General features: G+C 55.8%; 102 protein-coding genes (1 of these 102 only partly in view). 47 read left to right on the top strand and 55 right to left on the bottom strand.

Going from position 1 to position 115,343, the window contains the following annotated elements; translation table 11 throughout:
* From RIB44_04180 to RIB44_04215, 8 genes are all read right to left on the bottom strand, one after another.
* On the bottom strand, positions 1-431 hold the 5' portion of the coding sequence (locus RIB44_04180) for a molybdenum cofactor biosynthesis protein MoaE (GenBank protein ID MEQ8615771.1). 43 nt of this gene lie to the left of the window's left edge; only the first 431 of its 474 coding nucleotides appear in the window; the start codon lies at positions 429-431; the stop codon falls past the left edge of the window.
* 14 nt (positions 432-445) lie between these two features.
* Positions 446-691 (bottom strand): molybdopterin converting factor subunit 1, encoded by a 246-nt coding sequence (gene moaD / locus RIB44_04185; GenBank protein ID MEQ8615772.1) that lies wholly within the window; start codon positions 689-691, stop codon positions 446-448.
* Between the two features lie 56 nt (positions 692-747).
* Positions 748-3,783 (bottom strand): anaerobic glycerol-3-phosphate dehydrogenase subunit C, encoded by a 3,036-nt coding sequence (locus RIB44_04190; protein MEQ8615773.1) that lies wholly within the window; start codon positions 3,781-3,783, stop codon positions 748-750.
* A gap of 33 nt (positions 3,784-3,816) precedes the next feature.
* Complete coding sequence (locus RIB44_04195; GenBank protein MEQ8615774.1) at positions 3,817-4,281, bottom strand: hypothetical protein; 465 nt, start codon at positions 4,279-4,281, stop codon at positions 3,817-3,819.
* A 55-nt stretch (positions 4,282-4,336) separates the two neighbouring features.
* Positions 4,337-5,107, bottom strand: a complete 771-nt coding sequence (locus RIB44_04200) for a hypothetical protein (protein ID MEQ8615775.1) — start codon at positions 5,105-5,107, stop codon at positions 4,337-4,339.
* Positions 5,108-5,237: 130 nt separating this feature from the next.
* Positions 5,238-5,882 carry a GTP cyclohydrolase I FolE gene (folE, locus tag RIB44_04205; protein ID MEQ8615776.1) on the bottom strand — a complete coding sequence of 215 codons (645 nt, stop codon included), beginning with the start codon at positions 5,880-5,882 and terminating at the stop codon, positions 5,238-5,240.
* Between the two features lie 227 nt (positions 5,883-6,109).
* Positions 6,110-6,847: an LON peptidase substrate-binding domain-containing protein gene (locus RIB44_04210; protein ID MEQ8615777.1), complete on the bottom strand. Its 738-nt coding sequence runs from the start codon at positions 6,845-6,847 to the stop codon at positions 6,110-6,112.
* A 34-nt stretch (positions 6,848-6,881) separates the two neighbouring features.
* On the bottom strand, positions 6,882-7,283 hold the full coding sequence (locus tag RIB44_04215) for a DUF309 domain-containing protein (protein ID MEQ8615778.1): 402 nt from the start codon (positions 7,281-7,283) through the stop codon (positions 6,882-6,884).
* A 210-nt stretch (positions 7,284-7,493) separates the two neighbouring features.
* On the opposite strand from RIB44_04215, the gene nth reads away from it, so the two are divergent.
* On the top strand, positions 7,494-8,210 hold the full coding sequence (gene nth / locus RIB44_04220) for an endonuclease III (GenBank protein MEQ8615779.1): 717 nt from the start codon (positions 7,494-7,496) through the stop codon (positions 8,208-8,210).
* A gap of 249 nt (positions 8,211-8,459) precedes the next feature.
* Complete coding sequence (gene dcd / locus RIB44_04225) at positions 8,460-9,035, top strand: dCTP deaminase (protein MEQ8615780.1); 576 nt, start codon at positions 8,460-8,462, stop codon at positions 9,033-9,035.
* Positions 9,036-9,112: 77 nt separating this feature from the next.
* Here the strand turns inward: dcd and RIB44_04230 are convergent, their stop codons facing one another.
* Positions 9,113-10,135, bottom strand: a complete 1,023-nt coding sequence (locus RIB44_04230) for a potassium channel protein (protein MEQ8615781.1) — start codon at positions 10,133-10,135, stop codon at positions 9,113-9,115.
* A 55-nt stretch (positions 10,136-10,190) separates the two neighbouring features.
* Entirely contained in the window at positions 10,191-11,714 is a 1,524-nt protein-coding gene (locus RIB44_04235; protein ID MEQ8615782.1) for an AAA family ATPase, read from the bottom strand.
* Positions 11,715-12,012: 298 nt separating this feature from the next.
* Here RIB44_04235 and RIB44_04240 point away from each other — a divergent pair, with 298 nt between their 5' ends.
* From RIB44_04240 to RIB44_04255, 4 genes are read left to right on the top strand one after another with little or no spacing between them, the layout of a single operon-like run.
* Entirely contained in the window at positions 12,013-12,867 is an 855-nt protein-coding gene (locus RIB44_04240) for a formyltransferase family protein (protein ID MEQ8615783.1), read from the top strand.
* A gap of 44 nt (positions 12,868-12,911) precedes the next feature.
* A complete protein-coding gene (locus RIB44_04245; protein MEQ8615784.1) occupies positions 12,912-13,388 on the top strand; it encodes a TraR/DksA C4-type zinc finger protein in 477 nt (158 codons plus the stop codon).
* A gap of 2 nt (positions 13,389-13,390) precedes the next feature.
* A complete protein-coding gene (rlmKL, locus tag RIB44_04250; protein MEQ8615785.1) occupies positions 13,391-15,562 on the top strand; it encodes a bifunctional 23S rRNA (guanine(2069)-N(7))-methyltransferase RlmK/23S rRNA (guanine(2445)-N(2))-methyltransferase RlmL in 2,172 nt (723 codons plus the stop codon).
* Positions 15,563-15,584: 22 nt separating this feature from the next.
* Positions 15,585-15,995, top strand: coding sequence for a hypothetical protein (locus RIB44_04255; protein ID MEQ8615786.1), 411 nt, complete (start codon positions 15,585-15,587; stop codon positions 15,993-15,995).
* A 44-nt stretch (positions 15,996-16,039) separates the two neighbouring features.
* Here the strand turns inward: RIB44_04255 and nadE are convergent, their stop codons facing one another.
* Genes nadE through RIB44_04270 form a run of 3 tightly spaced genes read right to left on the bottom strand, consistent with a single transcriptional unit; the run spans position 16,040 to position 20,018 of the window.
* Positions 16,040-18,031, bottom strand: a complete 1,992-nt coding sequence (gene nadE, locus RIB44_04260) for an NAD(+) synthase (protein ID MEQ8615787.1) — start codon at positions 18,029-18,031, stop codon at positions 16,040-16,042.
* Positions 18,032-18,085: 54 nt separating this feature from the next.
* Entirely contained in the window at positions 18,086-19,339 is a 1,254-nt protein-coding gene (locus tag RIB44_04265) for a CinA family nicotinamide mononucleotide deamidase-related protein (GenBank protein MEQ8615788.1), read from the bottom strand.
* Positions 19,340-19,385: 46 nt separating this feature from the next.
* Complete coding sequence (locus RIB44_04270) at positions 19,386-20,018, bottom strand: glycine zipper domain-containing protein (protein MEQ8615789.1); 633 nt, start codon at positions 20,016-20,018, stop codon at positions 19,386-19,388.
* A gap of 393 nt (positions 20,019-20,411) precedes the next feature.
* Between RIB44_04270 and RIB44_04275 the strand changes: the two genes are divergently transcribed.
* The 3 genes from RIB44_04275 (at position 20,412) to RIB44_04285 (ending at position 23,955) form a co-directional block, all read left to right on the top strand.
* The gene (locus tag RIB44_04275; GenBank protein MEQ8615790.1) at positions 20,412-21,653 is read left to right on the top strand and encodes an aminotransferase class I/II-fold pyridoxal phosphate-dependent enzyme; all 1,242 of its coding nucleotides are present in this window, start codon (positions 20,412-20,414) and stop codon (positions 21,651-21,653) included.
* Positions 21,654-21,887: 234 nt separating this feature from the next.
* Entirely contained in the window at positions 21,888-23,033 is a 1,146-nt protein-coding gene (locus RIB44_04280) for a PLP-dependent aspartate aminotransferase family protein (protein MEQ8615791.1), read from the top strand.
* A gap of 10 nt (positions 23,034-23,043) precedes the next feature.
* The gene (locus tag RIB44_04285; GenBank protein ID MEQ8615792.1) at positions 23,044-23,955 is read left to right on the top strand and encodes a sugar phosphate isomerase/epimerase family protein; all 912 of its coding nucleotides are present in this window, start codon (positions 23,044-23,046) and stop codon (positions 23,953-23,955) included.
* Between the two features lie 122 nt (positions 23,956-24,077).
* On the opposite strand, the gene RIB44_04290 is transcribed toward RIB44_04285, so the two are convergent.
* The 3 genes from RIB44_04290 to aat are packed head-to-tail and all read right to left on the bottom strand — an operon-like array spanning position 24,078 to position 26,358.
* On the bottom strand, positions 24,078-25,364 hold the full coding sequence (locus tag RIB44_04290; GenBank protein MEQ8615793.1) for an adenylate/guanylate cyclase domain-containing protein: 1,287 nt from the start codon (positions 25,362-25,364) through the stop codon (positions 24,078-24,080).
* Between the two features lie 35 nt (positions 25,365-25,399).
* Positions 25,400-25,708, bottom strand: a complete 309-nt coding sequence (locus RIB44_04295; protein MEQ8615794.1) for a hypothetical protein — start codon at positions 25,706-25,708, stop codon at positions 25,400-25,402.
* On the bottom strand, positions 25,705-26,358 hold the full coding sequence (aat, locus tag RIB44_04300) for a leucyl/phenylalanyl-tRNA--protein transferase (GenBank protein ID MEQ8615795.1): 654 nt from the start codon (positions 26,356-26,358) through the stop codon (positions 25,705-25,707). The genes RIB44_04295 and aat overlap by 4 nt, the downstream gene beginning before the upstream one ends.
* 220 nt (positions 26,359-26,578) lie before the next feature.
* On the opposite strand from aat, the gene RIB44_04305 reads away from it, so the two are divergent.
* From RIB44_04305 to greA, 5 genes are all read left to right on the top strand, one after another.
* Positions 26,579-27,823, top strand: coding sequence for a trypsin-like peptidase domain-containing protein (locus tag RIB44_04305; protein ID MEQ8615796.1), 1,245 nt, complete (start codon positions 26,579-26,581; stop codon positions 27,821-27,823).
* Positions 27,824-28,076: 253 nt separating this feature from the next.
* Complete coding sequence (dnaG, locus tag RIB44_04310; protein ID MEQ8615797.1) at positions 28,077-29,996, top strand: DNA primase; 1,920 nt, start codon at positions 28,077-28,079, stop codon at positions 29,994-29,996.
* 94 nt (positions 29,997-30,090) lie between these two features.
* Positions 30,091-31,863: a sigma-70 family RNA polymerase sigma factor gene (locus RIB44_04315; GenBank protein ID MEQ8615798.1), complete on the top strand. Its 1,773-nt coding sequence runs from the start codon at positions 30,091-30,093 to the stop codon at positions 31,861-31,863.
* Positions 31,864-32,010: 147 nt separating this feature from the next.
* A complete protein-coding gene (locus RIB44_04320) occupies positions 32,011-32,715 on the top strand; it encodes a phospholipase (GenBank protein ID MEQ8615799.1) in 705 nt (234 codons plus the stop codon).
* A gap of 140 nt (positions 32,716-32,855) precedes the next feature.
* Positions 32,856-33,335, top strand: a complete 480-nt coding sequence (gene greA, locus RIB44_04325) for a transcription elongation factor GreA (GenBank protein ID MEQ8615800.1) — start codon at positions 32,856-32,858, stop codon at positions 33,333-33,335.
* A 66-nt stretch (positions 33,336-33,401) separates the two neighbouring features.
* On the opposite strand, the gene RIB44_04330 is transcribed toward greA, so the two are convergent.
* The 3 genes from RIB44_04330 to RIB44_04340 all read right to left on the bottom strand — a co-directional run bounded on the left by RIB44_04330 (position 33,402) and on the right by RIB44_04340 (position 37,809).
* Positions 33,402-34,400, bottom strand: a complete 999-nt coding sequence (locus RIB44_04330) for an aldose epimerase family protein (protein MEQ8615801.1) — start codon at positions 34,398-34,400, stop codon at positions 33,402-33,404.
* Between the two features lie 141 nt (positions 34,401-34,541).
* Entirely contained in the window at positions 34,542-36,068 is a 1,527-nt protein-coding gene (locus RIB44_04335; GenBank protein MEQ8615802.1) for a calcium-binding protein, read from the bottom strand.
* A gap of 676 nt (positions 36,069-36,744) precedes the next feature.
* Positions 36,745-37,809: an NAD(P)/FAD-dependent oxidoreductase gene (locus RIB44_04340; GenBank protein MEQ8615803.1), complete on the bottom strand. Its 1,065-nt coding sequence runs from the start codon at positions 37,807-37,809 to the stop codon at positions 36,745-36,747.
* Positions 37,810-38,001: 192 nt separating this feature from the next.
* Between RIB44_04340 and RIB44_04345 the strand changes: the two genes are divergently transcribed.
* The gene (locus RIB44_04345) at positions 38,002-38,781 is read left to right on the top strand and encodes a BON domain-containing protein (protein ID MEQ8615804.1); all 780 of its coding nucleotides are present in this window, start codon (positions 38,002-38,004) and stop codon (positions 38,779-38,781) included.
* Here RIB44_04345 and RIB44_04350 read toward each other — a convergent pair.
* The 11 genes from RIB44_04350 to RIB44_04400 form a co-directional block, all read right to left on the bottom strand.
* Positions 38,696-39,598 carry a hypothetical protein gene (locus tag RIB44_04350; GenBank protein ID MEQ8615805.1) on the bottom strand — a complete coding sequence of 301 codons (903 nt, stop codon included), beginning with the start codon at positions 39,596-39,598 and terminating at the stop codon, positions 38,696-38,698. The two genes, RIB44_04345 and RIB44_04350, sit on opposite strands and share 86 nt — an antisense overlap.
* Positions 39,599-39,629: 31 nt before the next feature.
* Positions 39,630-42,836, bottom strand: a complete 3,207-nt coding sequence (locus tag RIB44_04355) for a secretin N-terminal domain-containing protein (GenBank protein MEQ8615806.1) — start codon at positions 42,834-42,836, stop codon at positions 39,630-39,632.
* Between the two features lie 164 nt (positions 42,837-43,000).
* The gene (locus RIB44_04360; GenBank protein ID MEQ8615807.1) at positions 43,001-43,972 is read right to left on the bottom strand and encodes a hypothetical protein; all 972 of its coding nucleotides are present in this window, start codon (positions 43,970-43,972) and stop codon (positions 43,001-43,003) included.
* Entirely contained in the window at positions 43,969-45,396 is a 1,428-nt protein-coding gene (locus RIB44_04365; protein ID MEQ8615808.1) for a hypothetical protein, read from the bottom strand. Before RIB44_04365 ends, RIB44_04360 begins: the two co-directional genes overlap by 4 nt.
* Before the next feature lie 174 nt (positions 45,397-45,570).
* Positions 45,571-47,415, bottom strand: a complete 1,845-nt coding sequence (locus tag RIB44_04370) for a type II secretion system protein GspK (GenBank protein MEQ8615809.1) — start codon at positions 47,413-47,415, stop codon at positions 45,571-45,573.
* Positions 47,408-48,499: a hypothetical protein gene (locus RIB44_04375; GenBank protein ID MEQ8615810.1), complete on the bottom strand. Its 1,092-nt coding sequence runs from the start codon at positions 48,497-48,499 to the stop codon at positions 47,408-47,410. Before RIB44_04375 ends, RIB44_04370 begins: the two co-directional genes overlap by 8 nt.
* On the bottom strand, positions 48,496-48,987 hold the full coding sequence (locus tag RIB44_04380) for a type II secretion system protein (protein ID MEQ8615811.1): 492 nt from the start codon (positions 48,985-48,987) through the stop codon (positions 48,496-48,498). The genes RIB44_04375 and RIB44_04380 overlap by 4 nt, the downstream gene beginning before the upstream one ends.
* 1 nt (position 48,988) lies before the next feature.
* The gene (locus RIB44_04385; protein ID MEQ8615812.1) at positions 48,989-49,585 is read right to left on the bottom strand and encodes a prepilin-type N-terminal cleavage/methylation domain-containing protein; all 597 of its coding nucleotides are present in this window, start codon (positions 49,583-49,585) and stop codon (positions 48,989-48,991) included.
* Positions 49,586-49,591: 6 nt separating this feature from the next.
* Complete coding sequence (gspG, locus tag RIB44_04390; GenBank protein MEQ8615813.1) at positions 49,592-50,023, bottom strand: type II secretion system major pseudopilin GspG; 432 nt, start codon at positions 50,021-50,023, stop codon at positions 49,592-49,594.
* 69 nt (positions 50,024-50,092) lie between these two features.
* Positions 50,093-51,295 carry a type II secretion system F family protein gene (locus RIB44_04395; GenBank protein ID MEQ8615814.1) on the bottom strand — a complete coding sequence of 401 codons (1,203 nt, stop codon included), beginning with the start codon at positions 51,293-51,295 and terminating at the stop codon, positions 50,093-50,095.
* 56 nt (positions 51,296-51,351) lie between these two features.
* The gene (locus tag RIB44_04400; GenBank protein ID MEQ8615815.1) at positions 51,352-53,031 is read right to left on the bottom strand and encodes a GspE/PulE family protein; all 1,680 of its coding nucleotides are present in this window, start codon (positions 53,029-53,031) and stop codon (positions 51,352-51,354) included.
* 290 nt (positions 53,032-53,321) lie between these two features.
* On the opposite strand from RIB44_04400, the gene RIB44_04405 reads away from it, so the two are divergent.
* The 8 genes from RIB44_04405 (at position 53,322) to cydB (ending at position 60,467) form a co-directional block, all read left to right on the top strand.
* On the top strand, positions 53,322-53,804 hold the full coding sequence (locus RIB44_04405) for a nucleoside deaminase (protein ID MEQ8615816.1): 483 nt from the start codon (positions 53,322-53,324) through the stop codon (positions 53,802-53,804).
* Between the two features lie 112 nt (positions 53,805-53,916).
* Positions 53,917-54,693, top strand: a complete 777-nt coding sequence (locus tag RIB44_04410; GenBank protein MEQ8615817.1) for an AMP nucleosidase — start codon at positions 53,917-53,919, stop codon at positions 54,691-54,693.
* A gap of 119 nt (positions 54,694-54,812) precedes the next feature.
* On the top strand, positions 54,813-55,655 hold the full coding sequence (locus RIB44_04415) for a hypothetical protein (protein ID MEQ8615818.1): 843 nt from the start codon (positions 54,813-54,815) through the stop codon (positions 55,653-55,655).
* Between the two features lie 193 nt (positions 55,656-55,848).
* Positions 55,849-56,817, top strand: a complete 969-nt coding sequence (locus RIB44_04420; GenBank protein ID MEQ8615819.1) for a hypothetical protein — start codon at positions 55,849-55,851, stop codon at positions 56,815-56,817.
* Positions 56,818-56,894: 77 nt separating this feature from the next.
* A complete protein-coding gene (deoC, locus tag RIB44_04425; GenBank protein MEQ8615820.1) occupies positions 56,895-57,611 on the top strand; it encodes a deoxyribose-phosphate aldolase in 717 nt (238 codons plus the stop codon).
* A 105-nt stretch (positions 57,612-57,716) separates the two neighbouring features.
* The gene (locus RIB44_04430; GenBank protein MEQ8615821.1) at positions 57,717-58,565 is read left to right on the top strand and encodes a purine-nucleoside phosphorylase; all 849 of its coding nucleotides are present in this window, start codon (positions 57,717-57,719) and stop codon (positions 58,563-58,565) included.
* Positions 58,566-58,567: 2 nt separating this feature from the next.
* A complete protein-coding gene (locus tag RIB44_04435; protein ID MEQ8615822.1) occupies positions 58,568-59,389 on the top strand; it encodes a purine-nucleoside phosphorylase in 822 nt (273 codons plus the stop codon).
* A gap of 61 nt (positions 59,390-59,450) precedes the next feature.
* Complete coding sequence (gene cydB, locus RIB44_04440) at positions 59,451-60,467, top strand: cytochrome d ubiquinol oxidase subunit II (protein ID MEQ8615823.1); 1,017 nt, start codon at positions 59,451-59,453, stop codon at positions 60,465-60,467.
* A gap of 18 nt (positions 60,468-60,485) precedes the next feature.
* Here the strand turns inward: cydB and recQ are convergent, their stop codons facing one another.
* The 6 genes from recQ to RIB44_04470 form a co-directional block, all read right to left on the bottom strand.
* Positions 60,486-62,324 carry a DNA helicase RecQ gene (recQ, locus tag RIB44_04445; GenBank protein ID MEQ8615824.1) on the bottom strand — a complete coding sequence of 613 codons (1,839 nt, stop codon included), beginning with the start codon at positions 62,322-62,324 and terminating at the stop codon, positions 60,486-60,488.
* Between the two features lie 12 nt (positions 62,325-62,336).
* Positions 62,337-62,597, bottom strand: a complete 261-nt coding sequence (locus RIB44_04450) for a DUF4160 domain-containing protein (GenBank protein MEQ8615825.1) — start codon at positions 62,595-62,597, stop codon at positions 62,337-62,339.
* Positions 62,590-62,871 (bottom strand): DUF2442 domain-containing protein, encoded by a 282-nt coding sequence (locus RIB44_04455; GenBank protein ID MEQ8615826.1) that lies wholly within the window; start codon positions 62,869-62,871, stop codon positions 62,590-62,592. Before RIB44_04455 ends, RIB44_04450 begins: the two co-directional genes overlap by 8 nt.
* Before the next feature lie 83 nt (positions 62,872-62,954).
* Positions 62,955-64,115 carry an undecaprenyldiphospho-muramoylpentapeptide beta-N-acetylglucosaminyltransferase gene (gene murG, locus RIB44_04460; GenBank protein MEQ8615827.1) on the bottom strand — a complete coding sequence of 387 codons (1,161 nt, stop codon included), beginning with the start codon at positions 64,113-64,115 and terminating at the stop codon, positions 62,955-62,957.
* Positions 64,116-64,391: 276 nt separating this feature from the next.
* Entirely contained in the window at positions 64,392-64,901 is a 510-nt protein-coding gene (locus RIB44_04465; GenBank protein MEQ8615828.1) for a hypothetical protein, read from the bottom strand.
* Between the two features lie 69 nt (positions 64,902-64,970).
* Complete coding sequence (locus RIB44_04470; GenBank protein ID MEQ8615829.1) at positions 64,971-66,500, bottom strand: Mur ligase family protein; 1,530 nt, start codon at positions 66,498-66,500, stop codon at positions 64,971-64,973.
* Positions 66,501-66,844: 344 nt separating this feature from the next.
* Here RIB44_04470 and RIB44_04475 point away from each other — a divergent pair, with 344 nt between their 5' ends.
* A complete protein-coding gene (locus RIB44_04475; protein ID MEQ8615830.1) occupies positions 66,845-67,546 on the top strand; it encodes a PTS sugar transporter subunit IIA in 702 nt (233 codons plus the stop codon).
* Positions 67,543-68,385, top strand: a complete 843-nt coding sequence (locus tag RIB44_04480) for a hypothetical protein (protein MEQ8615831.1) — start codon at positions 67,543-67,545, stop codon at positions 68,383-68,385. The genes RIB44_04475 and RIB44_04480 overlap by 4 nt, the downstream gene beginning before the upstream one ends.
* A 57-nt stretch (positions 68,386-68,442) precedes the next feature.
* Here RIB44_04480 and RIB44_04485 read toward each other — a convergent pair whose 3' ends face one another.
* On the bottom strand, positions 68,443-69,189 hold the full coding sequence (locus RIB44_04485) for an ImmA/IrrE family metallo-endopeptidase (protein MEQ8615832.1): 747 nt from the start codon (positions 69,187-69,189) through the stop codon (positions 68,443-68,445).
* A 185-nt stretch (positions 69,190-69,374) separates the two neighbouring features.
* Here RIB44_04485 and rimO point away from each other — a divergent pair, with 185 nt between their 5' ends.
* The 5 genes from rimO to RIB44_04510 all read left to right on the top strand — a co-directional run bounded on the left by rimO (position 69,375) and on the right by RIB44_04510 (position 74,568).
* A complete protein-coding gene (gene rimO / locus RIB44_04490; protein ID MEQ8615833.1) occupies positions 69,375-70,748 on the top strand; it encodes a 30S ribosomal protein S12 methylthiotransferase RimO in 1,374 nt (457 codons plus the stop codon).
* A gap of 38 nt (positions 70,749-70,786) precedes the next feature.
* Positions 70,787-71,425: a CDP-diacylglycerol--glycerol-3-phosphate 3-phosphatidyltransferase gene (gene pgsA, locus RIB44_04495; GenBank protein ID MEQ8615834.1), complete on the top strand. Its 639-nt coding sequence runs from the start codon at positions 70,787-70,789 to the stop codon at positions 71,423-71,425.
* A 27-nt stretch (positions 71,426-71,452) separates the two neighbouring features.
* On the top strand, positions 71,453-72,403 hold the full coding sequence (locus RIB44_04500; GenBank protein MEQ8615835.1) for a CPBP family glutamic-type intramembrane protease: 951 nt from the start codon (positions 71,453-71,455) through the stop codon (positions 72,401-72,403).
* Positions 72,404-72,469: 66 nt separating this feature from the next.
* Positions 72,470-73,603, top strand: coding sequence for a (E)-4-hydroxy-3-methylbut-2-enyl-diphosphate synthase (ispG, locus tag RIB44_04505; GenBank protein MEQ8615836.1), 1,134 nt, complete (start codon positions 72,470-72,472; stop codon positions 73,601-73,603).
* A 110-nt stretch (positions 73,604-73,713) separates the two neighbouring features.
* Entirely contained in the window at positions 73,714-74,568 is an 855-nt protein-coding gene (locus tag RIB44_04510) for a hypothetical protein (protein MEQ8615837.1), read from the top strand.
* Positions 74,569-74,571: 3 nt separating this feature from the next.
* On the opposite strand, the gene RIB44_04515 is transcribed toward RIB44_04510, so the two are convergent.
* On the bottom strand, positions 74,572-75,285 hold the full coding sequence (locus RIB44_04515) for a hypothetical protein (protein ID MEQ8615838.1): 714 nt from the start codon (positions 75,283-75,285) through the stop codon (positions 74,572-74,574).
* Between the two features lie 276 nt (positions 75,286-75,561).
* Here RIB44_04515 and RIB44_04520 point away from each other — a divergent pair, with 276 nt between their 5' ends.
* Positions 75,562-76,146 (top strand): LURP-one-related family protein, encoded by a 585-nt coding sequence (locus RIB44_04520; protein ID MEQ8615839.1) that lies wholly within the window; start codon positions 75,562-75,564, stop codon positions 76,144-76,146.
* 108 nt (positions 76,147-76,254) lie between these two features.
* Here the strand turns inward: RIB44_04520 and RIB44_04525 are convergent, their stop codons facing one another.
* The 5 genes from RIB44_04525 to RIB44_04545 form a co-directional block, all read right to left on the bottom strand.
* Complete coding sequence (locus tag RIB44_04525; GenBank protein ID MEQ8615840.1) at positions 76,255-77,304, bottom strand: type II secretion system F family protein; 1,050 nt, start codon at positions 77,302-77,304, stop codon at positions 76,255-76,257.
* A gap of 124 nt (positions 77,305-77,428) precedes the next feature.
* A complete protein-coding gene (locus RIB44_04530) occupies positions 77,429-77,866 on the bottom strand; it encodes a nucleoside deaminase (protein ID MEQ8615841.1) in 438 nt (145 codons plus the stop codon).
* A 74-nt stretch (positions 77,867-77,940) separates the two neighbouring features.
* A complete protein-coding gene (ade, locus tag RIB44_04535; GenBank protein MEQ8615842.1) occupies positions 77,941-79,593 on the bottom strand; it encodes an adenine deaminase in 1,653 nt (550 codons plus the stop codon).
* Between the two features lie 58 nt (positions 79,594-79,651).
* The gene (locus tag RIB44_04540) at positions 79,652-80,947 is read right to left on the bottom strand and encodes a hypothetical protein (GenBank protein MEQ8615843.1); all 1,296 of its coding nucleotides are present in this window, start codon (positions 80,945-80,947) and stop codon (positions 79,652-79,654) included.
* 152 nt (positions 80,948-81,099) lie between these two features.
* On the bottom strand, positions 81,100-81,696 hold the full coding sequence (locus RIB44_04545) for an isochorismatase family protein (protein MEQ8615844.1): 597 nt from the start codon (positions 81,694-81,696) through the stop codon (positions 81,100-81,102).
* A gap of 206 nt (positions 81,697-81,902) precedes the next feature.
* Between RIB44_04545 and hslV the strand changes: the two genes are divergently transcribed.
* Genes hslV through RIB44_04560 form a run of 3 tightly spaced genes read left to right on the top strand, consistent with a single transcriptional unit; the run spans position 81,903 to position 84,114 of the window.
* Entirely contained in the window at positions 81,903-82,451 is a 549-nt protein-coding gene (gene hslV, locus RIB44_04550) for an ATP-dependent protease subunit HslV (GenBank protein MEQ8615845.1), read from the top strand.
* A 23-nt stretch (positions 82,452-82,474) separates the two neighbouring features.
* Positions 82,475-83,821, top strand: a complete 1,347-nt coding sequence (gene hslU / locus RIB44_04555) for an ATP-dependent protease ATPase subunit HslU (GenBank protein ID MEQ8615846.1) — start codon at positions 82,475-82,477, stop codon at positions 83,819-83,821.
* A gap of 11 nt (positions 83,822-83,832) precedes the next feature.
* Complete coding sequence (locus RIB44_04560; protein ID MEQ8615847.1) at positions 83,833-84,114, top strand: hypothetical protein; 282 nt, start codon at positions 83,833-83,835, stop codon at positions 84,112-84,114.
* A 68-nt stretch (positions 84,115-84,182) separates the two neighbouring features.
* Here the strand turns inward: RIB44_04560 and RIB44_04565 are convergent, their stop codons facing one another.
* The 3 genes from RIB44_04565 to RIB44_04575 all read right to left on the bottom strand — a co-directional run bounded on the left by RIB44_04565 (position 84,183) and on the right by RIB44_04575 (position 86,019).
* Entirely contained in the window at positions 84,183-84,377 is a 195-nt protein-coding gene (locus tag RIB44_04565) for a hypothetical protein (GenBank protein ID MEQ8615848.1), read from the bottom strand.
* Positions 84,378-84,489: 112 nt separating this feature from the next.
* Positions 84,490-84,954 (bottom strand): tRNA (adenosine(37)-N6)-threonylcarbamoyltransferase complex ATPase subunit type 1 TsaE, encoded by a 465-nt coding sequence (gene tsaE, locus RIB44_04570; GenBank protein ID MEQ8615849.1) that lies wholly within the window; start codon positions 84,952-84,954, stop codon positions 84,490-84,492.
* Positions 84,955-85,062: 108 nt separating this feature from the next.
* On the bottom strand, positions 85,063-86,019 hold the full coding sequence (locus RIB44_04575) for a thiamine-phosphate kinase (protein ID MEQ8615850.1): 957 nt from the start codon (positions 86,017-86,019) through the stop codon (positions 85,063-85,065).
* Positions 86,020-86,142: 123 nt separating this feature from the next.
* Here RIB44_04575 and RIB44_04580 point away from each other — a divergent pair, with 123 nt between their 5' ends.
* Positions 86,143-86,352: a carbon storage regulator gene (locus RIB44_04580; GenBank protein MEQ8615851.1), complete on the top strand. Its 210-nt coding sequence runs from the start codon at positions 86,143-86,145 to the stop codon at positions 86,350-86,352.
* Positions 86,353-86,356: 4 nt separating this feature from the next.
* On the opposite strand, the gene RIB44_04585 is transcribed toward RIB44_04580, so the two are convergent.
* From RIB44_04585 to RIB44_04595, 3 genes are all read right to left on the bottom strand, one after another.
* Positions 86,357-87,343, bottom strand: a complete 987-nt coding sequence (locus RIB44_04585; protein MEQ8615852.1) for a hypothetical protein — start codon at positions 87,341-87,343, stop codon at positions 86,357-86,359.
* Between the two features lie 101 nt (positions 87,344-87,444).
* Entirely contained in the window at positions 87,445-88,323 is an 879-nt protein-coding gene (gene murB, locus RIB44_04590) for a UDP-N-acetylmuramate dehydrogenase (GenBank protein ID MEQ8615853.1), read from the bottom strand.
* Positions 88,324-88,693: 370 nt separating this feature from the next.
* Positions 88,694-89,155, bottom strand: a complete 462-nt coding sequence (locus RIB44_04595; GenBank protein MEQ8615854.1) for a tRNA (cytidine(34)-2'-O)-methyltransferase — start codon at positions 89,153-89,155, stop codon at positions 88,694-88,696.
* Positions 89,156-89,343: 188 nt separating this feature from the next.
* Here RIB44_04595 and RIB44_04600 point away from each other — a divergent pair, with 188 nt between their 5' ends.
* The gene (locus tag RIB44_04600) at positions 89,344-90,411 is read left to right on the top strand and encodes a Gfo/Idh/MocA family oxidoreductase (protein MEQ8615855.1); all 1,068 of its coding nucleotides are present in this window, start codon (positions 89,344-89,346) and stop codon (positions 90,409-90,411) included.
* 12 nt (positions 90,412-90,423) lie between these two features.
* On the opposite strand, the gene RIB44_04605 is transcribed toward RIB44_04600, so the two are convergent.
* The gene (locus RIB44_04605; GenBank protein MEQ8615856.1) at positions 90,424-92,187 is read right to left on the bottom strand and encodes a peroxidase family protein; all 1,764 of its coding nucleotides are present in this window, start codon (positions 92,185-92,187) and stop codon (positions 90,424-90,426) included.
* Between the two features lie 67 nt (positions 92,188-92,254).
* On the bottom strand, positions 92,255-92,932 hold the full coding sequence (locus tag RIB44_04610; protein MEQ8615857.1) for a hypothetical protein: 678 nt from the start codon (positions 92,930-92,932) through the stop codon (positions 92,255-92,257).
* Positions 92,933-93,454: 522 nt separating this feature from the next.
* On the opposite strand from RIB44_04610, the gene RIB44_04615 reads away from it, so the two are divergent.
* The 6 genes from RIB44_04615 to RIB44_04640 all read left to right on the top strand — a co-directional run bounded on the left by RIB44_04615 (position 93,455) and on the right by RIB44_04640 (position 102,405).
* Complete coding sequence (locus RIB44_04615) at positions 93,455-94,393, top strand: lipid A biosynthesis acyltransferase (GenBank protein ID MEQ8615858.1); 939 nt, start codon at positions 93,455-93,457, stop codon at positions 94,391-94,393.
* A 133-nt stretch (positions 94,394-94,526) separates the two neighbouring features.
* Complete coding sequence (locus RIB44_04620) at positions 94,527-95,483, top strand: GNAT family N-acetyltransferase (GenBank protein ID MEQ8615859.1); 957 nt, start codon at positions 94,527-94,529, stop codon at positions 95,481-95,483.
* A 197-nt stretch (positions 95,484-95,680) separates the two neighbouring features.
* Positions 95,681-97,354, top strand: a complete 1,674-nt coding sequence (locus RIB44_04625) for a hypothetical protein (GenBank protein ID MEQ8615860.1) — start codon at positions 95,681-95,683, stop codon at positions 97,352-97,354.
* Between the two features lie 172 nt (positions 97,355-97,526).
* Positions 97,527-99,422 (top strand): sulfatase-like hydrolase/transferase, encoded by a 1,896-nt coding sequence (locus RIB44_04630; GenBank protein MEQ8615861.1) that lies wholly within the window; start codon positions 97,527-97,529, stop codon positions 99,420-99,422.
* A complete protein-coding gene (locus RIB44_04635; protein MEQ8615862.1) occupies positions 99,419-100,792 on the top strand; it encodes a LamG-like jellyroll fold domain-containing protein in 1,374 nt (457 codons plus the stop codon). Before RIB44_04630 ends, RIB44_04635 begins: the two co-directional genes overlap by 4 nt.
* A gap of 119 nt (positions 100,793-100,911) precedes the next feature.
* Complete coding sequence (locus tag RIB44_04640; protein MEQ8615863.1) at positions 100,912-102,405, top strand: aldehyde dehydrogenase family protein; 1,494 nt, start codon at positions 100,912-100,914, stop codon at positions 102,403-102,405.
* On the opposite strand, the gene RIB44_04645 is transcribed toward RIB44_04640, so the two are convergent.
* From RIB44_04645 to RIB44_04655, 3 genes are all read right to left on the bottom strand, one after another.
* Positions 102,402-103,811, bottom strand: a complete 1,410-nt coding sequence (locus tag RIB44_04645) for a trypsin-like peptidase domain-containing protein (GenBank protein ID MEQ8615864.1) — start codon at positions 103,809-103,811, stop codon at positions 102,402-102,404. The genes RIB44_04640 and RIB44_04645 overlap by 4 nt on opposite strands.
* Positions 103,812-104,025: 214 nt before the next feature.
* Positions 104,026-104,505, bottom strand: coding sequence for a hypothetical protein (locus RIB44_04650; protein MEQ8615865.1), 480 nt, complete (start codon positions 104,503-104,505; stop codon positions 104,026-104,028).
* 212 nt (positions 104,506-104,717) lie between these two features.
* Positions 104,718-105,872 (bottom strand): hypothetical protein, encoded by a 1,155-nt coding sequence (locus RIB44_04655; protein MEQ8615866.1) that lies wholly within the window; start codon positions 105,870-105,872, stop codon positions 104,718-104,720.
* A 302-nt stretch (positions 105,873-106,174) separates the two neighbouring features.
* Here RIB44_04655 and RIB44_04660 point away from each other — a divergent pair, with 302 nt between their 5' ends.
* Positions 106,175-107,257 carry a PDZ domain-containing protein gene (locus RIB44_04660; protein ID MEQ8615867.1) on the top strand — a complete coding sequence of 361 codons (1,083 nt, stop codon included), beginning with the start codon at positions 106,175-106,177 and terminating at the stop codon, positions 107,255-107,257.
* Positions 107,258-107,275: 18 nt separating this feature from the next.
* On the opposite strand, the gene RIB44_04665 is transcribed toward RIB44_04660, so the two are convergent.
* Positions 107,276-108,907 carry a hypothetical protein gene (locus tag RIB44_04665; GenBank protein ID MEQ8615868.1) on the bottom strand — a complete coding sequence of 544 codons (1,632 nt, stop codon included), beginning with the start codon at positions 108,905-108,907 and terminating at the stop codon, positions 107,276-107,278.
* Positions 108,908-109,733: 826 nt separating this feature from the next.
* Here RIB44_04665 and RIB44_04670 point away from each other — a divergent pair.
* From RIB44_04670 to RIB44_04685, 4 genes are all read left to right on the top strand, one after another.
* The gene (locus tag RIB44_04670; protein MEQ8615869.1) at positions 109,734-111,779 is read left to right on the top strand and encodes a serine protein kinase; all 2,046 of its coding nucleotides are present in this window, start codon (positions 109,734-109,736) and stop codon (positions 111,777-111,779) included.
* Positions 111,780-111,882: 103 nt separating this feature from the next.
* Positions 111,883-112,986, top strand: a complete 1,104-nt coding sequence (locus RIB44_04675) for a DUF444 family protein (GenBank protein MEQ8615870.1) — start codon at positions 111,883-111,885, stop codon at positions 112,984-112,986.
* 249 nt (positions 112,987-113,235) lie between these two features.
* Positions 113,236-114,771, top strand: a complete 1,536-nt coding sequence (locus RIB44_04680; protein MEQ8615871.1) for a SpoVR family protein — start codon at positions 113,236-113,238, stop codon at positions 114,769-114,771.
* Positions 114,772-114,796: 25 nt separating this feature from the next.
* On the top strand, positions 114,797-115,276 hold the full coding sequence (locus tag RIB44_04685; GenBank protein MEQ8615872.1) for a hypothetical protein: 480 nt from the start codon (positions 114,797-114,799) through the stop codon (positions 115,274-115,276).
* Positions 115,277-115,343: the final 67 nt, after the last annotated feature.

Raw genomic sequence — 115,343 nt, forward strand, 5'->3', positions numbered from 1 at the left:
TGGGCTTGAGTTTGTTGAATAAGGGTCGGGTGAACCCACTCTTGGGTTCCATCTGCCCAGTGTTCTTGCTTCCAAATGGGGACCTGTTCTTTGAGTGTGTCAATCAGCCACTTGCCTGCCTCAAAGGCGTCGCCTCGGTGCGCGCTGCTGACGGCGATGGCAACACTGGCCTGGGCCAAGGGAACCAACCCCAGTCGATGGACGATGGCACAATGAACTAAAGGCCAGCGATCGCGGGCTTGTCTCTCAAGCTTCGTCATTTCCTGCTTAGCCATTTCCTCATAGGCATCGTAGTGCAATTCAACGGTTTCTTTACCGCCGGTGAACTGACGTGTGGTGCCCAGAAACAATACGACAGCTCCTGCTTTGGCATTCTGTACTGCCGCAAGGACTTCTTCAGAATCGATTGGTTTCTGGGTGAGCTGGATCATCAAATTCGGTATTCTCAACCGCCACTAACCGGCGGAATTAAGGCAATCGTACACTTTTCGTCGATAGTCTGCGTATCCTGAGCGTACTGCGCATTGACTGCGAACATGGCGTGGGGAATCAGCGGCGAAAGGGCAGGGTGCTGAGCAATCAGCGCCTCGCGTAGGGCGCTAACCGTGTTGGGCTCTTCGAGAGTGACCGAGGTTTGCGTCTCGCCCACCAACTCTCGTGCTTGAGCAAAAAGTAAGACCGAGACTTCCATCGCAACTACCCGAACTGTAATGCTGATAGCTGACAGCCGATGGCTGAAAACTACATTTATCTTACTCGCAACCGTTCGTCGGGCCTACTGAGCAGATCTTGGAGTTCAGGCATAAGATTGTAGGCCAGTGCGAGGACCTTCACCGGATGGACCGTCGGGATTGGAGCGCCTTGTTCCATCTGCAAACGACAAGTGCTGCACTCGGTGACTCCCGCCTGGTATTCGCCATGCCGCAATTCGGTGATTAGGGGCAAACCCATGCGTAGGCTGCGACGGTAGTTCTTACGCTTCACACCGTAGAGGCCTGCCATACCGCTGCACCCCTTCTCAAGCGGGCGAACTCGCACGCCCGGAATGAGCTCCAGCAGATTGGCAGCGGGATGACCTACGTCGAGTGCCTTCACGTGGCACGGCATGTGGTAGCCGACGGTAAGGTCCGTCGGCTGGAAGTTGAGTTGCAGCTTCCCCCGTTGATGCAGTTTCCACAGATAGTGGCAGGCTTCGAAAGTATGCTCAGCCAGCATGGCGGCGTCACTGTCGGCGCCAAGAATCTGTGGATACTCCTGGATTATCGCCAATACCGCCGAGGGTTCGGGCGAGATGATTTTGTAGCCTTGACGAACCGCTTCGGAAAGTAAGGCGACGTTATCCTCAGCGATTTGTCGTGCCGGCGCGAGGACCCCCTGCGAAATCATCGGCATCGCCGACTCGCGTTGATTCTTGGGGACGAAGACGGAAATGCCGTTATGCTCCAGGACCGCAACCAAGGCATTAGCGAGTTCCGTATCGCAGTAGTTCGCGTACGTGTCCACAAACAGCAGGACCTTCTCTCCGGTGGTGCGTTGCGGGCGGTGTAGTTTTCGGCTCGCTGCGGCTTGCAGGAAGGAACCACGCTGGAGGTAGGGCAGCTTGCGACCCTGGGCGATTCCGAGCGTTTTGTCCAACATCCAACGCGTGATGCGGTTACTAAGTGCCCAATTTGCGATACTAGGAATACGCGACGCCAGGCGACAAAGTCGATCGATGCGAATCATCGCCCAATCATCGAATCGGAGCCCGTTGGTTGCTACGTGGGAGGCCTTGGCTTCCACCATAAGTTTCGGAATGTCGACTTCCGCCGGACATTCCTTGCGGCACATGTGACAGTGTATGCAGAGATCAGCTACTTCTTTGCAGGCGTCTTCGAGGACGGTCTCAGGGGGAAGCGTTCCGGTGAGAACTCCTCGTGCGAGGTTCGCTTTGGCTCGTGGCGAGGCCTCTTCACGCGTCGAAACGTGAAAGATGGGGCACATGCGCGTCGATTCTTCTTGCGTGCGGCACGCCGCGCAGCCGTTACACATTCGCGCGGCCCGTGTCATTTCCTCGGGTTGCCAGTCGAGTTGCAATTCGATTCTCGGCGGAGCGGCATCTGCTGATTCGCCTACTTCGGGTTTGTCAGGTTGCTGAGCTGAGACCGCTTCCGCAGATTCGCTTCCCGTTCTCAGTCGTTCTAGAAGAGGATAAGAAACGCGACGCAAATTTGCGGTGATCGAGTTGGTGCTCGGAAAGACCTTCTTCCCTGGGTTGAGGATCCCGTCAGGATCGAATAGCTGTTTGATGTCGCGGAAGGCATTCATCAGTGGACCGTACTGATTGCCCAGATAGGGCGTGCGGCTGAGGCCATCGCCATGTTCACCGCTAATGGTGCCCCCGACTGCCCATGCTTCTTCGTAGAGTTGCTCCGCCAACGGCTGCATTTTGGCAACGTCTTCCTTGTTGGAAAGATCCAGGAAAGGGCGAATATGAAGTTGCCCATGCCCGACGTGACCGAATAAGGAGGCAGTTACATGATGCTCGTTTAGTGCCTTTTGAATCTGTCGAAAGTAGTTGGGCACAGCGAGCGGCGGGACCGCGATATCTTCGACAAAAGGAATGGGGCGAGTGGCTCCTTTCAATCGATAAAGGGTCGGCACGTAGCGGCTTGCCAGTTGCCGGAGCATTTCGTGGTCGTGGGAATCCTCAGCGACGTACGCATTTTCGGCGAGGCGTTTTTCTCGGATCAGGTAGTCTTTGACCTTTGATAGCGACTCACGGAGCGCATCACGCGTCTCGGCGGTCTGTTCGACTAGCAGAACCGCCTCTGCCGCGGCGGGAATGAGCAGCTCGTAGCGTGGGTCTTCCTGTCTTGCGAGACTTAAGTGGCGGCGATCCATGAGATCACACGCTAAGGGTTCCAGTTCGGAAAGTGCCGCTGCTGCTTCGGCAGTGCGGTCCATCGAATTGAAAAAGAAGAGGACACTTCCGACGTGTTTCGGCAGGGGTGAGGTTCGCAGGGTCAGCTTGGTGAACAGGGCGAGAGTCCCTTCGCTGCCCGCCAGCAGGTTGAGTAGGTCGACGCCATCGTCGAACACAAGGTCGGTTAGCCGATATCCGCTGCGATTGACTAACGATTGGTTCTTCTTTTGATATTCTTCAATCTCCGCGGCATAGTCTGCCACGATGCGTTTAACACCTGCCGCGAGGAACGCCGCAGGATTGCTTTCACGCGTGGCGAGCTCGTCGGAGTTTGTGCGGCGTGCGAGCTGGATGACTTGTCCGTCGGCGAGTACCGCTTCGACTTCGAGCAAACGGTCACGCATCGATCCAAATTGTCGCCAACGACTCCCCGCGGCATCAACGCCGGCCATCCCACCGACGGTTGTCACTTGATGATTCGCCGGATCGGGTCCGAGGACGTGACCCTTACGGGCGAGGTGCTCGTTCAGTTGGTCGAGGACCAAACCGGAGTGGATGCGGATCGTGTTCTCAGTTTCCGCCTGATAGCGTTTGTAAAAACGCGAAAAGTCGAGGATCAGTCCCTGTCCAAGCGATTCACCTGCTAAGCCTGAGCCGCTGCCTCGTGCGTGGAGTGAAATCTCATTCGCTGCTGCGTACTTTACGGTCGCAACGATGTCTTTCAGTGAGCGAGGTCGAACGACGCCGAGCGGCCGGACTTCGTAGATACTCGCGTCGCTTGCGTAGAGCTGAACGAATAGGTCGTCGCATCGAACTTCGCCTTCGATCTGACCTCGGAGGTCCTGCTCGATACGAAGGCGGTCGGCGTCGAGGGGCATGTTCTAAGCGTTTGGCAACTTCGTGAGAAAAACCTAGGAGGCCTGCCCGCTGAGGCGAGCGTCCATTTGTCGATAACGTTCGTGTGTTTCTAGATCGAACTGGCCGTGAGACTCCATTTCTTCCACACCACGGTACTGAGCTCCGCAGCGGTAGCACATCAAGGCGTCACCCACAAGCGCGTAGAGTAACACATCGATCAGCGCGGTTGCGAACAGGATCCCAAAGGTCCAGTAGAGGTTTGAGTAGTGCCAAGCGATCGAGCTGCCGATCACGCCGACGACGACCAGCAGGACACCAAGTCGCTGAGGGAAGTCTTTTCGCATAAATAGATCGCGACTCGGGCAGACGAGACACTGCGTCACGCGGCGCTCATGAACGGCGTCGCTTGGCGTTTCGATCTCTTGCTGACAATGTAAGCATGAGAGCGAGGACGTAGTGTCGTCGAAGGTTTCGCGACTGGCTTTCTCGCAGTTCGGGCAGGCAAAGGTAACATTCATGGCGAGCCGGGTCGTCCCGACCCCTGCCTAAGTAAAGTTTGCGTTGTTTTTGGTATTATACCGGGAAAGTTGACTCTGCTGACAGTACTAGCGAAGCGATTTCGCCTGTGAAAACGGCGATCACGGCAACGTAGAGGATGCCTGTGGCGCTTTGTGTGTTGGGGATCTTTAAGGTTTGCCACGTCATGTAGATGAGGCCGACGATTCCCAGAAGGCATAGCCAGCGGAGTAAAGCAAAGAGCACCCACGAGGTCGAAAGCGATTGCAATTGCTGATACTCAAGGGCCAGTCCAAGGCCACTGACCGCCGAATGGAGTGTCCACGCGACGAGGCTGGTAATCAACATGCCCTGCAGAGGACGGATCTTCATGCCAGGAGCGTTCAGATACCAATGGCCGAGGAGCATCGCCGCCATGATTGACCCGATCAGACACGCTGAGGTAATTGCTTGAATCAACTGGAGATTAAGACCTTGCCAAGCAAACGTCGGAGTTGGTTCGTTGGGGACATAGCGATACCTAACGGTGAGTAACAAAGCAACCGCTGATAGCAAGGCGACGATCCACATCGTCCACTTCGCCGGAAGCGGCTTTTCATATAACCAGAGGATTGCACCAACATAGCTAAGCAAAGCAATCACGATCGCCCATGCAAGTGCAGGAGGAACAGCACTGATCGCGAGAAGTGCAGCCAGGGTTGCCAATCCTAGAATGACATAGAGGTGGTTTCGAAAGTAGCCGCTATCGACTTCGGGATGAGACACCCAAGCCATGGCGGCGGCCATGCCGAGGCAAAGACGCAGCAGAAATTCAATCAGTAGCGCCATCGAACTGTCTGCCTGACTCTTTGCCCTACTGACGCCCTTTCAGGGCTAGTAACTGAGGTTTGGCATTTCCCCGGGACTCACGTCCCGGGCTATGCACTTTCGCCCCTTCGGGGCTGTTTCGTAACCTGCTCTAGTGATTCCCGCCGTAGATGAGCGTCATCACTTCGCTGCGGCTGGAGAGGTTGGAGCGGAAGAGTCCCTTCATCGCCGACGTTACGCAAAGGCTGTTCGGCTTACGCACCCCACGAATCGACATACAGGAGTGAGCGGCTTCAATCACCACTGCCACGCCCTTGACGTCAAGCTCACTCACGAGAAGATCTGCAATCTCCTCAGTCATACGTTCTTGGACTTGGGGGCGATGGGAGACTTCTTCCACGACGCGTGCCAGCTTGCTCAGCCCGACGACTCTGCCATTGGGGACGTAGCCGATATGTGCCTTGCCGATGAAAGGCAGCATGTGGTGTTCGCACATGCTGTTGAACGAAATGTCTTTCACGAGAACCATTTCGTCGTATTTCTCGGTAAAGAACTTTTGGAGATGGACCTTCGGGTCCGTATGGAGGCCGCTAAATAACTCGGCATACATGCGGGCTACGCGAGCTGGTGTCTCCAAGAGACCTTCTCGATCTGGATCTTCACCGACAGCGGCCAAGATTTCACGAACAGCCGCTTCAATTCTGGGGAGGTCAACGTTTGGGTGGGCAGGCTTGGAAGGCTCATCGAGTTCGCCTGCGAGGCTGCCCTGGTCTACGGTGAGATTCTTGTCAGACATCAATCGAATGGTTCACTATGTCGTTGAATGAAGAATCACTCATCATAGTCGCGACACGAGCGAAGTGGGAGGGCCTTCAATCGAAAGCCCTTTCGCTGTGTAACCTGTACGATTCAACCTAGCCCCTAGCGCGAGCTAGGGGTTTGAGCGAGAGGAAGCGTCCACTGAATAACCCCTAGCTTGCGCTAGGGGCTATGTGGGCTAGTGTGGGAAGGCTGTTAATGCGCTCAGTTGCTGCTGAACGGCGGCGGGAAGCCCATTGCAGCCTTAATCGCTGCGGCTTGAAGCGGTTCACTCGCAGAATCAGCAGAAGGCTTCACCCCAAGAGCCTGGAGCAATAGATTCGCCCGAGCATCCACATTGCTTTCGCCCAGTAGTTGCCGCTTAATCTCACCTGAGAAGGGAAGTGCGAAGCTCACAAGGTCTGTGAGCACCCCGAGCGGGATGTCGGAGGAGAGGAGTTCGCTAACAGCATCGCTGGGAAGTGAGCCTGACGGTAGGGCTGTGCGAAATGATTCGGTGAGTTGACTTTGCAACGCATCACGACTAGCTGAGCTGATGTCCGATTCGAAATCGTCGAGAAGCTCAACTTTCGCTTCACGAAAAGTTCGCTCTTGAGGTAGCTCCTCAATAAGGCGCACACGACGAACGCCAAGCAGCATCAGGTTGTAGCGACCATCCTCGAGCCGTTGATGAGTGACCACTTTTCCCAGGCATGCGTATGGCTCTAGGTCGGGACGATCCTCATCGATCAAAGGCGATGAGCTAGGAACCGGAATGCTCATCGCGATGAGGCCGTCGCTGTCAAGTGCCTCTCGTAGCATCTCGCGATAGCGCTGCTCGAAAATATGTAGCGGCTGAACGACATGTGGGAACATCACTAAGTCGGGCAGCGGAAACAGACGCACTTTGCCACTGAAGCGTGACTCGTCAAAGCAGAGGTCCTCTCCGTTCCAAGGAAGCATGGGGATATCTCAGAGGGTCGGTTGATTCAGTTAATCAGACTTCGGCGAGATTCGGGTCGAGGTGAATCTCGGGGATGGTTTCGGGATCGATTTCGATTGACGGATACTCTTCTTCAGAATCAAGGACTTCGCGAAAGCATTTCTCAAACTGAGTGAGGAAGGCTTCAAGATCGAGGCCCTGGCGACCTGGGCGATACTCTTCCAAGTATTTGCAGCTCGACGTATAGACTTTCTTGGCACCTCGAATATTGCCGTTGCCGAAGTGGTGCAGCGCAACTGCGGTCTGAATCAGTCCCTGATAGAACTTCCTGAGATCTCCGCGGTATTCCGTCCAGAGTTCTTCCCATACTTCGTGAGCCTCAAAGAACTCACACTCGTTGAAGTATTCGATGCCCTTGAGATAAAGAGGATCGAACGGAGACGCTTCGGTAGACATACGCAACTGGTGTGTTGGGCCCGCTTGAAAGGTAGTTTAGGGGCAGCAGGCGTCTGAGAAAGTATAGGCAGCCGCGGGTTCCACGGCCAGAAGGGAGCGATTGTCAATGTGACTCGCTGTCCCTGCTTGACAGGCTTGAGCCATGCGACAGAATACTTTCTCACCAGACTCTTCGTCTCGTTTTCGGCTGTTTGTTCTCCTCATTGCGTCATGGCACCACGAAAAACAGCAGTGAATTCAGCGTCGTCGAGGTCCTCGCGGCAGGCTATAGCGCAGTCACCACTGGGAGACCATTACGCTCTGAAGAAACAGGCCTCTCGGGTTCTTCGACGCCTTAAGGCCGACTATCCGGATGCCCACTGTGCCCTGGAACACGAGTCTCCTTTTCAGCTTCTGATCGCGACAATCCTCTCCGCACAGTGCACGGATAAGAGAGTCAATATGGTGACCAAGGACCTGTTCGTTCAGTTCCCAAGACCGGACGACTTTGCCGCTGCTCAGGTGAAGAAAATCGAAAAGGCGATTCAGAGCACGGGCTTTTACCGCAACAAGGCGAAGAACATCAAATCCTGCTGCAAGGACCTAGTCGAGAAGCACGAGGGCGAGATCCCACAGGAATTGGAGGCTTTGACGAAGCTTGCTGGAGTGGGGCGAAAGACGGCAAATGTCGTCCTCGGAACCGGATTTGGCCTAGCCACGGGAGTTGTCGTCGACACACATGTTGGCAGACTTAGCCGCAGGTTAGGTCTTACGACGAACACCGACGCTGTGAAAGTCGAGCGGGACCTGATGCCCTTAATCCCCAAGAAGCGATGGGTGCAGTTCTCGCATCAGATGATCGATCACGGCCGAGCGATTTGCGATGCTAGGAAGCCGAAGTGTGAGGATTGCTCAATGAGAAAGTTCTGTCCGCAGATCGGGGTATAGTTATTGTTGATTAACCACAGAGGACACGGAGATCACGGAGAGTTGCTGGTAGGTTTACTTTTGGAGGATCGCTTTAGGTTGACGTAGTACTTTCACGTTGAGCATTTTGGTTCTTGTTTGAAATCGATTCTCTATTGAAAGCCTCTGCTAATTTTGAGCTGACGGTGCGAGCAAAGTAGGACGTGAAGCCTCCGTGTTCTCTGTGCTCTCTGTGGTTCAATCATTCGATATTGCTAGTTAGGTAAGACCATGATTCTTTCAGGACGCGAGATTGAACGTCGGATGGGCGATGAGATCGTTATCGATCCCTACGACCCCGAGAAGCTCAATCCCAACAGTTACAACCTGTCGCTCCACAACGAGTTGATCGTTTACGAAGAGGTTGTGCTGGACATGGCGAAGGCGAACCGTATTCGTCGGATCGAAATCCCCGAGGAGGGAATCGTCCTCAGCCCGAATCAGCTCTATCTTGCGCGGACCGCTGAGAAGACGGTCACCAAGAATCTCGTTCCACAGATTGAAGGTCGTTCCTCGGTAGGGCGACTCGGGCTATTTGTCCACGTGACGGCCGGCTTTGGCGACGTCGGCTTTGCAGGCTACTGGACACTTGAGATGTTTGCGGTTCAGCCGGTGCGAATCTATGCAGGCGTGCCAATTTGCCAGATCTTCTACCACGAGATCACGGGCGAATTCGATCCGTACGACAGCAAGTACCAACACAATCGAGACATACAGCCGAGCCTGTTATTCCAGGAGCTCGATCCCCAGCACAAGAACGATCCGCAGTTAGCACTTGATTTTGGTTTGGAGCGTTCGCACGAGTGAGGGAGTGTTGCGGGCGGGGCTCCGCGCGAGCCAATTCTTAGTTTCATCGTGCTCGCGGGCTACGTTCTATTTCTAGCTTAGATCGTCAGCAGACTTCCGCCTGCTGCTTCGCGAATGACTTGTAAGTCTTCGTTACGACCTGCACAGAAAACCACGTCCCCTTCTTGGAACACTTGATCTCCGCGGGGACGCATTTTTAGGGTGCCGTCGGCACTTTCGATGGCAACAAAAACGAGGTCGCCGGCTTCGCGACCGTAGTCCATGATGGTTTGGTCGATCAGCGGCGAGCCTTTTTCAATAACTGCCTCGCCCAGTGTTAAGCGATCGTCCGCGTTCAGGCTCGCTTGCATTGCCGAGGTGAGCCGCGGGTTCAGCACGGCAGAGGCCACGCTTTCGCCAGCCATCATATGGGGAAGCACGACAAAACTAGCGCCGGCACGTTCCATCTTGCGGGCAGCACTGGTGGTTTCAGCACGCGAGAGAATCGAACAATGTGGGTTGAGGTCTCTCGCGCTGACCACGACGTACATGTTCTCTGCATCGTTGTTCACCGCGGTAATGACCGAAGAGGCACGTTCGACGCCTGCTTGGATCAGTGAATCATCTTCGCTTGCCGAACCGTGGACCGCTGGGTAGCCGTCTTCGATTGCTTGCTCGTAGAGTTCTTCGTTGTCCTCGATCACGGCACAATCCTTCCCGCCGCTGCGAAGCTCTTCGCAAATGGCTTGGCCCATGCGACCGTATCCGCAAACGATAACGTGATTGTTCCACTGCATGACTGTCCTCAGTAGTTTTCTTGCCTGGGCAGCTTCGCGATCAACCGCGAGTTGCACCAGGGTTGTGATTGAGTAAGTGAATCCACCGATACCAAAGAGCAGCATGACAGCGGCAAACTTTTGGCCAGTGTCAGAAAGCCCCTGGTCCCCGTAGCCGACCGTTGTGATCGTGATCAGCGTGAAGTACAAGGATTTCCAAAGAGACCAACTTTGCTCCGTGCACCAGAATCCGTAGGTGCCAACGGCGATGACGCACAGCAGGATGACTGCGCAGCGGATCGCGGCGTTGTCTTTGCTCCAGAAGCCGTGCATGTCTGCTTTCATTCCGATCCCTGCCCAGAGTGCTTGGTTGTGATGTTCCTGGTGAGCTATTCAGTCTCTACATGATGGCGAAGTAGTTCTCGACGGCGTAATCCACGTATTCGTGGGTCATCTGTGCCGGCTGGTCGATGTAGTGGCAATAGTTTTTGATCTGCAGTAGCAAGTCCCGCGGTTGGCAGCAGCGGAAGGGGCGATTGTTTGGTTTATAGTGTTCTTCAATCAAGTAATTCACGCATTCAGCGTCGTAAGGCAAGCCTACGATTGGGGCCATGATCTCGAACAGCTTGCGAAACTCCTCTTCAGCCGGATCGCCGACCTCGATTTTGTATGGAATACGGCGGAGGAAGGCGTCGTCGACGAGATCTTTCGGCTCAAGGTTGGTTGAGAAAATGATCAATTGATCGAACGGCACCTGAATCTTCTTGCCGTTGACGCACTGGAGAAAATCGTACCGTTTCTCCAAGGGCACAATCCAGCGATTGAGCAGCTCGTCGGTCGTCATGCGTTGGCGACCGAAGTCGTCGATCACGAGCGTGCCACAGTTGCTTTTGAGTTGGATTGAAGCTTCGCTGACGTTGTTGCCGCTGCTGGCCTTGATCTCCAGTTCGTTCATCGTCAGCTCACCACCGACGACAATCGTCGGGCGGCGAATCCGTACCCACCGTAGGTCAATTGCCTGGTCGTTGAGCGGTCCGCCGGTGGTTTCGAGTGGGGCTTCTTCGTGCAGGCCCGGATCGAATACCCGCATGATCTCGCCATCAATGCCAATCGAACGCGGCACCCAGATGCAGTCCCCAAACGCCGCGGTGACCCGCTCCGCGATGCTTGTTTTGCCGTTGCCTGGCATGCCGTAGAGGAACAGACCGCGGCCGGAGTTCACGGCTGGCCCAAGACGCCGGAGCATATTGGGGTTGATCAACAAGTCTTCAAAGGCTCGTTTCAAATCGGTTTCGGTTGGGTGTAGCTTGGCAATTGATTGCTGCTTCACACTGTCGATGTAAGCTTCCAATGTCACCGGGGCGGCGCCGAAGTAACTGCAAACTTCGGTGAGCTTCTTCGCTCGCTCGCGGCCCATGTCGGTGGGCTGATAGATATAGTCGTTCATCGGGGCCGAACCGCGGAAAGCGACCAACTGCGCGGTCTTCATGTCTTGCAACACCGGCTCGACAAGTCTGAAGGGCAGGGCATGTTGTTCAGCGATCGCTCGGCCACTCAGGTCGCCGCAGGCAGCTAGTGCTTTCAGTATCAGATGTTCAAGCTGACCTTCTGTGACGCCAGCCGCTTCAAGGCTGACCGGTTCCAATGGTTTCCAATCGTTGCGGTCTGTCTCGACAGGTGCTGCCGTAGTAACTGGTGGGCTAGCCCCCGGGCGAGCCGAGGGAAGCGGTTCTTCCGTAACAGGTTGATCTGTAGGAAATGTTGCGGCGTTCGTAGCCTCGGGATTGGGCGCAGATGGCTCAGGGGGAGTCATGCTGCCGTTGGACGCGTCTTTTCCGGCAAGCTGATTAATTCTTGCCAAAAGCGATTCGAGATCGGTCTGAGAATCACGATCAGGGGCAGCCGGAGATTGAAGGTCGCTCATCGGGGTGACTCTTTTTGCTTGCTTAATTCGTTTGAAATGTGGCTAGAGTTTCGCCCCTAGCTTTCGCCCGCTACCGAGTGTGGGGCAATTTAAGCTAGGTTGCAGAGCGAGACCCGGCAAACTAAGAGCCATATAAGAGTGTTCCTACGAACGGTTGTAGGGACTGTAGCGTTGCTGACATCGACAATCCGCAATTGCAGATGACGAACTCGCAGCGGGGAACTAGGCTGGAGAGTTCGATTCTGTTGAACTTCAAGACACTCTAACCCGACGGCCTACGCCTGTCGGCTCAAGACACATGCAACTAATCATTACCGCCGTTGGGCCTGACAATCGTGGACTTGCTGATCCGATCGTGCATTGTGCGACTGAGCACGGCGCGAACATTGCCGAAATCCAGATGTACGATCACGACGAAGAGAGCGTCTTTTCGATGCTCACTCGAGTTACGGTCGACCCGAGTCAAGTAGATCCGCTTGAACAGGATATGAAGAAGGTGAGTGAGCGTACCGGGCTCTCGATTCGCACCTGGTCGCCCCCACAGGGCAGACGCAAGCCTCGCCTGGCAGTTTGCTGCACCTTCAGACCGGAGACGCCACGCGCGATACTCGAAGGGATTCGAAGCGGCTCGATCGGCGCGGAAGCTGCGGTGATGATCAGCAACCGCAAGAAGTGCCGGTCGCTAGCTGAAGAGTTCGACGTGCCTTGGTTTCAGATTGGCGACAGTGAGGGCAACGCCGACGACGAACGGCTCATCGAAATCTGTGACGAGCACGAGATCGATTACGTCGTCTTAGCGCGTTACATGCGGGTACTGCCTCCATCGAGCTGTTGGAAGTACGCGGGCGGTCGAATCATTAATTTGCATCACGGACTGTTGCCAAGCTTCCCAGGGATTCGGCCCTACCATGACGCGTTCGCGGTACGAATGCTGACGTATGGAGCGACATGCCATTTCATTGTGCCGGAATTGGATGCAGGTAATCAAATCATCAACCAAACTACATTTACCGTGCCACCGGGGACCTCGCGGGAGGAGATTATCGCTCGTGGGCAGGCCGAGAATGAACCCGAATGTCTCGCCGAGGGTGTGCGACGTGTTGTGGATGGTGAGGTGGAGTTGCACTTCAATCGGGTCGTCGCGAAGAAGTAGCAGTCAGTTATCGGCCGTCAGCTTTCAGCTTAACGGAAACTAGAATGTTCTCTGTACAATTGGAATGTACGAGCTGCCATTGGCGGACCATCTGTGGTGAGGAGGAAATCGCCAAGCGTTTGCGGAAGCTGGGTTTGCTCCGCAGGGCTGCGGAGCCGCCTCGCGAGATGCTGGCCGAATTGCTTGCCAGCCACGGCGATCAGCTAAAATGCGACGAGTGCCAAATGGTAGGCCTTGTCATCTCTGATCCGCGCGATGCGACTGAGGGCGATGACGACGACTGGCAACAAGCGGTAATCTGCGAGGTTTGTCGCAAGCCGATCCCCGCTGAACGCCTTGAATTCATGCCGACTGCAAAACGCTGCGTCGATTGCCAATCGGCGGAAGATCGCGGTGAAGTTGAGGAAGAGTTCGACTACTGCCCGAAGTGTGGCTCGTTGATGGAACTGCGGACCAGTCGCGGCGGAGGTATCACTCGGTATAAACTCTTCTGCACGGGTAGTCCGCCTTGCCGAGTTTAGTCATGAACCTCATCGCCACCACCGCCTTCGGACTTGAAGCGATCGTCGTGCGCGAGTTGAAGGCGCTTGGATACGAAGCGAAAGTCGTACGACCTGGGCGGATTGGCTTTCAGGGTGACGCTTCGGCAATTGCCAGGGCGAATCTTTGGCTGCGCTCTTCGGACCGGGTGCTGATCGAACTGGCGAGCTTTGCGGCGGAAGACTTCGATGCGCTGTTCGATCAGACGAAAGCGCTCGCCTGGGAGGAATGGATATCTGCCGACGCGGAGATTCCCGTGCGTGGTCGTTCGCGGAAGTCGCAACTGACGAGCGTGCCTGCCGTGCAACGGACGGTGAAGAAAGCGATCGTCGAGCGTCTACAAGAGAAGCATGGTGGCGAGCTTCCAGAGACTGGCCCAGCGGTGCCAGTGGAGATCTCGTTGGTTCAGGACGTCGCTTCACTTGATTTGGACACTTCAGGGCACGGGCTTCATCGACGCGGGTATCGCAAGTTGGCTGCTGAGGCACAGCTTCGCGAAACATTGGCGGCAGCCCTCGTGCAACTTAGTTTCTGGAAGAATGGCCGTCCGTTGATCGATCCGTTTTGCGGCACGGGGACAATTCTCATAGAAGCGGCGTTACAGGGCCGCAACATGGCACCTGGGCGCAACCGAGACTTTCTTGCCGAGCGCTGGCAAGCAATTCCCTTGGATGTCTGGAAACAGGCACGCGAGGAAGTCGCCGACCTGGCTCTCCCAAAAATCGAAGAAGTCATCATTGGCTACGACAAGAATCCCGAGGCTTTGAGTCTGGCTCGTTATCATGCGGAGCAAGCGGGAGTGGCAGAGGACATCCACTTTCAGCAGGCGGAGTTCAGCGATCTTACGAGCAAGCGCGAGTACGGTTGTCTGATCACGAATCCACCCTACGGCGAGCGGCTAGGTTGGGATGACGAGATCGAGGCACTTTACCAGTCGATGCCCGAGGTCTTACGGCGACTGAAGACCTGGTCGCATTACATCCTCACTTCGCGGGCTGATTTCGAGAAACTGGTTGGACAGAACGCAGACCGGCGACGGAAGCTTTTTAACGCTCAGATTGAATGCACGTACTATCAGTTTTATGGGCCTCGGCCACCGCGGGGGCGCGTTGAAGGCGAAACCGTAAGCGTCGCGGCGGATAGTGAGGAAGAGCAAACGCCCAAAGTCGCACCGCCTTCCGCGTTTGGTGGGCTGCCGCCCGAAGCAGATCGCCAGGCAGAGGAGTTTGCCAATCGTTTGCAAAAGCGTGCGCGTCATTTGCGTCGTTGGCCGAAGCGAGGGATTAATTGCTATCGGCTTTATGAGAAGGACATTCCGGAGATACCGCTAGTCGTAGACAAGTACGATGATTGCCTGCACATGGCAGAGTTCGAGCGGCCTCACGATCGCACGCCGGGCCAACAGGCTGACTGGTTGGACCTGATGGCGAAGACTGCCGCCAAGACGCTTGAGATTGATCGCAGGAATACGTTCATGAAGCATCGCGCGCGGCAGCGTGGGAACGATCAGTACCAACGCGTTGGCGACCGGAGCTTCACGCAAGTGGTTGAAGAGGCCGGACTGAAGTTCAAGGTGAACCTCTCGGATTATTTAGATACGGGTTTGTTCCTCGATCACCGCAACACACGCGGGATGGTTCGCGACGCTGCTGATGGAAAGCGATTCCTTAATTTGTTCGCCTACACAGGTTCCTTCAGTGTCTACGCGGCTGCCGGTGGCGCGGCGGAGACGGTGACGGTTGATCTCTCGCAAAACTATCTCGACTGGGCGACGAAGAACATGCAGCTAAACGGTTTTGAAGGAGAGAATCACCGATTCGTTGCTGCCGATACGTTGGAATTCCTCGACCGCACGATCTCCCGTGGAGGGCAAGGGTATTTTGATCTCGTCGTCGTTGATCCGCCAACTTTCTCTAATAGCAAACGGCTTGAACGTGATTGGGATGTCCAGCGCGACCACGTGGAGCTACTGCAGAAGATTCTCACGCTCACGAGTTCCGGTGGCGTTGTTTACTTCTCAACGAATTCGCGGCGATTCAAGTTCGACGAGGGGGCTGTTGAAGGTGCGACAGTACGTGAGATAAGTAAGCAAACGGTGCCTGAGGATTTTCGCAACAAGCGGATTCATCGCTGTTGGCGGATTGTGAAGAATTAGCCAAGAAGAGGAGCGGAAAGTAATGATCGAATTTGTCTTGTTTCTGATTTTCGCTCTTCCGATTTCTTGGTTCTACTCCGAGTTCCAAGAACGGAGGTCGATTAGAATCATTCTGGGGATATTAGCAATCTTAATGTGCTTTGGGGTCGCTTGGGTTTCAGGCATATTCAGATATATGGATGCTAATGCCTACTTTGGTGCTGCAAGTAAAGACCTTATTCAGAACACGATTGTAGAACTGGAGAGTGGTAACACGGATCGCGTGATTTCAGAACTCAAGAAGCTCCGTTCTCGGTTTGAGCCCAGCTATGAAACGAAAGATGACTTTGATAAGAAAGTCGCTGAGTATGTCCAGGCCGTTGCCGATTCGCCTATTGAACATGATCCGGGTGACCCTAGCTGGACTACCGATCCTTCTGAAAAGCGAGAATAATCAAGTCGAACTCCTGGGCAACGGAACGCCACGGAGGGCGTTCCCTACAGCGTGTTCAAATATTCACGCAACTCTTCCAGCTCCCGCTCAAACCCGCTCGAAAGAATTGGGAACCGACACCACGTCTTTGGGTCAAGATTCTCATCATCCAGATGGAACGAAGGCGCGTAGCGTTCGCGTTTCCACTGGTTGCGGCACCAAAGCGTGAAGAAGCGTTCGATCCAGGTGCCGAGTTGCTCGCTGGAGTACTCACTGAGCTTTGGTTGTAGCTCTTGAAAGACTTCCAGCGGCATCAGGCGGTCGCGGATCGCGGCACGTTCGATGGCGTCGAGTACCGGGTACGGCATGAGATCCGCCTCATCGGTTTGGCCTTCGGTGGGGGGGCGGAGTTCCGCGGTCGGCGCTTGCTGGTTGACCGCAGACAGCGCCGGTAGCGGGCCGATTCCTTGCGGACCAGTCGTTTCCATCCAGCGGAGCCACTCCAGCAGAAACGCCTTGTCGATCCCTGCGATCGGCGAGAGACCGCCGCAGGTGTCACCATCCATTGTCGCGTAGCCGACGGCCGCTTCGCTGCGATTGCTGGTGGCTAGGAGCAATGCGCTACACAGATTTGCGAGCAACCAAACACTCGGGCCTCTAGCACGGGCTTGGATATTCTGCAGGGAGATGTCGTCGGTTTCCCATGTAAGCTCACGGCCAATCGCTTTGGAAACGGTCGAAGTGTACCCCTCGACCAGTTCGTCGACGCTCCATTCGAGAAACTCAGCACCAATTGCCTGGGCGACCGATTCCGCGGCGCTGCGCGTGACGTCACCGCTGTTACGAGTCGATTGGTAGACGCAGCTCAAAAGGGAATTGACGATTGCTGACGAATGCTCGCTCAGTTGTCCGCCCATGTAAGAAAGCCGATCTCGAAAGCCTTGCTCGCCGAGTTCCTCGACGCCTAACTTCACCATCAGCCAAACGAGCGTCGCGACTGCCGAGGAATCCGCACCGCCGCTTAGTGAAACGACGAAACCGCGCGAACGACTCTTTCGCAAGTAATCATTTAAGCCGAGGGCAACCGCGCGGGCGAACTCTTCTTTTTTCGGCGGGGGCGAGGCATCCCAAGGGCTCCTCACGGTCGGCGCGATTTCTTCCTGGGCGGTCGGCAACTCGAAACCACAAGCCACCTCCCCATGTGGTTTATTTGCCCCAAATTTTTCTTCACGCTTCGCACGCATGGCTTCCAGGTCAACATCGGCGGCGGCCATTGTCGAGTCGAGGAAAGAAAGTCGAGGTCCTTCAGCAACGATCCCACCATCATCCTTATTGCTGGCAGCAGCGATGAGCGTTCCCCCGTCGAAGATCGCCCTACCTGATTCATTCCCAAGCAGATTACAATACGCGAAAGCTACATGAAAATCTCGCGAGGCTTCTGTCGCGAAGCTGCGGCGGATTTCTTGTTTGGCGAACGCGAAGTGACTCGCGCTCGGGTTCAAGAGAATGTCGACGCCACGTTCGGCCAGTTGCTTGCCAGGGCGTTTCTCTTTCATCCAGGCGTCGCGGCAGATTTCGAAGCCGATGCGAGTGCCCTTGCAATCGAACACCAGATCGCCGACCGGATACTTTTCGCCGGCAATCTCGGCTTCGCTAACCTTTCCAGTGGGCCAGGGGTGGAACCAGCGGGGTTCGTAGTGGATACCGTCGCCGGCGAGGTTTTGTTTGACGGCGAAACCGACAAGCGATTGGTCCGCGATAAACGCTGCTGCGTTGTAGAGGATTCGGTCAACCACTAACGGGAGGCCGACGGTGGTGGCGATTCCTTTAGTCTCAGGAAGCAACTTCAGGAGCATATTGAGCGAAGTTTGCTGCACGCCCTTGGCGAAGAACGTGTCCTCGCAGCCGTAACCGCTGATGCAGAGCTCAGGCAGGCAAACAACGGCGGCACCCGCTTCACGTGCCGTCTTGATCGCCGCGATGATGCGCTCCAGATTCCCGTCCCAATCGAGCGGGGTCTGATTCAGCGAAGCAGCGGCGAGGCGAATTTTTGTCATGCTCTCGATTCTACATGGAAGGTCTCGCGCAGAGGCGCGGAGGTCCATCTGCGGCTAAACTTGACTATCTAGCAGGATCAATCTGAGGAAATTCATTGCTTGCTTAGCCGTGCGAGCGCGGACGATGGCTGGGTGTGAGGCGCAAGCGAAACGAGTTTTTCTGACTCCCTCTGAGGTGGCTACTGCTGCGTAAACGTGGGCGTTTGGTTCGTTGCGATCGGGTGGAAACGCTGATAATCCTAGACCGAAGTCGGTCGCGGATTGTTCACGCACAGCCTGAGCTAAGGCTACGGCAAGCTCCGATGTGTTGGGATCGTTCTTCAGATCGACACCCAAAAGATGCTCCGCTTGTTTCAAAGAACGGACCGCGATGCCGCCGACGAAAACCGCTGACTCATCCGCAAGACCAAAGCGTTCGGTGATGAGTCCGCCGGTCGCCCACTCAGCGACCGACAGAGTTTGAATCCTATCACTGAGGAGCTTTAACAACGCGTCCTCGAGCTCGTCGTCTTCTTCCCCGTAGACGAGCGTGCCGAGCTTCTCCCGGATGATCGCCAGCGTAGGCTCAAGTTTTTCCAAGCAGGCGACTTCGTTTGGGCCGCTAGTTGTCGCACGAAGCGTGATGGTTGCGTTGCTGACGGTGATGCCCACCACAGGGTCGCGACCGCGGGCGATTAAGTCGGGGAGCATTTCTTCGAGGCGGCTTTCACCGGTGCCGAAGCACTTTAGGCGACGATGCACCGTGATCTTTGGTTCGCTCTGGGCGGCGATGATTTCCGGGGCGATGCTAGTCGACCACATCGGTTTGAGTTCTGCAGGGACGCCTGGCAATGCGTAGACTCGGCACTCCCCGTCGTTGGTACGTTTGATGCTCATCGCGATTCCCGGAGCGGTGCCATGTTCGTTGGGAATCGGCTTTGCTCCTTCGGGAAACTGAGCTTGCAGACGGTTCCGCTCTGGCATTTGGCGTCCGCGGCTGGCGAAGAGGCTTTCGATATGACGTAATGAGGGCTCGTCGGTCTTGAGGGCTACGCCTGCGGTTTTGGCCAACACCTCGCGCGTCAGATCGTCCGCGGTAGGACCCAGTCCGCCGGTGCAAACCACGATGTCTGCGCGTTCTACCGCGGTGCGAAACGCGGTGACGTTGTTTGCCAAGTCGTCGCCGACGGTTGTGTGGAAGGCAACCGTCGCGCCGCATTCAAGTAGCCGCTCGCTGAGCCACTGGGTGTTGGTGTCGAGCCGAACTCCGGTGATTAGCTCGTCACCGATCGCTATGATTTCTGCCTGCAGGGTGTTTTCTTCAGCCATAGGGGCAGTGTCGGCGGAAGAGAACGGCAAGGCAAGGGCCGGACGCTTACTTCGTGATGCTCACGCCCCAGCTTACTCCTCCACGGGGGCGGTGACGGTACCCGTAGCGATGACGCGGACCGTAGCAAGGTGGTGGGCCGTAGAAGGCGGGCTCGTAGTAATGCTCTTCGACGATGACCGGCTGGGCCGGAGCGGCCGCGACCGCTTGTGGGGCGGGCGGGTTTTGCATCGTTTGAATGACATCCGTTGCCACGCCGTTGTTATGCATGTAGATGACATCGGCGGCTGAAGGAGGAGCGGCAACCCCCGAAGTCTTGATGTAGTTGCTGATCAATCTCGGATCGACCCCTTGCTGACTCATCGCGACAACTTCGTCGATGGTCGCCGCGCCAGCGGGAACTTGCCGGCCCAGTTGGGCGGCAATAGCCGCACGGTTTTCCGCCTGCATCTGATCCATCGAATCGCCGACGGTTGCTCCGGTAATCGCACCAAGACCAGCGCCGATCAGTGCGCCGGATTCGGCTTGGCCACCGGTGGCATCGGCGACGAGCGCGCCGGCTCCGGCACCGACTAGGGCGCCAAGGCCTGCGCCTTTGTCGGCGTAGTAGGGGCTTCGGCAGCCGCTTGCTGCTAAGCCACAAGCGGTGAGTGCGAGAAGAACTAGGGTCTTGGCTTTCATCGTGAAGGCCTTTGTTGGGGCGAGAGTTGCGGGGCCGAGGATAGTCTCAACCAGTAATTATTGGGTCAAGATCAGGGCCTTTGACTTGGCATCGTATGCTTTCTTTTTCGGCCATTCAGGCTTGAACGCTTGCATCGTGCCTCTGGGGAGCGTAAACTTTAGCTAACTCGGGATTTGTGGCCGCTTGCAGCCGAAACTGCTAAAGAGCCGACGTTGTACCGCGTCTCCCCTGTCGGAAGTGTTTTTTAGAAACTGACATTCGACAGGCGTGGTAACGTAAGCACTAAGCAGATCATTAGCAAAGCCGCAGCACCGAGCGTGTCTGCGGCTTTTTTCGTGGTTTCAAGCCATGAGGTCGCATGCTGAACGCTTTGTTCTTGAGGTAACTCAACGATGAGTTTGCTTGAAATGCCGAACGCGAATGAATCCGACGCGAACAATCGTGGAACGAACGATCCCCTGAAGGACCCCGAGCTAGCAACGCTAGCGGTCCACGCTGGCGAGGCACGGCAGAAGCCGGGGGACTCGATCACCGATCCGATTTTTTGCGCGTCGACCTACACATTTGAAGACACGCAGTCGGTGATCGATTTCATCGAGGAAGAGCAGCCGCGCGAGGAGTATGGCCGCTACGGTAGTCCGGGCGAGCGTGTTGCCGAGAAAAAGCTCGCTGCGCTCGAAGCGGGTGAGGATGCCGTGCTATATTCCAGCGGTATGGCGGCGTTTGTCGGTCTGCTGATGGCGAAGCTAAACGCGGGCGATGAGGTAATTTTCTTCGATGAGTGTTACCACCGCAGCCGCGAGTTCTGCGCGAAGCACATGTCACGGTTTGGTGTCGTCACCAAACAGGTGAAGGCGTGCGACTACGATGCCATGGAAGCAGCTATCACGCCGAACACAAAGATGCTGATCAGCGAGTCGCCGACGAATCCGCACATGAGCTGCGTCGATCTTGATCGTCTTGTGGATATCGGCGTTTCGAAGGGCGTCGAGACATTGATCGATGCCACGCTCGCTACGCCCTACAATCTGCGTCCGATCCCCGCAGGTGTGGATTACGTGCTTCATTCAGCCACGAAGTATCTCGGTGGTCACAACGATTTACTGGCTGGTGTGGTTGTGGGTTCGAAGGAAAAGCTCGAACCGGTCCGCAAGCTCCGCGGCATCATGGGTGCTGTCAACGGTCCGCAGAATATCTATCTTTTGCTGCGTGGACTCAAGACTTTTGAATTGCGGATGCAACGTCACAATGCCAACGGCTTGCAGGTGGCTAAGTTTTTAGAGCAGCATCCGCGTGTGGAAAAGGTCTACTACCCTGGCTTAGAATCGCATCCGTACTACGAGGTCGCGCAGCGTTTCATGAAGGGATACGGCGGGCTGGTGACTTTCCTGGTGAAAGATGCGGACTGGCGAGCCACTGCGGATGTCGTCGATGCAGCAAAGATCCCCCGCATCGCGCCGAGCCTCGGCGGTGTCGAATCGCTCATTGAGCAGCCGCTCGTGATGAGCTACTACCAGTGCACACCGGAGGAGCGGGAACAGTTTGGAATCTACGACAACATGATCCGGATGGCGTGTGGTATCGAGAGCGGCGACGATTTGGTGGCTGACCTTTCTCAAGCGCTGGACCGTTAGTATTTACCACAGAGCACACGGAGAGCACGGAGGTTTGTTAGAATAATTGGTGAGGGTTCTAAAGCTTGCTGACGAAGGCAATACTCTTAATCGAGTGACAGTCATTCCTCGTCAATAACTATCGCCAATCAATTTCCACATAGTAACTCAATGCTGATAAAGACGGCTACAAACATCACAGGAACCTCCGTGCTCTCCGTGTTCTCTGTGGTTGAAAAAACAACTTAGGTAAACATGGAATTCCGAACGCGCGCCATCCACGTCGGCAATGAAGCCTGTAAGCAGACCGGTGCGGTCGTTCCACCGTTGCACGTTGCTTCGACCTTTGTCCAGCCCGGCGCGGGTGACTGGGGGGAGTTTGACTATTCTCGCTCAGGTAATCCCACACGAAAGGGTTTCGAGGAGACGCTCGCTTCACTTGAAGGGGGCTGCGGGGCTTTGGCATTTGCTTCGGGAATGGCCGCCACACATTGCGTAACGGAGATGCTTTCCTCGGGTGATCATGTCGTTGCCGGGAGCGACATCTACGGTGGCACTTATCGGTTGCTGCATAAAGTCTGCAATCGGGCGGGTATCCAGGTCAGCCTCGTCGATGCGACTAATCCTGAGAACATTGCTGCCGCAATCACTCCCAGCACTAAGCTGATTTGGATTGAAAGTCCGGGCAATCCCCGGATGACGATCACCGACATTGCCACCTGTGCGACGATTGCGAAACAGAAAGGCGTGCTGCTTGGTGTGGATAGCACATTTGCAACGCCCGTTCTCACCCGTCCGCTGGAGCTTGGTGCGGACATCGTGATGCATTCGGCGACCAAGTACATCGGCGGTCACAGCGATTTGATGGGCGGGGCGCTGGTGGTCAAAGACAAGCAACTGTTCGACGAGTTGTACTTCGTGCAGAACGCCACTGGCGCAATCATGGGCCCGTTGGAAGCGTTTCTCTGTTCGCGTGGCTTGAAGACGCTGGAACTGCGAGTGCGGGAACAGTCGCGGACCGCACGACAATTGGCTGAGTGGCTTGACGCTCACGAGCAAGTTAAGGCGGTTCATTACCCCGGGGTGCTGAAGCACCCCGGCCATGAGGTTGCGAAGGAGCAAATGCAGGGCGGCTTCGGGGCGATGCTTAGCTTCGAACTGAACGGCGATTACGCGGCAACAAAGAAGTTCGTCGAGTCGACGAAGCTGTTCCAACTAGCCGTGAGCCTGGGGGCTGTGGAATCGCTCATCGAGCAACCCGCCAGCATGTCGCACGCCAGTTATGATGCCGAGGATCGGAAGAAGCATGGCATTAGTGATGGGTTGATCAGGCTTTCTGTTGGATTGGAAGCAGTCGAGGATCTCCAGGCGGACTTAGAACAAGCTTTTCAATCAAGCTAGGATACCGATTATGCAGTTAGGTTTTGTCAGCGCCATTTTTGGCGATCTTTCTCTTGAAGAAGTGTTCCAGCACGCCAGTGATCTCGGCTTTGACTGCGTGGAAGTGATGTGCTGGCCGCCGGGAGGACCTGACCGAAAGTATGGCGGGGTCTGTCATCTCGACTGCGTCGATTTCTCACAATCTCAAGCGGATGATACGAACGCACTGGCTGAGAAGTATGGCGTTGCGATCTCTGCCTTGGGTTACTACTCGATTCCTCTCTCCGCTGAGAAGGATCAAGCCGACGCTTCTCGCGAGCATCTGCGCAAGGTGATCGACGCGACGGCGATGCTGGGCTTGTCGACTACCAACTCGTTCATTGGTGCCAACAAGAACATGAATCTGGAAGAGAACTTCAAGCAATACGAACAGGTTTGGCCAGACATCGTGAAGTACGCCGAAGATAAGGGTGTGCGGATCGGCATCGAGAACTGCCCGATGCTGTTTGAGAATACTTGGCCGTTTGGTCTGAACATGGCCCGAACGCCAGCGATCTGGCGGCGGATGTTTGAGATTATCCCTTCGGAGAGTTTCGGCCTGAATTACGATCCGTCCCACCTGCGGATGCAACTCATTGACCCTATTGCACCGATCCGTGAATTCGGCCCGAGAATCTTTCATACCCATGCAAAAGACATGCGTGTCGATACGCACTCGCTCAACGAGATTGGTTCGCTTGAGCCGCCGATGAGCCGCAGCACGGCGAAGATCCCTGGCTACGGAGACATCAGTTGGGGAGCATTCCTCGGGGCTCTCACGGATGCTGGTTACGATGGCCCAGTGTGCGTGGAGGTCGAAGATGAAGCGTTCGAGGGGGATCTTGCTCGTCGGCGGCAATCACTGCAGGTGAGCCACGGTGTGTTGCGACCGTTGATCCCGTGACGAGTTGATAGGCGGCTTCATGAACTTAGCTGGGTGGCTGGGGACGAGTTGAGCGAGCCCCCAGATTCTCAAAACTGGGGGCAGCCTCCAGCTGACCCCAGCCACCCATTGCGTTGTTTCCACTATTTCTGTGGCCCAAAGACAGTCACCGAGCCTTCCCGCCCAGGTACTTGGATATGGTCGATCTGGACGAGTCCGTGCGGGCGTTGGCAGGCCCCGATTGTTTCTTCGCTGACCAGTAGGTCCACGTCGAACTTCTTCGTGGCGCCTTCTAACCGGCTCGCTAAATTGACCGTGTCGCCGATCACTGTGTACGCGGCGCGCTGGGCAGTTCCGACGTTGCCGGCGATTACCGGACCATAGTGGACGCCGATACCGTGGCGAAGCTTTGGAAGTCCGCGATTTTCTCTGAGTCGATTGTGTTCGTCGATGGCACGCATCATTGCAAGCGCGCACTGGATGGCTTGGTCGGCGTCGTCCTCGCTGGGTACGGGGGCTCCGAAGACAGCCATTATTCCATCGCCCATGAACTTATCGACAATCCCTTTATGTACGGTGATCGTATCGACCATGACGCTCATGTAGGCGTTGAGTTGCTCGACGATGTCTTCTGGGTCGAGTGACTCCGCGTAGGAGGTAAAGCCACGGAGGTCAGAAAAAAGCACCGCAACGCTTTGTCGTTCTCCACCAAGCCGAAGGTCGGCTTCTTTGAGGACGACGCTGGCCACTTCAGGAGAGAGGTATGCGCCAAGCTTGGTCTTTGCTGATTCGGCGAGCAACGTTTCGCGGGCTGCTTGGCGAACCAGGCGGCTGGTCCGTGTGGCGATCGTGACTCCAAGAACCGTCGAGCCAGCCAGTGCCACGCCGACTGTGACCCATTCGGCCCAGCCGATGATCTTTAGGTTGTCGACTTTAATCGTACTTGCGGTGACAAGAGCGATCAGCATCACGCTATTGATGATCGCTCCAAACAGAGCCGCCTTAGCTGAAAGCCTGACGCCTGCGGTGACGATGGCCAGGTAAACCACCGAAGTGCCGTGGACTTCGACGATGCTCTGATGCGAGTCGCCCGGTGCGATCACGTAGGCGAGGACCAATGCGTTCACCAAGATTGCATCGATCGCGATGGAAACGTATGTCAGTGCTGGCTTTGGGGTCGCCTTTCGCAATCTCCAGATGACAAAGATCGACCAACAAAGGCCCAACAGACCGAATGAAAAAGCAGCCACCGCTCGCGGAACAAGTGCCACCAGATTACTGCCGTGGATGATCGGCCACGCAAGTGTCACTGTAGCGCCGACGACAAGCCGTGCCCAGGCGATGCCGAGTTCGCCTTCGCGTGCAGCTTCGCTGAGGAGACGATTGACGATGGAGTCTGTGCGGCCTTCTTCGGTGACTATTCGTTTCATAGTTAGTCGCGAAAATTTACTGAGTTAATTCCTATTCAGAAAAACTCGTCCCTCACGGAAAGTACTGCCATGACTAACATGCCTAGAATTGCTAACGAATTCCAAACGATCATTGCCTTAAATGCGATACTGCCAGCAGGATGAGTTGCTCTCCACCAGCTATCCAATGCCACGCCAGAACGTATTTGGGAATAGAGCAAGAAGGCCATGAATACTGGGAGAGAGCAAGCGATCAAAGAAAGGGGAATTGCGTCAGAAAGAGCTTTCAGAAACAAAACCATGCAAAATACAGAGAAGTAGATGAAGAAAACCCAGAGATATTTTTTTCCAATTTCTAGTTTCACGGTCGGAACTCCACTCTCATTCCAACTAGACCCGACAGCCTTTTGAGAAAGTCCTCACGAGGCACCTCAATTGCCCCAAGACTCCCAGTGTGTTCGGTCCACTGCTGAATGTCGAGCAGGCGAAAACCTTGTTTGGTGAGATGCTCAATCAAATAGTAAAGGGCGAGCTTCGAGCCATCGCGTTGTCGGTGGAACATACTTTCTCCTGCGAAAGCTCCTCCGACGGCCACTCCGTAAATGCCGCCCACGAGTTCAGCTTCATTCCAAACCTCAACACTGTGGGCGTGGCCGAGCGTGTGTAACTTGACATAAGCGGCGATCATCTCTTCGCTGAGCCAGGTTCCGAGTTCGCGCCCAGGGCCGACCGAGCACGCCTCGATCACCTTTGAGAACGCTTGGTTGATCGTCGGCTTGTATTTGCCGCTGCGGATTCTTCTTTCCAGACGCTTGGAAACGTACATGCCGTCCAATGGCATGAGTGCCCGTGGGTCGGGCGACCACCAGAGCATCGGGTCTTCTGAGAAGGTAGGCCAGGGGAAAATCCCGTGGCGATAAGCGTCGAGGAGGCGCTCTGGCGAAAGATCCCCTCCAATGGCGACCAGTCCGTCTGGGGAAGCTTCATCAGCAGGTGGAAAGAACTTCGAGGCCATCGCTCAGGTCGATCAGGAGGAGACTGCGAACGAAACTCTGCGTATTGCGTATGGTTTAACGGACTGATTTCGCAAGGGTTATCAGCTCATGCAGCCGGATGTCGGTTTGGCTGCAAGCCAACGAATAATTGCTACAATAAGTCAAACGCAACTAGGCCAGCCACGTGCAGCGACAGTTTTTCCCGATTCTAGCACGCGACCGGTTTTCTGATTACCACTGATGACCGACGAATCCTTTCCACCGACGCTTTCGCCTTCAACGGGGGCACCGCCTCCGCAGAGCCAACCGATCGATCCTGCTTCATCCACTGGCGTGGAGCGACCGACGCCTACAGGGAGCGAAATGGAAGCTCGGCACGCGCTTGAGGACCAAGCGCGATTGAACCGACTGCTGCGGATTTTTTTCGGTCTCTCCACGCTCCTGCTGCTTGGACTGCTTGTGCCCTACTTTGCTGGCCGCATTCAATACAGCCTGACTGCCGCTAAAGAGAGAGCCGAGGCGGATGTTGCCCGCGAAAATATGCGCGACTTTCAACTCGCCCAGCAGGTCGAAGCGTACACCATTCTTCCGCAAGTGGTGCGACCGAGCGTCGTTAGCATCCGGACCAACCGACGCACCCGAATGGGCAACGGTCAAGGTCAGGGCTCGGGAGTAATCGTGGACAAAGAGGGCTACATTCTGACGAACGAGCATGTTGTGCGTGGGGTCAACTCAGTTGACATTGAGTTAAGCGATGGCCGCACGGGCTCGGGCAGCGTTATCGGCATTGATCCCGATCTCGACTTGGCCGTTGTGAAGACCGAGCTCGGTGATCTCACTCCTGCCGCTTGGGGTAACAGCGAAGACCTCGAAGTGGGCGAACCCGTTTGGGCGTTCGGAAGCCCCTTCGGACTGAAGCAAACCGTCACGTCGGGGATTGTCAGTGCGAAGAAACGCCGCGGCATCACCCGTGGTCCTTACAACGAGTTCCTCCAGACCGACGCGGCAGTCAATCCGGGCAATAGTGGCGGCCCGTTGGTCAATTCCCGCGCCGAAGTGGTTGGCATCAACAACATGATCTTCGGCGAAGGCTTTCAGGGAATCAGCTTTGCCATTCCCAGCGAACTGGCAAAAGACACGTACGAGAAGCTACGCCGTGATGGCTATGTCGAACGCGGTTTCCTGGGCGTCATGCCGACAAAAGTCCCGGACGAAATGGCCCGCCAGTTGGGGCTCGACCGCAACCAAGGAGTGCTCGTCAACACGTTGACTGCGAACACACCGGCGCACAATGCTGGATTTCGCCGCAACGATGTGATCCTCACTTGGAACGGCCAGCCGTACAACGACCCAACTTTGCTGAGCCGTGCCATCGCCGCGACACCCATTGGCGCGAAAGTCCCTGTCGAAGTTTTGCGTAACACGAATGGCGGCGTGGCGGAGAAGACTTTGGAAGTGACGGTGGGGGCTCGGCCTCGTCGATAAGGGACCGTGGATGTTTTTTACCACAGAGGGCACGGAGAACACGGAGGTTTTCGTTCAAGCTCTTTCGAGTTCTTTTATTGGTTAGAAAAATTTGGCGTATTAAAGTCTCATTTCTGAACAGTCAGACAAACACAAAATATAAAAATGAACTGCTGATTTCTTCCGTTCTGAAAAAATCGGAAGTGGAAGACGAGTGGCTAACAAACCTCCGTGTTCTCCGTGCCCTCTGTGGTTCAAAAAAGAAGCCTGATTCATGTCACTAGCCGAAATGCAGGACGCCAAGGAGCAGATCCGCCAGGCGATCGACATTGTCGATCTCGTGGGTGGCTACGTTCAATTGCGGCGGCAGGGACGAGGGTACATCGGCTTGTGCCCTTGGCATGACGACTCGCGCCCGAGCATGCAGGTGAACCCTGAACGCCAGACGTTCAAGTGCTGGCCGTGTGATTTCGGTGGCGACATTTTTACTTTTGTGATGCGGATTGAAGGGGTTGAATTCCGCGAAGCGCTGGAGATGCTCGCGGATCGTGCCGGGATCGAACTTTTACGACCAAGCGGTCCGCAGACTCCGGCGGATAGTCAGTTTGCCCGGAAGAACCTGTTCAGAGCACTGGCTTGGTGCGAAGAGCAATTCCATCAGATGCTCCTACGCTCTCCCGCGGCAGAACCTGCACGACGCTATTTGGCTGAACGCGGAATCAACGAAGAAAGCATCGCGAAGTTTCATATTGGCTTCTCGCCGAACGACTGGGAGTGGCTCACCAAGCGGGGAGCAGCGGCTGGCTTTTCGCCAGCGGTTTTGGAACGCATTGGTTGTGCTGGCAAGCGTGACAGCGGCGGCTATTACGATCGGTTCCGCGGGCGGTTGATGTTTTCCATTCGGGACGTCCGTTCGCGACCGATTGCCTTTGGCGGGCGGGTGTTGCCGGAGTTTGCTGGCGAGCGGGATGCGAAGTACATCAACAGCCCGGAGACCCCGCTCTTCAGCAAGAGTCGCGAACTGTATGCGTTGGATGAAGCGCGTTCTGGCATCGCTCGCGAGGGCGAAGTGCTGGTCATGGAGGGCTATACCGACGTGATCATGGCCCACCAGCACGGTATTGATCATGCCGTGGCGGTGTTGGGGACAGCCCTGGGTGAGCAGCATGTGCCGCTGGTAAAGCGGTTCACCGACACGATCACACTCGTCCTCGATGGAGACGACGCGGGGCAGCGGCGCACGATGGACATCCTGGACAATCTGCTAGCACTCTTCGTGAAATATGAGGTGGAATTAAAAATTTTGGGGTTGCCTGCCGGGGCCGATCCATGTGATGTTGTTGCATCGCAAGGAAGCGACGCTTTTCGTGAGTTGTTAAAACAATCGCGAGATGCACTCACTCACAAAATGGATTTTGTGATGCAATCGTTAGCAGCCAACAACCGATCAACGCACAGCTCAGCGCAAGCCGTTGAGTCGATTCTCGCCACGCTCGCCCGTGCCCTTCCCGGCGGCGTCAGTGCTGCCTCTTCCGCTTTGGTCCGCGAGCAACAGATGCTCGGTCGCATCGCTCGTCAGTTTGGTGTTGCCGATGACACGCTTCGCACACGGCTCAAAGAACTACGCAAGACCGTTCAAAGAAACACAACTCGCCCTCCGACTCCAGCGGTCACGGAGTACGAAGGTGAAGAGATGCCTGATGAAGCAGCCCTGACTTCAGCAGGACCGTCCTCGTCGGTGCAACTCACCAAGCCAACCGCTTGGGACTGCGAATTGATCGAGTTGGTTCTGCTGCAACCAGAAGCGTTGCCGATGATGGCGACGCAAGTCAGCAGCGACGATGCGGCTTCGGAAGTTGCCCGAGAGATCTTCCAGCGAGCCCGCGACTTGCATGAGATTGGCACTTTGCCAACCTTTGAACAATTGATGCTCGCCACCGAAGACCAACGAATCAAGAACTTTCTCATCGACTGCGACGAACGCAACTCGGCTCGGACGATGAGCGATCCTCAACAGCGGATGAGCGATTTATTCGCTTCAGCCGCCCGACGACGCGAAGAGGCGCGTCACCAAACGCAACTCGCTGAGTTGCGACAACAGAAACTCGATCCTCAAAGTGAGGATGAAGTCCTAAAGAAACTTTTTGGAGACCTAGAACGCGGTCAGACCGGTTCCTCATCCACGGAAGGTTGAGAGGTTTGATTCGTGCCCGCCATTGCAAGATCGCTCCCGTCGCGAACTTGCTCGGCAAAATCCCGATTGCACATGATGTGTGAAAGGATTAACGATGACCCAACAAACAGCGACCCAACATACGACAGCCCAAACCAAGACTGAACTTCTCACCAGCCAACTCGAAGCCCTAGCCGCCACCGCCAAAGAGCAGGGTTATCTGACTTACGATCAGACGAATGCGTTTCTACCCGACGAGGTGAATGACGCGCGTCACATGAATCTCTTGCTCGATCTGCTCGACGGTCTGAACGTCAAGATCGTTGACGATCCGAACTCTCCGCTGAACTACAACGCTGAAAAGCCCGAGGGTGAGCCGGAGGAAGAGGCTGAGCAACTCACTGCAGCGGATATCCCAAAGCTGACCGACGATCCGATTCGGATGTACCTCTCGCAGATGTGTCAGATCCCACTGCTCGCACGCGAGCAGGAAGTTCACTTGGCGAAGAAGATTGAAATTTCCAGAAAGCGGATGCGTCGTAGCATTTTGCGTTCGTTTTACGCTCTCGAAGCAACCGTCGAAGTGCTCGAAAAGGTTCACGGAGGCGAGTTGCCGTTCGATCGGACGATCAAGGTCTCGCAGACAGAGCGTCTTACGAAGCCACAAGTCGCTGCCCGGATGCCGCACAATTTGAAGACGCTTCGTTGGCTGATGCAATCACAGAAGCGAGATTTTGCAATCCTGACCAGCAAGCTCATGCCGAAGGAGCAGAAGAGCGAGGCTCGCGAGCGCTACCTACGTCGCCGCCGTAAGATGCTTCGCTTGGTCGAAGAAATGAGCCTGCGAACCCGTCGCGTTCAACCACTGATGGACGCCCTTTCGGAAATGTCTCGCCGGATGGACTTCTTGAAGAAACAGCTCGACGAGTTGAAGGCCGAAGGAGCGAGCGACACCCGCATCAAACCGGTTCGACAAGAATTGCAAAAGCTGATGGAGAAAACGCTTGAGACTCCGAGCAGCCTACGAAAGCGTTGCGTATTCCTCCGTGCGGAGTTAGAGGAATTTGAGCGAGTGAAACGCGATCTCTCCGGTAGCAACCTGCGACTGGTAGTCTCGATTGCCAAGAAGTACCGCAACCGTGGCATGAGCTTCCTCGACTTGATTCAGGAAGGCAATACGGGCCTGATGCGGGCAGTTGACAAGTATGAGTATCGCCGCGGCTTCAAGTTCTCGACGTATGCGACTTGGTGGATCCGTCAGGCGATTACTCGCGCGATTGCTGACCAAGCCCGTACGATTCGTATCCCAGTTCACATGATCGACGTCCTGAGCAAATTGCAACAGACGGCCAAGCGTCTGCAGCACGAACTGGGACGTATCCCTACGCATGAAGAAACAGCCATCGAAGCCGGCATTAGCCTCGAAGAAAGTTTGCACGTTCTCGACATTGGACGCACGCCAGTAAGCCTTGATCGTCCTGTTGGCGAGGGCGATGACTGCAGCTTTGGCGAATTTGTCGAGGATGATCATACCGATAATCCTTTGAAGCTCGCCAATAATGCTTTGCTACGTGATAAGATCTCCGACCTGCTGAAGACTCTCACTTATCGCGAGCGCGAGATCGTCCGCCTCCGTTACGGTCTTGCTGACGGCTATTGCTATACCTTGGAAGAGGTCGGTCGCATCTTCAAGGTTACGCGCGAACGCGTTCGTCAGATTGAAGCGAAGGCAGTGCAGAAGCTGCAAAACCCAGTCCGCAGCAGCGAACTGGCCGAGTACGTCGCTGACAGTCCGGTGATCGAGGAAGAAATTGCCTGGGACGAGCCCGCAACCGTTCCGATGGATGATGAAGCTTCCGACTACGTGGACCTCCCCGCAGCCGCGTAGTGGTCGATCATCGAATCTGGTGGCATCCAACCCCGGCAGACCTGAACCACTTGGTTTGGGACTTGCCGGGGTTTTTCTACCGCCTTCTGGTCTGCGCAGGGAACGCTACAATGGGTAGTTCCCTTCCGCAGAGCAGAAAGAGACGACATGGCTGTTGCCGCCGAATTACTTCGAGAATTGCACCGCATCCACCAGCAGTTAGCCGATCTGCGCGATCGCCTAGAACGTGGCCCCCGCCAGATCAAAGCGCGTGAAGCGAACGTGCAGAAGTATCAGCAGTTGCTCGCAGAAGCTCAGGAGAACCTCAAAAACACCAAGATGGCAGCTGACCAGAAGCAACTTGATTTGCAGTCTGGTGAGAACAAGATCGAGGACTTGGGCGGCAAGCTGAACACGAGTAGCAGCAACAAAGAGTTCCACGCCCTGCAAGAACAGATTGCCGCTGCGAAGATGGCGAACAGCGTTTTGGAAGATGAAATTTTGGAATCGTTTGACAAAGTAGAGCAACTAAAAGTCGGCGTCAAAGATGCGGAAACAGAAGCCAAGGCTGCGGAATCTGAGCTTACGAAGTTTCGCGAGAAGATCAGTGCCGAAGCCGTACTCGTCAAAGCGGATATCCAGCGACTTGTAGGTGAGCTGGCGGAATCTGAGAAGGGGCTCGCGGGCGATATTCGCGAGGATTACAACCGCGTCATCCGCAACAAGGGAGCCGATGGCATGTCGCGAGCCGATGGGCGGATTTGCACCGGCTGCGGCCAGCAGATGACTCTCAACATGCATAATGATCTCTTGCTGTCAAAACCCTGTTTCTGCAAAGCGTGCGGACGGATGCTTTACATCGGCGAGGAGTGAACCATAGACTGGGTTTACATTCGCAACGGGAATTGAAACAATAAGCATCTGTACGGGTCTTCCAACGGGAAGGCCCGTTTTGTTTGCGAGATTGAACATATTTTCGAAGAGTCGCTCTCGGGCGGCGCCAAAGTGAGGCGATTATGGATACCACTCCGATGACCCGCAAGGGTTATGACAAGCTCAAGGCAGAACTCGACCACATGGAAAACGAGTTGATGCCGGAGATCGAAAAGCGAATCGCCGAAGCGCGTGCCGAGGGGGACCTCAAAGAGAACGCCGAGTATCACGGTGCCCGCGAAAGCCAAGGGATGCTGCAGGCGAAGATCAATATGCTCAAGAGCAAGCTCTCCACGGCAGACATCATCGATATGTCGACCATGCCCAAAGACCAAGTCGTTTTTGGGGCTACTGTTAAAGTCAAGGATCTCGACTTTGGTGACACGGAAGAATTCACCTTCGTTGGAGCAGGCGAGGAGGACTACGATGAAGGAAAGATCCTCGTTACCAGCCCGCTTGGCCAAGGATTACTCGGAAAGAAAGTTGGCGAAAAGGTTGCCGTAGAAGTTCCCGCGGGAACGAACAATTTTGAGATCCTCGAGATTCGGTTCGAAGAGTAAGTCAACATCTAGGGTGCGTGAGCGACAGCGGACGCTCCCTGCTGGTTTGTAAACCCTTACGACTTGTTACTCAAACTTGTACTCGCACACATGCCGGTAAGTCTCGCCTGGTCTGAGCAACGTCGAGGGGAAGTCTGGCTGGTTGGGTGTGTCCGGATAGTGCTGGGTTTCTAAACAGACGGCCGAACGATAGTCGTACTTCTTTCCCTCTTTGCCGGTTTGGCCGTGCAGGCCGTTGCCGATGTAGAGTTGCACGCCAGGTTGGTCGGTGCTGACGACCATGCGGCGTCCCGACTTAGGATCGACAACTTCAGCAACTTCGCGCGTTGTTCCCGCTTCGCCGTTAAGCACATAGTTGTGATCGTAGCCTCCAGCATCGGCACCTGTGAGTTGATCGACGCGGCTGCCGAGTGCTTGAGAATCGCGAAAGTCGAAAGGAGTCCCGGAAACGTCTCGTAATTCGCCGGTGGGAATCGAGGTGTCATCCACGACGGTGTACTGGTTCGCGTCGATGCGGACTTCGTGATCCATGACACTTCCTGTGCCGTGCCCTGCGAGGTTGAAGTAACTATGGTTCGTGAGATTGACGTGCGTTGGCTTCGTCGTGGTGGCGACGTACTCAATGCGGAGTGCATTGTTCTCGGTGAGTGTGTAAATCACCGTGCAGTCGAGATCTCCCGGAAAGTTCTCTTCGCCATCGGGGCTCACGTATTGGAAGCGAATTCCCTGCCCATGTTCGTTCTCAAACTTCTCGCCTGACCAATCAACCTTATCGAGTCCCCGCTCTGGCCCACCGTGCAGGTGGTTCGGGCCATTGTTGATAGCCAGTTGATACTCTTGGCCGTCGAGGGTGAACTGTCCTTTGGCAATCCGATTGGCGTAACGCCCTGTCGTGCAGCCAAAATGTTGGTTGGCTCCCGAGGCGTAGTTCTCCTCATTGTCAAAGCCCAGGACTACGTCGGCTAGATGACCGTTGGTATCAGGCACATGAAGCTCGGCTAGCGTGGCACCACGCGAGTAGAACTTAGCTTGCATTCCCTTCGAATTTTCGACGACAAATTCCATCTTGCTCTCCGTAAAAATTACCGGCCAATAGGCGAGCGAAGATTATCACGGAGTGAGCAAGTCTATGCAAGCAAGTGAAAAGAAAAACCAGGGGACCTGTTCCAGGCCCCCTGGCGCTCGGATGTGACTCCCCATGTCCCCTTAGAAGACAACATCCACATCATCTTTTTCGACTTCATCCTCGCCGTCGATGATCAAGAAGTCGACCTCGCCGTCGCGGGCGTCGATCTTATCGGCACCCAATCCGCCGACAAGGATGTCACTACCCACACCGCCAACGAGCTTGTCGTTGCCAATGCCACCGAGGATGATGTCGTTGCCACGACCACCGTGGAGGTTGTCGTCGCCAGCGCCGCCGTCGATCCAGTCATTGCCAGCGGCTCCGAAGATCGTATCATTGCCGCGGCCACCGTTGACGATGTCGTTGCCGGTTCCGCCGGAGATGCGATCATTGCCACGACCGCCGAAAATGCGGTCGGCACCGAGCATGCCAAGGATCGTATCGTTGCCACCACGACCATAGATCAGGTCGTTGGCGGCAAAGGCGAGGTCCACGGCATTTGTTGTGGCTGTGAGAACTCCGTCACCTTCGGCAGGTACCTCCTCTGCTTCGTCGAACTGGTTATCGATCGCGCGGAACAACTCGTTCGCGTTCGGTAGATCTTCACGAACGATTTCGTCATCGATCTCAGGATCGACTGGGTCGCCTGGGTCAGTAGAAAGGTCTACCGGATCGCCGATGATCAGGTCGTCCCCTTCGCCACCGTCGAGCACGTCGGAGCCACGACCACCGAGCACGTAGTCGCGAGCGTCGCCAGCAGCAATGCGGTCGTTCCCACCATTGCCGAGCAGGATATCGACGCCATCGCCACCACGGATGCCGTCGTGACCACGACCACCGAGTGCGACGTCATTGCCCTCGCCACCAGAGATCGCGTCGCGACCCTCGTTGACGTTGGCGTACCGGCGAGCGTAGTCGTAGAGACCGGCATAGTCATCGGGGACTTCATTCGTCCCGTCGCCGAACAGCCAATCGTTACCGGCGTCGCCAGCGATACGGTCGTTACCGCTGCCGCCAGCAATGGCGTCATCGTCGTCTCCGCCGTTGAGACGATCGTTGCCAAGGCCGCCAAGAATGGCATCACGACCGGCGCCACCAGCGATGACATCGGCTCCACGACCACCAAGAATCAGGTCGTTGCCGGCTCCGCCGCGGATGCGGTCTCGACCGGCTCCGCCGAGAATCCAGTCGTTCCCTGAACCGCCTTGGACGCCGTCGTTGCCGTCGCCGGCACGGATATGCGTCCATTGTTCAACGGAGGCGTCGATGCGAATTAGATCATCGCCGTCCTTACCGAGGACGTAGATGCCGTCGATTTCATCACTGTTGAACGTGCGCTGGTCACCGTTGACGATCACATGCAGGCGATTGTTTTCGTCGACGAATGCCGCAATGCGGTCCGCCTCGTCGGTTCCTTCGGCGATGACCACGCTGGTTGGAGGGTTTTCGAGATCGACGTCCTCGAAACTTGCCAGGTCGACAATGGCAGAGTCAGCCGCCAACAGTGTACGCGTTTCTAGAGACTCCATCCGAGTCCGCCTGCTGTACGCTTGCGCACGCTTCTTTCGTTTCTTCAGGATTCGCTTCTTCTTTTGAGATTTCGACATTTCTAAGGCTCCGTTCACGGTTAATGAGACGCCCCATACTTCCAGCATCCTCTCGCGAGCGGCCGGCTACGTGCGCACCTTCTACGCAAACGAACGTCCTTCTTTTTCGAGAATGAAACCGAAGAAGTGTTCGCTTTTTAGCTTGGGATAGAACTCACAGATCAGTCAGCGGCAGCCTACGTGCGTACCGCCAGCGCAGTTAATTCTTCAGCCTTGGTGGAAGATTCGCAGTCCTTGCACTACAAAGTTCGGAATTGGAACCTTTGCAATTGAAAAGCCAGTCGCCCCCGATTGGCCCACAGTTTAGACCGGAACAGTCCAGGTCTAACCCACAAAAACACAAGGTGGCCCGTCACTCCTTCAGCGGAGTCGCCCTAGAAAAATAGGGATTTGACGGCCTGTGCCCCCCAGCACATCTGACCTGCGTTTGCACGCTATTTCAGCAGAAAAGTGAGAAGAAGCGTGAATGCTAATCTTCTCTATCCGCAGCGTAACCAACAGGAATCTGCCTGACAAGCGAAAAGTTGGAGACAAAGCAACGTGTCACTTGTCTGCGTTGGCAATAAACGAAGTGCGTTACCAACAAACTGCTAAACCCCAGGCAGAGGTAGCGGGTTTCGCAGGAAATGAAGAGTTTCTGGAATTTCTGTGCAGCGACGGCAGTTCGCAATAGCCGCTACGTTCGCTTTCCCGCCCCCTGTGCGATCTTATCTCCGATCATCGCGATCTTTTGGTCACGCAAACGTTTCTCGTTGAGCCAATAGGGGCTGGTGATCTCTTTGAAAGCGTAGATGGCCGCTTGAATCCCTTCAGCCCATGCGACGGCTACCAGCTTGATGTCGCCGTGGACATCGCCTACTGCAAAGATGCCGCGGCGGCTTGTCTCAAAATAAGGATCGATAGCAATGCTGCCATCGTCGTTGAGGCGGAGGTCCAGTCTTTGGAACGTTTCTTTGGCGGACAGAAAGCCAATCTGCACCACGACGTAATCTGCAGATAGTGGCGTACCATCGATAAGTCGCAAGCTGATTGCACCGGCGTCAAATTCCGCTTCCTCGATTTCCGCACTCGTATGAACTCTGCCTCCAGAGGCGATCAAACGCTCGACGGAATCGTTCTTTGCGATGGGCGTTTCTTCACGAACAATGACGTCCACTTCCGCATTGCGATCGCGTGCCATCACGGCTGCATCAAACGCAGAGTCACCGCCACCAACCACAACGACGTGACGACCGTCGTAGTCACCAATTTTGGGAATCTTGTAAAAGACACTCTTCGATTCGAGGGCATCAAGCACCGGAAGCTTTCTTGGGAAGTGCAGCAGCCCGCAGGCGAGAATCACTTTGCGGCACAGATACTCTCCGTCTTTGGTGACGACACGCTTCAGGAGGTCTTCTTTCTCAACCTGTTCGGTCTCTTCGACCGTTACGAGCTCTTCGTTGAAGCGGAATTGCACCAGAGCGTCGACAGCTTGCCGGTAGACCCGAGAGGAGAGCTCCTCGCCACTGATGCCGTCAGGGAAGCCAGGAATGTCGACGATCTTCTTGTCCGCGTAGAGAAACTGGGGCTGGCCGCCGGGTTCGTTTTTGGCTTCGACCACCAGAGTGGTTAGGCCACGGTGGGCCGTGGTGAGACTTGCTGCTAGACCTGCCGGGCCAGCTCCAATGATGACGACGTCCCAGTAGGGAAGGTTACTGAAATCGAGGTCTTCATCTAATTCCGTAACTTTGAAGTCTGCCATGGTCGCCAACTTTCCAATTTGAATTCGCGATAACGCAGGCACTACCAGATTTCTATTCCCAGACGTTAGTCACTTCAAGAACAAAAGATGGTTTCTCAGTAGAGAAGTTCGCGCAGAATCAAGGCCCTTTAACTATAATGGGTTTAAGTGGAGAGTCTTCCGTTGTCCCACGCAGTAGGCCAAGAGTCGAAAATGAAAAAGCGAATACTCGTCGGTTTCTCGATGGTCTCTTTCCTGATGTTTATTGCGGGTGAGTCGCAGGCTCAGATCAACGGTGGCCAGTTTGGCCAACAGGGCGGGTTCGGGCAGTTCGGCGGTCAAGGAGGTTTCGGTCAGGGTGGCTTCGGCCAGTTCGGTAGCGGTTTCGGACAACGGGGCTTTGGGCAGTTTGGAGGCGGGTTCGGTCAAGGAGGCTTTGGACAAGGTGGTTTCGGGGGTGGGCAAGGCTTCGGTCAGCAGGGGGGCCTAAGGAATCGCAACATCACCGGCCTGCGTTCCAACCAACAGGAACGTTTTCGCCAGGATGGGTTCGTCGGCCGCGATGCCGAGGATGTTCGTCGCACCTTGGATCAGCAGAATCGCCAACCCGATGCGCGTGCGATTGCTCGTGAGATTGAGGACTTGAACGATCTCCGCCGTCAACGGCGACGCGATCGACGTCGTCGCAGTGAGCAACCTGACCCAATTCGGGTCAAGTTGATTCCCGAATTCGAATACCAGTTGCCTACGACTTCAGAAACAGAGCAGGCAGTAAATGCTACATTAAGTCGAGCCGCGGCAATCAGGAGTTTGCCAGCGACGCAAGCCGAACTGGTCGATGGCGTGGTCACGCTGCGAGGTATAGTTCGTACCGAGCGAGATCGCCAACTGGCCGAACGACTCGCTTCTATTGAGCCGGGAGTGTCGCGCGTAGAGAATCTTTTAGAGGTTCAGAACGAAGTGAGCGACGGGCCGGAGCTTTCGGCTCCTTAACGCCCTCTTGCTTCGCGGTAGTTGCGACAGAAGATTCTGGCGACGTCACCTTCGCTTGATTGGGTCGTTCTGTCAATTTTTGTTCCTGCGAAGCCTTGGCCAACTTCTCGCCCAGCGTTTTCGGAATTTGAAAAGTGGCAGTCTTCAGCTGGTTTGTCGAGTCAGAGCTAGCGGCTTGGCTCTTCTCTTCAAAGCTAGCCAACTTGACTTCCGAAGGCGAGGCTCGCTTTGCCAGCATCGTATTCTGCGTTTGGGGTAGAGTCCCAGGCAGGAGATTCTTGGTCGGCTCTCCCACGATCAGCGAGCCTTCGCGCGGCTCGAAGCGGGTAATCAGCGTGATGTTTTTCTTCGGTCCGCCGACGGCATCCCAAGGGAGCCACACGCTATACGCGGGGCCAAGTTTCGTTGAGCTTTCGTGACGGACAAATTGCTCCGGCGGAAAGATGAATCGCTTGGTCGGGTGCGTCTCGTGAGCCTCGCGGTCGGATTCGTCGAAGGCGTACACCACCAATTGCCCGTCAACTCTGACAGGCAAGTCGGAATCGCGTTTGAAGAAAACAATCCGCCCGCCGAAACCTCGTTTGGGTTGTGAGCCGCCTTGGTGGTGGACGGCTTGTGTCCAACTGCAAACCAGCCGTGAGGGTGTCTGCGGGGCCTCGGGCTCGTCGGATTTCAGACCAACTGCCATGCGCACGTCCCAGCTCTTGGCGAATTTCCAACCGTCGCTTTTCGTACTGCTGCACCCCAGCGTCGCAAGGATTGCGAGGGTCAGCAGAACCGAGAGGTATCCGCATTTGGTTTGAGTCTTTGTGGTCATCATAGGATCGTGCTACGTGCCATGTCGGTCGCTATTGCTGATAACTTGGCGGCGGAAGCATATTGCTCGTATCGCCGTCCGGTAGTGCTTCTACGGGTGGTCCCTGCAGGTATGATTCGCCAGGGGCGAGATCGCTTGGGTAAACCGTTTCTGCATAGGCTGCCCCTGCGGAATCTCCAACGCTTCGTAATCCTTGCGGGCTCGAGAGTTCAATCACGTCGGAGAGGCACCAGTTCATCCGTGCGGATTCGACTTGTTTGAGCATCTCCGCTTCGTGGCGATCTCGCACAATATGCGGAGTGAGGATGATCAGCAGCTCTGTTCGGACGGTCGAAGTAGAGTCGTAGCGGAAGAGGTCTCCTAGCAGCGGGATGTCTGCCAGCAACGGCACACGACGATGCAAGGCTGAGTCGCGTTTCGTCAAAAGTCCGCTAAGAACAACCGTCTGCCCGTCGACGGCACTGATCGTGGTTTCCGCGGTTGTCTCGTTGATTCGCGGCACGCGAATCGGGTCGCCGTTCGGAGCGACCGCGATCGGGATACCTTGGCTCAGGGGGCCGAGTTCCTGCTTGCTGGCGTAAACCTCCATCACCACCAAGCCATCGGGACTGATGCGTGGTCGAACAAGCAGTTCCAGCCCGACTCCAACCTGTTGGGTAATATTTTGCTGGCGACCAAACTGGTCGATATTGCTTGCTGTGATAATGGGGACTTGTTCTCCTACGAAGGCCCGCCCTGTTTGATTATCGAGCGCCATGATCTGCGGACGACTCAGCACCTCAAGTCGGCGTGACTCTTGGAGTGCACGCAGCAGCATACTCACGCTCTCGCTGCTTGCAGAGAGGACCAGTCCGCCAAACCCCAGATCAGGGTTCACTCGCCCGACGGCAAAGCTCGACAGCCCCTGAGCCGCAACCTTGCTAGCCGTGGCCAAGGAAGACGTGCTGCCCGCGTTGCCTAGAGCCTGGTTAGGGTCCCCGAAGTTGAAGCCCGGCGTAAACCGAGCCGAGTCGATAACTTGCTGCTCAAAGGTCGTCGAACCGCCACCAGCATCATTCACGATGGTCGTGTTCGTCGAACGATTGATATCTTCCAGTAAACTGCGATCGAATAGCAGTGAATCCTGCAAGCCGAGTTCGACACCAAACTCGTCGGCATCGCCTAGGCGGACCTCGCCGATGAGAACCTGGATCATGACCATCGGGGCTTGCTCATCAAGCTCTTCGATGATCTTGGTAAGTTCGGTGTAATATTGCGGAGCCGCCGAGACAATGAGACTGTTACTGTTGATCTCAGGAACGACCACCACTTCTTGTTCGATCTGTTGGAAAGGGCTGACCACACCGGGTGCCGTTTCTTGTACGTCACGACGGCCTTCGAGCCAATCTTGCAAGGCGATGGCAACTTGCTCCGCGTCGGCATTCTTCAGTTTGTAGACACGGTTCTCACGCTCACGAGCGTCGCTGGAGTCGAGCCTCAGAAGAATCGCCTCGACAAGAATTAACTCATCGCGACTGCCCGCGGCAATGATGCTGTTAGTGCGTTCGTCAACGGAGAAGCGAAGCTGGAAAGGTGTTTGCCCTTGGTCATCGCCATCCTCGCCAGTACCGAGGAGGTTTTCCAGCATATCGGCCAGGCTAACGGCATCGCCATTATTGATGGTGAAGACCTTCAGCTCCGCGGTCGTGTCGGGGGCTTGGTCGAGCTGCTCAATCAAGGCAGCCACCAACGGCATGGCAGTTCGCGGAGCCGTGACGACCAAGGCGTTCGCGCGACGATCCGCCGTAATCTTGGCGTTCGAGAGGACCCCCGATTCCAACTGGCGGCGTCCTTCTTCATCGACAGTGATCAGCCTCAGCAAAGCCGCAGCACGTCGAGCGGCGTCGGCATCATCGGCGTCGCTACTACCCAGCAGCGCGTCGCGTAAGACGGGTGCCAGATCATCGGCCACTGAGTTGCGGAGCTTAAAAATGCGTAAGTCGTTCTCAGCATCACCGCCGGGGCGATCGATCTCCGCGATCAGAGCCTTCACTTCCGCCATGTCGCGCGGTCCGGCCCGCACGATGACTGCGTTGGTTCGCTCATCAGCGATGACGACGGCCTTCGGGCTTAATGTCGTCGCTACTTGCGGATCGTCGGAGCCAAAAGCGTTGTTGATGGCATCCCGTGCCAGCAAGGCGTTGGCGAACTTCAGGCGAAACACTTCGAATTGAGTGAGCGTCTTCCCGGGCAGATCGAGCTTTTGGAGCAGTTCGGTTGCTTTACCGACCGCCTGTGGTTGGCCGATGAGCAGGACCGCGTTGGGCTTGCCAAGCGGAAGCACTAGAAGCGACCCGTAAATCCGATCAAGCGAAGCAACACTTGCACCGGAATCAAAGGTCCTTTGCACGAGAAGTGCAATCGAGGTCGAATCGACGTGCTGTAGTGGATAAACGGTAATCTTCGGTTCAGTGATGGCGCTGAGGGCTTCGATCTGAGCAATAATTCTTTGCACGCGAGCCACATCGTCTGGCCTGCCGCCGATAATCAGGAAGTCAGTCCCTTCGACCACCTCGATCTGAACCGGCCCCAACATGCTGTCGGTGGGATTGTCTGAAGTAACGCCTGCTTCATTCGGGTTTCTCGCGCCTTCTGGAGTATTCTGAGCGAGCAGCAAGTTAAGCACCTGCCTGACCTTCGCGTTCGATTTGCCACTCGTTTGAACGATCTGGGCGTCTTCCGTTGGCTTGCGCGGTGCATCGAGAGCTGAGATGATCTTCTGCCAAGCGCGTACTTGATCGGGGCGACCCGCCACGCTCAGTTCGCCAGTGCGAAGGTTGCCGCTAATCACGACCGGAGTCGCCTTCGCTTGCCCAGCCTTGGGCTCCTCGATGACCACACGCATCCAGGGCTGCTGATCATCGCGAATCACGGTGAGCTTACGACCTAAAGCCTTTTCAAGGCGGAGGTGAAGCTCCTGGAAGCTCATGCTTTTCAGCTGGGTTCGGGCTACTCGGTCCTGCCGAGCGTTGCCTGCTGGTAGCTGTTGTTGCTCGCGTAGCGTTGGTCCAGAAGGCTCTGGAAGCAAGTCCGCTTGAGCGACGTATCGCGGACCAACAATCGATTGTTCTCGCTGAGCCTTGGCGGCTTCCGAGCCTCGCATCAACATCGTTACGCCAGCTCCCACGCAAAGCAGGATGGCGATCAACCTCACCAATCCGCCGATGGTGAGTTGCGAGCTGATGTTTTTCGATGGCATGACGTTGTGATTCGTAAGACGAGTTGTTCCGCTCTAACAGGCTGTTTGCATAGTGCTGCGGAGGCAGTCCCTCGGCGCATAGGGTTTGCCCGCATAATCGGAATAATCGTCAAACTTCAACACGAGCGCCAGCTAATCACCTAGAGATGGTGAAGAATCGTCTGCTAGCGTTGCTTGCGGCTGCGTGCCTGAGCGCTGGATTCCGTCGAGGATTCGACGGCGACCGCTTCGGAGAAGGCCTCGCCGAGGCGCAGCTCGAATTGCCCTTCGCGAGTCCGGTAGATGACCCGACGGCCGTCGAGGTCGGTGATCTTGCCCCTGATTCTGCCGATTTCCAGGCGGTCACCGATCTTGTAGTACGACACCTCGCCCGACTTCTCTTGGCGAACAGCCATCACCCAGCCGTTGCCGTAGGTCGCGCCTGTGAAGAGGGTCTGCTTCGCTTCCTCATCCTCGCCCGGTTCTTCGGTCTTGGCGACGGTCTCTTTGACCTCGCTCTTGGGATTGAAAGGGGCGAATAGGTTGCGCGAATCGAGCAACTGCGAATAGTCCTCAAGCGACATGGCCAAGTCCGCTTGTACCTCCTCGGCGAGGCGATCTTCTCGATCTACCGCGGGCAGGATAAGGGCATCGACGGTGAACGTGAGTTTGACGTCACTCTTTCCCTCAATGGGACGCAAGTTCGCTTTGGAAATCCTTTGCAGATGGTTCGTCTGGTAAAAATCGTGCAGGAAGCGAGCAACCTGCCTGATTGATGCATCGCCGGTTAATTCGAAAGTTAGTTCTCGCTGCTCTTCGTCATCCTCACCAAAGGAGCGAGCATTCGTCCTATCAACGACGGACGCCTCTTTGATCCCCGCATCGCTAGCGACTTGGCGAAGCCAGTCTTGGTAGAGCGAACGGGCGATATCTGGGTTGGCTGGCAGAGATCGCTTCTGCAGTGTCCGTAGTTTTCGCTGCGCTCGCTTAGCCATCGAGAGAGCCCGCTTGGCCGACTGGAGATCGGACTCAGCCTGGAGTTGCTCGTCTTCGCTTGACTCCAACGCAGTTTGGTAGCGAGTGAACCCTTCGCTAGCCGCGTAGAGCAAACCGGCCACGCCGACCAAGCCTGCTAGAAGTTTTTCACGAGGCGTCATGGCAGTTCCTCCGCCGAAACCTCTGCGGGCTGTAGTTTTTCGACGAGCCGAAACTGGTAGCCCTCTTTGGCTTTCTCTTCTTTTCTCAGCACTTGGCGAGTTACGCGGCGTCCATCATTTCGCAGACGAGTTTCAAGGGGCTCTGCCGCGGCAGCGCTTTTCGCTAAGGTGGTGAGCGTCCATTCATCGCTCACCAAATCGATTTCAACCGTCAGCACATCTTGATCTTTGGGGAATTCCTCATCAGCGAGCGAAACAGGACGAATCTTTTCGCTCAGTGCCGTCAGTTCGTTGAGGACGTTGACCGTGTTGGCTTGCCACTCAAGCACTTTGCTATGCTGCTCTTGTTCTTCGGCGAGTTCTTTGAGTTGTTCCTCATAGAGTGCGGCTTGTTCTCTCGCCTCTTCGGCGGCACGAAGCGGACCGTTTACGTTTTCGAAGCCTAGCCAGCCGACGAAGCCTAGCAGTGCCGTCGCAGCGACCCCAGCGAGTGCCCAAGTGCGTGTGTTGCTTGGTTTTTCAACGCCGCGGCGCGGATTGACTAAGTCGAGGAGCGGGGCCTTGCCTCGCAACACGTCGGATGCAATTCCCACTAAGGGGGCAACTTCTTCCATTGTCACGGTCTCCGACGAGTTGTCGAAGAGTTCGCGATAATCGCGGAGCGAAACTCCTTCGGAGAGCTGATCGGAAATCGAAGGAAACAGAGTCGAAGAACCATCCACCCAAACGGTCGTGGGCTCTGCAGAGTCCACAGCGATGTCTACAAGCGTCAGCTTGGTTCGCCGTAGCTCTCCAGTAAGTAGTCGTGCAGCAATCTGAGGCGACGTTCCTTCAGGCATCGGCGTGGTACGCAACCTCACCACGCGGTCTGCGTTCTTGGCCCAGATCGTTGCGACGCCAGTCTCGAGTGCTGCGGTGACGTTCGCCTTTTGAGCTGCGTCGTCAATCAGCCCTGTCCAACCAACGGGTCGAGGCACTAAGTGGGCAATCTTTACCCCTGCCGAATCGCAAATCTTCTGGACTCGCTGTAGCTGATCCACGCTAACTCCAACTCCCAAGACGCGGTGGGCAGTCTGCTCATCGCCTTCCATGGGGAGATAATCGAAGCCTTCGTCTTCTCCCGCTAGCGGATGATCACGCATCGCTTGCATGGCGACCAGGTCAGGTAAGTCTTCCAGAGGAGCAGGAGGGAGTTGATAGTTTTGCCAGCGGACGGCATCGCGGGAGAGGACAATTGTGGCGGCCGTTTTCTTTCCGTCGATGGCCTCGATGGCGGCGGCGAGTTGTTTGGCCTGAGCTGCAAGGTCCGTCGACTCAAAATTGAACTTTTGTGACGCTTCAAGCGTGGGAGTTCCACCAGGAAGGCTGACCACGGCGAGGATCGCCGCGTCTTCGGTCAGGTGAATGGTGAGAGCTTTGGACATCTGGTCTTCTCGGGTAGGACGGGCACTCCTGCCCGTCGATTCAACGGCATTGCGTGCTGATACTTCTTGAGACGGCCAGGAGTGGCCATCCTACGGTTATTTCCGTGGCAGGAAACTTCCGGAAATCTTTATTGTACTTACACGGTCAGGTTGATTCTTAAGAAAGTTGGCAAGTCATTGCACGATGCCATCCGGACTCAGGGTTTCGATTGAGTAACCTCGCCCTAGCGAAGTAAGATCGACCCAGTCGATAACGCGAGATGTGCCGCTGCTAGTGTCGATCCAAAATTGACGTCTGGAGATGACGTCAATCTGTGTGGCGGGTTCGCTTGAGCGACTTTGGTTCGAGGTGACCGCCGATTGCCGAAATCCAACGGCTTGCCCACTGTAGACGCTGCCACGGGTGGTTATGTATTTCTCCATCGTTTGCAGTTGGTCGCGCGTGACGAAGCCCTGAAGCAGTGGCCAGAGGATCGAACGCTGGTCGCTAGTTGTCAGATCGATTTCCGGCTCACGCTGCAAGAGAATCTGATCCGCGAGGGCGTAGGACATTCCGGGAATCGTCATCAGCACCGGCTGAGAGGCTTCGTTGATGTTGATCCTGCCTGCAAAGACGGGGCTTGGCGAGGTGGTTGCCAAGTCGTAGAGCCTGAGAAGCTGACGGTATCCTTCTGGTGAATCTGGCCATGGGGATTCCACAGTTTGTGTCTCCGCGTTGTTGCCATTGCTAGAGCCTGATCGTCCCTGATTGCCGCGGTTGCCACTTTGTCGTGAGTCTTGCTGGTTGCTATTGTTCTGCTGTTGGTTGTCCTTCTCGGTGGCAATGGTGACCGTGGTGCCTAGGAGGTCGAGCAATGAGTTGATCGGCGTTGAAGCCTGCTTCTGAAAGTCAAGCTCGACGTTGGATTTCGCGTTCGCCGATTGGTTCTGATTTCGGCTTTCGCGGGCGTCCTGTCGTTGACCGCCGTACTGCCGGTAGAGGATCACGAACTTCGCTTCTTCCGCTGTCAGCTGTGTGGAAAGAGCCGTATGCAACTGCTGCAGAGCGGGGGTATTGATATCGATTCGTGGGCCGCTGCTAGGATCGGAACTGAGGATGTTCTCCGCGCTGGACACCGTGAGGTACGCGGAGAGCCCCAAGTTAAGTTGTCCACTCGCGTTGTCGAGTTCTAACATCACGCCGCGAGGAGATTCGCCTGCGTCGTACTGTTGGTTGCGATTCTGATCGAGACCGTAAAGGAGTTCACGAGTAAACCCCCGGATCGAAAGCAATTCGTCGAGGCTCGTGATGGGGCCATTGCGCGGCGTCACTGCTGGGTCGAGTTGTTGGTAGTAGTCGACTTCTGCACCGAATTCCCGCGGGATGTCGTCGGTATCGAGCCAGTCGAGCAGGGCGTCGGCAAGCTCGACGTCCATCCCAGGAATCGCGAGCAGCCGCTGGCGTGGATCGGCTTGGTCGTTTCCTCTCTGCGCTGCTTGATTGTCCGCCGCTGCATCATCAGCGCCTTCGTCTGAGTTGTCCTCGGAACTTTGCCCCCCCAACATGCTGCCTATGTCTGCTTGGCCGGCACCGGGAGTTCCGCCTACGCGACTGTTCGGAAGAAGACTGTTAACATGCAGCTTGGCGGATTCGTTTTGTAAGCCATAACGTAAGCCCGAGTACAATCCGTTTTGAATTCTGGGGGAAACGATGGTCATCGACCATTGAAACTCCGGGTCTTCGGACTCAAAAAGTGGAATGGCCTGAAAGAGGTCCGTGTTGTCTTGGATACCGCCTTCAACCTGCAAGTCGGCAGCAGGCCGTGACAGCAGCGCGGTCGCATACGCAACGCCAGAGGCCGCCGCCGCATCGGCCCGTGCTTGCAAGCCGTGATAACGGACTGCCAAATGCTCGTTCTGCATGTTCTTCAGATAGCTGGCAGAACTGAGGGCCAGGACGGCGATGACGACGAGGACCAGCAGCAAGACACTGCCGTTTCTCGTAAGGTGATCACGTTGAAAAGAGGGTGTCTTATTCATCGCCACCCCCACCCGTAGCTTGTGCGTTCGAAGCACCGCCCGCGTTCGTGGAACCACTCCCTGTGCCAAATCCGCCAAAGCCGGCTGCGTTCTGCCGTGGTTGACCTAGCAGCATCGGCATCGGTGCCTGTTGCTGAATTCCAACGAGGCTTACGAAGCGGCGATACTCGACACTATCCTCTTCCCGATAGCGATCAGCCCGGCTGTCGGACTCTTCGATCGCTTCCTCATAGGCGACTTCGAGAACCTTAAGGCGAATCTCGATTCCGCGGGGAAGGCCTGTTCGCTCCACGGTGTCCCATTGATCGAGCATTTCGCTTCCGTCGAAGTAACCGTATTCGATGCTGACGACTTCAGGAGCGAGGAGTTTCGCCTGTTCACTGCGCTGATAGTTGCTTGTGCCATCAGTAGCACTCTCCGCCTGCACGACTTGCGTGGAGAGCGACTCTCGATAGAGTCCGGCGATGCCGCGCTGACTCTCGCTCTGAACACCTCGTTCCGCGGATTCGGGAGCGGTGAGTCGCTCGCCATCTTCGACAGTGTAAAAGACCGTCTGGGGCAATGCGTTCGGTGAGGTGGTGTCTTGCTCCTCTTCCACCGCGGGTCTCGTGGCGTCATGCCAGTCGTAGGAGATGCAGCGGTCAATTCGCAGCAACTGCTGATCGCCATAGATTCCTCGCACCGTTGAGGCATCGAGTGTCGCGAAGCCCGTGCCTAGGTCGGAACTGCCTCCGACGGCAACTGCAGAATTACCAATCGACGAAGCCGACGACGCGTCGGCTCCTGAAGTTGTTCCACCTTGCTGCGCGCCTAGGCCGCCGACCGAAGTTCCGCCCGTGATTGATCCTGGGAGCGAGCTTCTGGGGCTATCAAAACGCGCGTTCTGCAAATCGTCTGCAATGGTATCGAGTATCGCGCGTGCCACCTGGGCCGATTCCACGCGTGCTCGACTGCGGTCCACGCGAAAGATGGTCAACTCGGTAGCCATCGTCAGCAAGTAGAGGAGCATTGCCGCCAGACCCAACGCGAGCACAATCTCCAGCAGTGTAAACCCTTTGCGAGTTTGTCGATGAGATTGGTTCACAGCGAAGCTCCCGAACTTGAAACAGCACCATCAAATCCGGTAGTAGAGCCTTCCTGGCTATCCAGGCTACTTGCCTCGGTCGGCGGCACGATCCACTGGACCAATTGAAACTTTGCTGGGCGGAACTCGTCCTCTAGATCCTGTTCGACAGTGACCAAAACCTGTTGCACTTCAGGGACATCACCAGCCAAGAGCGTCACGGAATAGACCCAGCGAACGTCGTCGGTTGAGGGAATCTCCTCCTGCTGTGCGTCGGCTAATTCAAGAGCACCCGAAAGCAATTGGTCCATAACGGTTTGCGCGTGGATTTGGGCTTTCGCTTCGGCTGCCGCTCGTGAGCCACGCTCGTCGGCGAGGCTCATGATCTCACCGAGAACCGCGACCGCCCCACCCAAGATGGCTAAGGCGAGAATGACTTCCAGCAGCGTGAAAGCCGCAGACGCCTCACGAGGGATGCTCTTGCAGTGGTGACGTTTTCGGGTGCGCATGTCAGCGATCCTGTGCCTCATCCCATTCGGTTCTAGTTAGCACAGCGCTTTTTCGACCAACTCCGGTGAGGCCACGCAAATGCAGCCTCAGGTACTTGTCATACTTGTTCTTGAGTGTGATTGTTGCATCGGAAGTGGTGCCATTGGGGAAAAAGAGCAAGGGCCGCGACCACTCTTCACCACCGGATGACTTTAGTGAGACAACTTCACTAGGCTCCGTTGAGGAACGATCCCGGCTCTGTTCATCGACGAGTTGTCCGCTCTCAAAGACGATCTCCGGATCGGTCGCATCTTTTGCGTCAGCGAGGCTAATCGAGTCCGTGCCGCCTGTTTCCGAGGCTGAAGATTCTGATTCTTCACTCGCCCAAACGGAAACTTGATAGCGTGCGGTTCCCGGCTCGAAGCGAAACTGATGGACGCGGCCACTATGGATTGCCGTGTTCCGCGCTTCTGTCCAAGCGGCTAGGACCTCATCCCCTGTCCGACGGAGCTTGACTGAAGAAAAAGCGCGGCCCAACGGCGGAGCGGCAAGGCTAGCGATGACAGCTAGTAATGCCGCTACGAGCAAGAGTTCAAGAAGGGTGATTCCGCGCCGCATCGGTCGCTACTCCCAATTACCGATGTCATCCTCGGTGCCACTTTTACCATCGGGGCCGTTGGACCAGACATCGTACTTGCCAGAGTTTTTCTTGCCTTCGGCGAGGTATTGGAATTCGTTCCCCCAAGGGTCTGGCTTGAGTTTTTCAAGATACTCATCACCCCACTTCTCAGCTTCCGTTTTGTCGCTTGGTTCTTCCCAAAGGTCCGAAAGCTTTGAGGGGTACTTGTTCATTTCCATGCGATACATTTTGATCGCTTCTTCGATCTGGTCCACGCTGAACTGGGCAGCACGTTTACTTGCTTTTTCTTGAGTACCTGTGAAAACACGAGTCGCTAAAGCGCCGATGATCACGAGAATAATTAGGACGAGCAAGACTTCGATCAGAGTAAAGCCGGCACGGGAAGGTGGGGTTGTGCGAGGGGTGGGATGCTTCACTTGGGGAACTCCTTTTTTGACTTAGCTTCGAAGTGAGGGAAGTTTCGGAAAATCTCATACAGTGGATGGTTACATTACCATCGCGGATTTCAGGATGGGTAGCAGTAGCGCGATGACGATCACGAGCACTGCTGACGCCAAAATGAGTAGCATGACGGGCTCAAGCAAACGCACGAACAGATCGAGCCGTCGCCACGTTTCTTTTTCGAGTGAGTCGGCGATGTTGCCAAGCACAGTTTCAAGGGTGTTGGATTGCTCAGCTACGGCAACCATCTCCACAACGTTAGGTGGGAAGTGGCCACTAGCGGCCAAAGGCTCAGCGAGGGATTCGCCTGCGGTAATGTTTTCAGCAGCGTCGTTGACGGCTCCGGCGAGCACCAGATTGCCGGTGGAGTCTGCACTGATCTTCAGCGACTTGACAATAGGAACGCCACCCGAGAGTAAGGTTCCCAGCACGCGGCAAAATCGGGACACAGCCAAATTGCCATAGATGGAACCGACTTGCGGCAGCTTCAATCTCCAACGGTCGAGCCACATGCGACCGGACTCCGTAGCGAGTTTCGCTTTGGCGAAAAAGAAAAAACCAACGAGCGCCGCGGCAATGAATAGGCCGTAGGAACTGATGAAGTCGCTGAGCCACAGCAGCATGTCGGTGACCTTGGGAAGTTCACCACGAGCGCGTAGGCGAGCGAAGAGGTCTTCAAACTTGGGGACGAAGAAAATGATCAGCACCGTCACGATCGAGACGCCAAACACCAGCAGGAAAATGGGATACGCCATTGCCCCCGTGATTCGCGACTTGAGTTCCGCCTGTTGGTCTGTGAACTTCGCGACGCGTTCCAAGGCTTCCTCAAGGAACCCGCCTTCACCGCCAGCACGGACGATGCTGCGTGATAAATCGTTGAAGGCGCGCGGATGCCGTGCCATCGCTTCAGCTAGTGAGTCGCCTTCACTGATCCGTCCGTGGAGGTCTTCGGCAATCTCTTTGATCGCCTCATTGCTCGACTGTTTGCCGAGAACTTGCAAGGAACGCAAGAGAGGAACGCCGCTACGGAGCAAGGCCGCCAACTGTGTATAGAACTGCGACATCGCTTGAGCGCGAACCTTCCGTCCGCCTGCTTTCCGCTCAGTTCCCTTCGAAAGATTGACCTTAAGCGGAAACAGACCTTGAGCGGACAAATTCGCCAAGACTTCACGCTGCGTCCCTGCCGACAACACGCCCTCGACGCGTTGCCCCGTTTCGTTTCGGGCGGTGTAGGTGAAGTCAGGCATGTGAGTCCGTGGAAAGGAGAAAGTTGAGAGAAGACTCTGGGTTGTCGGTTTCTCCTTTAGCTGATGTCTCCCTTGGTGACCCTTAAGACTTCCTCGACGCTCGTCACGCCTTCGATAACTTTTCGCCAGGCGTCTTGGCGGAGGGTTTTCATGCCGTCGGCGAGGGCGGCGTTGCGGATTTCCCAACTGCTGGCGCGATCATGAGCTAGTTGGCGAACCGCGTCAGTCGTGGGGCACATCTCGAAGATGCCTTGCCGCCCCGCGAACCCCACGCCGCGGCAAATGCGACAACCGCCCGCGCGATAGAGTGACCGATCAGCGTCCAAGTAATCTTCCCAGGGGAAATCGTCTGGTAAGTCTTCTTGAAGGGGCTGGTAGGGCTCACGGCAATGACGGCAGAGGGTGCGGACAAGCCGCTGAGCAATTACCGCTTCGATCGTGCTGGCGACCAGGAACGGCTCGACACCCATGTCGACGAGTCGTGTATAAGCACTCGGTGCGTCGTTCGTATGGAGCGTGCTAAAGACTAAGTGACCGGTCAGCGATGCCTGGATGGCGTTTTCAGCCGTCTCAAAGTCGCGAATTTCACCGACAAGCACCACATCTGGGTCGTGACGCAGGATCGCACGCAACGATTGGGCGAAGCTGAGTCCGATCTTCGAATGGACTTGGATCTGATTAATCCCTTCGAGTTGGTACTCGACTGGGTCTTCGGTGGTAATGATTTTGGTGTCTTCGCTCTTAATGTCGAGCAGCGAACTGTAGAGAGTAGTCGTCTTACCGGAGCCGGTTGGCCCTGTGACAAGAATAATCCCGTGCGGTGCGCGGATGAGTTGGTCGAACTGGGCACGTACCGACGGTTCCATGCCCAGTTTCTCAAGCGAGAACTCCATGTTGCTCTTGTCGAGCAAACGCATGACGATTCCTTCGCCATGCAGCATCGGAATGACCGAGACACGCACGTCGACTTCTCGCCCGTGGACCTTCAATTTGATTCGCCCGTCTTGCGGAAGGCGTTTCTCGGCAATGTTCAGCCGGGCCATGATTTTTAAACGGCTGATGATGGCGGCTTGGAAGTGATTGATCTCGGGCGGGGTCGGCTGCCGTTGCAAGATGCCATCGATACGATAGCGAACTTTAACGCCCGAGGGTTGTGATTCGATGTGGACGTCGCTCGCTCGGGAATCGATTGCTTCGATAAGAATCTCATTCACGAGACGAACGACCGAAGCTTCCTGGACTTCGGCGGAGATTTCTGCATCGTCGACTTGCAGGCCGTCGACCAGTTCAAGCTCATCTTCTTCTTCGCGCGCGGCAATCAGACCTTCGATGGTTTCGCTGCCGACGCCTAAGTGATTCTTGATCCGCTTCGAGATCGCTTCTGGCGTCGCCATCACCGGCAAGACCGGCATCGCTAGGGCTGCAGCAACCTCGTCCAACGGATCGATGTCCAAGGGATCAGCCGTAGCGACCAGCACCACGCCCCCTTGCTCGCTCACGGGAAATAAGTTGTGGCGATGGATCAGCTTCTGAGGTATACGGCTCAGGAGCGAAAGATCGACCTCTTCCGTTTCCAGGTCGATGAGGTCGACTCCCAGTCGCTTTGCCTCTTGATCGAGAGTATCAGCCTCGGAAAGTGGATCTAGAGCGGGGGAGTCTTGTGAATTAACCTCCGGTCGAGACACGTTGCCGTTGGTACCGCCTTGTTCGATTGTCACCGCCTCGTCTGCAGACATCAGACCTTCATTCTCGAGATGGCTGCTTGCATCCATAGTAGTCGGCAAACGTTGGGCGGGATCGCGGGCAGGAAGTTCTGGGGGCGTAGAGGCCCCGGTATTGAATCTATTGATTATGAACGCTAAGACTCGGGTTCGCAAACAGCCGGAAAGCTCTAAACTATTGTGAAGTAAGAATTTGCTTCTGATATTTCAAATATTGAGTCGCCTCTGAGGGGCTGTTCACGCAACGGAAGCCATCATTTCTATACGATTCAAGCTCCAATCCGTTCAATTGGGATCAAAACAGCATGTCTGATGAAATCACGCCTGAGCAATTGATGGGCGAGGCCATTGAGGTCTGTCGCGAAGGGCTGGCGGCAGGGCAGAGCCCGTTCGGCTGCGCAATCGCCCGCGACGGCAAGGTTATCTCACGTCGTCACAACACCGTGATGGCTTCGACCGACATTACCGCGCATGCGGAAGTCAATGCGATTCGCACGGCAAATGAATTCCTCGGAGATGTGTTCCTAGAGGGCGCTATCGTTGCCACAACGTGTGAACCGTGCCCGATGTGTATGGCTGCTTTGCACTGGGCCCGCGTCGAGACGGTTTATTACGGTGCTTCGATTGCTGATGCCGAAGATGCTGGATTCAATGAACTCCAATTGCCCGCTTCTGAGTTGTTGCGAATTGGTCAAAGTGATTTAAAGCTTATCAGCGACACCCGTCGCGAGGAGTGCCGCGAGTTGTTCCAGCAATGGTTGGCAATGCCTGAGAGAAAGGTTTATTAGTCCTGCGTCAAGCCAAAATTTTAGGGTCAGGTGCGATGGAATCGATTCTGGGACAAAGGTTCACGATGCACCTAACCCGAAAATATTTGTTTGACTAACCACTAGGAAAAAGATGACTCTAACGAAGCTCGATCTGGCAGAGAATTGGTTGCCGCGCTATACAGGGATGCCACTCGCTGAGTTTGGCGATTACATACTGCTGACCAACTTCAGCAGCTACGTGCGAAACTTTGCCAAGCGGTTCAATTGCAATATCTATGGCGAAGGTCGCCCCATGCAGGCAGCTTCGAACGATGAGGGGTTGACGATCGTCAATTTCGGCATCGGTTCGCCCAATGCTGCGACCGTGATGGATCTGCTGCTCGCCAAGCATCCCAAAGCCGTATTGTTTCTCGGCAAGTGCGGCGGACTGAAACATTCGACAGAAATCGGTCACTTCATCTTGCCAATTGGAGCGATCCGCGGTGAGGGAACCTCCGACGACTACTTGCATCCGCTCGTACCTGCCTTGCCTTCATTCAAGCTGCACAAGTTTGTTTCTGAGAAACTCGTAGGCCGCGGTCACGAGTACCGAACAGGCGTGGTCTACACGACGAACCGTCGCGTTTGGGAGCACGACGAGGAGTTCAAAGAACAACTTCGGGAATACACACCAATCGCAATCGATATGGAAACGGCCACGGTGTTTGTCGTAGGGCACACGAACCAGATTGCCCGTGGTGCTTTATTGCTGGTGTCGGACTTGCCGATGACGCCCGAAGGGGTAAAGACCCAAGAAAGCGATGCAAAGGTGACTAGCAACTGGGGAGAGCTGCACCTGGAAATCGGCATTGAATCACTAACTGATCTCGGCGCCCAGGGTGAAGAAATTAAGCACTTTCAATACTAAGGTCTGGCTCGGCCCTTGGGCATTTCAGTAGAAACTACGTGATTTCTTTTCGCGGCTTCGCTAGACTGCCGTTGGCAAGGAAGCCAAAATTGCTTCCTTACTTCCACGAGTGCATCACCATGAGCCGCCGTTCCGTTTGTTTTCAGCTCTTTGCCTTTGCTGTTTGCATTTGCTTTTCTGCTGATTGTGTCATTGCTGAGACGATTGTCTTTGACCTTCGTGCTCCATTCATGGGGATGAATGACGGGAACATTCTTGAGGAGACGGGCACACACTCCGAGGGTGGGATTACGTTAACGGCAACTGCCGAGAACGGTGTCGTCAATGGAACTGCTTCGGGCATGGGAGTGAATGCCGATGTGGTTGGCGACGCTACCGGTGAGATTGAAGCAGCATTCAACGAGAGCCTGTCGTTCACACTTGGCTTTTCGGGATTTACCGTCGAGCTGGTTTCCATCGATCTCGCAGGGGTCGGACCTTCAGACCCGCATGAGGCAGATGCGGCTATCATCAGTATCAATGGAACTGAAGCCATCCGATTGTTCACCGGAGTCGCAGGATTCAATGGATCCTCAGACATTTGGACGCCCGTTGAAACGGTCAACTTACTCAGTGGTGATGTCTTTACTTTCACGGCAACGGATTCCTACCGGATTGAGGAGATCACCGTTGAGACGAGCGTCGTTTCCGGCACCGACAACGCGGACTTTAACTCTGACAGCATCGTCGATGGAGACGACTTTCTTGTTTGGCAGCTTGGTTTTGGCAGTGGAACGACTCCTGCTCAAGGCGATGCCAACGGCAGTAGTTCTGTTGATTCGGCAGACCTCGTGGTATGGCAAGCTCAGTACGGTACGAGCCCGGCGACACTCGTGACGGCCCCTGAACCAACTTGTGTTGGATTAGCCGTTGCGGCAGTGATCGCCAGCCTGGCTGTTCGTTCTTCCCGACGAGAAGGTTGATTCTTCTGCCGTTGGTGGATTGCCTCGTGGAAAAGCCCTCTCGAATCCGTTAGGATGCCAGAACTACCGGCCGTTTGCCAATCATATTTCTAGGGTTATTGAATCGATGCGACTGACTTGCCTTACTGTACTCTCGCTTGTTTTTTTGAGCTTATCTGGAGCAACTTTAGCGGGCGAGACAGCTCTTAGGATTGTGACTCTCAACGCGGAGATTCTCACGGCTCCTGGCGTGCGGGCGGGCAGCTTGCAGAAGTACCGCTGGGATACGGCTCGAAGAGAGCAGTTCGAGCGAGTCGCTTCGATCATTGAAGTGCTTAATCCTGACATTCTCAACTTGGTTGAAGTGACTTCGAAGGAAGGTGTCGATCTCCTAATCGAAATCCTCCACGAGAAGGGCCTGACCGATCTGCGAGGATATCACGTCGAGAATAATGATGAGTTTACGGGAATGGATGTCGCGCTGATTTCTCGCTACGAGCCGGTCACGGTCGAGGGTGCCAAGATTCGTACGTTCTATTCGCCCGAGCACGACCCGACATGGCGGCAGGCGTTTCCTGCGGTCAGTCGTCGAGGGGACAAGTATCAGGCGATGACCTCGCTTTCGCGTAACGCGGTCTACTACTTTGAGATTGATGGCCACAAAATGGGGTTCCTTGGTCTTCATCTGAAGTCGAACCCCAGCGACGATTACTCCAACGCGAAACGCTCTGCACAAGCGAAAGTCGCACAACGTGTGATTCGCCAAGAGATTACAGGTCGTGGCTATCTTCCGATTATCCTCGGTGATCTCAACGACTACGACCCTGATGTGCCCGACCGAGACGACACACGCGATACTTTGACGACGGTTCTCAAAGACCTTAAGGACTTCGATGCCCAGCAATCAGGTCCTGAGCTATTCAATGTCGCGAAGTTGATTCCTAGGGTGAAAGATCGATTCACTTCACTATGGGACCGTAATGAAAATGGAGTGATGGATCCCTTCGATGTCCAGACGATGATCGATCATATTCTGCTGCCGAAGGAATTTGAGTCTTACGTGAAGCGTGCTTTTATCTTTCACACGATCGACCTGAGTACGACGGATCATCTGGCGGTGGTTGTTGATTTGATGCTTCCAAGCAAAAGCCAGGCACCGGCAACAGCAGCGGTCTCGCCTTAATTCAAAGACTTCATCCCGCTTGCGGCTAAGCCGACGAGCGACTTCCCCTTTCGCATTTCACTTTCTCGCTCCTAGTAATGTCTATTGTCTCACTTATCGATCATGCGGTTCTTCACCCCACGCAAACAGGCGATGACCTCCGCGATGCCTGTGGTTTCTGCATTGAACTGGGCGCTGCCAGCGTTTGCGTAAAGCCTTCGATGGTCGCTCTCGCCAGCGAACTCTTGGCCGATTCGAAAGTGATGGCGAGTACTGTCATCGGATTCCCTCACGGAGGAACAACGACGGCCACGAAAGTCCGCGAGACGGAAGTTGCTTGCTCTGAGGGTGCCGCAGAGGTTGATATGGTCGTCAACCTCGGGCGAGTCTTCGCCGAGGATTGGCAAGCGGTCGAGCAAGACATTCGCGAAGTTGTCGAAGCCGCAAAGTCGGGGGGAGCAATCACGAAAGTCATTTTCGAAACCGGCTTGCTACCCAACGACGACGTCAAGCGTCGCCTCTGCGAGTTGAGCGAGTCCGCCGGTGCTGCCTTTGTAAAAACCTCAACTGGTTTTGGCATGGTTAAGAACGAAGACGGCTCCATGCGCTCCACAGGTGCCACCGAGCACGACATCAAGCTCATGCGTGAAACATGCAGTGAAGCCGTTGAGGTGAAAGCCTCAGGAGGCATCCGCAGTTACGAGGACGCCAAGCGATTGGTCGATCTCGGCGCAACACGATTGGGCGCCAGTAGCACGAAAGCAATCGCCGCCGGGGAACAGGGTAGTGAGACGGTCAGCAAGGCGGACTATTGATGCCTCACGCAAAGGCGCCAAGGCACAAAGAGTACCCCAAAATAAACATAATCTTTTGACACACAAACTTCGCGCCTAGGCGCCTTTGCGAGAGATCAGAATAGGATGTTAGAACTCTACGGACAAATCGAAGAAGCTGTTTCATTCATTCGGCAGCAATGGAGTGAGACGCCGGTTGCTGGTATTGTGCTTGGCACCGGGCTAGGAAACTTGGCTGCCAGTATCGAGTCGCCGGTGGCGATCGATTACGCGGAGATTCCCAACTTCCCTGTCAGTACAGCGACAAGCCACAAGGGTCGGCTCGTTTGTGGGACGCTCGAAGGAGTGCCTATCGTGGCGATGGAGGGACGTATTCATCAGTACGAAGGGGTGCCCCTGAAGCAAATCACCTTACCAATCCGCGTGATGAAGGCGCTGGGGGCGAATTTGTTAGTCGTGTCTCAAGCCGTTGGGGGAATGAATCCCTATTATGAGGCCGGCGATGTCATGATCATCGACGATCAGATCAACCTCATGGGCGATAATCCGCTGGTCGGCGTGAATGACGATCGGCTCGGTCCGCGGTTCCCGGATATGTCGGCTCCGTACACGCCTGAGCTGATTGAGGCGGGGATGGAAATTGCGCGGAAGAACAATTTTCACGTCCATCGAGGTGTCACCGTGGCGGTGACGGGTCCGAATTTGGAGACACGTGCCGAGTATCGTTTTCTGCGCATGATTGGCGCTGATGTCGTGGGCATGTCGACCGTGCCAGAAGTGATTGTTGCCGTTCATGGCGGCATGCGGGTGTTCGGACTTTCAGTGATCACTGACATGTGCCTGCCTGACTCGCTAAAGCCTGCAGTTGTTGAGGAGATTATCGCCGTCGCCAATGCGGCTGAGCCGAAACTAAAATCGCTGGTGCTTGGCATCCTCGCCCACGAAGCTCAGCTCGTTGCATCGTCAGGGGGCTAAGAATGCTTGAACTTGCCAGCCAAATGGAAGAGGCTGTCGCGGTTGTTCGAGACCGCTGGGGCGAGCAGCCTGTTGCTGGGATCATCCTCGGCACAGGACTCGGGCGGCTCGCCGACGAAATTGCGGATTCCGTTGAGATCGAATACGCCGAGGTGCCGAACTTTCCACAGTCGACAGCCATCGGCCATCGTGGGCAGCTTGTCTGTGGAAAGCTTGCGGGAAAGCCCGTCATTGCATTCCAAGGTCGCTTTCACTTGTACGAGGGCAATAGTGCTCAGCAAGCGGCGATGCCTGTCCGTTTACTCCAGGCCTTGGGTACGCAGGTGCTAGTGGTTTCCAATGCTGCGGGCGGGTTGAACCCACACTATCGCGTGGGTGATTTGATGATGATTGAAGATCAAATCAACCTGCAGTTCGACAACCCATTGATCGGTGTGAATGACGACAACCTTGGCCCTCGTTTCCCAGACATGTCTGCTCCCTATGATTTGCAGTTACAGCAACGCACGGCAGACATTGCTCGCGAGGCGGGGATCGAACTGCACCGCGGGGTTTATGTGTCAGTTTTAGGGCCGAATTATGAAACGCGGGCCGAATACCGTATGTGTCGCCAACTCGGCGGTGATGCTGTGGGAATGTCGACCACGCCGGAAACGACTGCCGCTCGGCACGCGGACATCCAGGTATTGGGCTTCTCAACGATCACCAATGTCGGCTCGCCTGACATGCTCGACGAGACCGACGGACACGATGTGGTCGCCAATGCCGATGCAGCAAGCGATAAGCTTCGCAGAATCGTCGAGGGTGTGATTGCATCGCTCTGACCTCGGTTTAACTGAGTCAGTTACCGATTTGAGAAGTCACTCTCTTTGCTAAAGCGATCTTATGGATCTCAACTTCATCTGGTTTGTGTTGATCGGCATTCTCATGGCAGGCTATGCCGTACTGGATGGGTTCGATCTGGGCGTCGGTATCTTGCACCCGTTGGCAAGGAACGACGAGCAACGTCGCCTTTCGATGAGCAGCATTGGCCCGTTGTGGGATGGCAACGAGGTTTGGCTCGTTACCTTTGGCGGAGCGTTACTCGCTGCGTTTCCCGAGGCGTACTCGTGTATTCTCCCGGCGTTCTATACATTGTTCATGCTTGTCTTGTTCTGTCTGATCTTCCGGGCTGTCAGCTTGGAATTCCGCAACAAAGTGAAATCGCCCGTTTGGCGGAGACTTTGGGATTATGCATTTTTCGGATCAAGCCTCACGGCCTCCCTGCTGTTTGGAATTGCGGCAGGCAATGGCATTGCCGGGATCCCGCTTGATGAGCGAGGTCGTTACGCGGGGACTTTTTTGGAACTCATTACGCCTTACCCTATCGCGGTGGGACTGTTTACCGTGGCGATGTTCGCGATGCATGGAGCGATCTTCTTGCACCTGAAGACCGAAGGAGAAACTCAAGAGAGAGCAGGGCAGTGGATCTGGCATACCTGGGGGACGTTTCTGGTGATGTACTTTCTGACCACTATGTACACGCTCGTCACGGTGCCCAGAGCAGTCCCTAACTTCGAACAGGCACCGTGGACAGCGGCCGTTGTTGTGTTAAATGTCCTAGCAGTAGCAAACATTCCCCGTGCGGTGAAGGCTCACAAGATGGGACAAGCATTTGTTTCGTCCTGCGTGACCATCATTTGTTTGGTCACGCTTTGGAGCGTCGCGCTCTTCCCGAACCTTGTCACCGCTAGCAACGATCCTGAGCTCAGCCTGACGATTTACAATGCGGCTTCCAGTCAGGGAACGCTCAAGCTCATGGCATGGATTGCGCTACTCGGTATGCCGATGGTCATCGCCTACACCGGGATCGTTTATTGGACTTTCCGGGGAAAGGCCAAATCTGACTTGTATGGAACCTAGCCGTCAGGAACAAGCTGGTTACGATCCCGTGCTTCGGATTCGCTCTAAAAACGCTTCACCGTACTCAGCGAGCTTCTTCTCCCCCACGCCGACGACCTCACGCAAATCGTCAAGACTTTGCGGCTGACGTCGGGCCATATCACGGAGCGTGCGGTCGCCGAAGACAATGTACGCCGGCACGCTCCGTTCATGTGCTAGGTCACGACGAAGGTTACGCAACTCGTCGAAGAGTCCGCGATCAACATCTTCCCAATCCTCGGGGGTCTCGACCCGAGTTCGTTGACTTGACTTTGCCTTGGCCGGTTTCAGGAGAGATGGTGTGACTTCGCCCCGTAGTAGCCGCTCCCCCGATGCGGTCAGCGAGAGCGTGTTGTATTCGCCAGTCTTCTCTAAAAATCCTTGCCCAACGAGTTGTTCGATCCAGTCGCGTACCGCCCTGAGTGGATACTCCTCCATGATTCCGTACGTGCTTAGTCGTTCGTGACCTCGTTCAGCAATCCGTTGCTCCGCCGAACCGTTCAGCACTTTCGCGGTATAATCAGCTCCATAGCGTTGTTCTAAACGCACGACACAGGAGACAATCTTCTGCCCCAGGATCGTTGCGTCCTCAACGAGGTCAATCTCCTCCAGGCAGACGTCGCAGGCACCGCAGTTGTCGCGATCGAGTTCTTGCCCAAAGTATTCGACGATCTCACGATGACGACACTTAGCGCTCTGGCTATAGGCCGACATGGAGGCGAGCGCCTGCATGGCCCCCTCTGCGCCGTTTGCTTCGCCCTCTTCGATAATCCGCCGCCACAAGGGCGCATCACGACCTGAATGCAGTAAGAGGCACTCTGACTCCAGCCCGTCTCGTCCCGCGCGTCCGCTCTCTTGCTGGTATTGCTCGAGTGACTTGGGCATTCCCATGTGAATCACATAGCGGACATTCGACTTGTCGATGCCCATGCCGAAAGCAACCGTGGCAACGATAATGTCGACCTCTTCGCTAGCGAATTCTTCTTGGTGTCTTTGCCGAATGGTGTCGTCGAGCCCCGCGTGATAAGCACGTACGCGACAGCCCCACTCGGCGAGCGTAGCGGCCGTTTTTTCGACTTCCTTGCGGCTGATGCAGTAGATGATCCCCGCGGCTCCTGAATGTCGATCAACGACTTCTCGGATTTGCTCGAGCGCTTGATGCTTCCGTTTGACCCGGTAAACAAGATTCGGTCGATCAAACGACCCAACCAGCATCTCAGCATTCTCAAGGCCCAGTTGCTCAGCAACATCACGGCGAACCTGTTGAGTTGCAGTCGCCGTGTAAGCATGCATGCCCACGCCAGGCAAAGCATCCTTCAAGAGCCGCAACTGACGATACTCTGGCCTAAAGTCATGCCCCCAGGAACTGATGCAATGCGCTTCATCGACGGCGACTTGGGAGACTTGGACGGACTTCAAAAACTCGAGTGTGCGTGGCTGCACGACTCGCTCAGGAGCACAGTAGAGAAGTTTTAGTTGCCCGCTGCGGATCTCGTCGGCGATCTGTCGCTTCTCATCAGGGCTCACCATGCTATGAACACATGCCGCTGGAACGCCACAATCGGAGAGGGCGTCCACTTGATCTTTCATCAAGGAAATCAGCGGCGAAACAACGACCGTCAGGCCTTCCAAGACTACTGCCGGTGCCTGATAGCAGAGCGATTTCCCGCCGCCAGTGGGAAGTACCACGACCGAGTCCTGATGTGCGAGGGCAAACTCCATCGCCTCGCGCTGCAGAGGACGGAAGTTATCGTAGCCCCAGTATTTCTTCAGGGCAGCACTGAGGAGGTCGTTGTCGTTGGCTGCTGAGTCAATCTCGCTGGAATTTGGCGCTGTCATGGCACGCCTATTCTAGTCGAGCGGATCGATTGGCTGTAGCGGTTTCATGTCCCTTGCGAGTTGCCAATCTTGTTGCAGCTCGCTTTGGTGTTCTGATGCCCATTCGAGTACAAGCTTCGTAGCACGCGTGGGGAGCTTACCAGCAATGACTTGTAGGTTATTCAAGTCGACCAGTATCGAGTCTCCTCCATATTCCGCATGAAAGTGGGGAGGCGTATGGTCGTTGTAGAACATTTTGATGATGATGCCATAAAATCGGCTGATTTCAGGCATGAGAATCTTCTGCAACCGACGAGAGAATCGTTTCTGGAGACTTCCCAGAGACTTCCAAATAGAGAGCATCTGGGCAGAGGTCTACGTTTTCTCCCCAGCACAGCTCACCACCTGTTCCAATCACTACGCCCTCAAACTTGCCAGGCTCGTTCCATATGCTGAATACGCCTTTGCCGACAAGACATTTCAAGCAAACTTCGCCAGCAGTTCCGTCATTGAACTCCAAGGCCAAGGAGTAGTCCGGCAGGGCGTCGACTTTTACGATTCGAAACATGGTGGCGGAAGTGGAATCGACTGGAGAAACTAAGAGCGTGCTCGTTAACGCATTATACCGCCAAATAACGTGTAATGCATGTACTACGCAGCCATTAGTCCAGAATACCCGCCAGTCAAGTGTTCAAAAACGGCCCCCGCGATTTCCGAGGCAGCTTGAGGACGAGCCAGTTCTTGCATACTTTGCGCCATTTTACGTCGTTGATCGGCGTCGCTGAGCAGTGGGGATAGCTCTCGGGCAAGTGCCGCGTCGAGAGCGCCGCTTTGCGAGCTTTCATCCACCATGCGACAAGCGCCAGCGGTGGTGAAGACCCGTGCGTTGGCGATCTGATGATTATCGACCGCCTGTGCATAAGGCACCAGCAATGCAGGAACATTGGCCAAAGCGAGTTCTGCCAAGCAAGTCCCTCCTGCGCGGCTAACCACGAGATCGCTATCGAAAAGTACGGAGGCAATCTCATCAATGAACGTAACGGCCAACGCTTCAACGCCGACTCTCTGGTAGCGAGATTCGGTTTCTTGCAGTTGCCCCTCACCGGTCTGATGGACGATCTGCCAATCCTTGAGTTCCTCTTTCAATTGAGATAGCGCTTTAGGCATATTCTCGTTGAGCGATCGCGCACCGCCTGCTCCGCCTAAGACTACCAGTCGCTTCTTTCTACGCTGGTTTGATTCGAATTTGGCAGCGCCTGCAGTCCGTCGACTTTTCGTGCGGAAGTAGAGCTGCTCGAAGGCGGGACGAGCGGGATTGCCGGTCACGGTGACGGGAGCTTGAACGTGCAGGTGAGGGCGGACCTCTTCAAATGCCGCACACACCATTGCGGCTGAGCGAGAGAGCCACCGCGTTGTCCGACCCGGAATTGCATTTTGCTCTAGCAGAACCACAGGAATGCCACGCGCCACGGCCGAGCGGACCACGGCGGCGCTGGTGTAACCGCCTAAGCCGACGACCAACGAGACACGCTGCTCGCGCAGCATCCAGCGTGCGGCGCAGAAACCCATCAGATTGTCCGTAATAAACCGGAAGGACTGTAGCGGAGTTTGCGGTGCCGGCTGGGACGGGATCATTGTGTAGTGATAGCCGGCTGAACTGACGATATGTCGCTCACGCGCCCGACCCGATCCGGCGAAGGTGATCGTGGCCTGAGGAGCACGTCGCTGAAGATGCTCAGCGACGGCCAAGCCAGGGAACAGATGGCCGGGGGCACCACCGCCGGCGAATAAAACATGAGCATTTGCTGCCATGGTTGGGTCCTCGGGGAATGCAATACAAAGGGCGGCTCTCGCAAAACCTTGCAAGAGCCGCTCTGGTGGATCCGCTGGGCGTCGAGACACAAAGCCTCGACGCCCAGACGTAAGCCTCATCGTGAAGCGTTCATTCGGAGCAACTGACCCAGTAGCTGCTCGCGCAACGAACCTTTTTGCTTCTACCCCAGGGAGGGCGGTTTGCTCGACCCCGCAATCTTACAAACCAACGATGAAGCCCGAAATTTTTCTCCTTTAGTTTCTCTTGTCTTCTATCTAAGCCGCTGACTGCCATCGCTGCTCGCAGTTTCTGAGTAGCGCCTTCGCAGCGATCGGATTGACACCGTGCAACAGCACCGCATCACTTGGTGAAATTCGATCCGCGAGGACTTGGCAGGCGGTTGCTTCGTCTGTGCAAACAATCACGTCGCCCAGGAACATGCCCGTATCACGAGCGGCTAAGGCTGCCTCTCGTGCATTGAGTCCGGTCGCAATGAACAGACTCGCCTGTCCCTTGGCGGCTAGCCTTTGCCCCACGTTCCACCAATCAACAGTTGTGGAATCGTTCGTCTCGGTGTTCAGCCAAATCAACCGCTTGCCGCGTGTGCCCGCAGCAAGCAACGTGACGATCGCCTCGTCGAGAGCAGATTCGGTCAGACCACGGCTCTCGATGAGCAAGGCGGCCTTTGCCGATGTTGCGGCTTGACCGGGGCTCGAAATGTATGATGCCGACTCAGGGCTCGCATCCTTGCTTACCGTTCGAGCCGGCTTCTGAAGCAGATCCATCTGCTTGTCCTTGTGTTTTACTTGCGTATCAGCGTGCTGATTCCGTTGAGAAGGGCGAACAATAGCGACCTACGCGACCAACCGCAACAGCGATTCGCTGCGGGTGTACAACAAGTCGCGAGCGATATCGACATCGGTGGTTTTCTCCGCCCCGAAGGCGAGTGTGGGGCCTAGTGAACTGCCAGCAATCACGACCACATCGCCCAGTTCAGCAGCAGCGACAGCCCATTGGATCGCTTCCTGGCGATTCTGAGCGATCTGGGTTTCCGTATCGCTATCGTTACGCTGTGGCCAATTCTCACTGACCAAAGCGAGGGACTCCGTGACGATGGCAACATCGGCCATTTTGCAAACGACGTTCTGAATGACGGCGTTCTCATTGCTGTTGGCACTCGCCTGATCGCCAAGCACGCAAATCACTTTGCCACTGGCAATCTGTCGGGCTGTCTTCAGGGTTGAGTGCAAAGCCGCAGGCGTGCGTGCGGCATCAACGAATACAGGGAAGTCTTGCCCGCAGTCGACACGTTGCATTCGCCCTGGGAGCGAGGAAATCAGTTCAATGCCACGAGCAATTGCCTCTAATTCAATGCCGTGTGCCAACGCTGTCGTCGCGGCTGCCAGACAGTTCGCAATGTGGTGATCGCCGAGAATTGCCGTGCGAATCGCGGCCGACTGGCGACCAACGGTAAGAAGAAAGACCTGTTCGCAAGCGTTCTGATGGAGGATCTCAGCCCGAATCTGAGATTGCCCACCCATACCAAAGAGGAAGCTTGGGCCATTCGCTTCGGTGACGAGCTTGCAACACTCTTGATCGTCGCCATTGAGAATGGCGACACCATCCTCGGCCAGCAGCTCAAAAGTACGACGCTGTGAATCACGGTAAGCCTGCGCCGTTGGGAATGAACCTGTGGTTGCCGAAGGAAGATTCGTCATGCAGACGGTATCGAGTTCCACGCCAGCCAAGGTGTTTTCGGCAATCATTTCTGCGGAAACTTCCAACAAAGCGTGCGTGCAACCGCTCGCGTCGATGTTGGCTAGGCGATCGGCTACCGAAGCTGGAGTTGGCGTCGCTGACATCGCCGGCCCGCGTGACATGCCATCGTAGGTTTTCAACCCGCTCATCACGCCGACATCTTTGCCTGCGGCTTGAAAAATGGATTCCAAGAGAGCAATCGTCGTGGACTTTCCTACGCCGCCGACAACGCCTATGACGCGAACATGCTGACTTGGGTGCCCGACGAGAGCTTGGCATAGTTCGCTGTAAGCGGCTCGACTATCGGAGACGACGTAGACAGGCACGTCGAACACAGGAACGAGCCGCTCGCAAATAACAGCAATAGCCCCACGAGCGACCGCGTCGCGAGCATCTTCGTGTCCATCCTGCTCACCATTGTCGAGTGCGACAAACACATCCCCCGGCTGAACCTGCTGCCAATCACTGGTGCAGCTCCTCGCAAGCGAGCCGGCTGGTCCGGTTCGTTTGGCCTTCGAGAAAAGCACATCAAGTGGAACGCCCGATTGGCGTCGAGAACCACTTTGCGTGGCGAGGGAATCAGAAAGAGAATTGGCTGGGTCGGAATTCTGAGCCTTGAACGACATACTGACAGGCCTCCTTGCCTGGGTCGGGTCGAAGTTTCCGTTGCGGGTGGAAACCCTCGCCCAACAAATCGTCTAGTCGCGACGCGAGAATCCGTTCTCACGTCCTATCCTATCGAGTTGATGAGCCTCCTGGCTCCCGCCCCAGGTGAACCAACCAAGAGGCTTACTCGATAAGAGCAAACGCAGTTGAGTCCTTCTCCGATAGTGCGTCAAGACGAGATTCTTTTGGAAGCGAATGTGACTGACTTTTGGGATTGTTTGCTAGCTTCACTGGACATGTAAATTCTGCGGGCTGAGAATGGAGGATAGACACTCAAATCCCAAACTGCTTTTTCTGCGCTTCGATGGACGATTTTGACGTTGCTAGCTTGGCCGCCTACTTGCACTTGATGCCTGCGCAGATTGCGAAGTTGGCAGAACGGGGGAAAATACCGGGGCGCCGCGTGGGGGGAGAGTGGGTTTTCTCGCGTCCTGAAATCCACCATTGGCTGGAAGAGCGAATCGGCGTCTCTGATGACGATGAACTCGCCACGATGGAAACCAACCTGGAGCGAGCCGACCAAAGTGGGGTCGATCTAGAACTCTCGGATCTCCTTTTATCCGAAAGCATTGCGATTCCACTCCAAGCTCGCACCCGAAAGAAGGTGATCACGGCCATGTGCGAACTGGCCGCCTCGACGGGGATGCTTTGGGACCCGACGAAAATGTCGGAAGCCGTGACGGCGCGCGAAGAACTACAGTCGACCGCGCTGGATATCGGAGTCGCGCTTCTCCACCCGCGTCGGCCGCAGTCTTCGATCCTCGCACAAACCGTGATCGCACTGGGCATCACAGCTACGGGGATTCCTTTTGGCGGGGCGCATGGACAGCTCACGGATGTGTTTTTTCTGATTGCCTCGACGAGTGATCAAGAACACTTGCGTGTGCTTGCCCGATTAGCCCGCGTAATCAACGATCCCGACTGGTTGGCCGAGCTTCGTTCAGCCGAAGATCCGAAGGCGGCTCGAAAGCTGGTCGTCGATCGAGATATTGAACTGAGCTCATGAAGTCCGGCAACTCTACAAGTGCGGTTGATGCATGGCTCGTCGGTGATTGGTCCGCAGGTGAGTTCCAGTCGTTGCGGTCGGAGATAACGGAGTTCAAAGATCTGCTTGCTTTAGAGTCGATTCATGATTCGCAAAGACTCATCGAAGATCAGAACTCGGCCCCCGAGTTGCTGCTCGTCGCGTTGCCACGCCCCGGAGCGATTGCACAAAGCGATGTCGATGCTCTTGCTCGACGATCGCCCCTAACAAGAATTGTGATCGTCGCAGGAACCTGGTGCGAGGGCGAACTCCGCACGGGCCGCCCGCTCACCGGTGTTGTCAGATTGCCGTGGTACGAACTGCCCACATGGTGGCGAGCAGCACAGGTAGCGCTCGCGGCTGGAAAAAGTCCGCCGTGGTCAGTGGCTTTAGATAACCCGCTTGCCGGTCGCGAGATTGCCGAACCAACGAAACCTGCCCTACGTTCCGGGCATGTAATTGTTGACTCCGTCGATCATGCAGTTTTCGCCGCCCTAAGTACGGCACTTTCGCCCTACGGATTGTTTTGTCAATGGCAGCCTCGTCATCGCCGGGAGCGATGGCGTTCGGCACCCGACCAGGACTGTGCGGTTGCGATCTGGGACGGCAGCCAACTCGACGCTAATGAGCTATCGAATCTGGAGGCATTTGCGGAACGGATGAGAGAGCATGGGGTTCCTGTGATCGCGTTGCTTGACTTTCCGCGTGTCGAACACGTGGAATTGACCAGGGAAATTGACGTCGTCGAGGTGATCGCGAAGCCATATCAGGTGGCGGGGTTGGTGCAAACTATTGATCGGTTGGGTCCGCTACGCGGCTAAGCCGCGAGCGGCTGGAACGGTGTGGAAGCGTTGCTAGCCAGTTGTGAGGGGCACATTTCACTCCTCCAACCAATTCACTTGAACTCTCAAGATCTCGCGTCGCCAATCGTCCTCAACGACTGGCCAAGCTTGGATAGAGTCCAGCTCATCGGGCAACTCGTGGGGCTGGCGAAACACCGGAACGCCTGACTCATGGGATTGCTGCTGGGTAGCTCGTTCGACAGGCATTAACTCTCGCGGGAGCCCAACGCGATTGCCGCGTCGCCAGGTGAGCTCTCCCTTATCGAAGATGCTGATGATCACTGGCAGTGGCAGGTCGAGCATTCTCCGGGCGAGTAGTTCGTGACTGGCGGTGCAATAGATTTTCTTCAGTTCCAGCAGTTCGAAGTCGTGCGCTTTCGTATCATGCAGAAACCACTCATAAGGGAGCAGCAAGCAGTTGGCGACACGATTCGCGATGGCTTCTCGAGAAGTCGCCGGTGAGCTTCCTGGATTGACCCCCAAAAGGTCGAAGACATCGACTGCCAAGTGTTCGCCGATTTCGTGGGCAACCGCCCACTGGCGGCGTTCGGGTCGAGGGTCGTCAGCAAGCAGGATAACCCCGGTTTGCTTTGCTTGAGTTTGCCCTGCCATCAGGCGAGCGCGTGATTGGCTCGAACTATCGCGAAGGATTGTTAGGCCGAGTCTCTGAGCGACTAGAAATGCGTCCACAGGCGGAGCGAGCACGTCGGCAAAGGCGAGCGTCTCGCGGACGACTCGCTCAACGGCGTGGCTCACCTGCTCGTCATGAATCTCTGGAAACATATTCAACTGCCCGCTCAAATGTGAACTTATGTGCACTATACCTGCGTCTCGTCCGAGTGCAACGACTTTTCCAAGATTGAGAGCAATCACTCCTTGCGAGTTGGCGGTCTGTGCGACTTCCCCTACAATCGAGAGGCTACAGGCAGCGTGTTGGAGTTGCCCTTCCCTAAGCGAGCGAAAATAAAGTGGCAGCCACCTTTACTGAGACCATTGAGCAAGCGAAATCCAAAGGACGGTACGCCTTTGTGAGCCTCGGCTGCCCGAAGAACCTCGTCGATAGCGAACGGATGCTGGGGATGCTTCAGCTCGACGGGTACGAGCTTGTCGACGATCCGAAGGGTGCGGATTTTGCCATCGTGAATACTTGTGGATTCATCGAACAGGCCCGTACCGAGTCTTTCGCGGTGATCGACGAGATGCTCGATCTGAAGAAACAAGGGGATTTACGTGGGTTGATCGTCTCCGGCTGCTTAGCGGAGCGTCAGAAAGAGGATTTGCTGAATGATCGACCTGGCATCGATCATCTGGTCGGCGTCTTTGGACGCGAAGAAGTCACCAAGGTAGCCGATCGACTAGTTGGCGGCCTCGAAGAACAACGTACCGTCTTCCAGCCAGCTCCCACGCATCCCCTGCCTGATACGAGCCGACTAAGGATCACACCTAAGCATTTCGCCTTCTTGAAAATTTCCGAAGGTTGCGATCGGCTGTGCACATTCTGCGCAATCCCCAAAATGCGAGGCAAGCACGCGACCAAGCCGATGGAAGAAGTGATTGCCGAGGCGAAAGAACTGGCGGCTGATGGGGTACGCGAGTTGGTGATCGTCGCCCAAGACACCACTTACTACGGAAAAGATCTCTACGGCGAAACCCGCCTCGCAGAATTGCTCACCGAGCTCGACAAGGTCGAAGGTCTCGACTGGATCCGGCTGATGTATCTCTACCCGATGTACTTCACCGACGACGTGATTGATGTCATTGCGGGTAGCAAACGCATCGTTCCTTACTTGGATATGCCGTTGCAGCACATCAACGACACGATGCTCAAGCGGATGCAACGAAGAGTGAACCGTGAAGAGACCGAAACCCTCCTTGCAAAGCTGCGCGAGCGAGTCCCCAATCTCGTCATGCGAACGACCTTTATTACTGGCTTCCCAGGCGAAACGGATGAGCAGTTCGAAGAGCTCATGCAGTTCGTCGCGGAACAGCGTTTCGAACGCTTGGGAGTATTCACCTACTCATACGAGCCCGACACACCCGCGGCGAAGCTCCCCGATCATCTCTCAGATGAGGTGAAAGAAGAGCGGCGGGAACGACTCATGGCGGTTCAACAGCAGATTGCTTTCGAGTGGAACGACGCTCAGCTAGGCCGCACTCTCGAAGTGATGATTGACCAACCCGTGCCGGGCGAAACCAGTGCTTGGGTCGGTCGCTCCTACGCAGACGCGCCTGACGTTGATGGGGTTGTCTATGTGACGGGTGAAAATCTTAAGGCGGGACAGATTGTGCCATGTGAAGTCGTGGCCACGCAGGACTACGACCTAATCGCGGTCGCAACTTAGTTTACTGGCCACGGATAGCCTCACACGTTAGAGCTTGCATGTCTGATTCCCCCGGCACGAATACGCAACGCATTTGGAACGTCCCAAACCAAGTCACGATGGCTCGCGTTGTTCTGACGTTGGTCCTTTTCGTGCTGCTAGGGTTCCGACAGTACTTCGCCGGGCTGATTGTTTTTTTGGTGGCGGCGGGCACCGATTGGGTCGACGGCTATTGGGCTCGGAAGTACGGGCAAGTGACCCAATTAGGTCGCATTCTGGATCCGTTTGCCGACAAGCTAATCATTTGCGGTACGTATATCTACCTCTGTGCTGCCCCGCTGCTGATCGACGGTCGTCGCAGCTCAGGCATTGCCGTGGGCGTCACGGTTCTGGTGGTGGGAAGGGAACTCCTTGTGACAGCCCTACGAAGCTACGTTGAGGGCTTCGGCGGTGATTTCTCCGCGAAATGGGCCGGCAAATGGAAGATGGTTGCCCAGTGTGCCGCGGCAGCCCTGGCGATTTACCAACTCAGTTACCTATCAACTGAGGGGCACGGAGCAATCGCGACTTGGGAAACGGAGCCTCCAGGTTGGCTGTCGCTAAGCCTGACAGTAACGGTGTGGGCGACAGTCCTGCTGACGATTTATACGGGGCTCGACTATGTCCGTGATGCCGTGCGTTTCTTGCGAGATTCTTAGGCAAAGGTTCTTAGGAATCGCCCAACCATGGCACTGTCACTAGCAACTCAAGAAATGCCGCCATCGGTTCAGAACTTGCTAACCGGGGCCATTGCCGCCAGTCTCTTTGCTCTCGTGCTATTGGGTTGGCGGCTAAGTTCGGGCCGCCCGCTGATCGCTCATCGGCCTCGAAACGCGGTTCCCTGGAACGTGCTGCCTGTTTTATTTCTGCTGCTGCCAACCGCCTTGACGCTGCTTAGCGGGCTTTTGCCGTCTGAGGAGGACTCCACCAAGCAGGCTCTAAAATCGAACGACGTCTGGAGCTATGCCGTTGTGGCACTGCTTGTGGCAGCGGCAGTTTACTTTCTGCTCGCAGCCGTCTATCGAGCGACGCCTAGCGATTTAGGTTTGCCGACCAATCTGAGGATGTTAGGTGAGGATGTCTTCTTCGGAAGCATTGGATTCGTGGTGGTGGTTGGGCCGCTCCTGTTGTTGAACGGAGCACTACAGCAAGTCTTTGATTCAGAAACGGTCCATCCATTTATCGATCAGATTGTACGTGGTAAGGAGTATTCCCTTTTTGCCGCTGCTGCGTTCGCTGCGGTGGTCCAAGCCCCCGTGTTCGAAGAGACCGTTTTTCGTTTGGTGCTGCAAGGATGGCTCGAAAAACAGGAAGCCCTAATCCTATCAGCAACAAGCCAGACCGAACTCGCTTCTGATGAATCGATCGAGCCCATCGAAACCGAGAATGAGAACACTCCAGAGCGTTCCCCGCGGTTAGTTCCTTGGTTGCCACGCGGTTCGATCTCTATCGTGATTTCTGCCTTGCTCTTTGGATTCGCTCACATTGGGCAGGGAGTGGCACCGGTTGCTCTGGTGCTTCTTGGTTTTGTGCTTGGATATTTGTATCAGCGGACCCATCGGATCGTCTCCTGTATGGTTCTGCACGCGTTATTCAACGGCTTCACGATGCTAATTATCTGGCTTAGCATGGAATAGTATAGTTTGTCAAAAACACCCGCGGGCTGACGCCTCGCGGCTCATTGTTTAGAGAGTTTCTTTCCTGTGAAAATCGAACGCAATCCGACCCGCCCTGTTCGTATTGGTACCGTTACAATTGGTGACGGAAATCCAATCGCCGTGCAGAGCATGACGGCTACCAGCACGCAAGACATTGATGCCACGGTGGGACAGGTGAACGCTCTGCACGAGGCTGGAGCCGACGTTGTGCGTGTCGCTGTCGACAGCTCGAAGGATGCTGAGGCACTTGGTGAAATCCGTCGACAGACGGAAGCCAATCTCGTTGTGGACTTGCAAGAGAACTATCGCTTGGCAGAGGTGGTCGCTCCGCACGTTGATAAACTGCGATACAACCCTGGGCATCTCTACCATCACGAGCGCGAAAAGCCGTGGCAGGAAAAGGTGAAGTACCTGGCGGGCGTTGCTACGGACAATGACTGTGCGATGCGAGTCGGTGTGAACTGTGGAAGCGTGGACCCGGCCAAGGCGGACGCTTATCCCAAGGAAGACTCTCTCTCACCGATGCTTGATAGTGCGTTGGACCATTGCAACTATCTCGATGAAATCGGCTACACGCGATTCTGTGTTTCGCTTAAGGATTCTGATCCACAGAAGGTCATCGAGGTCAATCAGCGTTTCGCCGAGCAACGTCCCGACGTACCGCTTCATCTGGGCGTGACCGAGGCCGGTATGCCGCCGGATGGGATTATCAAAACAAGGATCGCCTTCGAGCAGCTCATTAGTCGTGGTATTGGTGACACCATTCGAGTGTCTCTGACGGTCTCGAATCCTCGTAAACCCGAAGAGATCGCCGCTGGACGTGAAATCCTTGCGGACATCGCGGCTGGACGCGTTCGCTCAGTCGTTGATTATGGACTCGACACGCTCAATATCATCAGTTGCCCGAGCTGTTCGCGCGTTGAGAACGAGGCTTTCATCGACTTGGCTGAACAAGTCAAAGAGATGACTCGCTATGCCGCCGACCATGCCCTAACGATTGCAGTGATGGGCTGCCGTGTGAATGGTCCCGGCGAAACCGACGATGCAGACCTTGGCCTCTGGTGCGGCCCGAACCACGTGAATCTCAAGAAGGGGAGCGAAACGCTAGGGCAATTCAGCTACGACGAGATACTGCCGAGACTCAAGAGTGAGCTCGATCAGTTGATTGAGCAAAGCTAGCAGGCTAGCTCGTCATCGAAGCGTGCATTGAAACTCAGCTTGCCAGAATGCGGCAAACTTGTTGAACTGCCCACTGCCCACTGCCCACTGCCCACATTTCGTACGCACGGATGCGACGCTACTCTTTCATTCTGATCTGCCTGCTCGGTTGCCAAGCGACGGGCAACCTTCCGCTTGATGCCGGTCCCACGACCGAACAAACAAGCGTCCGCCTAAACGACTCGCTGGAGTCGCCCGGGCCTTTTCCACTGGATGACCTTGCCGAGTCAGATTCACAGATTGTGATTCATGCTGATCGGACGATTGAGAACCAGCAGAGGCTCCTCGACGATTTGGGAGCGGAGCGAGCGTACATCTCGCAGCGATTGAATATTCCCTCGCCTGCGACCCCTGTGCACATTTACTTGTTCGCCAAGCAAGCCGATTACCACGATCACGTCCATGCGAAGTTTCCTGAGTTCCCAACACGAAGGGCGATTTTCGTCAACACGGAGAATCAGCTCTCCGTTTACGCACACGGCGGCGATCACCTGGCGGAAGACTTGCGCCACGAAGCGACACACGGCTTCCTTCATGCTGCCGCACCGAATTTGCCTTTGTGGCTCGATGAAGGCTTAGCTGAGTACTTTGAGGTCGGTCGCGGCCGCCGCGGTTTGCACCGTGGACACATTGATTATCTGCTCGGACAGCAAGCCGTTGCCGGCTGGAAGCCTGACCTAGAAAGGCTTGAGCAAATCACCGACCCCACCGCAATGACCCAGCTTGACTACGCGGAGAGTTGGCTGTGGGTGCACTTTCTCCTAGAGTCGGCTGACGATAAGTCGCCTGTGCTAACGGTTTACCTAGCCGACTTGCGCAGCGGTACTGCTGAAGACGCTCTCTCAGTGCGCCTCCAGCGACGTGTGCCTAATTCTGCGGAAGAGGTCGTGGTGCACCTGGCGAAACTGCCGCGGGAAGCGGACTAATCGCTAGCTGGCGAACTGATTCTGCTCATTGGCAGCGGCTTGAACAAGCAGGGCCAAGTTCTGCTCCGCTTCTTCGCGTGAAACGCCCTGGTCAACCACTTGCTGAACCGCTTTGTTGAAGGCTGCTTCATTGGCGGCTGCTTCTTGCTCCGGCGTTTGACCTTCGGGAGCAGGTTGTTGGTAATAGGCTAGCAAAGGCTTGAGAGCATGTTGATAGCGGACGTCACCTTTCAGCCGATCAATCTTGTCATTGACGGCTGACTCCTCCTTTGAGTCCTTTAAGGCAACGAACGCCCAAAGACCTCCTAAAACGATCAATGCCACCAAGCCTGGAGGAACCGAATAGAAGAAGGGTTTCGGAAGATCGGATTCTTCGACCTGCAAGATTTCGGCCGCGAAAGAAGGTTCAATGATTCCGCCATCTTCCTCATTGTCGGGGTCGTAGAGCACGTACTCCGGTTCCCATGTCCACAGGTCGAGCCAAAAAATTCCAAAGCGATTGTGTTGTAGGCCGACTTCGTAGTTCTTGTTTCCAACGGACTCTCGTACCATCTGTGCGGACTCGGCCGGAATTGGGCCAATGTTTTTGATGGTGTGTCCCGTGGTTATCAGAATCAAACCACGCCGCCGCGCTTCAGCGGTTGAGCTATCGACAGAGAGAAAAGCCACACCCAGAATTGGGACAATCAGCCAGCGCAAACGAGAAAGCAAGGTCACGATGATAACTCCGAGCGAATGAGAGATGAGCCCCTACGGTGCACTTCCAGCCGGAAGTGGTCGAAATAACTAGACGTGATTGTCGGTTTCAACTTGCTCAAGTCAAGTAATTTCTTGGGTCGGGCAACGACGTAGGTGTGTCACTTCAGGTCGAATAGCAAAGCTTTTCACGTCTTTGTTGAACAGAGCCATGTTTCGATGACGTGAAACTGATAAACTTTATGCCAAGCGAACCAAAGAAATCAATCCGAACCATCTTCTCTGAGGACTACAATCGTGTCGTGGCAAAATACAAATCAGTTGCTCGTCAAAGAGCATATTGGCATGTTCAAGGCTGCCAGTAACTACGATGTCTTCGATCTTCATTCGGGTGAACAGGTCTTGGCATGTCGTGAGCCAAACCTGGGTTTCTTCACCAGGATGTTGCGTTTCACAGACTACACCAGCATGACGCCTTTCGACGTGCAGGTGACCGACGCTGCTGGTAATCTCGTCGTACAGGTGACGCGGGGGATTTCCCTTTGGAGATCACACGTCCAAGTCCACGACGGCTACGGGCAGCCCTTAGGCAGTTTTCGCCAGAAGATGCTCTCGATCGGCGGAGCGTTTCAGGTGCTCAACAACGAGGGGCAAGAAGTTTGTAAACTACAGGGGAAGTGGACAGGTTGGGAATTCAAATTCACAGCTGGAGGAGTTGAACTCGCACGCGTCACCAAAAAGTGGAACGGCACCGGAAAAGAGTTCTTCACCTCAGCAGACAACTACGTCCTCGATATTGACGAGTCGATCGCGCCGGAGTCGGATGCTCATAAGCTGATCATTGCGGCGGTGATGTGTATTGATAAGGTGCTCAAGGAATAAGTGGGCAGTAGGCAGGGGGCAGTCGGCAGTTACCAAACGCAAACTGAGAGAATATCTCCTAAGTCGCTTACGCTAAACGACTCTCTTTTCCATGATTGAAACAGCCCACTAAATCTTCATATTCGTCGCGTCCTGAATCGTGCCGACGTAGAACGAAAACAGCCTGAATATCAGCACTAGAATAATCGCAGCCACGATGATCCACACGGCGTAGCCGAACAAATTGGCGAGTAGGCTCATCGCGGACGCCGCCTTCTCGCGATATTCCTTCGCCTGGCGGCGCATTGTCTCAGCGAGCATGCCGGACTGCTCGCCGACGGAAATTGCGTCCAGCAACTCTTCCGGAAACGCCCCCGTTTGTGTGAACGCAGTTGCGATCTCCGCCCCGCCCTGTACGCTGCGTGCGACTTCGGTGCCATGCTGGGCGTAATACTCGTTGCCCGAGGCTTCCAGGGCCAGCGGTAGCGCTTTGCGAAGATCAAGCGGCGTGTCAAACACCAACTGCAGTGCCCAGGTAAGTCGCGAGAGGGCCAGTGTTTTCAGTGCGTCACCGACGACGGGGATCGTCAGAGCTAGTCGCTGAATCGCTTCCGCCCAAGCGGCACCGCGACGCGCGGACTCAACCAACAGCAGACCGAACCCGACGACTGCGGCAACGAATGTCACGTAAATAGCCAGCCCACGGTTGCCGATCAAACCAAAGCCGAGCAGATCAATCGGGGGTCCGCCGGATCGATTCTGGCTCGCCATGAAGCCCATTACCCAAATCAGTAAGCCCACCACCAGCACTGCCATGCCCAACTGCAAGAGGGGCCAGGCCATGACAGCGCGGAATTCCCGCTTTGCCGCCAAGGTGCGATCGTAATGCTGTCCCAACTGCTTGTAAGTCTTGTCGAGTTGGCCCGTGAGGTCGCCCACTTCAATGAGTTGACGAAATAGGGGCGGAAAGTAATCCTCGGTATGTCGCAGGGCCTCTGGCAGCGAAGCACCGCCAGCCAAGCGATCGGCAACGATTGCCGTGTAGCGTTGATGGGCGCTATTCCCGCGACTGGCCTCGTCCCGCCAGATACGCCGGTCCTCAAGCCCCGCCGAGGTGGCCGTCGCCAAGCGATGGCAGAAGGAGGCTAACGGCTTGAGGCGGATGCGGGGGGAGAACATGATGATAGTGGGCAGTCGGCAGGGGGCAGTCGGCAGTCACCTGCCCGCAATGACTCAAATATTTTACCTTTTCCACTCGCGCAAAACGATACTGCTCACAAGAATCCAAACTGCGAACTGCCCACTACTCCCCGATATCCTCATTCCATAGCTCGGGGTTCTTGTCGATAAACTCTCGCATCAATGCAATACAGGTTTCGTCCTGAACGATCGACACTTCGACGCCGCGGCTTCGGACGTAGTTTTCAGGGCCTTGGAAGGTTTGGTTCTCGCCAACGACAACTCGGGGCACTCCGTAAAGCAGCGCGGCCCCGCTGCACATGTCACAGGGTGAGAGCGTTGAGTAGAGCGTCGCCTCGCGATATTTCGACGCAGGCAGCCGCCCCGCGTTCTCCAAGCAATCCATTTCCGCATGCAGCACGACGCTGCCTTGTTGCACGCGACGATTATGCCCGCGACCTACAATCTCGTCGTTGATGACCAAGACGGAACCGATGGGGATACCACCCTCGTTGAGCCCGAGTCGCGCCTCTTCGATTGCAGCTTCAAGGAATGGGTCCATCGCGTAGGGTCCGCTGTGCGGACCACCTAAGTAGGCCAATGCGAATGGTCCGCACAGCGGACCCTACATTCAGATCAGGTCCAGATGCTTGTAAACTCGAACTTCCCACCATCAAACAATCCGCGATCGCTCAGCTTCAATTCAGGGATCACCAGCAGCGCCATGAACGAGAGCGTCATGTAAGGGGCCCTCAGTGGCGACCCCCAAGACTTCACAGCCGTATCAAGTTGTTCGTACGCGCTGGCAACCTCCTCGGCAGTGCCGGTCGCCATCAGGCCTGCCACCGGCAAAGGCAAGACATGCTTTGCATCGTCCTGTTCGCTGACAGCGCTCAGGCCGCCTTGGGCGTCCATGACGGCGTTGATCGCAGCGGCAAGGTCTTGGTCGCTCACGCCGACAGCGATCACGTTATGGCAATCGTGGGCGACGCTTGAAGCCATCGCCCCTCGTTTTAGTCCGAAGTTCTTCACGAAGGCGATTGCCGGCGGAGCCTGCTCGTAGCGGTTGACGACGACAATCTTCAGCACGTCGTTTTCAACATCGCTGGCGACTGATCCATCATTCACGAATGCTCGGGAACTCACGGAGTTGGTGATGAGCTGCCCATCAAGCGCCTCGATGACTCGTAAGTTGATATTGTCTTCTGAAGCAACCTTGAGGTCTTCAGGGGTAACGCGCTGAGCGACGAAGTTATTCGCCAGTGTTGGTTCAATGTAAGAGAGCGAAGTCGTTCCGTTCTCGGCGACCAAGCTCCCGTCGATCCAAGTCCGCCGTACGTTGAACGATTCGAGCGAATCGACCTCAATGAAATCTGCCGGATCGCCCACTCGCAATTGGCCGACATCCAAATTGTAGTGATTGATCGGGTTCAGGCAGGCGGCTTGCAAGGCATCGAAGACATCGACGCCGCGTTCAACCGCGCGACGAACCAACGCGTTAATGTGACCAAGCAACAGTTCGTCGGGGTGTTTGTCGTCGCTGCACAGCATGGTCTGCTTCGGATATTCGCTCAGCAAGGTGTGTAGCGCGTCGAAGTTGCGGGCGGCTGAGCCTTCGCGGATGGCGATTTTGCAACCGGCGGCCAGCTTGTCGAGCGCTTCCTCCTTGGTGAAGCACTCGTGGTCGGTCGTCATGCCAGCCTCGATATAAGCCCGAGCTTGCTCCCCCCGCAAGCCGGGGGCATGTCCGTCGATGGGCTTGCCTCGCTTCTTGGCTGCGGCAATTTTCGCCAAGCATTCGGGGTCGCCCCCTAACACGCCGGGAAAATTCATCATCTCGCTGAGGTAGCCGATGCGAGGGTCATCCAAAAGGCTCTCGACTTCAGCAACCGTGATCGCAGCGCCTGCGGTTTCGAAGATGGTCGCCGGAACACATGAGGGCGCACCGAAGCAGAACTTCAGGGGGCTCGCGGAGGCATCTTTGAGCATATACTCGACGCCCGCCACGCCTAAGACGTTGCCGATTTCATGTGGGTCGCTAACCGTGGCGACCGTTCCATGAACTACCGCGGCCCTGGCGAACTCCGTTGGCACGAGCATCGAACTTTCGATGTGAATGTGCGCGTCGATGAAACCGGGTAACAAATAGCCAACCGTATCACCGTCATCGAATTCGATCGGTTGGATCGAGGCAATCTTTCCTTCCGAGACAGCGATCTCGGCGTCGTAGATTCGACGACCTGGAATATCGACGAGACGGCCACGTACCGAAAATGCTGATGCGTTCATTGCCTAACAAAGCTCGATCTTAAGATAAAGCTGATAGCTGACGGCTGAAAGCTGATCGCTAGTTTGAGTTCGATCCCCGCCCTCGCCCGCGACCTCGGCCACCACGACCGCGACCGCCTCGCCCTCTTCCGCTACCGCTTGGCTTCGAGGGAGAGTTCTTGCGAGATTCGAGGTTCAAGTCGACCATCACGCTGATTGCTTCAGACCAGGTTGGGATGTTGCGATGCGAATTGCGTCGTCCGCGGCGGGGACGGTCCTCTCCATCGTCGTCGGAATCGTCGCTGTCGATCTCCTCGCCATTGCTTTCAGCAGAAACGTCGTCGGTTTTCGGTTTACGACGCCGACGGCGTCGGCGGCGCTTGGGACGTTCGCCCTCTTCGTCCGACTCTTCGCCGTCGCGATTTGGCAGTTCGACGAGCGAATCCTCTTCTGAATCGTTACTCTCACTATCGCGTGCTTCATCCGCCTCTGTGCGTCGGCGAGAACCGCGGCTACCTCGTCGGCGACGGCGACGTTTCTTGGGGCGTTCTTCGTCTTCTTCGCTGTCTGATGAATCCTCTTTAGCCGCATCGACACCAAAGGGGTCTAGCTCCGCTGTCCGATCCTCTTGCTCCGCAAACGGAATCGGCTTGTCTTCCTTCGCAGTCTCTTCCTCAAGTGGTTCGCTTTGCTCTGGTTTCTTGCGACCACGGAACAAAGCGGCTCCGCTTGCGAACAACGCGTCGAAGGCACTGCGAGCAGCTTCGCCCGAAAGCGAGGGGCGTTTCTTCTCCGGCTCCTCTTCAGCTTCTGTCTCAACTTCGGAATCGGCGACCTCTTCTTGCTCCTCGGCAACTTCGGAGACGCTCGCGTCTTCAGCCGTCTCCTCTGGCTGATCGGCTGCCTCCATTTCTTGCCGTTCATCTTCTTCGCCGGGAAGATCGGTACTTGGCTTTTCGGCAGGCCTGGCGAACGCTGCAAACATCTCTTCCAGTTCAGGATCTGCCGCGACGAACTCCGCGGCGGCATTCGTCGCAGGTTCTTCAGCGACTTCTGGTTGGTCAATCAGTTCGAGGTTGGATGCTGGTTCGACCGCTGGTGGGACTTCCTCAGAGGCAGTGTCTGCAGCCACGGATTCCTCAAGCACTTCGTCTGGCACCACTTGGGCGGGCTCCACCGGCTCAGGAACCTCGATTCCTAGCTCACCAGCTAACGCATCCCAGTCACCAGGTTGGGGCTCAGGAGGGGGAGGCAGTTCTCGCGCTGGGGTTGGCTCAGGCGAGGGTTCAGGTCGAGGCGGATCGGGTTGACCAGCACTCGGATCAACGCCGAGCTCCTTGGCCAAGTCGTCCCAGTCAGATTTCTCTTCGCTCATATTGCGATTGCTTATAGGTCAGCGGTTGGTCGGTGGGTAATTTCAACCGCTCAGTATAAGGTCGCAGGATAGTTTCGGAAAGGACTGCGAATCGAGTCGAACTACAGACCGCGTAACGCTTTACGTTGCAGTTCTCGGTCTAATTATTCAAATCAGACAGTTCCGCAACCTTTGGGCGGCTTTTCTTTAGCGAGTGCACTGATCGCTTTGAACTCCGGCGTTCCAGCTCGCTCGCACCACTCGAACAAGGTAGCTTCGGTGGTGGTTAGCAGCACGCCGCTGGCCTCCATCCGGCGTAGTGCGATTCCGTGATCGACCTTGTAGCGTGAGCCCACCGCGTCAACAGCGACGAAAACCTGAAAGCCAGCGGCGAGCAGGTCGAGCGCGGTCTGTTGGACGCAGACGTGCGTTTCGATTCCCGCGAGCAGCACCCGATGCAGGCCCTCCTCGAGCCATCCAGAGAAGACCTCGCCCCTCTCGCCGCAACTGAACTGAATCTTCTCCAGTGCTGGTTCGGCCGTCTTCGCAAGAAGCGTTTCGGCGGTTGGGCCGAGCTTTTCTGGATACTGTTCGGTCACTGCAGTTTTCACTCCCAGTGTTGCTGCCCCATCAAGAAGGCGACGGCAGTTCCACTCGATCCGTGGCCCCTGCGGCTGAACTGCCAGCAGCCGTTCCTGAACGTCCACTACCAGCAGGGCGGTGTCGGTTGGGTTCATCAATTCAGGGCTTCGGGGGAGTGGAGTCGACATGGTTTGTGGGAGGAAAATCATCTGAAAACGGATGGGTGGGCCGGATTGGCAGCCCTCATTCTAAATAACGAATGTCGAAGCACGAATGACGAATATGGCTTGAATACACGCTTTCGTCATTCGTCGTTCGGGTTTCGTCATTGAAGGTGGCGAGCCAATCCGTGACAATATTGTGTTCCCACCAGACCAACCCTCCGCAGCCTGACATGTCCTCTCCCAAATTCCGTTCAACTACCATCCTCACAGTCCGCCACAAAGGAAAGGTTGCCATTGGCGGCGATGGCCAAGTCACGATGGGGCAGACCGTCGTGAAGGGGGATGCCGTCAAGATCCGTAAGCTGATGGACGGCCAAGTGTTGGTGGGCTTTGCAGGCGCTGCTGCCGATGCGTTCGCCCTGATGGAGCGTCTGGAAGCCAAGTTGAAGGATTATCCCGCCAACTTGCCCCGTGCTTGCACGGAGCTGGCCAAAGAGTGGCGCATGGACCGTGCGTTGCGAAGGCTCGAAGCATTGGTCGCGGTCGTGAACGCGAAGCACACGCTTCTGGTCTCAGGCACTGGCGACGTGATCCAACCCACGGATGGCATTCTGGGCATCGGCTCCGGTGGTAACTACGCTCTGGCAGCCGCCCAAGCTTTGGCTCGCCATAGCGAACTCGATGCGGAGTCGATCGTTCGCGAAGGATTGAAAATCGCTGGCGATATCTGTGTTTACTCGAATAACAGCCACTCCGTTGAAGTCATCGACGCGGAATAGGCTTCTTCCATAAAGTAGAGAAAATGAAAAACCTCACTCCCCGTGAAATCGTATCTGAACTTGACCGCCACATTGTCGGCCAAGCTGACGCCAAGCGTGCTGTGGCGATCGCCATCCGCAATCGTTGGCGGCGTCAGCAGCTTGCTGATGATTTACGCAAGGAAGTCAATCCGAAAAACATCCTCATGATCGGTCCCACGGGCGTCGGTAAGACGGAGATTGCTCGCCGTTTGGCTACCCTTACCGAGGCACCATTCATCAAGGTCGAAGCCAGCAAGTACACCGAGGTCGGTTACTATGGTCGCGACGTCGAGAGCATGATTCGCGAGCTGGTTGAGAACGCTATCGGCTTGGTGCGCGAGCAGGAACTTGAAGCGGTTAAAGAAGAAGCCAAGCAGAAGGTCGAGGAGAAACTACTGAACTTGCTCGCTCCGCAGCCTAGCTCCTTCGAGGTCGGCGTTGATTCGGAGCAGTCGCCTGAACGGTACGAGCGAACACGCGAAAAAATGAAGGCAATGCTCCTGGCCGGAGAACTGGAGAATCGCAACGTCGAGATCTCCACCGAGCAGAAAGTCCAGGCGATGGTCATGCCGGGCATGGGCGGTCCAGGCGGTGACCAGATGGACTTTGATTTTCAAGGGATGCTCGAAAAAATTATCCCAAAGAACGTCGTCCGTCGTGAGATGACCGTTGCCGAAGCACGGAAGGTGCTCTTCGACCAAGCGTGTGAGGCGTTGATCAATGACGAGAAGGTCAACGCCAAGGCCGTCGAACTGGCCGAAAACACGGGCATCATCTTCATCGACGAGATCGACAAGGTCGTCGCCAGCGAAGGGGGGCGCGGCGCAGACGTTTCCCGCCAGGGCGTGCAACGTGACCTACTGCCGATTGTCGAGGGCACGACTGTACAAACTCGCTATGGCTACATTCGCACGGACCACATTCTGTTCGTCGGCGCTGGGGCATTCCATACGGTCAAGCCCAGCGAGCTGATGCCGGAACTGCAAGGCCGCTTCCCGATCCGAGTCGAGTTGAACGACTTGGCGAAGGAAGATTTCGTGCGGATTCTCTCCGAACCGAAGAACTCACTCACCCGCCAATACACGGCCCTGCTCGACACCGAAGGCGTCAAGCTCAACTTCAGCGAAGACGCAATCGACGCCCTGGCAGACTTCGCCTACAAGGTGAACCAGTCGACGCAAAATATCGGTGCCCGCCGTTTGCATACGATCATGGAGCGGTTGCTCGAAGAACTCAGCTTCGAAGCCCCCGACATGGGCAGCGGTAAAGTTGACGTCAATGCCGCTTACGTGAAAGAACGGCTTGAGGAGATTGCTCAGGATGAGGATTTGAGCAAGTTTATTCTGTAGGGGGCTTATCTGTGGACGAGCATATCACCGTCACAGAAGCGGATGGTCGCGTGGTTGTTATCGTTGATGACTATGAGCTATTCGATTTCGTCGAAGATTACCTGATCGAGGATTGTGACTTCGACGTGCCTGAATTCACTACCTCGTTTTGCCGAGGTAACCGACAGTTTAATGCAATGCACTTTTCCACTGGGATTTCTCTCCAAGTGGTTCGGGATGCGGTTGAAGCACTCTCAACGACTGAGATCGAACGGATTTGGCGACTGAACAATGATGATCTTGAATCCGGATAGTGGGCCGTTATTTTTCATGGAAGAACTCAATTGTAGAAGGTTTATGCCACGAAACTACGCCGAAGGCGTTACACCCCACAGCCCAGGGTTCGACCATCACGAGCCCCAGCGAGTGTGGTCGTACCCTGGGTTAGGTTGGTAATAGGTTCGTCGACCGAGCAAAGAGCGTTGCGTGTCGAGAAAATGTGATCGAGGTCGAAACGAGTGAAGTATCCCTCGGTTGGTTGCGACCTCGGCAATCCGCCGCCGGTATTCCTACCCACTTGCTCGGTCGCTTCTAGGCTTTGAATCGTCTACCCAGGGTAGTTCAAAGCTCGCCTAGACTCGCTGTTGACCAACCCTGGGCTGTGGGGTGTAACGCCTTCGGCGTATTTTTCAGAGGTTGTGTATTCTCGACAGTAATTTCGCAAGCCGCTCCGTTGTAGCACTCAAACCAAACTGCCGCTCATTCTCCCCCACCACTTCAATCTCAATCCGCACATGCTCCGCAGGTAGGCAGCGCTCGACTTTGTCGGCCCACTCGACAAACGTTAGTCCCTCTGAGTCGAAGTATTCCTCGGGGCCGAGTTCAAGGAATTCATCATCGTCCGCCAGACGGTAGGCGTCGAAGTGGTAGATCGGTTTCTGTCCTTCATACTCGTTGATAAGAACGAATGTCGGGCTGTTCACTTCATCCTCGGAAACGCCCAAGGCCGTGGCTACCGCTTGAACAAGGCGTGTCTTGCCGGCACCGAGAGTGCCTATCAATGCAATGGTCGTACCCGCGGGCAAGCAATCAGCAAGCGCCTGACCGAGGCGATCCGTATCGGCTTCGCTTTTGGAGTGAAATTCAATTTCCATGAGGCAGTCTCGTTAGCCGTCGAGCTTGCTCGACGTAAGGCTCAGGCTTGCGATTCGATTGACAGTGGATTCGTCGCGCCGAGCAAGCTCAGCGGCTAACGGCAAAGGTCAATGCAAGTAGCCACCCGGCTTCAGAGGCTTCAATTCGTCTTTCTGCATTTGCCAGAGCCCAGCCTCGCTCACACAATGGCCGATTCGAGTGACTGGAATTCCGAGCGCCTTTTCAGCCAAAATCTGCTCAGCCGCATCAGGGGGGACCGCCAACAAGAGTTCGAAATCCTCGCCATCGTTCAACGCATGCTCGATCGCGTCGCGTCCACTGCGGGCGGAGCGTCTCACGGCGTCCTCAGCGATTGGGATTGCGGAGAGATCGAGCGCGACACCACAGCCGCTTGCTTGAGCCAGTCGTGAGGCATCCAGCGAGAGCCCGTCGCTGATGTCGATGCCAGCGTGAAGCTCGTACCGCTCGTTGAGCTGTAGGGCTTCGCGGCAGCGGGGTTCGACAAGGAGGTGCTTCTTGAGAATGCTACCGCCAAGCGTGCCGGTGATAAGCAAAACGTCGCCTAGCTGAGCGCCTGAGCGTGTCAAAGGTCCTTGCTCAGTCACCTCGCCAATCGCGGTCACTCCGATAACTAACGGTCCGTCCCACGTGTTCGTGTCACCGCCGACTAGGGATGTCTCAAATTGGAGTGCGAGTGGAATGAGCCCCTCGTAGATCGTGATGGCAAAGTCTAAGACTGGAAGCCCCGCAGCCCCTTCCTTCGGCAAAACTAAAGAAACGACAGCCGCTCGCGGCTTAGCCGCCATCGCCGCCAGGTCGCTTAGATTCACCCCCAACGCCTTATGCCCAATCGCATTGGGCGGCACCTTCTCAGTGAGAAAGTCGATGCCATCGGTCAGTGTGTCGGTCGTCACGACCAGGCCTTCAGTGGCCATACCCCTCAGAATTGCGGCATCGTCACCGATCCCAAGAAACTGCTCGTCGCAGGCAGGGACATTGTCTGCTAGCCACTGGGTAAACTCGATTTCCAAAGCAATTCGCTCCGAAGTCGCCAGGTTGCGCATTTTAACAATTCTGTCGTTGCAATGCCGATTGCTTGCAAATGCTAGCAGACGGCATTACCCTACCGGCAACAGCTTACCCCAAAGGTGGCCAGAAGTCTTGGCTTGTGAAAGGGAGTTCACGAAATGCTTGTCATTGCTAGAAAGCCTGGAGAGCGTGTTCTCGTTGGTGATCAAATCAAGATCACGGTTGTGAAACTCAGCGGCGGTGGCGTGCGCCTGGGGATTGAAGCACCGCCCGAAATGTCGATCATGCGTGAGGAACTGGCCGAGGCGCTCCAGGCAGCCGAAGAGCAAACGATTCTGGACGCCCAACAATCGACAAGCCTCGGCTAGCCGCTTACTTGGTCACAGTTTCTTCCTCGGCGACTTCTTCTTTTTTCGCGGTGCGGGCAACGATCCGTTCGCCGTTTCTCACGTCGACAATTTGTGGCCCTCTCACTGAATTCAAGGGACCGGTGCGACGGACACAGCGATTCAAACGGGCGAGCTTTTCTTCGAAGGTTGCTTCCCCTGGCGGATTCTCTTGCGGTGCTGCCCCCCAGACAATGCGTGTCCCACCTCGTGTGATCAAATCGTAGAGGTAGTAACGGTGACTGCCATTGATTTCGGGCCGTGGTGAGGGCAGAATCTCAGCCAAGTAAAGTCGTTCCCAGTCGGCAGCTAGCCTCTCAGAGAGATTGATCGCACCTGCGACTCGCGGATCGTCCCAAGGCTGCCCTGGAAGGGGTCGCCCAACGATGTCAAGAATTCGCGGCAAGTAGCGGAGTCCAACCTCCGGAACATCAGCCGCAGACAAGTGAACGCCGTTGCGGTCGATTGGCAGAAGTTGAACGGAATGTCGATCACCTCGCCCACGGGAATCTCCCAAGATACTTTCGACGGCTGCTATCGGTTGACGGTAGACCAACTCGACGTGCACAGCTGGCGGATAGCTTTTCTTAATTTCGCCGACCGCCTCGACCCAGGGGTGCAAAGCGAAAGCGTCGTTGATCTCTTTGAGGAACTCTTCATCGACAACAGACAGACGACGGTCGAGATCTGCGTTCTTGATTACTTGTTCACGGATATCGACCGTGATCCAAGCTGGCGTGGGTGTAGTGGAAATGGCATCCGCGGGTAAGAGGTACCGCTCGCGATGAATCACCTCCGGGGCGACTCGTTCCCAAAGCATGTGTCCGCCCCAGCCAAGCCCTGCGATCGTGGCCAGAATCAGCGACACGCGCAGTCTGCGAAAGCGACGCGGCTTGGCCTTCGGAGCCCTGACTTCTTCAGGCTCACGTGTTTCTTCCTCATCAAAGCGAATCCGCTTCTTGCGTGCGGCCATCGTACGCCTCCATGCGTTCGTGCGGGCTGTCGGCTATTGGCTGTTAGCTTTTAGCTTCTACTGAACAAGCCGAGAGCCAATGGCCAACAGCCGACAGCCAATCACCAGATCTCAAGTTCCGTCTCGAGTTCGACGCCAAGTCGCTCGGCAACTCGGCTGCGTACCATGTCGATCAATCGCAGCACGTCGTGGCTGGACGATCCTTCGTTGGCTTCGATGTAATTGGCGTGCCGTTGGCTGATGGAGACGCCACCCACATTGGTGCCCTTCAGCCCCGCCTGTTCAATGAGCATTCCAGCGCTCATGCCACGGGGATTCTTGAAGAGGCAAGCAACATTCTCATGGGAGAGTGGCTGGCTCGCCTTCTTGATGATCCACTGCTTTTGCATTCGCTTCGTAAGCTGAGCCGGATCGTCTGGCTCGAGTTGGAATTCCGCATTGAGGATCACCAACTCGTCGAGACTACTTTGCCGATAGGCGAACACGAGATCTTCACGCTGCCGCTGGAGGATTTCCCCCGCGCGGGTCATTACCGTGGCACGGCACGCCCACTGACCGATGTCACCACCTCGGCTGCCGCTATTGCCATGCAAAGCTCCGCCGACGCTGCCTGGGATTCCGACCAAGGGCTCCAGGCCGGCCAGTCCTTCGCGAACCGTTTCGCTGATCGCGTGGGCGAGCTTCGCGCCGCCACCGGCAACGACTGAGTTCCCAGTAATCTGAATATTTGAGAAGGCGGCACTGGAAAGGTCGATGACCATTCCTTGGACCCCTTCGTCGCGAATGAGGATGTTCGAGCCGCCACCGATGAGCCTGACGGGCACTTCTTCGTTGGCACAGCGACGTACCAAAGCCGCGAGTTCATCGACCGAATTGGGCGTGGCAAAGAATTGTGCCTGCCCGCCGAGCCGTAGCCACGTACGCTCAGCCAGCGGCTGGTCCGCCTTGACGATTTTCTCGAAGCCACTAACTAGCGTCATCACGAATAATACCTCTTGGAGCAGTCCACTATCTTGACCGCTAGCGTCGGAAGCGTCAATTCGCCCCCAACCAGGTTTTTCTTGTCAAGTGCCTGAATAATAGGCTTTCGCATCTTCTGTCTGGGCTAGCTGTGTCGTGATATTGAGCACAACTGTTGCGCTTTCCAGACCGTTTAAGCTTGGCACATCGCTCTAGGCCTACATGTGCAAGTTGCGGACCATGCAGTCCTCAGAAGGTTCGACACGAGTCCCGACCCGAGTTCAAGGGAATAAGCGAGATGACAATTTGGCGGAGTCGAACAACAATTGCCGTCGAAAATCTCACAGAAAAGACAAACTTCTCCTCAAGCTGCCACTTACGGCTTGCGGCTTAGCCGTTCCACTGACGTAGGCATTCATAAGCCAGAACAGCGACGCTATTCGAGAGATTAAGGCTCCGCACTTCGGGCCGGGTGGGTATTCTCAGACGTCGCTCAGGATCGCGGTCACGGATCTCAGGCGGCAGCCCTTGCGACTCCCGCCCAAAGACCAGGACGGCCCCCTCCTCAAAGTCGATGCTCGTATACTCACGTATCGCGAATTTGGTCAGGTACCAGTGCCGCTCCACGGGCAGGTTTTCTAGCAATTCATCCCAATTGTCGACCACTTGCCAGTTGAGATATTGCCAGTAGTCCAGTCCGGCTCGTTTCAAGTGATGGGCGTCCACTCGGAATCCCAGCGGTCGTACCAACCACAGCTTTGCACCGACAGCAACGCACGTGCGGCCCACGCTCCCCGTGTTGTAGGGAATCTCCGGCTGATAGAGGACGACGTGTAGGCGGGGCTCATACAAGGGGATGTCTCAACTCCGATTATTTGCTTCGCGATTCCAAGAACCTAAGCGCGGCAATGGCAGACCGTAGAAAGATGGCACGTTTCGAGCATAATAGCAGCCCAAGAAACAGTGTTTCTACGCTCTTGAGCAATCTTGCCGAAAACTTACAAGCTCCCTTTCATACTCTCTACGGAGAATCGTTAGTCATGGCACTCGGATTTGGCATCGTCGGTACTGGAATGATTAGTAACTTTCATGCGAAGGCGCTCGCCGATGTTCGCGGCGCGAAGCTTGTTGCCTGCTTTGACCGCGCGGGGGAGCGGGCCGAGGCGTTCGCGAAAGAGCAGAACTGTGCCGCTTACGATTCGTTGGACGACATGCTCGCCTCGGACGAAGTCGATTGTGTCGCCATCGCCACCCCCAGCGGAGCCCATATGGAACCGGCCGTCGCCGCTGCCAAGGCAGGTAAGCACGTGCTGATTGAAAAGCCGCTAGAAATCACGCTGAAGCGGTGCGACAAGATCATCAAGGAATGTGAAAAGGCCGGAGTGAAGCTGGCCGCGGTATTCCCTTCGCGGTTCCACGATTCGTTCGTTACGCTCAAGAAAGCGGTTGATAAGAATCGCTTCGGACGTTTGACCCTCGGTGATGCCTACGTGAAGTGGTACCGCACGCAAGAGTACTACGACAGCGGGGCTTGGCGTGGCACATGGGCTCTTGATGGGGGCGGTGCTTTGATGAACCAAGCGATCCATACCGTCGACTTGCTCACCTGGCTCATGGGCCCAGTCGTTGAGATTCAAGCAATCACCGACACGCTCGCCCACGAGCGCATTGAAGTCGAAGATGTCGCCGTCGCCACGCTCCGCTTCGAGAATGGCGCTCTCGGCGTGATCGAAGCGACCACGGCGGCTTACCCTGGTTATCTCAAGCGGATCGAACTCCACGGCTCCCACGGCAGCGCGGTGGTCGAGGAAGAAGACATCAAAAAGTGGGACTTTGCAAAGAAGCTGAAGAGTGATGAAGCGATCCACAAAGCGATGGCCAGTAGCAAAAGCACCGGCGGCGGCGCCGCCGACCCTTCAGCCATCGGCCACCACGGCCACGCGCTGCAAATCGCCGACTTCGTAAAAGCGATCAAGAAATACACCACCCCCAGCGTCGACGGCCACGAGGGCCGCCGCTCGGTTGAAATCATTCAGGGCATCTATAAGGCAGCGATGACCGGGAAGACTGTGAAGTTGCCTTTGAAGGGTGAGCCGAAGCACGTCTAAGATTCGCAAGTCTCACGTTCTCCTACGCTTCGTGGTGAACAGGAGCATCGCTGAGGCCACTAGCAGAATTCCTGTCGGCTCCGGCACCGCCAGGAACGCGTTCTCAGGCATCCAGCCGATCCCAGAGTTCCACAGAATTACGTCCGAAAGCGTCGAGTCGGCCAGTTCCGGGAACAGCGTTAGTGCATCCGCGTCGCCCTCATAGAAGAATCGGTCGCCATCCCGTAGTCGTTCAAACTGGTCAGCGATGATTTCGCTGAGCAATTCGCCGACGAGGCTTCCAGGCAGGGCGTCTTCGGCGACGGCTCCGACCCACAGGTCGATGTCTTCGATCGATGCGTAGACGCTTTCCAAGGCATCCGCCACGCCGGGGTCGGTGGTCACGTCATCAAAATCGGTGATCGGACTAAGGCCCAGCCCGCGACGCACGTCGTTGTAGCTCGGTAGGCCGTGGTCGCGACCCCGTTGGATGTTCACGGCGGCCAGGTCCAGTCCGCCGTTGCCCTCGGCGAAGAGGAATTCACGCACTTCGTCGACGATAAAGGCGTCGACATCTTGTGCCTTCTGCATCGCCAGTCCTTTAAGGACGGTTTCGATGCCGTTGTCTTTGGTAAATTGCGGTTCGAAGAAGGCGTCGCGGAGGGCGACTTCGCCGAGCTTGCCGTTGTCATCGTGCAAATGAATGGTTGGGGAAAGCAGCGTGTGCCCCACACGATAGGCCGCGTTGGCAAACTCATTGCTTAGCGTGGCGTTGACCGTATCGTCATAGCCGGCGTAGGGCGAGAGGGCATCGCCAATAAGCATCGGCAGGAATTCCTCGTAGGTGATCCGTTGGATCTGGGCCCCGACCGCTTTGCGCACGGTCTGGTAGATGTATTCATCCACGTCGGCGGCGTTGCTGGAATTGAATCCGGCGTTCGCGACTAAGGTTGGCAAGTCTGAACGCCCGGCAAGGTCAGTCGCTAGACGATTATGCTCTCTCACAAACAACGTATGCACAGCAGTCAGGCCGATTTGTTCGTTGGCTCGTACGTCACCCGCGAGGAACAGTTCCTCTGCGGGCGGAGGGGTATCGCCCGGTGAAACGGGCGGATTGGCATTGGGGAAGGGACTGGTCGCGTCGTTCAACGGCAGCAAGGTTTCGCCGTTATTACCCACAGAAGTTTTCAGTTGGCCACCGCTCATCGTGCGAAGGAAATCGGCACGGGCCTGATCTGAACCGTAGACGTTCGAGCCGTCAATGTAAGCTGTCAGAGCGTTTACTTGTTCTCGTGGAGTCCCCGGGACACCGGTCCCTGGGGCGGCGTCGTTCCGCCGGAAGGGAATGAACGGAAACATGGGATTCCGAAGCGGGTCGTTGACGTCCAAAAGCGGAATCATAAACGGATCGCTCGTTGGCGTGGGCTCTTCAAGCGCGAAATCGTGATCAATGAACTGACCCCATTGCCAAAGCCAATCGCTCGCTCCTTTGTGATTCAGGAACGAATTATTCCCTTGGGCGACGACCGTGTTGCTGATGTCGCGAGGATTAGCCAAACGCGATGTCCCCATACCCGTGGCCGGATTGAAGGTTGTCATCCCTCGTGGAACGCTGTGTCCGTCTTCGTAGTCGGGTGTGACCATGCGAATGAGCGGTTGCTCCGCTTCGCCCCAGTTGGGGTTCGCAAGGTTATTGTCCGAGCCATCAATGGTACGGAATTCGGCCAAAGCCGCCCGTGTTGCCCCACCAGCAAGGCAGGTCGCTAGACAAAATGCAAAAAGATTCTTGGTACGCATAATTCAAGAGCCTTTGGAAAGAAGTTCTTCTAGTTCCGAAAAAACAAATTGAGTGCCACCATTCAGCCTAAACACGAACTCGGTGTACCGCTAGCAATAGGCAGGAAACGAATGCCGAGATTAGCGTCGCAGGTTCGGGAACGGCGGCCAGATTAGCAGTGCCGGGCTGGGCGTCACCCTGCCAAGCGATAAAGTCGGCACCATCGACATCCCCGTCCGCGTCCCCGTCGCCATCGGAGCTGGCTGCTCCAGTGCCTAACCCGTACCCGCTCGTCCAGTTGATGAGGTCCCCGCTGTTGACGGTGCCGTCGCCGTTGAAGTCCAACGGATCGTTGGCTGTGAGGATTGAAAAGCTATTGTCGCTGACGTCGTAGTAACTCTCGCCGCCATTCTCCTGCTGGACGCGGACCCAGACGGATTCGTCACTGATGCTAGGAACTTCCCAATCGAAGCTGAGTTGGAAGCCGTCAACGAGATCCCCAGGGTCAACGCCGTTAACGATGTCCTCCCAAGGGCCATGCTCGCTGTCTAGGGAATACCAGAGGTTGTAGCCGGTCGTGTTGTGCGTGATGAGATTCGTCCAATCGATGGTGAACGTCTCACCTGCGGTCAGCGTTTCCCCTCCATTGGGTGAATCGAGTCCGACGTGCGCCAGCGAGCTTGCTGGTGTTGCAAACGCCCAACCAACAAGTGTCATCGTCACTAGATAGAGGCGCAACCTCCTCCTCAGGTAACAAGTGCTCATGCTCTTCTCCTTCCATTTTCATGGGAGCCCCTGACAAAAAGGACACGTAGGAGAGATCTTCGAGGCGCATCGAAGTACGAGTGCACAGAAGCTTAGAAATGCAGTAGCTGAGAATGCACAGGTAAAGCCTCTAGGAATCACCCCCACAGTGAATCCAGTCCTGTCGCATGCCGGGTCTGTTCCGAGACCGCTGCCGGCTTTTTCCGTAGCCGAGCTTGCTTGAAACGCATTTTACAGATTCTTCAAGTCTGACCAGCCCTTAAGTTCCTGATGGCTTACCCCGACATAATTCTGCGAGACCTGCGGCAAGCAGCTATCACGGTATTAAGCGACCGCCAGATAAGGATTTGCAACTACTCAGAAGGCAGTTTGCTGGTGAGATATTTCGCCTATATTTTTTTCTGGCACAGAAGTCGCTCACGAAGCGCTCTTCACGGCAGCCTATCGTTTCGATCACAATAGAAGCACGCTTGGTGGCAACGGAAGCCGCTGCGGACTTGGTTCCTACAGATTAGGAAATGGATGCTACGGAAAGCAAAAGACTATTCGGCCTATCTTGCTGTCCGCTTAGTGGTCGGACTGGTGCAATCTCTCCCTCTGGAGACCGTCGAAGATGCCTCGAAGCATCTGGCGTGGTTCGTATGGCGTGTGCTGAAGATTCGTCGCAAGGTGGTTGAAGAGAATCTGAAAACTGCCTTCCCGGAAGGAACAATCCAGGAGCATGAAAAGATCGCTCTTGGGATGTGGCGGCATCTCTTTCTGATGATCGCTGAGATCGCTCATGCACCGCGGAAAGTCCATCGCACCAACTGGCGGGAACATTCGACGATTCCCGACATGCCTACGCTCACGGGGCAACTGTTAAGCGGACGGCCCACGGTGATCATCTCGGGCCATTTGGGGAACTTCGAACTCGGCGGTTACTTGCTGGGTTTGCACGGTTTTCCCACGCACACGATCGCTCGGCAGCTGGACAACCCTTACCTCGACCGCTGGGTGACTGAGTTCCGTGGAGCGACCGGCCAGCACATGCTCTCTAAGTCGGATAGCAGCCGCCAGATTGCCCACCTGTTGGAATCTGGTGGCACGCTCGTCTTGCTTGGCGATCAGTACGCCGGTGATACGGCGTGTTGGGTCGACTTTTTCGGCAAGCCGGCCTCCACTCATAAAGCGGTGGCCGTATTCACATTGAGCGGCCGCGCCCCGACGGCGGTTAGTGGCGTTCTGCGGCGAGATAAGCCCCTGCACTTTGAAATGTGCCTGGCTGATCTGATTGATCCTGAATCGAACGATTTTCAGCACGGTACCATCCCGGCCCTCACGCAGTGGTACACCGATGGCCTTGAACAGATGATCCGTCAGGCTCCCGAACAATACTGGTGGGTCCATCGCCGTTGGAAGGGTACCCCAACCGACCGCCGCGAACGGCGGCGAAAGCTGCGGGCGAAGTCGGCGGCTTAAGTGCGGAGCAAGCTCAGCGGCGAAACCAGATTTTCCGCCGTCCGCCTTCCACCCTCCCCCTTCGTAGGCCGGTCTGTCATAATCACCTGCTTCGCCTCAGCTCCGACTTGCCCTCACCGAGCGTAGTTCGCACGTGTATCGCCTCCGGCCGTTTGAAAATACGGATCCGCCCCATCTGGCTGAAATCTGGCGGAGCCAGCCTCCTCAGCGAGGTGTCCTCCAACCGGTCTCCGCGATGCTTCTCGAGTATGGTGTGTTTGCCAAGATGCACTTCGACCCCCGCGGGCTGATCGTCGCCACGCATGACGAACGCCCGGTCGGTTTCGTTCACGCGGGCTTCGGCCCCAGTGACGACGGTAGCCAACTTGATACGAGCTTTGGCACCACGCACGTTTTAATGTTGCACGGGTCGCATCGCGATGAGGCGCTCGCTGATCAGCTTCTCGCCGCAAGCGAGGAATACCAACGAAGTCGCGGCGCGAGCGTGTTCTATGCCGGCGGGATCCAGCCGCTAAATTCGTTTTACCTCGGCCTTTACGGAGGCAGCGAAATCCCTGGTGTCCTAGCGACCGACGACCTCTTCAACCAAGCATGTCAGCGGAACAATTACGATACTGTCGATGAGGTTTGCATCTATCAGTCAGACATCGCGACTCTTCGTCCGCAAATGACTCGGGAGCTTCGCTCGCTTAAGAGGATGACCAACGTCGTCGAAAAGATCGACCCGCCTTCAAGAACTTGGTGGGAGGCTTGTGTCTGGAGCGGACTGCAGCGAGATCGGTTTCAACTTGTTGATAAGTACAAAGACGACGTCCTCGCGACTGCGTCCTTCTGGGATGTGCAGCCGCTCTCCACAGGTTGGGGCATGGCGACAGCCGGGCTGTTTGAATTGGCCACCCATCCCGACCACCGCCGCCGCGGAGCGGCTAGCTATCTTCTCGGCGAGGCTGCACGACTACTGAGAAGGCGCGGCATTACGACCTTCGAGGCGCAAACGATGGCTAGTAACGAAGCAGCTCTGAAGTTCTACGACAAGCTCGGCTTCACTGAGGTCGAACGGGGAACCGTGTATCGCAAAGCAGGTGGCTAGATTTGGCCTGAGAGCGTTAGATTTCTCTTTGCTACTATGTTTCGAAAGGGCACAATCATAGTAGCTGACCGGCTCGTCCAATCCGCGAGACTCACATTCAAATTTTGCCTTCGTCGTCAGGGCGTGTTATTCTGCTGCGTGAGCACGTTTGCCTGGTAAGTCTGGCTAGCGACGAACATTCTTTCTCAGTAGACCTTATGTATTCCATTCGTAGAGTATCGCTCCTCGTTCTGTCCTGCGTCATCCTCCTAACGGATAACGCTTCAGCAGCATTCCCATCACGTATTGTTGCTCGGACTCGAGGCTTCAATGAGTTTTCCGTCCCGCAAGTGCTGGGCGGTGGCCGGTTTGTTGATATCGAAACCTTCTCCTTCAACGGTCAGGGAGATCTGCTCTTCGCAGGCCCCGGCAGCACTTTTGGTCGAGGTGGCATCTGGCGTGTTGAACCGACGGGGCCAGTTGTGCAGACGTTCTCACTAGACGAAACCACATCACCCGGCTTGCGGTTGGATCGAATCAACGAATCGTCAGTGAGCGTGGGTTCCGGCGGGACCGCATTCCTGGCAAATTCTGACAACGTCTTTGGCCCATGGATCGATCCCACCGACGGAGCGCCGCAACTCATCGCTAGTGCGTCTCGTGATGAGCCGACAATCGGGCCCAGACTAGGACCGGGCGTCGTATTCCAAACTGTTGATCCTCAAACACAATTTCCAAGCAACGAAGCTTTCTTAGGTCTCGTGATCAACGACTCGAACATAGCAGCCTTTCGCGGGCAACTGCGGGGGACGAACATCAATTTTCGCAACGACCGCGGAATTTGGCTGTGGGATGAAGGCCAGCTTCGCGTCATCGCTCGTGGTGGAACCGCGGGAGCGCAGGGGCCGCAGCTTGCCGATGGGTCGCTTTTCGGCAACTTTAACTCACGGCTCCACATTGACAATCAAGGACGTGTTGGCTTTAGCGCCAACGCTGACTCGACGGTTGGCGTCTGGCAGTTCGACGGCGCGATGAATGTCCCGATCGTTGTCAGCGGCACTGACGGTCCTCTCGGACCCGGCCTTGGTGCGGGGGTTGAAATTGCCAATGCGTCCCTGTTCGGAATGACCAACGATGGTGTCATGGCCATCGCCGGTCAATTGGATGATGCTTCTCGTACCGGCTACATCATTCGAGCCGATGGTCAGTCCAAAGAGGTAATCGCCATGGCAGGGACCAATGGCCCGATGGGGCCAGGCTTCGGCAACGAAACTTGGCGATTCGTTGGCACTCCCGCGATTGCAAGCAACGGCCAAATGAGCTTTAGCGGTCAACTCTCTCAGTCGGGCAGTGCTTTGTGGAAGCTCACCCCCAGCGGCGTCGAGCCGTTTGCGACTCAAACCCTCAGCGGCCCTCTCGGCCCCGGGCTTGGCGACGGCGTAGCGTTTTCCGTTTTCGTTGGAGATCACACGATTAACAGTAGTGGGCAAACCGCGTTCATGGCTCGCCTGGGTGGCGTGGGGATCGACAGTACCAACAACTTTGGCCTGTGGGCGCACCACGAGGGCCGCAACGTGTTGATCGCCCGCAAGGGAGACTTGGTCGATACCGATCCCACCGAAGCGGAACTCTTCAAGACGGTCGCCGACATCCACACCTTTGGATTCTTTGGCTCATTGCAGAGAAGTGGATCTTTGCAAGCAAGCGGTGGCGAAGGGGGAGCTGTCCGCTGGCTGAACGACGCGGGCGAGCTTGCTTATCTCCTGGAATTCACCGACGGGTCCGTTGGGCTGTTCGTAGCAAAAATCCCCGAGCCTACAACACTTATGGTTGCTTTGGTGATGGTTCTCACTGGAGTTGGAAGCCGTTCACGCGGCCACCAAAGCCGATAACGAGACCTTTTCGCGAATTCTGTAAGAATCGGTGCCCGAGTCGGAGTTTTGTCGTAGTATCGGTCAGTGTCTTGTCATGAACAGTGCCTTATCATGAACGCTGTTCGACGCTGCAACTCTCGAATGAAGCCGCTGCACTTCGGAACAGGTAGAGAAGAGGAGAAGGATTTTGATGCGAGGATCGAAATACGCGCGTGTCCTTGGACTGGCTGTGGTTGGTCTGTTCGTTGCTCATTCGCTTCTTGCAGGGAATGCTGTCGCAGCGGGTGAACCAAATGTCGTCCTTTTTTTCGTGGACGATCTTGGCTGGGCCGATTGGCAGCATGATGCCGCGCTCAACCCAACAGGCAGTCCCGTTTACGAAACGCCTAACCTGTTACGACTTGCCCAGTCGGGTGTCGTCTTCAATCAAGGTTATTCGGCGACACCCGTTTGTTCCTCGACGCGGTCGTCTTTGATGACTGGCAAGACTTCTGCTCGGACCGATTTCACCGATCACACAGGCGGGGCGGTGAATCAAAGTGCGTCGCTCAGGTCGCCAGTGCCGGTGAAAGCGATTCCCGGTAGCGAAATCACTCTCGCTGAGTCGCTGGGCTCCTCAGCAGGCGGATACCACACCGGCTTTATTGGCAAGTGGCACGCCGGGGCGGGGCCGACTTCACATGGCTACGATACCAACATCGCCGGCGGCGGGGCGGGTTGTCCGTGCAATCCGGTGTCCGACGGGTTTTTCGCCGGGGCGGACGGAGGTTGGGCGGGAATGCCGGGAATCACTTCGGGCTATCCTGCCGACGCCTATTTGACGGATGTGCTAACCGACTTCGCGGAAGTTTACATCGAGCAGCGGGCTGCGGCGACAAACCCTTTCTTCCTGACTGTCGCTCCCTACCAAGTGCATGTGCCGCTCGATGCTCCGCAGCCGTTGATCGATAAGTACACTCAGAAGATCGCTGACCTTACCACTCAAGGTGTTGATCTCGAGGGCCATGACAACGCCGTCTATGCCGCGATGCTAGAGAAAATGGACGAGTCGCTCGGTCGGATTCTTGATCGACTGGAAGATCCCAACGGCGATGGCAACATGGTCGATAGTGTGCGGAACAATACGATCATTATGCTCGCCTCAGACAACGGCGGGCTAAATGTTAGCGAACTCGGCGACCCCGTTGCCACACGCAACGGCCCACTACGCGAGGGGAAGGGCAGTCTCTACGAAGGGGGGATTCGTTCTCCACTGATCACAAGTTGGACCGGCAACAGCAATATCACGCAGGGCACAACGAGCAACGCACGCGTTTCCAGCCACGACTTCTACCCGACGCTGCTTGAGCTGACGGGGCTGGGCAGCAATCCGGCAGTCCCACGCAATGAGGTGATGGACGGCGTCAGTTTCGCCGCGGCACTAGAAGGCGGGACTCACGAACGGGGCTTCCAGTACTGGCACTACCCCAACCGCAGCAACCAAGATGTCCGCGCCGCGGAGCAACGCATTCCGTTCGAGGGGGGATCGTTCGTTAGTGCGATTCGTGACGATCAGTACAAAATGGTTTACCAGTACGAGACCGGGCAGTACGAACTCTACGATTTACTCAACGACATCGGCGAGACGAACGACCTATTGGGCACGAATCCTGCGGTGGAGTTTCGGCTCAGCGCTCAACTGCACAGCTATCTTGATTCGGTCGATGCGTCGATGCCACTTCTGCGATCCACGGGAACGGCGGTCGATTTACCGCAGGTGCTCTGGCCTACTTTCCAGGGAGATTTCAACCAAAGCAATACGCTCGACGCTGCGGATTGGTTGCTGCTCAAGGCCTCATTCGGTTCCGATTTGAGTGCGCTCTCGGTGACCCAGGGTTATGCCATCGGCGATGTCAATTTGGACGGGGAGGTCGACCGTCTCGACTTTCGCTTGTTCAAGTCCATCTATGAGGATTTCCACGGCAGCGGATCGTTTGAGGCTTTGTTGAACGGTGTTCCGGAGCCTTCCTCAGCGATTCTCCTGCTGTTTGGCGGGGGTGGTTGGTTCTTGCGACGGCAGCGAGCAACGGGGAGGGCTGATCAATGAGAAATGCCTCCACGATTCTCCAAGCTCTCGCCAGCCTTGCCCTGCTGACGAGCTTGTCGTCCGCTGAGTTGCTGGTGCATTACACGTTTGATGACCTGAACGGTTCGACGGTTCTTGATTCCGCAGCGCCTGGTGGCAACAACAATGCAACGATCGTAGCGAACGTCGGCACGAGCATCCCCGGTGTCCTGGGCGATGCGATTCGCTTACCGAACGACGACGGTGTTTCCTATGTGCGTCTCCCATCGTCCTTGAACCCGGCTCCCAATGGAAACGACGAGCGCACCATTGCCTTCTTCTTTAACCAAGAGGAGGTCGGCGCGGAAAACAAAATGTTTGGCTACGGTACCGGGCAGCAAGGCCGCTCGTTCGATGTCTCATTGGAGGGGGGCGGCATTCGGCTCCGTTACAGCGGTGGCAATGTCACTTGGGGAAGCGGATTCGATTTCACGGGCGTCGACGCCGGTTTTCACCACTTGGCCATCCGGGTGCCCGGCGGAGCGTTCGACTATTTGGATATCGAGGTGTTGCTTAATGGAGAGCAATTACCGGGAGTGGCCACTGGCGGTAACCCCGGAAGCACGTTTATCAATACCGGAGGAGGGGTGGCGACCAACCTGGACCTGGGCCGCTCCCCAGTTTTTTCGCCCGCGGGTGACTTTATCGGCCTGATGGACGACTTTCGCATCTATGACCACGCATTGACCGACGCAGAAATCCGAGCACTAATCCCCGCTGAGCCGACACTTACTCTGGAAGTCGATCCTGTAACCGGATTCACAGCGATCCGCAATCATTCCGACGAAACGATCAGTTTGGATTACTACGAGATCGAAAGCACAACGCCGATGCTGAACGCTGCCGGCTGGTCGGAACTTGAAACCCAAAGCCGCGTTAACTTCCCCGCAGGCAGCGGAACGGGCGACGGCTGGGAAGTGCTCGGCACGGCAAACGCCTTCTCACTTGTCGAAGCGTTCCTGCAAGGTGAGTCATCGCTCGCACCTGGGGAGTGGCTCAATTTAGGCCAAGCAGTTTCCCCAGGTTCAGCAGGTGAGTTCACTTTCACCTACAGCAGCGGAGAGACCTTCGTGGATGGCCAAGTCGTCGTCGCGCCGGCTTTGGCAACGGCTGACTTCGATCGAGACGGGCAAGTCAATGAGGTTGACCTTTCGCAATGGCAAACGGTCTACGGTAATTTCGGAACGGCAGACGCCGACGGAGATGGACAGAGTGCAGGGAATGACTTCCTCGCATGGCAGCAGCAGCGGTTCGCTTTGCAATCGTCCACCTTTTCTATCCCCGAGCCTAATACCCTGCTTCTCCTAGGCTTACTTAGTTCAGGATTAATTAACCGCCGTCTAAGCCGCTGAACTTGAGGCGTCTGTGCTCCCAAGCTACAGCCTGTAACTCCTAGCTCGCAGGCAGAGGCGGAATTTGCTACGATGATTATCACGACTTATCCCTACATGCTCATCGGAGGAACCCAATCGTGGCCACTGCTGAACTCAATGAAGTGTCGTCGAAGAAACTTGTCGCCCGTCCCGAGGTTCGTCAAACCCAATGCTTCATTGGCGGCAAATGGATTCCAGCGGCTAGCGGAAAAACCTTTGAAACGATTCACCCGGCAACGGGTGAAGTCATCGCTCAGGTGGCCGAAGGGGACAAAGCGGACATCGATTTGGCCGTCGATGCAGCGCGGGCTCAATTCGATGGGGGCGAATGGTCACGGATGGATGCGCGTGATCGCGGGCATTTGATGTACAAGCTGGCCGACCTTTTGGAAGAGGAAGCAGATGAGCTAGCCGCGCTCGAGACGCTCGACAATGGCAAGCCGATTAACGATTCGCGGACCGCAGATATTCCGCTGGTGATTGACTGCATCCGCTACTACGCCGGTTGGGCGGACAAGATTCAAGGCTCGGTTATTCCGATCCGCGGAGAGAACCTTTGCTACACACGTCGCGAGCCCGTGGGCGTTGTCGGCCAGATCATCCCCTGGAATTTCCCCGCACTGATGTGCGCGTGGAAATGGGGCCCGGCACTGGCCGCTGGTTGCACGATCGTCATGAAGCCCGCTGAGCAGACACCACTGACTTGCTTACGCATGGCGCGGCTTGCACAGAAAGCGGGTATCCCCGATGGCGTGATCAATGTCGTTCCCGGCTACGGTCCGACGGCAGGGGCCGCGTTGGTTGAGCATCCGGGGGTCGACAAAATCGCCTTCACCGGCGAAGGCACCACGGCACAGACTATTCAGAAGGCCGCGGCGGCCACGACCAAGCGACTCACGTTTGAGCTTGGCGGCAAGAGCCCCAACGTCATCTTCGCCGATGCCGATCTCGAAGCGGCAGTTGCCGGTTCGCACTTCGGCTTGTACTTTAACCAAGGCCAATGCTGCTGTGCCGGCAGCCGGTTGTACGTTGAGGGCAAAGCGTACGATGAAGTGGTCGATCGCCTCGCTGAACGCAATACGGTTCGCAAAGTCGGTGATCCGTTCGATCCAACAACCGAACAAGGTCCGCAAGTCGATCAGGCCCAGTTCGATAAGATCCTTAAGTATGTAGACTACGGTAAAGAAGATGGCGCGAAGTGCGTCACCGGCGGCAAGCGGCACGGCGACGAGGGCTACTTCGTTGAGCCAACGCTGTTCGCCAACGTCACCGACGATATGCGGATCGCCCGCGAGGAAATCTTCGGCCCAGTCCTTTCAGTGCTGAAATTCGACGACGTGGACGAAATTGCCCGCCGAGCTAATGACACGAACTTCGGCCTCGCCGCGGCAGTCTGGTCCCGCGACATCGGCAAGGCTCATCGTTTGGCCGCGAAAATCCGCGCCGGAACGGTTTGGGTGAACTGCTACAACGTCTTCGACACGGCAGCTCCGTTTGGCGGCTTCAAACAGAGCGGCATCGGTCGAGAACTCGGCGAAGCTGGGCTGGAAGCTTATACGGAATCGAAGACTGTGACAGTGGCGCTGGATTAGCGTCGCGAGGTCCCATCTTCACCCATCGCCAAATGCCCGAAGAAGCGGTCATCCCCCCGCACGATGTCGAACCGCACATTGCCTGAGAGCGATCGACCACGGCTCATCACGTAGCGGACGTCTTGCTCGTTGGTGGTGTACCAACGGTGGACGCGGACCAGGATGTCTCCCTTAATCACGCCTTCGCTATCAGCGGAGCTGCCCGAGCGGACGCGGACGACTTCCATACCGCCTTGGAAGGGGAGCCCCTTCTTGCGGAAGGTGCTGCGGGACACCGGTTTAAGTTCCAGGCCAAGCTTTTCCCACGTCGAGTTCGCGAACGAGCCACGCGGAGCCTTGGAGTTGGTAATTGGTTTGGCGGCCATGCTCTGCGACCTGCTGGAACCGACGCCCGGCAGTTGAGCCAGAGCCAAATCGAGATCAACCGTTTGTCCATCACGACGGACTTGCACGGCAATGCGTTCTCCACGTCGGCGGCCGAGCAGAGCTCGTTCGACGTCCAAGGGTCGGGCGATTCGTGTGCTGCCAATCCGCTCGATTTCATCGCCACGACGGAGGCCGCTTTCCTCCGCGGGGCTGTCGCGGTCGACTTTTACAAGCGTCACCGGACCTTGTGGGCCGTCAACGGCCAGTGGCGTCATGCCGTGCCAGTTGCGGTCGAGTCGTTCGATGCTAATCAAACGGGTCGCGATGTTCAGAGCTTTGTCGACGGGAATCGCAAAGCCGATACCCTGAGCCCCGGCTCGCACAGCGACATTCACGCCGATCATCTCGCCATCAACGTTCAGCAGCGGTCCCCCAGAGTTTCCCGGGTTGATGCTTGCGTCGGTTTGAATCAGGTCGAGATACTTTTGGGTTTCGTTGACTTGCACATTACGATGCAACGCGCTAATGATGCCGGTGGTAACCGTGTTCTCGTAGCCGAAGGCGTTCCCCACCGCGACGACGGACTCACCGGTGAGAAGATCGCTAGACGTGCCAATGTTGATGATCGGCAATGGTTTCGGCGTGCGAATGCGGATCACGGCGAGATCGGTCTCGCGATCGTGGGCGATCACTTGAGCGATGTAGCTTTGTCCGGTGGAAAGTGTTACGTTGATTTGGCGGACACCATCAACAACGTGATGGTTGGTGAGAATATACCCCCGGGGGTCGATCACGACCCCAGTCCCCATTCCATTGACTTGCCGAGTTCCGATGCCTGTGGAATCGCCGACGGACTTCTGGCCTTGGATATTGACGACCGAAGGAGATGCTTGGCGAACCGCACGGACGACGGGGGTGAGTCGGGTGTCGCTGACCGCGTAACTATTCTCGACCGACATTGTTCCGGCTATGAGGAGCCCGAGTGTCAGGGTGAGGAGAGAGAATCGGCGAGGCGGGTCGCTCTGGAGCGGGTCGAGCATCAGGTGGGTCGTCCGAATAGGCTAAGTCGACTCGCGCTAGACAGCGAGACAACGCGAGTGCGGGGAGACCGCTAGCAGTGCACGCGGCCAATCCTTGGCAGCGACGGGAACACGGCGAGAAGTCACTAAGGGGGAGAATCGGCCCAGCGTTACGACACGCTTAAACCGCACAAACCGTAGCCCGCAGAGTCGGCCTAAGTTGACAGTGGTGCGGCTAATCGCGTCCTGGAAACGTCAACTGTGGCCCGAAGTTGCGTTCAACCGAACCACGCAGCGTGATTGGGGAGTCGCTGGCAACCTCGGTGAAGGCCGGTTGAGTTGGTACGGCGAAAAACTTGGGTGGCTTCGGTGGCTCGTATTTCACCAGGGGAGGCGTCGGCTCGCGACGCGGTTTTGCCGACATAACCTGGAGCCCGCAGTTGCCTGCCTCGTCACAGTAGACGACATCCGTTTGCGGAGCTTCTAACGGGCATCCAATGTCGCAGCCAGTGCCTCGCCCCCAGGCCGTGTCGTTGCATGGCTTCCGGGACTCATCGTAAGGAACGAGAATACTGTCGAGTGCCAACGTAAAGAGGTTGTTGTCCAGTATCGAGCCGTAGGAACTGCTCCGCATGTGCGGCTGCATACAACCACTCGCCACGAGGCACGTAGTTGCAGCTAGAGACAGCAGGAGTTGACGAGATCGTCGAGGCATTTGGGGGAAATCAGAGTTTGCTGAGCTGCGCAGTTCTCCCCCCGGAGAAGCATGGGCCTCTAGTTTCTGGATCGGCGCGAAGACCCCGAAAACTTGACGTAATTGATAGAATTCGACAATGGATCCCAAAGAGCCGTCAGGCGTCAGCCGACGGGTAGTACTCTCTACCACTTCAACCCGTCGGCTGACGCCTGACGGCTCGGGGGAATGGACTACGAAGGTTCTTCTGGCTTTGGCTTATCGCTGTAAACCAGCTTCGGCAGCACCTGCAGCCCCAAGAACAACGCCAGCATTGCTAGCAGTAGATAGGCGTACCAATGTCTTGGTAAGGGGATCCCAAAGAGGCCGGCGATCCAACCGAGAAGCAGCAATAGCGGTGGGAAGACCATAATCACGCCACAGCCAACCGCTGCCATCGTTCCTTTGAAAGCCAAGTGCTCAGTGAGTTGCTGGTGATGGACTTCAATCATCCGCCCACGTCGTAGGCTGATTTCTATCGAGTCTACCAACTCCATCGCCTGCAGAGCGTCAGACCACGTTGAAGCAGCCTCTGTTAGGTCGATTGCTCTGAGGAAACGCTCGATAGCTTGTTCGCCTGGTGCAATCGGCTCTGGTACAGAAGCCATCGCTAGCGGACTGGGATGCGTTCCTTCAACTACTTGGTGGTCGCTATCAAATCGGAGGGACACGCGGCCCTGTTCACCCACGAGCGTTATCTCAAGTCCAGGCTCGGTACTCACGGGTCCAACCGACCAGCGGACCGGCACAGCCTGTTTGCCTAAGAGTTGCACACTCAAACCCGCATAGGCGGCGTCTTCGTTGCCCGAGCCTAGCGCGCCGATGCGATTGAGCGGACCGGCGATGCGAATCAGCGCTTCGACATCGCGGGCAAAGTGATTCAGAACCGCTGGACGGCTTCTGTCTTCAAAGGTCCTCTCGGCGACTACCTGCTCAACACGGCCAATCTGTGGGTGACCCTCGCGTATCCACTCAGCAAGTCGCAAGAGAATCTGATGCTCTGTGAGCGGGTTATAGTGTTGCAGAAGGCCTCCGCTCTCACCCCGAGCCATATCGATTTCGAAATAGGCAAGCACTTCTCCGACGACCGGATGAACTGCCAGTATCGGTAGCCCTAACTTCATAAGCTCTTGGATCTGCAGCTCACGCGAAGACGAAGAGTCTGCAGCAGGGCCCACGATCACGCCATCGAAAGACGCGGGGTAGAATAGCTCGGGCAAATGACTCGTTGCAGCAGGGTCGTTGAAGTTCTCGGGGCTACTCAGAAACGAAACCTCATGCCCAAGCCGTAGGGCAGCTTCGGCTAGCGACTGACTCTCCGGGTCGTTACCTAGAACGGCGATCTTCATTTGGGGGGCTACGGGTGACGTGTATTGAGTTGCGTAATCCAAGTCGTTTATGGGTTGCTCAGTGGTGAACCGCAAAGGTAGAGCTTGAACAACGTTATCCTACTCGCCGGACATTTTGAAGCGAGGGGCGCAGCGCATCCACGGCCAAGCCTATTACCTCTTTTTTGCGGTGAATAGACTACTGCTCAGAATAGGCTCACCGCTGGAGTAGCAAGCCACGAGTCCGGTGTATTCTGCACTAAAGTGCTATACTACAATGGTCGCACGGAACGTGTTTGGATTTGGATCGCTCTAGTAACTTTATGACTAATCGCCTTTTACGACTGATTGCCCTTGGGGTCGCACTACTTGTTAGTTCGCCGGGTGTCGCTAAAGATTCTTCACCGCGGAAGGAGAACGTTGAAAAGAAGGTGCCATCCGTTGAAGCGTTGGAGCGGATGGTGAATCAGTTGGATGATCGACTTTATGCCGTTCGAGAGAAAGCCCAGCGTGAATTAGCTGAGGCGGGCATGCCAGCCGTCAGTGTTGTTGACAAAGCGGCCCGGGCAGATGCTTTGGAGAAGTCCACGCGTGCGGTGAACATTCTTTTGCAGTGGTCCGGCGGGGACGATGATGAGCTTCGCTTTGCCGCACTGCAACGATTGTCGGAGCTGGAAAGCCGACCAGCAGAAGCCAAAATCGCTCGGAGAATCCTGGAGCGGTTTCGAGAGCAGGTGGCGATCAAGTCATTGTTCGAGTCTGGAGCCGAGATCCGACGCGATCCGCGGCTTTTGGTCAACACTTCCTTTCTAGCGTTGCAAGTTGTCTTTGGTCCGGATGCAAAAACCGATGCAAAGATTCTCTCCGCTGTTGCCGAAGTGAAGGCGGTCACGGTGGTCAGCTTCTATTCAGCGAAGGTCGCCGCCGAAGATCTGAAGATGTTGGATTCTGCTCAACAACTCCAGCGAATTGAATTCTACGGAACCAAGGTCTCTCCTGCCTCGGTGGCCCGTCTAAGAGAAAACCTTCCGAAGGTTGCGCAGGTTGAAGTCCGGAATTCGGCGCAACTTGGGATTCGAGGAGACATCACTCAGAACGATGGAACTATCAAATTTGTGCTTCCTGGTAGCGCGGCGGAACAAGCCGGTCTACGTGCCAACGACGTTGTTACACACGTTGATGGTGTCGAGGTGAAAGGCTTTGTTCATCTCACCAGCCTCATCGCCGAACACCAAGCTGGCGATCAGGCGAAGCTCATAGTCAAGCGACCTAATCTCGCCGAACCCTTCGAGCTGGAAGTGACGTTTGGCCGCTGGGGCGAGAAGGAAGAGAGCAAATCTCTCACCCTTCAAGAGCTTCGCCAGCGGATGCCAGACGACTTCCACATCTCGAACCACCGGCGGTGATTTTCTTCCTCTCAACCACTACCGTGCCTGGTCGATAAACATCCAGCCGTTGTCAGCCACGTTAAACATTGGTCGGAACGGGCTGTCGCATCCGCGGCGAGCCGTCTTGCCCCAGTGCCAGACCAAGTTCATGCCGACGTTCCATGATTCTTCCTGTGCGCCGATGGTTCCAGCAGTCGCGTCGGTAATCAGGTAGTTGAAGCCGGATTGGAGCGACCATCGATCATTCAGAGGCACCCAGAAGTCACCGCCAAACAGTCCTTCATCGTCATTGGTACCGCCGCCCCAAAGTCGACCCTTTCCGCCGTTGCGGAAGTGCCAACGGTAGAACAATGCGTATTGCTGAACAGACTCATAGTTGATTCCCCCGATGACGACGTTGTTGGTTGAAGAAGCACCCCAGAAGCCGAACTCTCGACGCTTCGGGCTCTTGAGGCTCATCTCATAGCGGATCTGATGAAAGTCTTCTTCTCTAATCAGGTCGTCTCGCATCAGGTCGAAAACCGCACCAAACTGCAAACCGACAGGCACTCGACGGAAGAAGCCGCCTGTGACGAATTGCTGACTACGGTCGCTTGCGTCACCGTCGGACGTGCCGGAGAGTCGGCTCTGGACGGCTTGGTATCCCAGTTGATAGCTCAATTCGGGGAAGAGCAGACCGACCAACGGTGCCCGCCCACTGATATTCACACCTTCCTGGAAACCAAAGTTCCCATCGCCGGGTCCACCAGCAATACTATCGCGAGGCCCTTTGAATCCGTGGACACCTGCCCAGGCGTAGAGTTCCTTGAAACGAGGAATGCAGATGGGGATACATTCGTAATCGTCACCAGGGCAACCGACGCAGGTGCCGCAGCCAACGCCATCACCGCAGCAGGCGTCGCAACCGCCTAGGGTGTCGCATCCACATCCAGGCTCTACGAAGCCGCACCCTGGATCACAACCACAAGTGGCTTCACAGATTCCACAGCCAGGCTCAGCACATCCGCAGGTTTGTTCGTAGATTCCACACGCAGGTTCACAGCCACAGCCAGGTTCGATAATGCCACAACCAGGATCGCATCCACACCCAGGCTCGATGATTCCGCAACCTGGTTCGCAAGTGCAGTCGCCGATGCACGTCTCGCAGAACGAAGTTTGCTGTACGTAGCCGCGTGGTCTTTGGTAGTGACCCCGCATTGCAAGTCGTTCACGGTCGTTGTAACTGGCCTGCTGAACCGCATCGTCCCGATACGAGCGCTGTCGAGTTGTCGAATTCGCGACCTTCCTCGCTTGTTCTTCTCGCGCCTGGGCGATGTAAGCTGGCTGTCTGGTAGAAGTCTCTGACGACTTTGAGATTCGCTTAGTTGTCAACTCGCCGCTGTTCGGTTGAGAAGTGACACGCTTCTTCGCGACACGAACGGGCTTTGGTGCGGGCGAGTCTGGCTGAGGCTCAGCTTTTCGCCGTTGAGTGCTGGCACGCTCTTGCGCTACCCTCGTCGAACTACGAAACTGTAGTCCCTCATTGGAGGTAGACTTACCCAAGTTGGGCTTCTGGAAGTGAATGTGCTGATCGCCCGTGTGATGGGCGGCTGCCAGTTGAGGAGCAACGGCAAATGCTAGCATGAACAGACCGCAAGAGATCTGTCGCGAGAAGCTTGCGAGTTTCATAGTTCGATCCCACGGGAGCCGCGTCTGTGACACAGCGACCGCCTTGGAGCTGAGATGGTTGTCTGAATCCACGCCGCAACAATCTGCTTGTTACAGGATCAGACAGTACGCACCTCTTGGTAGCCCCCCCGGGAACCAATACGTACAGGAGTCATCGTCCCCAGCGGCGGCGGAACTTTCAGAAAAGTCGACGCAATCAGAAGAATTTACCAGCTCTCTAGGTAGCAAGCGCAAGAAAGCTGCGGTCGAAAAACTCGCTAGCGTCCTTCGGGGAAAGCTAGCAAGAGTACAAGCTGTCGCGCGTGATCTATCCGAACCTCTTTCTGCGGGAATTCACCTTGAATCACGACATAAAGCTACTGCTAGACGTAATTTAGGTGGCTTCGTATGAAGCTGTAGTTGCCTTTTTTGAGCATTGTGCTGATACTTGAAAGTGTCGTGACAAGAACGAGATACACAGTGAATTCGTACCTGTCACGCACTCAGGCTTTTCGAGCCTGCCCACTTTGAGCAAATCTCCCCACCGCTCTTTGCCAACTTTCGCTTAGGCCATTTTCGACTTGGTCGGTAGCTCCCTTGGCGTCAGCAACCTCTCTTGGGTTGTTGGTCTTCACCCAGGTTGCATCCCCGCTACTCCGGCAGTACACCTTCCTTTGAGGACGGCTTGTCCGTTGCTGCGTAAGATTTGGATAACCATCAGGCAACGGCGTAAGTGAAACCTGAACCCACAACGACGAAACCGCATCAGAAGAGAGTAGGCACGCACAAGACAACATCATTCTCCATCATTCCAGCGAAGATCTTTTAAGACGAACAGGAGCGAGGCATGGCAACCGGCAACGACATCATCTCCCTGGTTTCCCAGCAGCAAGATCGAGATAAGTTCCGCCGCAAGAATTGGGTCGGTACGTTCGCTGAGTATCTCGACATCGTCAAAGAGAATCCCAAGGTCACGCGCAGTGCTTATCAGCGACTGTACGACATGATCCTTTCCTACGGTGTGGATGTCGAAAAGAAGGGTCGGGAGAAGATCTATCGCTATCGGTTCTTCGATGATCCGACGAATGATGGCAAAGATGCGGTCTTCGGTCTTCGTGAGCCGCTCCACAAGTTGGTCAACGCCCTCAAGAGCGCGGCCTTCGAGTACGGCATCGAAAAACGCGTTCTCCTATTGCACGGCCCCGTAGGCAGTAGCAAGAGCACAATCGTGCGGCTCCTCAAACAGGGTTTGCAGCGTTACTCGACGACGGATGAGGGGGCACTTTACACACTCGGCTGGGTGGATGAAGAAAATCCCGACGAAGTTCACTGGTGCCCGATGAACGAGGAGCCATTGCACCTAATTCCTCACCGTTTCCGTGACGATGTGTCTGCGCAGTTGAACGCGGGTCGCGGAGCGGACGATTTCTACGTGCGGATTCGCGGCGAGCTCGATCCCTTCTGCCGCTTTATGTATCAACAGCGGTTGAAAAAGTACGACGGCGATTGGACCCGTGTTGTCGACGATGTACGGATCAAACGGGTCATCCTCAGCGAGAAAGACCGCGTCGGCATTGGCACTTTCCAACCGAAAGACGAGAAAAACCAAGACGCGACCGAGCTCACCGGCGACATCAACTACCGCAAAATCGCCGTCTACGGCAGCGATAGCGATCCCCGTGCGTTCAATTTCGACGGGGAATTCAACGTTGCGAATCGTGGGCTCATTGAGTTTGTCGAGGTCCTCAAGCTGGACGTGGCGTTCCTCTACGATCTGCTCGGTGCCAGCCAAGAGCATCGCATCAAGCCGAAGAAGTTCGCTCAGACGGACATCGACGAGGTCATCATCGGCCACACGAACGAGCCCGAATACAAACGCCTCAAGAATAACGAGTTCATGGAAGCATTGCGTGATCGGACCGTGAAGATCGACATTCCTTACGTGACCACTCTCGAAGAAGAAATCAAAATCTACGAGAAAGACTACAACGACAAGACTGTTGCCAACAAGCACATTGCACCCCATACAATCGAAATGGCAGCGATGTGGGCATTGCTAACACGGTTGGAAGAGCCCAAGCACGCCGGTCTGACGCGTTTGCAGAAGCTCAAGCTTTACAACGGTAAAACACTCCCCGGTTTCACGGAGGAGAACATCGCTGAGCTACGCGACGAAGCCATCCAGGAAGGCCTCATCGGTATCTCACCGCGCTACGTGCAGGACAAGATTTCCAATGCGCTCGTAGCGCATCCTGAAGCTAACTCGATCAACCCCTTCATGGTGATGAACGAATTGGCCGCGGGGCTTAAGCACCACGGCCTCCTGAATAATGAAGAGACCAAGCAGGAGTACCGCGAACTGCTCGACGTTGTGAAAGAGGAGTACTCAAATATCGTGAAGAACGAAGTCCAACGCGCCATTGCCGCCGACGAGGACGCTCTCTCACGCCTCTGCGGCAATTACATCGACAACATCAAGGCCTACACGCAAAAGGAAAAGGTCAAGAATCCCTATACAGGCCAATACGACGAGCCGGACGAGCGTCTCATGCGGTCGATCGAAGAAAAGATCGACATCCCCGACAGTCGCAAGGACGATTTCCGCCGCGAGATTATGAACTACATCGGTGCACTTTCGATCGACGGCAAGAAGTTCGACTACAAGACGAACGAGCGGCTAAACAAGGCACTTGAACTAAAGCTATTCGAAGACCAAAAGGACTCCATCAAGCTGACGAGCCTCGTCTCCAACGTGGTCGACGCCGAGACGCAGCAGAAGATTGACGTTGTGAAAGGCCGCCTAATCCGCGACTACGGTTACGACGAGGAAAGCGCGACAGACGTGCTTCAATACGTCGCCAGCATTTTCGCGCGGGGTGATACGAAAGAATAATGGAGAATTGTTTTCAGTTGTCAGTGTTCAGTTTTCAGTCCCTGATTGAGAACAAGTATCCAGCGTGATACTGAACACTGAAAACTGATCACTGAAAACTGCCTTGGACATCAAACGCGATCAACGCCGTTTCAAGCAAATCGTCCGCGGGCGAATACGAGACAATCTGCGCAAGTACATCACCCACGGCGAGATGATTGGTCGTCGCGGGAAAGACTTGGTTAGCATCCCTGTGCCGCAGCTTGATGTGCCGCGGTTTAAGTTCGGCAAGAACGGTTCGGGCGGAGTCGGGCAGGGCGAGGGCGAAGTCGGTCAGCCAATCGGCAAGCCGGGGCAAGACCCTGCAGGTTCGGGCGGAGCGGGAAGTGAGCCGGGTGCGGGGCATCTGATTGAAGTCGAAATTTCGCTCGATGAGTTAGCCGAAATGCTTGGTGACGAACTCGAACTGCCACGTATCGAGCCCAAAGGCACCGCCAGCGTCGAAGCCGAGAAGAGCAAGTACAACAGCGTTCGCCAAACGGGTCCAGAGTCGCTACGGCATTTTCGTCGGACTTATTTGCGAGCACTCCGGCGGCAGATTTCCACAGGCGTTTATGAGCCGCTTGAACCTCGCGTCGTACCCATCAAGGCTGACAAACAGTATCGCAGTTGGAATGACGTGCCGATTCCGCATGTTAACGCCGCGGTGATTTACATGATGGATGTCTCGGGCTCTATGACCGACGATCAGAAGGAGATCGTCCGTACCGAAGCCTTCTGGATCGACGCCTGGTTGGGCAGCCAGTACAAGGGCGTCGAACGGCGTTACATCATCCACGACGCGGTTGCCAAAGAAGTCGACGAGCACACCTTCTACCACACCCGCGAAAGTGGCGGCACGCGAATCAGCAGTGCTTACAAAGCGGCTGCTGAACTAATGGACCGCGAGTTCCCCGCTGAGCTCTGGAATATCTACTGCTTCCAATTCTCCGACGGCGACAACTGGGGCGACGACAACCGGCAAGCCTTCAAGCTACTCAGTGATCGCTTGCTGCCGCGCGTGAACCTCTTCTGCTACGGCCAAGTCGAAAGTCCCTACGGCAGTGGTGAGTTCCTCGATTCGCTGGAGAAACAGTACGAAGGAAGCGAAACGTTGGTCTTGTCGGAGATTCCCGACAAGGAAGGGATTTACGAGTCGATCAAGACGTTCCTGGGGAAGGGACGTTAGTTTTTTGAACCACAGAGGGCACGGAGAACACGGAGGTTTGATGGTCACTCGCAGCAAGTATCTACATGCACCCTTCTGTTAGTCCTTTGAGCAATAATTCTATTTGCAGTTAGAGCCTCTCAGCAGAACGCCAACTCAACACAAACATTTCATTGTTTTTAGGCATTGCCTTTTGAAACAATACTGAGCTAACAGGCTACTTCACGAACAAACCTCCGTGTTCTCCGTGCCCTCTGTGGTAAATCAAAGATGCCCTTGATTCAATCTTCCAACCTAACGCCCGAATTGGCCGCGATGCAGGTCGAGGTTGAGGAGTACGCGCGGGGGCACGGCCTTGATTTCTATCCGACGATTTTCGAACTGATCGACGCGGATGAGTTGAACATGATCGCCGCCCGCGGTGGGTTTCCTACGCGCTATCCGCATTGGCGGTTTGGGATGGAGTACGAGCAACTCAGCCGGGGGTACACCTACGGCCTGCAAAAAATCTACGAGATGGTGATCAACAACAATCCCTGCTACGCGTATTTGATGCGCAGTAACGGGCTGATTGATCAGAAATTGGTAATGGCCCACGTCTACGGTCACTGCGACTTCTTCAAGAACAACCAGTGGTTCTCGCACACCAGCCGCAAGATGATGGACGAGATGGCCAATCACGGCACTCGCGTCCGCAAGCACATGGACAAGGTGGGTGTGGAAGCGGTCGAAGAGTTCATTGACGCTTGTCTGAGCCTTGAGGATTTGATCGATGTTTACGCGCCACACATTAAGCGTCGCAAAGAGCGAAACCGATCGGCTTTGAGCGAGGAACAGGAAGAAGAAAAGAAGCCTCGGCGGTTTGAGTCCAAGGATTACCTCGACGCTTACGTCAATCCGCCTGAACCGATTGGCGACGAAGAAGCGGAACGCAATCAGGTAAGGTCATTCCCTGAGCATCCCGAACGCGACATTTTGCTGTTCTTACTAGAGCATGCTCCATTGACTACATGGCAAGCTGATGTCCTGTCAATCATTCGTGACGAAGCGTATTACTTCTCTCCCCAGGGCCAGACCAAGATCATGAACGAGGGTTGGGCCAGCTACTGGCATTCCAAGATCATGACCACCCAGGGGCTTACCACAGCAGATGTCGTCAATTACTGCGATCACCACAGTGGCACGTTGGCAAGCTCGCCGACGCAGCTCAATCCGTACAAAGTCGGCATCGAACTGTTCCGCGACATCGAAGACCGCTGGAATCGAGGCGCCTTCGGCAAAGAGTACGAAGAATGCGACGATGCCGAAGAACGCCGTCGCTGGAATACGAATGCTGGACTCGGACGGAAGAAGATTTTCGAAGTTCGTCGCATCCACAACGATCTGACCTTTATCGACGAGTTTCTTACACTTGACTTCGTGCGAGAACACAGACTGTTCCGTTTCGGCTACAACCCTGGCAGCGAGGCGTATGAGATCGAAAGCCGCGAGTTCCCTCAGGTCAAACAGCAGCTACTGTCCAGCCTGACCAATCGCGGTAGGCCGCTGATTTACGTGGTGGACGGCAACTATCTCAATCGTGGCGAATTATACTTAATACATGAGCATACGGGCGTCGATCTGCAGCTCGACTACGCGACCGACACACTTGAGAACTTGCAACGCTTGTGGAACCGCCCTGTGCATTTGGAAACAGTCGTTGATGAGACTAAAGCGGTCCTCAGCTACGACGGTGAGGAACACGATTGCGACTACGGCAATACCATTGATGTGACGTTTGATTTTGCTGACGATTCAGAGGATTGAAACGCAAAGCGAGTGTCTGCTGCTTATGTCACTCTCCCAAAAACTACTCGCCGAGCTAAACGCCTCGTTAGGGCAGACTAGCATTGCTCTGACAGTCGCTGAGGGTACGCGGCAAGTTGAGTGCCAGGTCCTCCAGTGCCAACAGTTAGCGGTCACGGTCAACGAGCTTTTTCTGGAGACGCCTGAACTAGCGGGGATTGATCTCGCCCGGATCCAAGCGGCCAGTCAGGCACTTTGCAGTCGCGTGAACTATTTGCTTGAGCCAATCTCCCCAATCGAGACTGATGCCCAAGGCTGTACTGTCCAGATGCGCAGCAACCCGCCTCAAAAGGACGACAACGGTTGCCGTTATTACGAATTGTTGTTGCGTCAGGGCGGCTCGGTAGCGTTGCGCCGCTATGAAAAACAACCGGGCCAACCTCGCACACGTGTCCCCGCCGTCTTAACTCACGAAGTCATCGGTCGGCTGGTAGACGATTTTTCTCAAACTGTTGATGTGATCTAGACTTCTTCCCTAACCTTGCCCCACTTCACCCCGTAAGGACGATTCTGATAACATGCGAGAAGACTTT

It is taken from the genome of Lacipirellulaceae bacterium (assembly GCA_040218535.1).
Taxonomy (GTDB): Bacteria; Planctomycetota; Planctomycetia; order Pirellulales; family Lacipirellulaceae; genus Adhaeretor.

Excerpts from the sequence above, each read along its gene's own strand:
- RIB44_04655 (MEQ8615866.1), bottom strand. The coding sequence starts at position 105,872 with ATGAAGATCGCCGTTCTAGGTAACGACCCGGAGAGTCAGTCGCTAGCC.
- RIB44_04335 (MEQ8615802.1), bottom strand. The coding sequence starts at position 36,068 with ATGTCGAAATCTCAAAAGAAGAAGCGAATCCTGAAGAAACGAAAGAAG.
- RIB44_04285 (MEQ8615792.1), top strand. The coding sequence starts at position 23,044 with ATGCAGTTAGGTTTTGTCAGCGCCATTTTTGGCGATCTTTCTCTTGAA.
- RIB44_04435 (MEQ8615822.1), top strand. The coding sequence starts at position 58,568 with ATGCTTGAACTTGCCAGCCAAATGGAAGAGGCTGTCGCGGTTGTTCGA.
- RIB44_04235 (MEQ8615782.1), bottom strand. The coding sequence starts at position 11,714 with ATGAGCGACCTTCAATCTCCGGCTGCCCCTGATCGTGATTCTCAGACC.
- RIB44_04545 (MEQ8615844.1), bottom strand. The coding sequence starts at position 81,696 with ATGTCGACTCCACTCCCCCGAAGCCCTGAATTGATGAACCCAACCGAC.
- RIB44_04195 (MEQ8615774.1), bottom strand. The coding sequence starts at position 4,281 with ATGAATGTTACCTTTGCCTGCCCGAACTGCGAGAAAGCCAGTCGCGAA.
- murG (MEQ8615827.1), bottom strand. The coding sequence starts at position 64,115 with ATGGCAGCAAATGCTCATGTTTTATTCGCCGGCGGTGGTGCCCCCGGC.
- RIB44_04400 (MEQ8615815.1), bottom strand. The coding sequence starts at position 53,031 with ATGTCTGCAGACGAGGCGGTGACAATCGAACAAGGCGGTACCAACGGC.
- rlmKL (MEQ8615785.1), top strand. The coding sequence starts at position 13,391 with ATGAACCTCATCGCCACCACCGCCTTCGGACTTGAAGCGATCGTCGTG.
- RIB44_04685 (MEQ8615872.1), top strand. The coding sequence starts at position 114,797 with ATGTCACTCTCCCAAAAACTACTCGCCGAGCTAAACGCCTCGTTAGGG.
- RIB44_04380 (MEQ8615811.1), bottom strand. The coding sequence starts at position 48,987 with ATGCGCACCCGAAAACGTCACCACTGCAAGAGCATCCCTCGTGAGGCG.
- tsaE (MEQ8615849.1), bottom strand. The coding sequence starts at position 84,954 with ATGGAAATTGAATTTCACTCCAAAAGCGAAGCCGATACGGATCGCCTC.
- RIB44_04345 (MEQ8615804.1), top strand. The coding sequence starts at position 38,002 with ATGAAAAAGCGAATACTCGTCGGTTTCTCGATGGTCTCTTTCCTGATG.
- RIB44_04245 (MEQ8615784.1), top strand. The coding sequence starts at position 12,912 with ATGTTCTCTGTACAATTGGAATGTACGAGCTGCCATTGGCGGACCATC.
- RIB44_04465 (MEQ8615828.1), bottom strand. The coding sequence starts at position 64,901 with ATGGATCTGCTTCAGAAGCCGGCTCGAACGGTAAGCAAGGATGCGAGC.
- nadE (MEQ8615787.1), bottom strand. The coding sequence starts at position 18,031 with ATGACAAAAATTCGCCTCGCCGCTGCTTCGCTGAATCAGACCCCGCTC.
- ade (MEQ8615842.1), bottom strand. The coding sequence starts at position 79,593 with ATGAACGCATCAGCATTTTCGGTACGTGGCCGTCTCGTCGATATTCCA.
- nth (MEQ8615779.1), top strand. The coding sequence starts at position 7,494 with ATGGCACCACGAAAAACAGCAGTGAATTCAGCGTCGTCGAGGTCCTCG.
- RIB44_04615 (MEQ8615858.1), top strand. The coding sequence starts at position 93,455 with ATGCTACGGAAAGCAAAAGACTATTCGGCCTATCTTGCTGTCCGCTTA.
- aat (MEQ8615795.1), bottom strand. The coding sequence starts at position 26,358 with ATGGCCTCGAAGTTCTTTCCACCTGCTGATGAAGCTTCCCCAGACGGA.
- RIB44_04525 (MEQ8615840.1), bottom strand. The coding sequence starts at position 77,304 with ATGTTCTCCCCCCGCATCCGCCTCAAGCCGTTAGCCTCCTTCTGCCAT.
- RIB44_04350 (MEQ8615805.1), bottom strand. The coding sequence starts at position 39,598 with ATGACCACAAAGACTCAAACCAAATGCGGATACCTCTCGGTTCTGCTG.
- RIB44_04635 (MEQ8615862.1), top strand. The coding sequence starts at position 99,419 with ATGAGAAATGCCTCCACGATTCTCCAAGCTCTCGCCAGCCTTGCCCTG.
- RIB44_04510 (MEQ8615837.1), top strand. The coding sequence starts at position 73,714 with ATGCGACGCTACTCTTTCATTCTGATCTGCCTGCTCGGTTGCCAAGCG.
- RIB44_04355 (MEQ8615806.1), bottom strand. The coding sequence starts at position 42,836 with ATGCCATCGAAAAACATCAGCTCGCAACTCACCATCGGCGGATTGGTG.
- deoC (MEQ8615820.1), top strand. The coding sequence starts at position 56,895 with ATGTCTATTGTCTCACTTATCGATCATGCGGTTCTTCACCCCACGCAA.
- RIB44_04365 (MEQ8615808.1), bottom strand. The coding sequence starts at position 45,396 with ATGTCCAAAGCTCTCACCATTCACCTGACCGAAGACGCGGCGATCCTC.
- RIB44_04665 (MEQ8615868.1), bottom strand. The coding sequence starts at position 108,907 with ATGAAACTCGCAAGCTTCTCGCGACAGATCTCTTGCGGTCTGTTCATG.
- RIB44_04405 (MEQ8615816.1), top strand. The coding sequence starts at position 53,322 with ATGTCTGATGAAATCACGCCTGAGCAATTGATGGGCGAGGCCATTGAG.
- murB (MEQ8615853.1), bottom strand. The coding sequence starts at position 88,323 with ATGACGCTAGTTAGTGGCTTCGAGAAAATCGTCAAGGCGGACCAGCCG.
- RIB44_04415 (MEQ8615818.1), top strand. The coding sequence starts at position 54,813 with ATGAGCCGCCGTTCCGTTTGTTTTCAGCTCTTTGCCTTTGCTGTTTGC.
- RIB44_04315 (MEQ8615798.1), top strand. The coding sequence starts at position 30,091 with ATGACCCAACAAACAGCGACCCAACATACGACAGCCCAAACCAAGACT.
- RIB44_04580 (MEQ8615851.1), top strand. The coding sequence starts at position 86,143 with ATGCTTGTCATTGCTAGAAAGCCTGGAGAGCGTGTTCTCGTTGGTGAT.
- RIB44_04340 (MEQ8615803.1), bottom strand. The coding sequence starts at position 37,809 with ATGGCAGACTTCAAAGTTACGGAATTAGATGAAGACCTCGATTTCAGT.
- RIB44_04530 (MEQ8615841.1), bottom strand. The coding sequence starts at position 77,866 with ATGGACCCATTCCTTGAAGCTGCAATCGAAGAGGCGCGACTCGGGCTC.
- RIB44_04625 (MEQ8615860.1), top strand. The coding sequence starts at position 95,681 with ATGTATTCCATTCGTAGAGTATCGCTCCTCGTTCTGTCCTGCGTCATC.
- RIB44_04190 (MEQ8615773.1), bottom strand. The coding sequence starts at position 3,783 with ATGCCCCTCGACGCCGACCGCCTTCGTATCGAGCAGGACCTCCGAGGT.
- RIB44_04630 (MEQ8615861.1), top strand. The coding sequence starts at position 97,527 with ATGCGAGGATCGAAATACGCGCGTGTCCTTGGACTGGCTGTGGTTGGT.
- RIB44_04240 (MEQ8615783.1), top strand. The coding sequence starts at position 12,013 with ATGCAACTAATCATTACCGCCGTTGGGCCTGACAATCGTGGACTTGCT.
- RIB44_04455 (MEQ8615826.1), bottom strand. The coding sequence starts at position 62,871 with ATGTTTCGAATCGTAAAAGTCGACGCCCTGCCGGACTACTCCTTGGCC.
- RIB44_04280 (MEQ8615791.1), top strand. The coding sequence starts at position 21,888 with ATGGAATTCCGAACGCGCGCCATCCACGTCGGCAATGAAGCCTGTAAG.
- RIB44_04480 (MEQ8615831.1), top strand. The coding sequence starts at position 67,543 with ATGAAGTCCGGCAACTCTACAAGTGCGGTTGATGCATGGCTCGTCGGT.
- dcd (MEQ8615780.1), top strand. The coding sequence starts at position 8,460 with ATGATTCTTTCAGGACGCGAGATTGAACGTCGGATGGGCGATGAGATC.
- RIB44_04360 (MEQ8615807.1), bottom strand. The coding sequence starts at position 43,972 with ATGACGCCTCGTGAAAAACTTCTAGCAGGCTTGGTCGGCGTGGCCGGT.
- RIB44_04575 (MEQ8615850.1), bottom strand. The coding sequence starts at position 86,019 with ATGCGCAACCTGGCGACTTCGGAGCGAATTGCTTTGGAAATCGAGTTT.
- RIB44_04450 (MEQ8615825.1), bottom strand. The coding sequence starts at position 62,597 with ATGCCTGAAATCAGCCGATTTTATGGCATCATCATCAAAATGTTCTAC.
- RIB44_04430 (MEQ8615821.1), top strand. The coding sequence starts at position 57,717 with ATGTTAGAACTCTACGGACAAATCGAAGAAGCTGTTTCATTCATTCGG.
- RIB44_04275 (MEQ8615790.1), top strand. The coding sequence starts at position 20,412 with ATGAGTTTGCTTGAAATGCCGAACGCGAATGAATCCGACGCGAACAAT.
- RIB44_04265 (MEQ8615788.1), bottom strand. The coding sequence starts at position 19,339 with ATGGCTGAAGAAAACACCCTGCAGGCAGAAATCATAGCGATCGGTGAC.
- RIB44_04610 (MEQ8615857.1), bottom strand. The coding sequence starts at position 92,932 with ATGAGCACTTGTTACCTGAGGAGGAGGTTGCGCCTCTATCTAGTGACG.
- RIB44_04395 (MEQ8615814.1), bottom strand. The coding sequence starts at position 51,295 with ATGCCTGACTTCACCTACACCGCCCGAAACGAAACGGGGCAACGCGTC.
- RIB44_04470 (MEQ8615829.1), bottom strand. The coding sequence starts at position 66,500 with ATGTCGTTCAAGGCTCAGAATTCCGACCCAGCCAATTCTCTTTCTGAT.
- RIB44_04215 (MEQ8615778.1), bottom strand. The coding sequence starts at position 7,283 with ATGTCTACCGAAGCGTCTCCGTTCGATCCTCTTTATCTCAAGGGCATC.
- RIB44_04670 (MEQ8615869.1), top strand. The coding sequence starts at position 109,734 with ATGGCAACCGGCAACGACATCATCTCCCTGGTTTCCCAGCAGCAAGAT.
- moaD (MEQ8615772.1), bottom strand. The coding sequence starts at position 691 with ATGGAAGTCTCGGTCTTACTTTTTGCTCAAGCACGAGAGTTGGTGGGC.
- RIB44_04255 (MEQ8615786.1), top strand. The coding sequence starts at position 15,585 with ATGATCGAATTTGTCTTGTTTCTGATTTTCGCTCTTCCGATTTCTTGG.
- pgsA (MEQ8615834.1), top strand. The coding sequence starts at position 70,787 with ATGTCTGATTCCCCCGGCACGAATACGCAACGCATTTGGAACGTCCCA.
- RIB44_04370 (MEQ8615809.1), bottom strand. The coding sequence starts at position 47,415 with ATGAATAAGACACCCTCTTTTCAACGTGATCACCTTACGAGAAACGGC.
- RIB44_04475 (MEQ8615830.1), top strand. The coding sequence starts at position 66,845 with ATGGACGATTTTGACGTTGCTAGCTTGGCCGCCTACTTGCACTTGATG.
- RIB44_04410 (MEQ8615817.1), top strand. The coding sequence starts at position 53,917 with ATGACTCTAACGAAGCTCGATCTGGCAGAGAATTGGTTGCCGCGCTAT.
- hslV (MEQ8615845.1), top strand. The coding sequence starts at position 81,903 with ATGTCCTCTCCCAAATTCCGTTCAACTACCATCCTCACAGTCCGCCAC.
- cydB (MEQ8615823.1), top strand. The coding sequence starts at position 59,451 with ATGGATCTCAACTTCATCTGGTTTGTGTTGATCGGCATTCTCATGGCA.
- RIB44_04385 (MEQ8615812.1), bottom strand. The coding sequence starts at position 49,585 with ATGCGGCGCGGAATCACCCTTCTTGAACTCTTGCTCGTAGCGGCATTA.
- folE (MEQ8615776.1), bottom strand. The coding sequence starts at position 5,882 with ATGTCTGACAAGAATCTCACCGTAGACCAGGGCAGCCTCGCAGGCGAA.
- RIB44_04600 (MEQ8615855.1), top strand. The coding sequence starts at position 89,344 with ATGGCACTCGGATTTGGCATCGTCGGTACTGGAATGATTAGTAACTTT.
- RIB44_04650 (MEQ8615865.1), bottom strand. The coding sequence starts at position 104,505 with ATGCCTCGACGATCTCGTCAACTCCTGCTGTCTCTAGCTGCAACTACG.
- RIB44_04500 (MEQ8615835.1), top strand. The coding sequence starts at position 71,453 with ATGGCACTGTCACTAGCAACTCAAGAAATGCCGCCATCGGTTCAGAAC.
- RIB44_04605 (MEQ8615856.1), bottom strand. The coding sequence starts at position 92,187 with ATGCGTACCAAGAATCTTTTTGCATTTTGTCTAGCGACCTGCCTTGCT.
- RIB44_04540 (MEQ8615843.1), bottom strand. The coding sequence starts at position 80,947 with ATGAGCGAAGAGAAATCTGACTGGGACGACTTGGCCAAGGAGCTCGGC.
- RIB44_04680 (MEQ8615871.1), top strand. The coding sequence starts at position 113,236 with ATGCCCTTGATTCAATCTTCCAACCTAACGCCCGAATTGGCCGCGATG.
- RIB44_04210 (MEQ8615777.1), bottom strand. The coding sequence starts at position 6,847 with ATGCTTCCTTGGAACGGAGAGGACCTCTGCTTTGACGAGTCACGCTTC.
- dnaG (MEQ8615797.1), top strand. The coding sequence starts at position 28,077 with ATGTCACTAGCCGAAATGCAGGACGCCAAGGAGCAGATCCGCCAGGCG.
- RIB44_04645 (MEQ8615864.1), bottom strand. The coding sequence starts at position 103,811 with ATGCTCGACCCGCTCCAGAGCGACCCGCCTCGCCGATTCTCTCTCCTC.
- hslU (MEQ8615846.1), top strand. The coding sequence starts at position 82,475 with ATGAAAAACCTCACTCCCCGTGAAATCGTATCTGAACTTGACCGCCAC.
- RIB44_04270 (MEQ8615789.1), bottom strand. The coding sequence starts at position 20,018 with ATGAAAGCCAAGACCCTAGTTCTTCTCGCACTCACCGCTTGTGGCTTA.
- RIB44_04200 (MEQ8615775.1), bottom strand. The coding sequence starts at position 5,107 with ATGGCGCTACTGATTGAATTTCTGCTGCGTCTTTGCCTCGGCATGGCC.
- RIB44_04585 (MEQ8615852.1), bottom strand. The coding sequence starts at position 87,343 with ATGGCCGCACGCAAGAAGCGGATTCGCTTTGATGAGGAAGAAACACGT.
- recQ (MEQ8615824.1), bottom strand. The coding sequence starts at position 62,324 with ATGACAGCGCCAAATTCCAGCGAGATTGACTCAGCAGCCAACGACAAC.
- RIB44_04485 (MEQ8615832.1), bottom strand. The coding sequence starts at position 69,189 with ATGTTTCCAGAGATTCATGACGAGCAGGTGAGCCACGCCGTTGAGCGA.
- RIB44_04330 (MEQ8615801.1), bottom strand. The coding sequence starts at position 34,400 with ATGGAATTTGTCGTCGAAAATTCGAAGGGAATGCAAGCTAAGTTCTAC.
- RIB44_04230 (MEQ8615781.1), bottom strand. The coding sequence starts at position 10,135 with ATGAAAGCAGACATGCACGGCTTCTGGAGCAAAGACAACGCCGCGATC.
- RIB44_04660 (MEQ8615867.1), top strand. The coding sequence starts at position 106,175 with ATGACTAATCGCCTTTTACGACTGATTGCCCTTGGGGTCGCACTACTT.
- RIB44_04290 (MEQ8615793.1), bottom strand. The coding sequence starts at position 25,364 with ATGAAACGAATAGTCACCGAAGAAGGCCGCACAGACTCCATCGTCAAT.
- RIB44_04305 (MEQ8615796.1), top strand. The coding sequence starts at position 26,579 with ATGACCGACGAATCCTTTCCACCGACGCTTTCGCCTTCAACGGGGGCA.
- RIB44_04320 (MEQ8615799.1), top strand. The coding sequence starts at position 32,011 with ATGGCTGTTGCCGCCGAATTACTTCGAGAATTGCACCGCATCCACCAG.